This window comes from Pseudoroseicyclus sp. CXY001, from assembly GCF_041714655.1.
GTDB lineage: Bacteria > Pseudomonadota > Alphaproteobacteria > Rhodobacterales > Rhodobacteraceae > Pseudoroseicyclus_A.
Window position 1 is genome coordinate 595244 of the sequence record NZ_CP168219.1, and the last position, 113921, is coordinate 709164.

At 69.3% G+C, this 113921-nt stretch carries 89 protein-coding genes and 2 tRNA genes (1 of these 91 cut by a window edge); 35 read left to right on the forward strand and 56 right to left on the reverse strand.

Translation table 11 applies throughout. The features are described from left to right. The 3 genes in view from ACAZ03_RS03135 to ACAZ03_RS03145 are tightly spaced (at most 28 nt apart) and all read left to right on the forward strand, a layout consistent with a single transcriptional unit that may run on beyond the window. On the forward strand, positions 1 to 469 hold the 3' end of the coding sequence (locus ACAZ03_RS03135; protein WP_373355902.1) for a sugar ABC transporter ATP-binding protein. 1037 nt of this gene lie to the left of the window's left edge; only the last 469 of its 1506 coding nucleotides appear in the window; its start codon lies beyond the left edge, outside the window; the stop codon is at positions 467 to 469. After that, positions 466 to 1473, forward strand: coding sequence for an ABC transporter permease (locus tag ACAZ03_RS03140; protein WP_373355903.1), 1008 nt, complete (start codon positions 466 to 468; stop codon positions 1471 to 1473). The genes ACAZ03_RS03135 and ACAZ03_RS03140 overlap by 4 nt, the downstream gene beginning before the upstream one ends. 28 nt (positions 1474 to 1501) lie before the next feature. Further along, positions 1502 to 2443, forward strand: a complete 942-nt coding sequence (locus ACAZ03_RS03145; protein ID WP_373355904.1) for an ABC transporter substrate-binding protein — start codon at positions 1502 to 1504, stop codon at positions 2441 to 2443. A gap of 57 nt (positions 2444 to 2500) precedes the next feature. Here ACAZ03_RS03145 and ACAZ03_RS03150 read toward each other — a convergent pair whose 3' ends face one another. Beyond that, a complete protein-coding gene (locus tag ACAZ03_RS03150; protein ID WP_373355905.1) occupies positions 2501 to 2863 on the reverse strand; it encodes a hypothetical protein in 363 nt (120 codons plus the stop codon). Positions 2864 to 2995: 132 nt separating this feature from the next. Between ACAZ03_RS03150 and rnr the strand changes: the two genes are divergently transcribed. Both rnr and rpsD read left to right on the forward strand, forming a co-directional pair. Further along, entirely contained in the window at positions 2996 to 5254 is a 2259-nt protein-coding gene (rnr, locus tag ACAZ03_RS03155) for a ribonuclease R (protein WP_373355906.1), read from the forward strand. A gap of 232 nt (positions 5255 to 5486) precedes the next feature. Beyond that, positions 5487 to 6107 (forward strand): 30S ribosomal protein S4, encoded by a 621-nt coding sequence (rpsD, locus tag ACAZ03_RS03160; protein WP_373355907.1) that lies wholly within the window; start codon positions 5487 to 5489, stop codon positions 6105 to 6107. Between the two features lie 89 nt (positions 6108 to 6196). Here the strand turns inward: rpsD and ACAZ03_RS03165 are convergent, their stop codons facing one another. Beyond that, positions 6197 to 6667: a cupin domain-containing protein gene (locus ACAZ03_RS03165; protein WP_373355908.1), complete on the reverse strand. Its 471-nt coding sequence runs from the start codon at positions 6665 to 6667 to the stop codon at positions 6197 to 6199. Positions 6668 to 6757: 90 nt separating this feature from the next. Here ACAZ03_RS03165 and ACAZ03_RS03170 point away from each other — a divergent pair, with 90 nt between their 5' ends. Next, the gene (locus tag ACAZ03_RS03170; protein WP_373355909.1) at positions 6758 to 7330 is read left to right on the forward strand and encodes a TetR/AcrR family transcriptional regulator; all 573 of its coding nucleotides are present in this window, start codon (positions 6758 to 6760) and stop codon (positions 7328 to 7330) included. 351 nt (positions 7331 to 7681) lie between these two features. Here ACAZ03_RS03170 and ACAZ03_RS03175 read toward each other — a convergent pair whose 3' ends face one another. Both ACAZ03_RS03175 and ACAZ03_RS03180 read right to left on the reverse strand, forming a co-directional pair. After that, entirely contained in the window at positions 7682 to 8260 is a 579-nt protein-coding gene (locus ACAZ03_RS03175; protein WP_373355910.1) for a uridine kinase, read from the reverse strand. Beyond that, positions 8257 to 8685, reverse strand: coding sequence for an N-acetyltransferase family protein (locus ACAZ03_RS03180; RefSeq protein ID WP_373355911.1), 429 nt, complete (start codon positions 8683 to 8685; stop codon positions 8257 to 8259). Before ACAZ03_RS03180 ends, ACAZ03_RS03175 begins: the two co-directional genes overlap by 4 nt. 113 nt (positions 8686 to 8798) lie before the next feature. On the opposite strand from ACAZ03_RS03180, the gene ACAZ03_RS03185 reads away from it, so the two are divergent. After that, positions 8799 to 10214, forward strand: coding sequence for a homospermidine synthase (locus tag ACAZ03_RS03185; RefSeq protein ID WP_373355912.1), 1416 nt, complete (start codon positions 8799 to 8801; stop codon positions 10212 to 10214). A gap of 45 nt (positions 10215 to 10259) precedes the next feature. Here the strand turns inward: ACAZ03_RS03185 and ACAZ03_RS03190 are convergent, their stop codons facing one another. Continuing rightward, positions 10260 to 10883: a TetR/AcrR family transcriptional regulator gene (locus ACAZ03_RS03190; RefSeq protein WP_373355913.1), complete on the reverse strand. Its 624-nt coding sequence runs from the start codon at positions 10881 to 10883 to the stop codon at positions 10260 to 10262. A 293-nt stretch (positions 10884 to 11176) separates the two neighbouring features. On the opposite strand from ACAZ03_RS03190, the gene ACAZ03_RS03195 reads away from it, so the two are divergent. After that, positions 11177 to 11251, forward strand: a tRNA-Phe gene (locus ACAZ03_RS03195). 47 nt (positions 11252 to 11298) lie between these two features. Here the strand turns inward: ACAZ03_RS03195 and ACAZ03_RS03200 are convergent. From ACAZ03_RS03200 to ACAZ03_RS03210, 3 genes are read right to left on the reverse strand one after another with little or no spacing between them, the layout of a single operon-like run. Further along, on the reverse strand, positions 11299 to 12396 hold the full coding sequence (locus tag ACAZ03_RS03200) for a tyrosine-type recombinase/integrase (protein WP_373355914.1): 1098 nt from the start codon (positions 12394 to 12396) through the stop codon (positions 11299 to 11301). After that, positions 12396 to 12632 carry a hypothetical protein gene (locus ACAZ03_RS03205; RefSeq protein ID WP_024811262.1) on the reverse strand — a complete coding sequence of 79 codons (237 nt, stop codon included), beginning with the start codon at positions 12630 to 12632 and terminating at the stop codon, positions 12396 to 12398. The genes ACAZ03_RS03200 and ACAZ03_RS03205 overlap by 1 nt, the downstream gene beginning before the upstream one ends. A 15-nt stretch (positions 12633 to 12647) precedes the next feature. Beyond that, entirely contained in the window at positions 12648 to 12872 is a 225-nt protein-coding gene (locus ACAZ03_RS03210) for a hypothetical protein (protein ID WP_373355915.1), read from the reverse strand. A 141-nt stretch (positions 12873 to 13013) separates the two neighbouring features. Between ACAZ03_RS03210 and ACAZ03_RS03215 the strand changes: the two genes are divergently transcribed. From ACAZ03_RS03215 to ACAZ03_RS03230, 4 genes are all read left to right on the forward strand, one after another. Next, positions 13014 to 13436, forward strand: coding sequence for a helix-turn-helix domain-containing protein (locus ACAZ03_RS03215; RefSeq protein WP_373355916.1), 423 nt, complete (start codon positions 13014 to 13016; stop codon positions 13434 to 13436). A 2-nt stretch (positions 13437 to 13438) separates the two neighbouring features. After that, complete coding sequence (locus tag ACAZ03_RS03220) at positions 13439 to 13729, forward strand: hypothetical protein (RefSeq protein ID WP_373355917.1); 291 nt, start codon at positions 13439 to 13441, stop codon at positions 13727 to 13729. A 100-nt stretch (positions 13730 to 13829) separates the two neighbouring features. Next, entirely contained in the window at positions 13830 to 16679 is a 2850-nt protein-coding gene (locus ACAZ03_RS03225) for a DUF3427 domain-containing protein (protein ID WP_373355918.1), read from the forward strand. A gap of 48 nt (positions 16680 to 16727) precedes the next feature. After that, positions 16728 to 20186 carry a hypothetical protein gene (locus tag ACAZ03_RS03230; RefSeq protein ID WP_373355919.1) on the forward strand — a complete coding sequence of 1153 codons (3459 nt, stop codon included), beginning with the start codon at positions 16728 to 16730 and terminating at the stop codon, positions 20184 to 20186. Between the two features lie 153 nt (positions 20187 to 20339). On the opposite strand, the gene ACAZ03_RS03235 is transcribed toward ACAZ03_RS03230, so the two are convergent. The 3 genes from ACAZ03_RS03235 to ACAZ03_RS03245 all read right to left on the reverse strand — a co-directional run bounded on the left by ACAZ03_RS03235 (position 20340) and on the right by ACAZ03_RS03245 (position 25943). Beyond that, positions 20340 to 24194: a hypothetical protein gene (locus ACAZ03_RS03235; protein ID WP_373355920.1), complete on the reverse strand. Its 3855-nt coding sequence runs from the start codon at positions 24192 to 24194 to the stop codon at positions 20340 to 20342. Between the two features lie 181 nt (positions 24195 to 24375). Beyond that, positions 24376 to 25692 (reverse strand): type II toxin-antitoxin system HipA family toxin, encoded by a 1317-nt coding sequence (locus tag ACAZ03_RS03240; protein WP_373355921.1) that lies wholly within the window; start codon positions 25690 to 25692, stop codon positions 24376 to 24378. Beyond that, on the reverse strand, positions 25692 to 25943 hold the full coding sequence (locus tag ACAZ03_RS03245; protein ID WP_373355922.1) for a helix-turn-helix domain-containing protein: 252 nt from the start codon (positions 25941 to 25943) through the stop codon (positions 25692 to 25694). The genes ACAZ03_RS03240 and ACAZ03_RS03245 overlap by 1 nt, the downstream gene beginning before the upstream one ends. A gap of 294 nt (positions 25944 to 26237) precedes the next feature. Between ACAZ03_RS03245 and ACAZ03_RS03250 the strand changes: the two genes are divergently transcribed. Together ACAZ03_RS03250 and ACAZ03_RS03255 are read left to right on the forward strand one after the other, a co-directional pair. After that, a complete protein-coding gene (locus ACAZ03_RS03250; RefSeq protein WP_373355923.1) occupies positions 26238 to 26486 on the forward strand; it encodes a helix-turn-helix domain-containing protein in 249 nt (82 codons plus the stop codon). Position 26487: 1 nt separating this feature from the next. Further along, on the forward strand, positions 26488 to 27813 hold the full coding sequence (locus ACAZ03_RS03255; RefSeq protein ID WP_373355924.1) for a type II toxin-antitoxin system HipA family toxin: 1326 nt from the start codon (positions 26488 to 26490) through the stop codon (positions 27811 to 27813). Here ACAZ03_RS03255 and ACAZ03_RS03260 read toward each other — a convergent pair. The 19 genes from ACAZ03_RS03260 to ACAZ03_RS03350 all read right to left on the reverse strand — a co-directional run bounded on the left by ACAZ03_RS03260 (position 27810) and on the right by ACAZ03_RS03350 (position 51695). Then, positions 27810 to 28385 (reverse strand): helix-turn-helix domain-containing protein, encoded by a 576-nt coding sequence (locus tag ACAZ03_RS03260; protein ID WP_373355925.1) that lies wholly within the window; start codon positions 28383 to 28385, stop codon positions 27810 to 27812. The genes ACAZ03_RS03255 and ACAZ03_RS03260 overlap by 4 nt on opposite strands. A 289-nt stretch (positions 28386 to 28674) precedes the next feature. Beyond that, complete coding sequence (locus ACAZ03_RS03265; RefSeq protein WP_373355926.1) at positions 28675 to 29538, reverse strand: hypothetical protein; 864 nt, start codon at positions 29536 to 29538, stop codon at positions 28675 to 28677. Between the two features lie 305 nt (positions 29539 to 29843). After that, the gene (locus ACAZ03_RS03270; protein ID WP_373355928.1) at positions 29844 to 31277 is read right to left on the reverse strand and encodes an ABC transporter ATP-binding protein; all 1434 of its coding nucleotides are present in this window, start codon (positions 31275 to 31277) and stop codon (positions 29844 to 29846) included. Next, a complete protein-coding gene (locus ACAZ03_RS03275) occupies positions 31274 to 32164 on the reverse strand; it encodes an ABC transporter permease (protein WP_373355929.1) in 891 nt (296 codons plus the stop codon). The genes ACAZ03_RS03270 and ACAZ03_RS03275 overlap by 4 nt, the downstream gene beginning before the upstream one ends. Continuing rightward, the gene (locus tag ACAZ03_RS03280; RefSeq protein WP_373355930.1) at positions 32161 to 33099 is read right to left on the reverse strand and encodes an ABC transporter permease; all 939 of its coding nucleotides are present in this window, start codon (positions 33097 to 33099) and stop codon (positions 32161 to 32163) included. The genes ACAZ03_RS03275 and ACAZ03_RS03280 overlap by 4 nt, the downstream gene beginning before the upstream one ends. A gap of 38 nt (positions 33100 to 33137) precedes the next feature. Then, positions 33138 to 34688, reverse strand: coding sequence for an ABC transporter substrate-binding protein (locus ACAZ03_RS03285; RefSeq protein ID WP_373355931.1), 1551 nt, complete (start codon positions 34686 to 34688; stop codon positions 33138 to 33140). 17 nt (positions 34689 to 34705) lie between these two features. Further along, positions 34706 to 35458 (reverse strand): (2Fe-2S) ferredoxin domain-containing protein, encoded by a 753-nt coding sequence (locus ACAZ03_RS03290; protein WP_373355932.1) that lies wholly within the window; start codon positions 35456 to 35458, stop codon positions 34706 to 34708. Positions 35459 to 35805: 347 nt separating this feature from the next. Continuing rightward, positions 35806 to 37875, reverse strand: coding sequence for a hydantoinase/oxoprolinase family protein (locus ACAZ03_RS03295; protein WP_373355933.1), 2070 nt, complete (start codon positions 37873 to 37875; stop codon positions 35806 to 35808). 26 nt (positions 37876 to 37901) lie between these two features. After that, entirely contained in the window at positions 37902 to 39911 is a 2010-nt protein-coding gene (locus ACAZ03_RS03300; protein ID WP_373355934.1) for a hydantoinase B/oxoprolinase family protein, read from the reverse strand. Between the two features lies 1 nt (position 39912). Continuing rightward, the gene (locus ACAZ03_RS03305) at positions 39913 to 41022 is read right to left on the reverse strand and encodes a M24 family metallopeptidase (protein ID WP_373355935.1); all 1110 of its coding nucleotides are present in this window, start codon (positions 41020 to 41022) and stop codon (positions 39913 to 39915) included. A gap of 1 nt (position 41023) precedes the next feature. Further along, on the reverse strand, positions 41024 to 41959 hold the full coding sequence (locus tag ACAZ03_RS03310; protein WP_373355936.1) for an ABC transporter permease: 936 nt from the start codon (positions 41957 to 41959) through the stop codon (positions 41024 to 41026). A gap of 3 nt (positions 41960 to 41962) precedes the next feature. After that, complete coding sequence (locus ACAZ03_RS03315; RefSeq protein ID WP_373355937.1) at positions 41963 to 43498, reverse strand: sugar ABC transporter ATP-binding protein; 1536 nt, start codon at positions 43496 to 43498, stop codon at positions 41963 to 41965. Then, positions 43486 to 44478, reverse strand: a complete 993-nt coding sequence (locus ACAZ03_RS03320) for a sugar ABC transporter substrate-binding protein (RefSeq protein WP_373355938.1) — start codon at positions 44476 to 44478, stop codon at positions 43486 to 43488. The genes ACAZ03_RS03315 and ACAZ03_RS03320 overlap by 13 nt, the downstream gene beginning before the upstream one ends. A 410-nt stretch (positions 44479 to 44888) precedes the next feature. Next, positions 44889 to 46301: a dihydropyrimidinase gene (gene hydA, locus ACAZ03_RS03325; protein ID WP_373355939.1), complete on the reverse strand. Its 1413-nt coding sequence runs from the start codon at positions 46299 to 46301 to the stop codon at positions 44889 to 44891. A 291-nt stretch (positions 46302 to 46592) separates the two neighbouring features. Continuing rightward, positions 46593 to 47534 carry a LysR family transcriptional regulator gene (locus tag ACAZ03_RS03330; RefSeq protein WP_373355941.1) on the reverse strand — a complete coding sequence of 314 codons (942 nt, stop codon included), beginning with the start codon at positions 47532 to 47534 and terminating at the stop codon, positions 46593 to 46595. Positions 47535 to 47612: 78 nt separating this feature from the next. Beyond that, positions 47613 to 48542 (reverse strand): dihydrodipicolinate synthase family protein, encoded by a 930-nt coding sequence (locus ACAZ03_RS03335; protein ID WP_373355942.1) that lies wholly within the window; start codon positions 48540 to 48542, stop codon positions 47613 to 47615. A 220-nt stretch (positions 48543 to 48762) separates the two neighbouring features. Next, entirely contained in the window at positions 48763 to 50097 is a 1335-nt protein-coding gene (locus tag ACAZ03_RS03340; protein ID WP_373355943.1) for an FAD-dependent oxidoreductase, read from the reverse strand. Positions 50098 to 50100: 3 nt separating this feature from the next. Next, entirely contained in the window at positions 50101 to 50514 is a 414-nt protein-coding gene (locus ACAZ03_RS03345; RefSeq protein ID WP_373355944.1) for a DUF3830 family protein, read from the reverse strand. 197 nt (positions 50515 to 50711) lie between these two features. Next, positions 50712 to 51695, reverse strand: coding sequence for a LuxR C-terminal-related transcriptional regulator (locus ACAZ03_RS03350; protein WP_373355945.1), 984 nt, complete (start codon positions 51693 to 51695; stop codon positions 50712 to 50714). Between the two features lie 169 nt (positions 51696 to 51864). On the opposite strand from ACAZ03_RS03350, the gene ACAZ03_RS03355 reads away from it, so the two are divergent. The 3 genes from ACAZ03_RS03355 to ACAZ03_RS03365 are packed head-to-tail and all read left to right on the forward strand — an operon-like array spanning position 51865 to position 58374. Next, positions 51865 to 54048, forward strand: a complete 2184-nt coding sequence (locus ACAZ03_RS03355; RefSeq protein WP_373355947.1) for a VWA domain-containing protein — start codon at positions 51865 to 51867, stop codon at positions 54046 to 54048. Then, positions 54045 to 57422: a hypothetical protein gene (locus ACAZ03_RS03360; RefSeq protein ID WP_373355948.1), complete on the forward strand. Its 3378-nt coding sequence runs from the start codon at positions 54045 to 54047 to the stop codon at positions 57420 to 57422. The genes ACAZ03_RS03355 and ACAZ03_RS03360 overlap by 4 nt, the downstream gene beginning before the upstream one ends. A 10-nt stretch (positions 57423 to 57432) precedes the next feature. Further along, a complete protein-coding gene (locus ACAZ03_RS03365; protein ID WP_373355950.1) occupies positions 57433 to 58374 on the forward strand; it encodes a hypothetical protein in 942 nt (313 codons plus the stop codon). 24 nt (positions 58375 to 58398) lie between these two features. Here the strand turns inward: ACAZ03_RS03365 and ACAZ03_RS03370 are convergent, their stop codons facing one another. Beyond that, positions 58399 to 59337 (reverse strand): 2-hydroxyacid dehydrogenase, encoded by a 939-nt coding sequence (locus ACAZ03_RS03370; RefSeq protein ID WP_373355951.1) that lies wholly within the window; start codon positions 59335 to 59337, stop codon positions 58399 to 58401. Positions 59338 to 59529: 192 nt separating this feature from the next. On the opposite strand from ACAZ03_RS03370, the gene ACAZ03_RS03375 reads away from it, so the two are divergent. Beyond that, positions 59530 to 60252 (forward strand): FkbM family methyltransferase, encoded by a 723-nt coding sequence (locus ACAZ03_RS03375; RefSeq protein WP_373355952.1) that lies wholly within the window; start codon positions 59530 to 59532, stop codon positions 60250 to 60252. 58 nt (positions 60253 to 60310) lie between these two features. On the opposite strand, the gene ACAZ03_RS03380 is transcribed toward ACAZ03_RS03375, so the two are convergent. The 12 genes from ACAZ03_RS03380 to ACAZ03_RS03435 form a co-directional block, all read right to left on the reverse strand. Next, positions 60311 to 60931: a class I SAM-dependent methyltransferase gene (locus ACAZ03_RS03380; RefSeq protein ID WP_373355953.1), complete on the reverse strand. Its 621-nt coding sequence runs from the start codon at positions 60929 to 60931 to the stop codon at positions 60311 to 60313. 98 nt (positions 60932 to 61029) lie between these two features. Beyond that, entirely contained in the window at positions 61030 to 61857 is an 828-nt protein-coding gene (locus ACAZ03_RS03385) for a class I SAM-dependent methyltransferase (RefSeq protein ID WP_373355954.1), read from the reverse strand. Further along, positions 61854 to 62846, reverse strand: coding sequence for a hypothetical protein (locus ACAZ03_RS03390; protein ID WP_373355955.1), 993 nt, complete (start codon positions 62844 to 62846; stop codon positions 61854 to 61856). The genes ACAZ03_RS03385 and ACAZ03_RS03390 overlap by 4 nt, the downstream gene beginning before the upstream one ends. Further along, positions 62843 to 64012, reverse strand: coding sequence for an AGE family epimerase/isomerase (locus tag ACAZ03_RS03395; RefSeq protein WP_373355956.1), 1170 nt, complete (start codon positions 64010 to 64012; stop codon positions 62843 to 62845). The genes ACAZ03_RS03390 and ACAZ03_RS03395 overlap by 4 nt, the downstream gene beginning before the upstream one ends. After that, complete coding sequence (locus ACAZ03_RS03400; RefSeq protein WP_373355957.1) at positions 63993 to 65240, reverse strand: HAD-IIIA family hydrolase; 1248 nt, start codon at positions 65238 to 65240, stop codon at positions 63993 to 63995. The genes ACAZ03_RS03395 and ACAZ03_RS03400 overlap by 20 nt, the downstream gene beginning before the upstream one ends. Next, the gene (locus ACAZ03_RS03405; protein WP_373355958.1) at positions 65237 to 66322 is read right to left on the reverse strand and encodes a hypothetical protein; all 1086 of its coding nucleotides are present in this window, start codon (positions 66320 to 66322) and stop codon (positions 65237 to 65239) included. The genes ACAZ03_RS03400 and ACAZ03_RS03405 overlap by 4 nt, the downstream gene beginning before the upstream one ends. 129 nt (positions 66323 to 66451) lie before the next feature. Then, positions 66452 to 67237 carry a hypothetical protein gene (locus ACAZ03_RS03410; protein WP_373355959.1) on the reverse strand — a complete coding sequence of 262 codons (786 nt, stop codon included), beginning with the start codon at positions 67235 to 67237 and terminating at the stop codon, positions 66452 to 66454. Beyond that, positions 67237 to 68244 (reverse strand): GDP-mannose 4,6-dehydratase, encoded by a 1008-nt coding sequence (locus ACAZ03_RS03415; protein WP_373355960.1) that lies wholly within the window; start codon positions 68242 to 68244, stop codon positions 67237 to 67239. Before ACAZ03_RS03415 ends, ACAZ03_RS03410 begins: the two co-directional genes overlap by 1 nt. Further along, positions 68241 to 69140 carry an NAD-dependent epimerase/dehydratase family protein gene (locus ACAZ03_RS03420; RefSeq protein ID WP_373355961.1) on the reverse strand — a complete coding sequence of 300 codons (900 nt, stop codon included), beginning with the start codon at positions 69138 to 69140 and terminating at the stop codon, positions 68241 to 68243. The genes ACAZ03_RS03415 and ACAZ03_RS03420 overlap by 4 nt, the downstream gene beginning before the upstream one ends. Continuing rightward, positions 69137 to 71020, reverse strand: a complete 1884-nt coding sequence (locus ACAZ03_RS03425; RefSeq protein ID WP_373355962.1) for a class I SAM-dependent methyltransferase — start codon at positions 71018 to 71020, stop codon at positions 69137 to 69139. The genes ACAZ03_RS03420 and ACAZ03_RS03425 overlap by 4 nt, the downstream gene beginning before the upstream one ends. After that, positions 71017 to 73665 (reverse strand): glycosyltransferase, encoded by a 2649-nt coding sequence (locus ACAZ03_RS03430; protein WP_373355963.1) that lies wholly within the window; start codon positions 73663 to 73665, stop codon positions 71017 to 71019. Before ACAZ03_RS03430 ends, ACAZ03_RS03425 begins: the two co-directional genes overlap by 4 nt. Before the next feature lie 260 nt (positions 73666 to 73925). Next, positions 73926 to 77531 (reverse strand): glycosyltransferase, encoded by a 3606-nt coding sequence (locus ACAZ03_RS03435; protein WP_373355964.1) that lies wholly within the window; start codon positions 77529 to 77531, stop codon positions 73926 to 73928. A gap of 261 nt (positions 77532 to 77792) precedes the next feature. Between ACAZ03_RS03435 and ACAZ03_RS03440 the strand changes: the two genes are divergently transcribed. Beyond that, positions 77793 to 78812 carry an LLM class flavin-dependent oxidoreductase gene (locus ACAZ03_RS03440; RefSeq protein WP_373355965.1) on the forward strand — a complete coding sequence of 340 codons (1020 nt, stop codon included), beginning with the start codon at positions 77793 to 77795 and terminating at the stop codon, positions 78810 to 78812. A 57-nt stretch (positions 78813 to 78869) separates the two neighbouring features. On the opposite strand, the gene ACAZ03_RS03445 is transcribed toward ACAZ03_RS03440, so the two are convergent. The 3 genes from ACAZ03_RS03445 to ACAZ03_RS03455 form a co-directional block, all read right to left on the reverse strand. Next, on the reverse strand, positions 78870 to 79709 hold the full coding sequence (locus tag ACAZ03_RS03445; protein WP_373355966.1) for a (2Fe-2S)-binding protein: 840 nt from the start codon (positions 79707 to 79709) through the stop codon (positions 78870 to 78872). Positions 79710 to 79830: 121 nt separating this feature from the next. Further along, positions 79831 to 81651 carry a beta-N-acetylhexosaminidase gene (locus tag ACAZ03_RS03450; protein WP_373355967.1) on the reverse strand — a complete coding sequence of 607 codons (1821 nt, stop codon included), beginning with the start codon at positions 81649 to 81651 and terminating at the stop codon, positions 79831 to 79833. Positions 81652 to 81797: 146 nt separating this feature from the next. Beyond that, complete coding sequence (locus ACAZ03_RS03455) at positions 81798 to 82568, reverse strand: GntR family transcriptional regulator (RefSeq protein ID WP_373355968.1); 771 nt, start codon at positions 82566 to 82568, stop codon at positions 81798 to 81800. Between the two features lie 220 nt (positions 82569 to 82788). On the opposite strand from ACAZ03_RS03455, the gene ACAZ03_RS03460 reads away from it, so the two are divergent. The 10 genes from ACAZ03_RS03460 (at position 82789) to ACAZ03_RS03505 (ending at position 93081) form a co-directional block, all read left to right on the forward strand. Beyond that, positions 82789 to 83733: a carbohydrate ABC transporter permease gene (locus ACAZ03_RS03460; protein WP_373355969.1), complete on the forward strand. Its 945-nt coding sequence runs from the start codon at positions 82789 to 82791 to the stop codon at positions 83731 to 83733. Further along, a complete protein-coding gene (locus ACAZ03_RS03465) occupies positions 83730 to 84572 on the forward strand; it encodes a carbohydrate ABC transporter permease (RefSeq protein WP_373355970.1) in 843 nt (280 codons plus the stop codon). Before ACAZ03_RS03460 ends, ACAZ03_RS03465 begins: the two co-directional genes overlap by 4 nt. A 30-nt stretch (positions 84573 to 84602) precedes the next feature. Then, on the forward strand, positions 84603 to 85817 hold the full coding sequence (locus tag ACAZ03_RS03470) for a sugar ABC transporter substrate-binding protein (RefSeq protein WP_373355971.1): 1215 nt from the start codon (positions 84603 to 84605) through the stop codon (positions 85815 to 85817). Between the two features lie 100 nt (positions 85818 to 85917). Then, the gene (locus ACAZ03_RS03475; protein ID WP_373355972.1) at positions 85918 to 87015 is read left to right on the forward strand and encodes an ABC transporter ATP-binding protein; all 1098 of its coding nucleotides are present in this window, start codon (positions 85918 to 85920) and stop codon (positions 87013 to 87015) included. A 10-nt stretch (positions 87016 to 87025) separates the two neighbouring features. Further along, positions 87026 to 88171, forward strand: coding sequence for a Gfo/Idh/MocA family protein (locus ACAZ03_RS03480; RefSeq protein ID WP_373355973.1), 1146 nt, complete (start codon positions 87026 to 87028; stop codon positions 88169 to 88171). Further along, the gene (locus ACAZ03_RS03485; RefSeq protein ID WP_373355974.1) at positions 88168 to 89178 is read left to right on the forward strand and encodes an SIS domain-containing protein; all 1011 of its coding nucleotides are present in this window, start codon (positions 88168 to 88170) and stop codon (positions 89176 to 89178) included. Before ACAZ03_RS03480 ends, ACAZ03_RS03485 begins: the two co-directional genes overlap by 4 nt. After that, positions 89175 to 90257 carry an SIS domain-containing protein gene (locus tag ACAZ03_RS03490; protein WP_373355975.1) on the forward strand — a complete coding sequence of 361 codons (1083 nt, stop codon included), beginning with the start codon at positions 89175 to 89177 and terminating at the stop codon, positions 90255 to 90257. Before ACAZ03_RS03485 ends, ACAZ03_RS03490 begins: the two co-directional genes overlap by 4 nt. After that, positions 90254 to 91171, forward strand: a complete 918-nt coding sequence (locus ACAZ03_RS03495; protein WP_373355976.1) for an ROK family protein — start codon at positions 90254 to 90256, stop codon at positions 91169 to 91171. Before ACAZ03_RS03490 ends, ACAZ03_RS03495 begins: the two co-directional genes overlap by 4 nt. After that, a complete protein-coding gene (locus ACAZ03_RS03500; protein ID WP_373355977.1) occupies positions 91164 to 92303 on the forward strand; it encodes an N-acetylglucosamine-6-phosphate deacetylase in 1140 nt (379 codons plus the stop codon). Before ACAZ03_RS03495 ends, ACAZ03_RS03500 begins: the two co-directional genes overlap by 8 nt. 43 nt (positions 92304 to 92346) lie before the next feature. Next, positions 92347 to 93081, forward strand: a complete 735-nt coding sequence (locus ACAZ03_RS03505) for a 4'-phosphopantetheinyl transferase (protein ID WP_373355978.1) — start codon at positions 92347 to 92349, stop codon at positions 93079 to 93081. 87 nt (positions 93082 to 93168) lie between these two features. Here the strand turns inward: ACAZ03_RS03505 and ACAZ03_RS03510 are convergent. Further along, positions 93169 to 93243 (reverse strand) — tRNA-Glu (locus tag ACAZ03_RS03510). An 81-nt stretch (positions 93244 to 93324) separates the two neighbouring features. Next, positions 93325 to 95067: a single-stranded-DNA-specific exonuclease RecJ gene (recJ, locus tag ACAZ03_RS03515; RefSeq protein ID WP_373355980.1), complete on the reverse strand. Its 1743-nt coding sequence runs from the start codon at positions 95065 to 95067 to the stop codon at positions 93325 to 93327. A gap of 504 nt (positions 95068 to 95571) precedes the next feature. Between recJ and hisC the strand changes: the two genes are divergently transcribed. The 3 genes from hisC to ACAZ03_RS03530 are packed head-to-tail and all read left to right on the forward strand — an operon-like array spanning position 95572 to position 99067. Then, the gene (gene hisC / locus ACAZ03_RS03520) at positions 95572 to 96648 is read left to right on the forward strand and encodes a histidinol-phosphate transaminase (RefSeq protein WP_373355981.1); all 1077 of its coding nucleotides are present in this window, start codon (positions 95572 to 95574) and stop codon (positions 96646 to 96648) included. After that, complete coding sequence (locus ACAZ03_RS03525; RefSeq protein WP_373355982.1) at positions 96645 to 97613, forward strand: prephenate/arogenate dehydrogenase family protein; 969 nt, start codon at positions 96645 to 96647, stop codon at positions 97611 to 97613. Before hisC ends, ACAZ03_RS03525 begins: the two co-directional genes overlap by 4 nt. Continuing rightward, positions 97610 to 99067 carry an extensin family protein gene (locus ACAZ03_RS03530; RefSeq protein WP_373355983.1) on the forward strand — a complete coding sequence of 486 codons (1458 nt, stop codon included), beginning with the start codon at positions 97610 to 97612 and terminating at the stop codon, positions 99065 to 99067. Before ACAZ03_RS03525 ends, ACAZ03_RS03530 begins: the two co-directional genes overlap by 4 nt. Here ACAZ03_RS03530 and dtd read toward each other — a convergent pair. From dtd to ACAZ03_RS03550, 4 genes are all read right to left on the reverse strand, one after another. After that, positions 99064 to 99501, reverse strand: coding sequence for a D-aminoacyl-tRNA deacylase (dtd, locus tag ACAZ03_RS03535; RefSeq protein ID WP_373355984.1), 438 nt, complete (start codon positions 99499 to 99501; stop codon positions 99064 to 99066). The two genes, ACAZ03_RS03530 and dtd, sit on opposite strands and share 4 nt — an antisense overlap. Next, positions 99498 to 100421: a carbohydrate kinase gene (locus tag ACAZ03_RS03540; RefSeq protein WP_373355985.1), complete on the reverse strand. Its 924-nt coding sequence runs from the start codon at positions 100419 to 100421 to the stop codon at positions 99498 to 99500. Before ACAZ03_RS03540 ends, dtd begins: the two co-directional genes overlap by 4 nt. Before the next feature lie 55 nt (positions 100422 to 100476). After that, the gene (gene glyA, locus ACAZ03_RS03545; protein WP_373355986.1) at positions 100477 to 101763 is read right to left on the reverse strand and encodes a serine hydroxymethyltransferase; all 1287 of its coding nucleotides are present in this window, start codon (positions 101761 to 101763) and stop codon (positions 100477 to 100479) included. A 220-nt stretch (positions 101764 to 101983) separates the two neighbouring features. Next, the gene (locus ACAZ03_RS03550; protein ID WP_373355987.1) at positions 101984 to 102751 is read right to left on the reverse strand and encodes an EAL domain-containing protein; all 768 of its coding nucleotides are present in this window, start codon (positions 102749 to 102751) and stop codon (positions 101984 to 101986) included. A 200-nt stretch (positions 102752 to 102951) separates the two neighbouring features. Here ACAZ03_RS03550 and ACAZ03_RS03555 point away from each other — a divergent pair, with 200 nt between their 5' ends. Continuing rightward, positions 102952 to 103713 (forward strand): NAD kinase, encoded by a 762-nt coding sequence (locus tag ACAZ03_RS03555; protein ID WP_373355988.1) that lies wholly within the window; start codon positions 102952 to 102954, stop codon positions 103711 to 103713. Positions 103714 to 103855: 142 nt separating this feature from the next. Here the strand turns inward: ACAZ03_RS03555 and ACAZ03_RS03560 are convergent, their stop codons facing one another. Together ACAZ03_RS03560 and ACAZ03_RS03565 are read right to left on the reverse strand one after the other, a co-directional pair. Continuing rightward, positions 103856 to 104143 carry a DUF4342 domain-containing protein gene (locus tag ACAZ03_RS03560; RefSeq protein ID WP_373355989.1) on the reverse strand — a complete coding sequence of 96 codons (288 nt, stop codon included), beginning with the start codon at positions 104141 to 104143 and terminating at the stop codon, positions 103856 to 103858. A gap of 50 nt (positions 104144 to 104193) precedes the next feature. Then, on the reverse strand, positions 104194 to 106086 hold the full coding sequence (locus ACAZ03_RS03565) for a propionyl-CoA synthetase (RefSeq protein ID WP_373355990.1): 1893 nt from the start codon (positions 106084 to 106086) through the stop codon (positions 104194 to 104196). Positions 106087 to 106187: 101 nt separating this feature from the next. Here ACAZ03_RS03565 and ACAZ03_RS03570 point away from each other — a divergent pair, with 101 nt between their 5' ends. Then, positions 106188 to 106832 carry a sulfotransferase family 2 domain-containing protein gene (locus ACAZ03_RS03570; RefSeq protein WP_373355991.1) on the forward strand — a complete coding sequence of 215 codons (645 nt, stop codon included), beginning with the start codon at positions 106188 to 106190 and terminating at the stop codon, positions 106830 to 106832. Positions 106833 to 107151: 319 nt separating this feature from the next. Here the strand turns inward: ACAZ03_RS03570 and ACAZ03_RS03575 are convergent, their stop codons facing one another. Beyond that, positions 107152 to 109431, reverse strand: coding sequence for an NADP-dependent malic enzyme (locus ACAZ03_RS03575; RefSeq protein ID WP_373355992.1), 2280 nt, complete (start codon positions 109429 to 109431; stop codon positions 107152 to 107154). 134 nt (positions 109432 to 109565) lie between these two features. Between ACAZ03_RS03575 and ACAZ03_RS03580 the strand changes: the two genes are divergently transcribed. Then, positions 109566 to 110645 (forward strand): cupin domain-containing protein, encoded by a 1080-nt coding sequence (locus ACAZ03_RS03580; RefSeq protein ID WP_373355993.1) that lies wholly within the window; start codon positions 109566 to 109568, stop codon positions 110643 to 110645. An 88-nt stretch (positions 110646 to 110733) separates the two neighbouring features. Here the strand turns inward: ACAZ03_RS03580 and ACAZ03_RS03585 are convergent, their stop codons facing one another. Next, positions 110734 to 113907, reverse strand: a complete 3174-nt coding sequence (locus ACAZ03_RS03585; RefSeq protein ID WP_373355994.1) for a valine--tRNA ligase — start codon at positions 113905 to 113907, stop codon at positions 110734 to 110736. Positions 113908 to 113921: the final 14 nt, after the last annotated feature.

Genomic DNA, 113921 nt, shown 5'->3' on the forward strand with positions numbered 1-113921 from the left:
CATGGGGTTGAAGGAGAACCTGACTCTGCAATCGCTCGGCGATTTCGCCAATCCCTTCCTCGACCGCAGGAAGGAGGAGGCGGCGCTGACCTCCGCCATCGCGGATTTCGACATCCGCGCCCCCTCGCGCGAGGCGAAGCTCGGCACGCTCTCCGGCGGCAACCAGCAGAAGCTGCTCGTCGCCAAGACCATGCTCGCCGCCCCCCGCATCGTCATCATCGACGAGCCGACGCGCGGCATCGACATCGGCACCAAGCAGCAGATCTACGACGTGATTCACCGCCTCGCGGGCGAGGGGGTGAGCATCATCGTCATCTCCTCCGAATTGCCGGAGGTCATCGGCCTCGCCGACCGGGTGCTCGTCATGCGCCGCGGCCGCCTGGCCGGAGAGGTCGCGGGCCGCGACAAGACAGAAGACGCCATCGTCCGCCTCGCCATGGGGCTGGACGGAGAGACGGAGCACGCATGAGCACCACAACCGACAGCCAGCCGCGGCAAGAGGGTCGCCGCCCGAGGCTCGACCTGCATGTGCTGGGGCCGATCATCGCCCTCGTCGTGCTCATCGTCGTCGGCGCGCTGATGAACCCCAACTTCCTCAGCTACGCCAATGTGACGAACGTGCTCGCCCGTTCGGCCTTCATCGGCATCATCGCGGTCGGCATGACCTTCGTCATCACCGCCGGCGGGCTCGACCTCTCGGTCGGCTCCATGGCCGCCTTCATCGCGGGGCTGATGATCCTCGTCATGAACCTCGCGCTGCCGGCGCTGGGCGGCGGGCTGACGGTTGTGCTCCTCGGCATCCTCACCGCGCTGGTCGCGGGGCTCGCCGCGGGCTGGATCAACGGCTTTCTCATAACGACGATGCGCATCGAGGCCTTCATCGTGACGCTGGGCACGATGGGCATCTACCGCAGCCTCGTCACCTGGCTCGCCGATGGCGGCACGCTCAGCCTCGATTTCGGGCTGCGCACCACGCTGCAGCCGCTCTATTACGGCGGGCTCTTCGGCATCTCGTGGCCGATCATCACCTTCGCGCTGGTGGCGATCCTCGGCGAGGTCATCATGCGCCGCACCGCCTTCGGCCGCTATTGCGCCGCCATCGGCAGCAACGACACCGTGGCCCGCTACTCGTCGGTCAACGTCGGGCGGATCCGGCTCATGACCTATGTCGGCCTCGGGCTGCTCGTCGGCGTCGCGACCGTCATGTATGTGCCGCGCCTCGGCTCCGCCTCCGCCTCCACCGGCGTCCTGTGGGAGCTGGAGGCCATCGCCGCCGTCATCATCGGCGGCACGATGCTCAAGGGCGGCTTCGGGCGGGTCTGGGGATCGGTCGTCGGGGTGCTGATCCTCGGCCTGATCGGCAACATCCTCAACCTGACGGATGCCGTCAGCCCCTATCTGAATGGCGCCATTCAGGGCGTCATCATCGTTCTCGCTGTCATATTGCAGCGCGAAGGCAAGGCCGGAACCTAGGCCTGCCGAAACTCAAGGGAGGAATAAAATGAAACATCTCAAACTGAGTGCCGCCGCCCTGGCGCTTCTGGCCGGCCCCGCGCTGGCGCAGGACACCACGGTGATCGGCGTGTCGATCCCGGCCGCGACCCATGGCTGGGCGGGCGGCATGAACTTCCATGCGCAGGAGGCCATCGACCGGCTGGAGGAGGTCTATCCCGAGCTCGACTTCGTGCTCGCCACCGCCTCCGACCCCGCCAAGCAGGTCTCGGACATCGAGGACATGGTGGCGACGCGCGGCATCTCCGCCCTCGTCGTGCTGCCCTTCGAGAGCGAGCCGCTCACCGGCCCCGTGGCCGCCGTGGCGGATCAGGGCGTCTGGGTGACGGTCGTCGACCGCGGCCTCTCGCAGGAGGGGATCGAGGATCTCTACGTCGCCGGCGACAACCCCGGCTTCGGCCGCGTCTCGGGCGAGTACATGGTCGACAAGATGCCCGACGGCGGCGACATCGTCGTCCTTCGCGGCATTCCGACGACCATCGACAACGAGCGCGTGGAGGGCTTCGAGGCCGCCATCGAGGGCTCGGGCATCAACGTGCTCGCCATGGAGCACGGCAACTGGAACCGCGACGACAGCTTCACGGTCATGCAGGACTTCCTGTCGAAGTATCCGGAGATCGACGCGGTCTGGGCCTCTGACGACGACATGGCCGTCGGCGTTCTCGGCGCCATCGAGGCGGCGGGCCGTGACGACATCCAGTTCGTGCTCGGCGGCGCCGGCATGAAGGAGATGATCCAGCGGGTGTCGGAGGGCGACACGATGGTCCCCGCCGACGTGACTTACCCGCCGTCGATGATCGCGACGGCCATCGAGCTGACGGCGGTGGGCATGACCTCGCCGACGCCGGTCTCGGGGCAGTTCATCATCGGGTCGGTCCTCGTGACGCAGGACAACGCGGACGACTTCTACTTCCCGGACAGCCCGTTCTGAGGGGGTGAGATGGGGGCGCGGGGCTGACGGTCCCGCGCCTGCTTTAGACCACGCAGTCTAAGAGAATAAGGGCACCAGCCCTACAAGAACTTGGGCCGCCGCTAGGGCGCTGGCGACAATAATGGCGATGACGCTTAACCGATGGGTGCTTCTGGCTGCCCTGCCGGCTTGTTCTGCCTCCAATCGAAATGCCTTCTCGAAGGCAGAAAGACTTTGGCTCGTGCGCAAGATGCCCTCTTCAATTTCTTGAAGCCGCTCCTCCGCTTTTTCGAGCTTTTCTATTATTTCAAGCTCCGGCACATACGGGGGCTCAACTTTACGATCAAAAGGTAAAACCATGGGACGCAGCATGCCCGTGGACCTGTATGCAAATTCTTCTCGCCGACGCTCCTTCTCATCCTGCAGCCCCATCGCGCTCATTCCTCATGTTGCAATTAGCTGCTTGAGAAGGTGGGGAGAGCCGCACTAATTCTCAAGGCTTCGAGAAACGGGAGCGCACTTGCTTCCCTCCCCCCTCGCCACGCCCCCCCACCCCATGCTACCTCCACCCGCATGGCCCGCCTCCCCTCAAAGCAAGAGATCCTCGCCTTCCTCTCCGACCATCCGGAGAAGGCCCACAAGCGCGACATCGCCAAGGCCTTCGGCATCAAGGGCGCCGAGCGGATCGACCTCAAGCGGCTCCTCCGCGAGCTGGAGGACGAGGGCCATGTCGAGAAGAAGAGAAGGGCCTACCGCGACCCCGAGACGCTCCCGCCGGTCTCCATCCTCCTCGTCAATGCCCCCGACCCCGACGGCGACCTGACCGCCCGGCCCGTGGAATGGCAGGGCGAGGGCGCCGAGCCCTCCGTCCGCATCCTGCCGCGCGAGGGCGATCCGGCGCTGGGGCAGGGCGACCGCATCCTCGCCCGCCTCACCCCGACCCCGGGGGAGGAGCAGGATTACACCGCCCGCATGATCCGGCGCATCGGCCATGCGCCCACGACCATCCTCGGCATCTACCGCAAGGCCTCCGAGGGCGGCCGGATCATGCCGATCGACAAGAAGGGCGACCGGCAATGGGTCGTCTCGCCCGGCCATGAGCATGGCGCGAAGGACGGCGAGCTGGTGGAGGCCGAGCAATCCGGCCCCAAGGGGCGGCTCGGCCTGCCGAAGGCGCGGGTGACCCAGCGGCTCGGCGCCCCGGGGGCGCCCCGCGCCGTGTCGCTGATCGCCATCCACCAGCATGGCATCCCCCATGAATTCCCGCCCGAGGTGCTGGCGGAGGCGGATGCCGCCAAACCCGCCGGCCTCTCCGGCCGCGAGGATCTGCAGGGCCTGCCGCTCGTCACCATCGACCCGGCGGATGCCCGCGACCGCGACGACGCGGTGCTGGCCCGCCCCGATGACGCGGCGGACAACCCGGGCGGCCATGTGCTCTGGGTCGCCATCGCCGATGTCGCCCATTACGTCACGCCGGGCTCCGAGCTCGACCGCGAGGCGCTGAAGCGCGGCAATTCCACCTATTTCCCCGACCGCGTCGTGCCGATGCTGCCCGACCGCCTCTCCGGCGATCTCTGCTCGCTGCACGAGGGCGTGCCCCGCGCGGTGATCGCGGTGGAGATCCGCATCCGCGAGGACGGCTCCAAGCTCGCCCACCGCTTCACCCGCGGCCTGATGAAGTCGCGCGCCAGCTTTCCTTACGAGGAGGTGCAGGCGGCGATGGACGGGGCGCCCACCGAGCGCGCCGCCGGGCTCATGGACGAGGTGATCCGCCCGCTCTACGCCGCCTATGCGGCGCTCCTCAAAGCCCGTGCCCGCCGGCAGCCGCTGGAGCTCGACCTGCCCGAGCGGCAGATCGTGCTGGACGAGGCGGGACAGGTGACCTCCGTCGATTTCAAGGAGCGGCTGGAGGCGCACAAGCTCATCGAGGATTTCATGGTCCTCGCCAATGTCTGCGCGGCGGAGGAGCTGAAGGCCCGCAAGACCCCGCTCCTCTTCCGCGTCCATGAAGAGCCCGATCCCGAGAAGCTGGAGGCGCTGCGCGAGACGGCCGAGGCCTCCGGCCTGACGCTCGCCAAGGGGCAGGTGCTGCAGACGCGGCACCTCAACCAGCTCCTCGCCCAGGCGGCGGGCAAGGACGAGGCGGAGCTCATCAACATGAGCACGCTCCGCTCCATGTCCCAGGCTTATTACGGGCCGGAGAATTTCGGCCATTTCGGGCTGGCCCTGCGCAATTACGCGCATTTCACCTCGCCGATCCGGCGCTATGCCGATCTCGTCGTCCACCGCGCCCTTATCCGCGCCCATGGTTGGGGCAAGGACGGGCTCAGCGAGCCCGAGATCGACCGGCTGGACAAGATCGGCGAGCAGATCTCCGACACCGAGCGCCGCTCGATGGTCGCCGAGCGCGACACGGTGGATCGCTACCTCGCCGCCTACATGAGCGAGCGTGTCGGGACGGAGCTGCCCGGCCGCGTCGCCGGCGTCGCCAAGTTCGGGCTCTTCGTGAAGCTCGACGAGGCGGGGGCGGATGTGCTGATCCCGATCCGCACCCTGGGCGGCGAGTTCTTCCACTACGACCGCGACAGCCAGAGCCTGATGGGCAGCCAGTCCGGCCGCGTCATGCGCCTCGGCCAGCGCGCCGTCGTCAAGCTGTCGGAGGCGGCGGCAGACACCGGCGGCCTCGTCGGCGAGCTCGTCAGTATTGACGACGCGGTCATCCCCCGCGGCCCCTCCGCCCGACCCGGCAAGCCGCCCCGCCGCAAGCAGGGCGCCGCGAAGAAGAAGGCCGCCGCCAAGGCCGAGAAGCGCTCGCGGGTGCGCCGCCGCTAGCCTTCCCTCCCGGGATCCCCTTTCATCTGGCCGAAAATACCTCGGAGGTGTGGAGGCAGAGCCTCCACCCGGCCCGGAACGGGCCGGCCCCCCGACTTGACTCCCCGCCGCGCCCCTCCTAGAAGCCCGCATTCTTTGGTGTTGGTGGCCCCCGCAAGGGGAAGCCTGTCGACCCGGCCAAATCCGGGGAGAGGACAACGCCCTTCGAAACCTGAACGAAGGAGACCAGACGGTGACCAAACGCACCTCTGCCAAGTACAAGATCGACCGCCGAATGGGCGAGAACATCTGGGGCCGCCCGAAATCCCCCGTCAACCGCCGCGAATACGGCCCCGGCCAGCACGGCCAGCGCCGCAAGCAGAAGCTCAGCGACTTCGGCACGCAGCTGCGCGCCAAGCAGAAGCTGAAGGGCTATTACGGCGACCTGACCGAGAAGCAGTTCCGCCGCATCTATGCCGAGGCCGAGCGCGTGAAGGGTGACACCGGCGAGAACCTCGTCGGCCTCCTCGAGCGCCGGCTCGACGCGGTGGTCTACCGCGCCAAGTTCGTGCCGACCGTCTTCGCCGCCCGCCAGTTCGTGAACCACGGCCATGTGCTCGTGAACGGCCAGCGCGTGAACATCCCCTCCTACCGCGTGAAGGAAGGGGACGTGATCGAGGTCCGCGAGAAGTCCAAGCAGATGGCCGCCGTGCTCGAGGCCGTCAGCCTCGCCGAGCGCGATGTCCCCGATTACATCGAGGCCGACCACAGCAAGATGACGGCGACCTTCGTGCGCACCCCCTCGCTGGGCGATGTGCCCTATGCGGTGGTGATGGAGCCGAACCTCGTTGTCGAATTCTACGCCAAGAACTGATCCGGCCAGAATATCCGGCCAGTCCGGAAACAGACGGGCCGCGCGAGGGATCGCGCGGCCCGTTTGCGTTTCGGGCCCCCCCGGGGCTCTCAGGCGTCGGCCGGTGCCAGGATCGTCATGCCCACGTCGGCCGCCACCCGGCCGATCTCGGCCCCGTCCGGCGGGCCGGCGAGCGGGGCGGGAATGGTGCGGTCGTCGGTCACCTTGGTGCCGAGTTCGGTGAAGAAGCGCTCGTGCATCTTGCCCGGGGCGTTGAGGATCATCACCCGCGCCGGGGAGTCCCCCGCCGCCGCGAAGGCATGCACCGCCCCGTCGGGGATGATGACGCTGCCGCCGGCCGTGACGCCCTGCGGCGTGCCGTCCACCATGAAATCCACCTCGCCCTCGATGACGAAGAAGCTCTCTGTCTCGCCGGCATGGTGGTTGGGCGGGGCGCCGAGGCCGGGGGGCACCACGGCCTCGATCAGGCAATATTTGCCCATCACCTCGTCGGGAAAGGCATGGAAAGTGATGAGGATGCCGAGCGCCTCGAAGCGCCGCGGCCGGTCGGGTGTCGCCATGGCTGCAATCCTTGATTCGAAAATGTCTCTGTGTCACACGATACATATGTCTCGTAATGAGACAAGTGTCTCGTAATCGGGTGGGAGCAGATGGCACGGCAGGCGCAGAAGAGCCGGACGCGGGAGGCGATCCTCGCCGCGGCGCGGGAGCTGGTGGCGGAGGGGCAGGCGGTCACCGTCCATGCGGCGGCGGAGGCGGCGGGCGTGTCGCGCGCGACGGCCTACCGCTATTTCTCCGACCCCTCCGTTCTGGCGGCGGAGGCGGGGCTCGCGGTTGCCGTCGCGCCCTACGAGGAGGTCGTGGCGGGGGCGGAAACGCCGCAGGCGAGGCTCCTCGCCGTGGCGCTCTACATGTTCGACCTGGCGCTCGCCAACGAGCCCGCCTTCCGCCATTTCCTCGCCCGCTGGCTCGACGCCTGGGCGGCGGGCGAGGGCGGCCCGACCCGTGGCGCCCGCCGGGTGGAGATGTTCGAACGCGCCCTCGGACCGGGACGCGCCGGCCTGAGCCCGGAGGAGGCGGCGGCGCTCGTCCGCGGCCTGACCATGGCGACAGGATCGGAGGCGATGATCGCCCTCCTCGACATCGCCCGCAGCGACCCGGCCGAGGCCCGCGCGAGCGTCGCGGAGGTCGCGGGGCTGCTGATCCGGCGGTATCTGGGGTGAGGGGCGCTGGGCGCCGGCATCGCCGCCCGCCGTAGGGTGGGTTTGTAACCCACCATCGGCGCGACGGTGATGCGGCATCCCCGCCCGGTGCGCGCCGGAACGGCGCAGGGCGAGCGCCGGCCCGTCCCGCGGGCTGGCGCTCTGGTGGGGCTGGGCGGTCGATCTGAGCGAGGGCGGGGTTGCACCATAAAGCGCGCCGCAGAACCGTCGGAGCGCCACCCCACGAGCCGTCGCTCGCCCTGCGCGGCAACCGGGAGGCCTGGTTGTGGGGGAAGGTGGGTTGAAAACCCACCCTACGCCCGCGGTAGCGCAGGAGCCGGTGTCCGCCGGGCTTCGGCCGTGGACCGTGGGCTACAAACCCACCCCAAGCCGGTCCGCCCCGTCCCCCACCTCGACCACCACGTCGAAGCGCTCCGGCGGCGCCTGATGCGCGAAGTACCAGTCTTCCGCCCGGTGCCATTGCCGCTCCCAGGGGCTGATCTCGCCCTCGCGCGCCAGGAGCCGCGCCATCCGCAGCTCCTCCGGCGACGTCAGGAGGATCGCCACGTCGATGAGGTCCGCCAGCTCCGGGCGGGCGGAATAGACGCCCTCGAGGAGGATGACCTCCGCCGGCGGCAGCAGCACCTCCGGCCCCGACGAGCCGTCGAAGGCCGCCCAGTCGAAGGGGCGGAAGCTGGCGGCTCGGCCGGCGCTCAGCGCCTCCAGCACCGCCTGCTGTCGGCGCCAGTCGATGCAGGCGGCGGCGAGCGCTTCGGGCGGGTCGGCCCGCTGCTCCGTGCCGCCCGCGTAGAAGGCGTCGCCCTCCACCAGCCGCGCGCCGAGATCGGCGGCGAGGAGCCCCGCGAAGGTCGACTTGCCGACGCCGCTCCGCCCGTCGACGGCGATGCGCAGAGGGCGGGGCAGGGCGCGGAGGCGGTCGACCAGCGTCATCCGAGCCGCGCCGCCAGAGCGCCCATCGGCAGCGCGAAGGCCACCGCGACTGCGCTCTCCCGTTCCACGATGAAGCCCAGGCGCCGGTGGAGCCGCAGGGACTCCGCATTGCCCTTCCGCACATGGCTCACGACCCGCTCGGCCCCCGCCTCCTGCAGGGCGGCCAGCAGCCGCCGGCCGAGCTCGCGCGCGAGCCCGCCCGCCCCCTCGGCCAACATCAGCCCGCCGACGAAGGCCTCCCCCGGCGCCGCCATCCAGAAAGAGCCATAAGCCCTGAGCGCCCCCTCCCGCCGGATCAGCACCCGCACCGAGCGCTCCCACGAGCCCTCGAGCGCCGCCCGATGGGCAGCCGGGTCGAGCGGCCCGCCGTCCGGCGCGCGGAGCCGCGCCAGATCGAGCGCCAGCATGTCATCGAGATCGCTCATTATCCCCCCGTCCGCGCACCATGCCCGCCCCCGCGCCGGGCCGCCAGCCCGGCGATTTGACCCCATGGCCCCGCTCCCCTATCCCGCGCCCGACACAGGCGCAGGAGGGCGACATGGCACAGCACCCCAATTACGGCCGGATCGACGGCAGGCTGGTGATGATCGGCTACGGCTCCATCGGCCGCGGCACGCTGCCGCTGATCGAGCGGCATTTCGATGTGGCCCGCGAGCAGATGATGGTCATCGAGCCCTCCGCCGAGGGGCAGGCGCTGCTGGCCGAGCGGGGCATCCCGCATCTCGGCGTCGCGATCACGCGCGAGAATTACCGCGAGGTGCTGACGGAGCTTCTGAAGGACGGCGGCTTCTGCGTGAACCTCTCGGTCGATACCTCCTCGCTCGATATCCTCCGGCTCTGCCGCGAGCTCGGGGCGCTCTATATCGACACGGTGGTCGAGCCCTGGGCCGGCTTCTATTTCGAGACGCCCGACAATGCCGCCCGCACCAATTACGCGCTCCGCCAGAAGGTGCGGGACGAGAAGGTCGCCAACCCCGGCGGCCCGACGGCGGTGAGCTGCTGCGGCGCCAATCCCGGCATGGTGAGCTGGTTCGTGAAGGAGGCGCTTTTGCAGCTCGCCTCCGACACCGGCACCCCCGTGGCGGCGCCGACGGACCGCGCCGGCTGGGCGAAGCTCATGCAGAGCCTCGGGGTCAAGGGCGTCCATATCGCCGAGCGCGACACGCAGGCGCGGGCCACGCCCCGGCCGCGCGGCACCTTCGTCAACACCTGGTCGGTCGAGGGCTTCATCGCCGAGGGCTTCCAGCCGGCCGAGCTCGGCTGGGGCACGCATGAGCCCTGGATGCCCGACAATGCCCATGGCTACGACAAGGGCTGCCAGGCGGCGATCTGGCTGGAGCGGCCGGGCGCGATCACCCGCGTCCACAGCTGGTGCCCGACGCCGGGGCCGCAGTTCGGCTTCCTCGTGACGCATAACGAGGCGGTCTCGATCTCGGATTACTACACCGTCGGCGATCCGGCGGCCCCGGAGTTCCGCCCGACCTGCCACTACGCCTACCACCCCTGCGACGATGCCGTCCTCAGCCTGCACGAGATGTTCGGCTCCGGCGTCACGCAGGGCATCCACGAGATCCTGAGCCCGGGCGAGATCGTCGAGGGGGTGGACGAGCTCGGCGTCCTTCTCTTCGGGCATGAGAAGAACGCGCTCTGGTACGGCTCGCGCCTGTCCAACGCCGAGGCGCGGCAGCTCGCGCCCGACCAGAACGCCACCGGGCTGCAGGTCACCTCCGCCGTGCTCGCCGGCATGGTCTGGGCGCTGGAGAACCCCGCCGCCGGCATCGTCGAGACCGACGAGATGGATCATGCCCGCTGCCTCGAGGTGCAGCGCCCCTATCTCGGCCCGGTGGAGGCGCATTACACGGACTGGACGCCGATCCAGAACCGCTGGGAGCACTTCCCCGAGGATATCGACCCGGCGGAGCCCTGGGCCTTCCGCAACGTGCTGGCGAGCTAGGCAAGGCGCAGCCGCCGGCCCCGGGCCGGCGGCGACCGCAGCCTCTCAGCGCTCGGGCGCGAGCCCGGCGGTGAGGATCATCATGTGATTGTCAGCCAGCGCCTGCAGCCCGCCCTCCGGCGGGCCGATCCCGAGGATATTGCCAAGGCTCATCTGCAGGAAGACCGGCCCGAAGACGCTCTGGATCGTGAGCACCGGATCGACGGGCCGGATATGGCCCTCCGCCACGCCGCGCGCGACGAGCGCCGTCAGCAGCGGCATCACGCGCTCGACCATCTCCCTGCGATAGATCGTCACCACCTCGGGCGAGATCGGCGCCTCGCGCAGGAGGATCTTCGGCACGCCCTGGTTTTCCTCCCCGAGGAAGCCGTCGATGATGATCTGCAGGACGGCGCCGAGCGTCGGCCGCGGATCGCCCGTTGCCGTATCGAGGAGATCGACGATGCGCTGCACGACGGGCGTCACCCTGCGGCGCACGAGCGCGAGGACGAGCGCATCCTTCGAGGGGAAATAGAGGTAGATCGCGCCCTTGGAGATACCTGCGCGGGCCGCGATATCCGCCACGCGGGTGCGCTGGATCCCGTCCTCCAGGAAGAGCGCGAGCGCGGCGTCGAGGATCTCGTCCGGCCGCGCATCGGGGCGCCGGTAAAACTTCCGGGAACTGGTCATAGGGCCGGTAAGCTCGGCTGGTTACAAAACACTGAGACCGGCGTCATAGGGGCTCTTTCCGGCGAAGGCAACGGCCGCCTGACGCCTGCCGCGGGGGTGTCAGTCACGCCCCGCCCGGGCCCACTTCGCGGCCGCTCAAGGCCCTGCGCCGGCGGCCCCCGAGCCGGGCCCGAGCCAGGCGGGACGCGGCTATGGCGCGGGGCCTCATTCCGCCCCAAAACCCGCTGGACACGCCCGCCGGTCTCGCCTAGAACCCCGCCACCCCGGAGAGGCCAGCGGCCCCTCCACCCGGTGCCTGGGTAGCTCAGGGGTAGAGCAGTGGATTGAAAATCCTCGTGTCGGTGGTTCGATTCCGCCCCCGGGCACCACTTAACAAGCTGAAATGGTTGGGTTTTGTGGTCATGTCTGGTCCTTGTCAGGGTCGTGTTTGACGCTTTTCGGCGGAAGGTTTGACAATCTTCGCCCGCCGCGCGTTCTCTTTTTCCAGCGTCGCCATCGTCTCGCGGTTCTTGTCGGCAAGGTTCGCCGACCGCGAATAATGCCGCGCCATGGAGGGTGTTTTCTGCCCCAAGAGGTCCGCGATGCGCCGCTCATCCAGTCCCGCCTCGCGCAGCGTTGTCGCAACGGTATGGCGTAGGCCCTTCAGCGTCAGGCCCGGCGCAATCAGTTCTTCCTCCTCCAGTGCAGTCTTGAAGCGGTGCCAGACGGTCGAAAAGCCGTTGTAGGTCCACGCCGCGCCCTGTGAACTGGCCAGCACGGTAGCCGCCTCATGCGCGGGGATGCTGTCGAGGGCGGCCTGCAAGGTCGGGCTGACGGGAATCGCCACCTCCTCCCCCGTCTTGCCGCGCACGCCCCAGATCGTGTCACCGTCGATCTGGTCCTTGCGCAGCTTCAGCGCGTCCGACGGGTCGAGCCCGGTATTCATCATCAACGCCAGCGCCACCCGCACATGCGGTTTGGCGCGGGACAGGACGACGTCGCGCTCCTCAATCGTCCAGGGCCGGTTGGCATAGGCGCGGTCGCGCGGGCGGCGCTTGGGGATCACGTCCTTGGCATAGTTCGCCGCGATCAGGCCCTGCGGGATGGCATGGCGGAACACCTCGCTCAGTAAGGTGCGCACCATGTTGGCGCGACGCCAGCCGATCTTTTTCGCGGCCTTGTCATGGATGCCTGCGATCAGCGGCGTGTCGATCACATGGACCGGCGTGTCGCGGATAGGGGCGAGGAAATCCGCGCATTTGCGGTAATCGCGGCGCGTGGCTTCGGCCAGGTTGGCGAAATGCCCGGTCTCGAAATACCCCTTGATGAGCCCGCCAAGCGTGCCCGCCCGAGGGCCCTTTTCCTTCTGCGCCACGGCGATGGCGCGGATCGTCTCGCATTGGGCGAGGAATTCGGCCGACCCCAGCGGTGCCTCGGTCAGATCGATCTTGTGGCCCGTCGCGCGGTGGTAGCAGCGCATCCGGCCGTGGCGATCCTTGAATATCTTGAACCCCTTGACGCGCACATGGGTCATCACAGCCGGTCCAAGATGTCGTCGCGCGTCATCTCGACATGGTCGGCCTTCATCGTGTCGATCCAGCGGTCGATGTCGCGCCGGTCCCACAGAAGCGTGCCGCGCGCCAACTCGACCGGCCGCACGGGGCAGCTTGCCTTGAAATGCTTGATGGCGAGGCCCGTGTAACTGGCGGCTTCGGACTGTTTCAGCATGCGCTTGTCGATCACGCTGATGTTGAGATTGGTCGTGCCCATCGGCTCTCCCCCTGATCAATTCACACTCGACACCGAACCATCCCTCTCCCTCTCGTCCCCGCGCAGCTTCGTGGCGCGCTTCTGGAACCGCTCCCAGCCGGTCATGGTCAGCAGGCGGGTCTTGGGCGTGATCTCGACGAATTCGAGCCGCCCGTCGTTCATCAAGGCACGAATCTGCGCCGTGCTGAGCCCCACAAGGGTCCCAAGTTCCTTGGGTGACAGCAGCTTTTCCTGTGACAAACCCCTCTCCTTTCCTGCAAATGGACGAAAACGCATTGAATGCGGTGCTTGGCCGTGGTTCGATGGTGGAACGCTGGCGTTAACGCACAAACGTGCGCTTATATGCATTCATGCGTCATGGCAAGCTGATTGATGGCAATAATGGTGAATCGTCCGGATACCTACCTCGGCGGCCTCGGCGCGCGCATGGCGATCGCGCGCAACGAGCTTGGCCTTTCACAGGCCCGGATGGCCGCGGAGCTTGGCATGTCGCAGCGCGCCTATCAAAGTTATGAGACCGGAAAGCGCTCGATGCCGGTGGAGGCGCTGGTCGATATGCACCGCAAGTTCGGCGTGGACCTGAACTGGATCCTGCTGGGGGTCGAAGCGGTGCGCCCGGGCCATGACCTGGCGGCGCTGGAAGGGTTCGAGACGGCGCTGGACCGTCATCTCAGCGCGACCGGCATCCGCCTGAAAAGCGAGAAACGCGGGGCGATAGTGGCGCGCTGGTACCGGTCGTTCCTAGAGGGGAAGGAAATCCCGATGGACGACGTTCACACCTGGATCGAATTGTTGAGAGAGTGATCATGGAAATCGAGAAAAGCGTTGCCTGGCAACGGCACCAGCTGGCGACGGTGGAGCGCATGCAGCGCGATCTGGCGCGCTACACGCATCCGGTGATCCGGGCGGTAGGGATGTGCGGGGTGGCCTATCTCGCGAGCTGGACGGTGGTGATGGTGCCGGGGGCTGATGCAGGGGCGATGGTGGTCGTGGCGGCGGTGTCTGCGGCTGCGCTGGTGTTGGGCGCCCCGGCCTTCGCCCTGGCAGTTGGGGTGGAGCGGCATTTTCGAGGGCGCTTCGCCCGCATCTCCAACTGATCCGGATGCGCCAACCGATTTCTTCAACCGAACCAAGTGCCTGGACAGTGCTGTTCAATGCCGTCCAATGCTTTTGTAGCTTTGTATCCCAAGGATTTCTGTGTCTGACCCGCGCCTGTCTTGCCCGATCTGTTTGCGCCGAGAGGCCGGGTTGATCCCGGCGCCGCGTCATGTGGCAAAATGGGATGAACTGAACGGACCGGAACAGATGGCGATGCTGGCCGAGGTAGGCGCAGCGCTCGGGCGCGGAACCCCGGGCTTTGTCGCTTCGTCAGCCTATGACCATTTCCATCTTAGGGAAGCTTCCGGATCGCGTCTTACAACCGGGGGGCGCGACCCGCTTTTGCCCTTGCTCGCCGAACGACTGGACACGGCGCAGTCAGTCGATCTCGCCATTGCCTTTGCCATGGACAGCGGTGTGGCACTGCTCGAGCCCTGGTTCCGCGAGTTGCTGGCGCGGGGTGGTCGGCTGAGAATAGTAGTCGGCGATTACCTCGATACGACCGATCCCACGGCCTTGGCTCGCCTCTTGGACCTAGACGGGGCCGAACTGTTCGTGTTCGAAACAGGCGGTCTCAGTTTCCACCCCAAAGCCTGGTTGTTCCGCGCCGCGGATGCACGGGGGGCGGCGATTGTCGGCAGCTCGAACCTTTCGCAGTCGGCGCTGACCGAGGGCGTAGAGTGGAACCTACATTCCGAAGATGCAGCTGACAGTGTCGCCGCAGCTTTCGAAGAACTGGTGGCACGCCCAGAGGTAAAACCCCTGACCGCCGCCTGGATCGATGCTTATGCCAAACGCCGCAGAACGCGGCCGATGCCCGAGTTCACCGCCCGCGTGGTGGCCGAAGAGGGGCCACCGCCAGAACCGCATTCCATTCAGCTAGAGGCGCTGGAGGCCCTATCGCTGAGCCGATCGAACGGCCACCGCGCCGGTTTGGTCGTGCTGGCGACGGGCCTGGGCAAAACCTGGTTGGCCGCCTTCGACACGATCCGCGCCAAGGCGGGCCGCATCCTTTTCGTGGCCCATCGCGATGAGATCCTGACGCAGGCGATGGCGGCCTTTCGTAAGGTAAGACCAGAGGCCAAGTTGGGCCGATACACAGGTACCGAGAAAGAGGCCGATGCGGAAATCCTCTTCGCCTCGGTCCAGACGTTGGGCCGTATCGGTCATCTGCGCCAATTCGACCGCGACCATTTCGACTATATTGTTGTTGATGAATTCCACCACGCCGCCGCCAGCACCTACCAGAAGCTGATCTCCCATTTCACGCCTCGGTTCCTGCTGGGTCTGACCGCCACGCCCGACCGGACGGATGGGGCTGACCTGCTGGGGCTATGCGGCGAAAACCTTGTTTACCAATGCGACCTGTTTCGCGGGATCGATGCGGGGCATCTGTCACCGTTTCATTATTTCGGTGTGCCCGACGATGTCGACTATGCGCAGATCCCCTGGCGGTCGGGGCAGTTCGATCCAACTGCACTGGATGCCGCATTGGCGACCGAGGCGCGGGCGCTGAATGCCCTGGAACAGTATCACCAGCGCGCAAACGGCCCCGCGATTGGATTCTGCTGCTCGATGCGCCATGCCGACTACATGGCGGATTATTTCCGCGCCGCCGGGCTGAGGGCTGTGGCCGTCCACTCAGGGCCAAGTTCCGCGCCGCGAGCAAGCTCCCTGGCTGCGCTAGCTAGGGGCGAGATCGATATCCTGTTCGCGGTCGACATGTTCAACGAAGGCGTCGACGTGCCCGAGATCGGGACCGTGCTGATGCTGCGCCCTACCGAGAGCGCGATAATCTGGCTGCAGCAGCTTGGCCGCGGCCTGCGCCGTGTCGAAGGCAAGGTGCCTCATGTAATCGACTATATCGGCAACCATCGCAGCTTTCTGACGAAGGTTGCCACCCTGTTGCAGGCAGGGGCAGGGGATCGCTCGATCTCGACCAAGCTGGAAGCGCTTCAGGCCGGTGAGTTCCAAATGCCGAAAGGCTGCGAGATCACTTATGATCTGCAGGTCGTCGACATCCTGCGCAATCTCCTTCGCCCGAAGGAGGGTGCGGCGGAACTCGAAGCCTTCTACGTCGATTTCCGGGACCGGAACGGCATCCGGCCCACGGCCGTCGAAGTCTTCCGCAACGGCTTCGATCCCCGCACATCGGGCCATGGCGGCTGGTTCGACTTCGTCCGCGATATGGGGGATGCAGTGCCCGAGCGGCCCTTTGCCACTCATGGCCGGCTGCTACGCGAGATGGAGCGCCCGCGCGGTCTGTCTCGCGCCGCTTTGACCGGCCTGCGCGACATCGCAGCGGGGCGACAACCAAGCGAAGGCGGCGAAGAGCTCGCGTTCAACCCACACCTGGCCCAAAGCGGTGCGGGCTTGCGCCTGGCGCGCCCTGACGCATCGGGCGAGCTGGAATCGCTGGTGCGCGAGTTGGTCGAATGGCGCTTGGCGGAAACACCCATCGTGCGCGAGGCAGCCGAAGCATCCTCGACCTTTGTCGGCAAGCCACAGGCCCTGGAGCTTTGGCAGCGCTACTATGTGCCTGACATTGCGGCGTTCTTTGGTGAGGAATACAAACAGAATGTCTGGCGGACCGGGATGAAGGCACTGCCGGAAAAGAAGATCATGATCCTTCTGGCCAATGTCTCGACACAGGAGCTTCAATACCCGAACGAATTCCTCAGGGCGTCGCGGCTTAAGTGGTTTAGCCAGAATCAGACGCGGCAAGAAGGCAAACACGGTCGGATTATCAGCGGGACCGAAGGGCACGATGTGCATCTGTTCATTCGCCGCGGGAATATCGTGAGCGGCAAGGTCAATCCGTTCATCTATTGCGGACAGCCGAAGTTTGTCGACTGGAAAGGGGAGAAACCGATCGAAGTGACCTGGGATTTACCGGTTCCCGCCCCGCGCGCACTTTGGGCAGAGCTTGGAATTCCAGATAATGATTGATCGCCAGAGTTTAGCAGCGCAAGCCGTCGCCGGCACGGCGATCGATAGATGGCCATGAGGGAAAAGATGGAGCGGCAGGGGCTGATCTCGCGCTTTTTCTCTCGGACCGGCGATGGTGACCGGCAAGCGATCTCGTCAGAGGGCCCACCTTCGGAGGGCCGCGACGCATGGGGCGACAACGCGACCCGCCCGGTCCATACCCTGGTCAAATCCGTGCTGCAGGAACCGCGCTGCCTGATTGTTACCGGGTACCAAGATTTCCTGTCTTCCCTGACAATCGTGCTTGATGCCGTCCATGATCTTGCAGAACGGCCAGAGGGCAGCATCCGTATCGTTTTCGGATCGAACACGGACGGCCGCCGACATTTTGGGGGTGGCGGGCGGTCAGTCGCGCAGGAAGCCCGCCAGTATTTTCTCGGTGCTCGGGGCCTGTCAGTTGTCGACTTGGCTGACCTTCGCGCCGTTCTCGCGATGGATGCGATCGAGCGAGGTATCATCCAGTTTCGCGCTTTCGATCCAGCGCTTACTGAGGCACTGCTGGGTCGCAGACCGCCCATGCTGCATGCAAAGCTGATTATTGGCGAAAGCTCTGCTCTATCGGGCAGTGCGAATTTTTCGATCAACGGCCTGCGCCGCAACCTCGAATTCATGGACGATGCCCACGCCTGGCCGGACGTCGCCAATGCAAGGCGAGTTGCCGCAGAGCAATACTGGGAGATGGGCCGCGACTGGACTGAAACAGCGTTGGAGATCCTGCGCTCGCTCATCCGGCTGGTTACACCCGAGGAAGCGGTTGCGCGGACCGTTCACGAAGCCACCACCTTCACACCTTGGCGCGTGGCTGGAAACACGAGTGCAGGCCGCCCGCCCCAACCATTTCAAGCAGACCTGGTCTATGAAGCCGCGGGCACCGTCTACGAACATGGCTTTGCTTTCGTCGAGGCCCCGACTGGGGCAGGAAAAACGGACATCGGAAAGCACCTGGCAACCGTGCTGCCGGTCAGCCATGCGCACACCGTCTTTTCCTGGGGAGAGCGGGCAGATCAACAGCGCCTCGGTTCGCTCGCCTTGATCCCCGCTAGCGTTCTGAAAAACTGGACGACGAATGCCCCCGCAAATTTCAAGCCGATCAAGCACAGCCACTTGTCTCGCCAGAAAAAGGACGAGGCCGCCGAGTTGGATGAGATCAACCGCGCCGTCCGTTCGTCCGCGTCGATGATAGTGGATGAAAGCCACAGGCTAAGCTCTCGTTATCTTGCGCCTTCTGCACGCTCGCTGGTGTTCGAACGAAGCCCGGCCATTTGGACGGCCTGCCTTTCGGCAACTCTGATGGGCAACCAAGGGCTCGATGGTCTGCTGGCTTTCCATGAAAAGCGCGCGTCTATCTATGTGCCGCCGGTGATCACAGATCAGATCAACCAGCACATGGCCAAGGTGCGCTCACGGGGGGAGCTTGTTCGGCAACTGGATCAGGTCAATCGTCGCATCGAAGCGCAAAATGTGCAGGAAGACCTATTCCACAGATCAGAGACCCTTAGGGAAGAGGTCGCTGAAATCGAGCGCCAACTTGAAGCAGATGGCCTGCAAATCAGTGCGTTGCAGGAAGGCCTGGCGGATGCCCTCGCGCCCTATGTGGTACGCCGCCAGCGCGCCTGCATAGGGGAAAGCGACAACAGAAAAAGCGGTGCATTTGTCTACCCGCTCACCCGCAGCCATCGCGAAGATACTGCGCTCACCGACCAGCAGCGCCAGATCATTGCGCGGATCAAGACCCTGGCCGAATGCATCACGACCGGGATCACCCTTGTCTCCGCAGATCCGCAACGCGCAGGCCAGACAGAGATCAAGTTTCACGATAAGTCACGAATTCACATACGTAATTTCCTGGCGCTGCTCCGCGCATCAATCATCTTCGCGCGCGAAGAATGGGCGCGAGAACGCGACAGCGAAGCCGACCAACGAGGGCGCGCCTCAATCGGCGAGAACCTACGACGCGCCGAAAGGCAAAACATGCGCCGACTGGCGGTGCCTGAAGGTGTTCTGCCGGAGGAAATGTCGTCCGAGGACGACGACTCCCAGACACCGATTTGCGACAGGATCACGCGCCTTTTGAACCATGCGAGCCTCGATGATATCGACGAGGCACGTACCGAGGTGATGCGCGGTATTCTGCGTAAGCATGGTCACGCGATCTTCCTCGCCGAACGCGTCGGTGTGCTCGAGGTGTATGCGCGCCTTTTGGCGGGGCAGCGAGGCCGGGGTCCCGAGGTCTTTGTGGTCGCCCCAGGTGCCCGGATCAAACCGGGCAAAAAGATGCATCACATCCGATCCGGGGCCGAAGCGCAGGAATACTTCGGGATCGACGGGAAGCGCGTCGATAGGATGAAGCCGCGGGCCATGTTCCTGACCTTTCAGATGGCGGAGGGGATCAACCTCCAACTTGCGCCAGCACTTGGGATTATCGGGGTGACATCAGACGTGAAAAGCCTGATCCAAGGCTTGGGTCGGATCGACAGGATCGACAGCCCAAACCCGCGCATCCACTACCACACCTTCGATCTGCCGGGCCTTGTTCTGTCGTCCGATCACAAGGCACGCGCCCGTGTTGCCAGCATCGCCCTACTCTCTGGGGTCGGTGCGGATGACCTGCCGTCGGAACTGGTCGAGTTTGCGGCCGGAGATTTGACTGACCTGGTTCTGGATCAGATCAAGAAGCCAAGGATTTTGCGGCCGGGAAACTATTTCGATCAAATCGAGGGGCTACGCCGGTCAGTGCCGCACGAGGTGTTCGCACGTGTGCAAAGCTCCAATCCGCGCGGCCTTTGGGGTGCAGAACTGTGCCTGCTTACATCACGGCAACCCGTCACGATCCTGCTTCTTGGAGGGCGTACTGGCAGCCCTCAAGACCCAACCGTCTTGCCTCCGCGCCTTCTGGCTGTGCGCGACGATGGTGGGCGAGCAGAAATCATCGGAGATCAGACTGAGGCTGCTCGGCTGCTCGCAGATGCGTATGCCGAAACGCGCCGCCTCGGCCGTCATGACGTTCGCCCTGAGTTTACACAGGTGACCGAGACTTTGGACCGTTTGCGCGGCACTCTCGGCCAACTGACACACTGGGATATCCGCCCGGCACGCACAGTTTCCCTGCTGGCTTCTCTGGCAGGCTTCTTGACCTCCAGCACTGTGACAGATGGCGGCCGGGGGCAGTTTGGAGATCTGACCCTGCCAGCGCTCGAGAAACTGGCCGAAGCCTGGGCCCACGAACTTGATGTCTTCTGGATCGAGGCAAAGGAAGCCGTAAGCCAGCACAGCGCAACGGGCGGCGAAATCCCCGATTACCTTGGCATTGATGCGATCTACAGCGCCTTTCGCGCGCAGCCTGATGACGTCCGAGACGCCGTCCGCGTTCGGATGGATGATCTGATAGCGGCGTGCAGGGTCCTCTCAGAAGGGGAGCCCGTGGACATTTTGAGCCGCGTGGCGGTGATCTTTGAAGCCCGGCAGTGACGCTGTAGGCGTCTGGTAGTGGTGCGGCGGCCAATTCATTGGCGCAAGCGGCCCTTGCCGACATTGGCCAAGACCCGCCGCTGCGGTGCGGCCCGCCAGACCGGACATTCGCTGCCACTGCGAAATCACAGTGGTCGTGCTTGTTGCGCGATATCACTCAAAGCGCTGTTCGCGTTCCTCATCTCTATGTCTGTCACGCACACGTTCTCGTTCGATTTTCTTGGTCAGTCGATCTGACACCGACTTTGCGGCCTGAGCTATGTCTTCCCGCTCATGCTGTATCAGTTCCGCAATGGCATCAGCCCGTGGCTGCATGACGTCTGCACGGCTTCCAGACCACGACGATGGGGTGACACGATCTGCATAAGCGTGAAGAACTGGTTCTGGCTCTGGTGCGGCTTCAAGGAACTCAACAGCAGATGCCGTAATGGAAGAGCCGTCCCTGTGACCATCGCCTTTCTCCCAAAGCTTGATGCCTGACGCGACCAAACCCCAGACTTCAGGCTCGTTCCGCTGCTGACACCACTCTATCAAGTCGACCACATCGACCTTGGAGAGAGGGCAGCGACGTATGCCACCGTGTCGAATGAAGTATGTGCGTCGATGCTGTTGATCTTCGGTCCCCTGGAACACGCGGTTCAGAAATTCCTTGGGCATAAGCCCTGCCGTTGTTTCAATCGCTTCCTCAAACGAATGAATAAAACCGTAACGTTCGTCCACGACGGAAAAGATCGTATCTACCCACTCAGTCTTCTCAGCTTCATTACCATCGAAGCTGAATGCGGCACGGACAACGGTTTCCATGCGATAATCCTTGCTGCCACCAGGGTCGCTGTGAGCGGCCAGCAGGGATTTGGTTGCCGCCTTCAATCCAAGTTTCCTCAGTTCGGGTCCTAGCGTGTCGACCACAGGGTCTTTACTATGAAGCTTCATACTGAGTGCCTCGAGCAACGTGTCGTCGCCGCCCGACTTCATCACCAGCTTCCGTGCAAGCTCCAACAATCGTTCAGCGGGTAGATGCGCGTAGTTGTCTCGCCAAAGGATAGGCCCGAACATCCAGGTTCGTGTCTCTTCCTGATCGAGCAAGGCTATGCACCGATCAAGATCGGCCTCCGTGAAATCGTTCCACGGATGCAGGCCCACGAGGACTTTCTGAAGTTGTGGGTGTTTTGCGCATTCATCCAAGAGTTCTCTTGAAAGTCCGTAATCGTTTGCTGCGACCTCTTCGATGAAGCCACCTATCACCGCAAAGTCGTGGTTCGAACCGGATGAAATAGCGAGGTGTTCCAGCAAGCCTTGCCAACCTTCGCGATAGTTGTGGACCCCCTTCGCAAGGCCGACACCGAACGCTCTGCGATAGGGCATCCAGTCGTTTGAGAACAAGTCATTCCCTAACTCATCGAGGGTATGGTCTGAAGCGGCAAAGCTCTCACCCAAGTCTGTTGCCTTTGCAGCCAACCGATCTTCAGCCGCACGATACTTGTCGTCGCTGCTGTCATCGAACTCGTCGTCAAGTGCCCAGTAGTCATGCCCGCTACCAAGCACGTATGTTTTGATCTTCGCAATCAGGTCGCGTGGTTCTAGATCGCGATCTAGATCAGCAAGTTCCTGGGGAAGCGGCTCTGGTTCAGGTTCATTTTTGTCCTTTGTGTGGTCGAAGTAGATGATCGAACGAACGGCCTTCCAGCCTGCTCCCCACGGCTCGTGATCATTGATCGCCCGCGCTACTTCGACAAGCCTATCCCGCATTGCTTCCTGATGCCAAAGACCGCGAAACTCATTCGCTAGGACCCGCCGTGCACCGCCCTTGATGTCATCATCGTCAGAATTTGCCAGCCGAGTTACCAGATCAATGAAGGCCGTGCGCCATTCCACGAGTTGCTCATGGTTGGGGCGGTATCCATAATCTCTCGGCCTTGCCCCAAACTCGTTAAGACCGAAGCCCGTCCATGGCGGTCCATCGAGTGCCGTTGAAAGAAGCTTCAGACCCAAGGAACGCCGTCCCGCACCCTCGGAGCTCAGACAACTCTCTACGATGACGAGGCGTTGCGCCAGGGAAGCATGAGTGCCTGAAAGATAGGGCTGAAAGAACCTCGAAATCTTATCCCTTACCGCATCATAATTGTTGTTTTCATCTTCATGGTCCGCAACGCGGATCAGTAGTGCCATGCAGCGTTCAAAGGCATGGGCCTCGTAAGCCAAGGACTGCAGCAGGTTGAGGATCGTGGTCCTGCGGGGATTATGCTTCGGCTCCATACCCTGAAAGTCGGGAGCGGTGAGTTCGGCTTCGATCCGATCAAGCAGCGCTTCTGGTGCCACAGGTCCAATGTAGTCTAGGATTCTCGATCCGTTCTCATCGAGGTCGGAAATACGGCCTAGCAGACCGTCAGCTTGCAGCCATGCCTCGACGATCTCTGTGGCGACAGGGTGATCATGCAACAAGCCAAGCCTATGTGCGAACGACATTAGAAGCCTGCTATTTCCAGGTGCCTCAAACGTTGATCTTAGGGTCTCTACAGGGACGCTCTCTAACGCAGAGCCTGCCAACCTGTTTGCGACTGCATGAGGCAATATCGCCCTCCAATGGGCTCTCTTTTGCACGACATGTCGGTCTGCTAGTTTCTTGGCGGCCTTGAACAATTGGGCCCTTGAATGCCCTGAAATCGAGCCAAGGACTTCTAATTCGTTATTACCGACCTCTGGGTCAGAAACCGAGAACGAATACACCAAAGACAGAGCCTCGGCCTGTTCACGAAGATCACCATCGACTCCTTTCCGCTGTTGGAAAAGACGGTCAAACAACTCGGCGTTCGACAGTTGGGCGAGACTCTCACCCTGTTCAACTCTTTCTGCAATCGCCAAGGCAACCCTGGAATTGCCATCGGCAAACTCGGCGATCCGCCTTGCGTTACCCTGTCCAATTTCGGGAAAACGGCGCATCAGAAGTTCTTCGGCTACGTCCGGTCCATTCGCTTCGATGTGGATCACTTCGGTAGTTTGCGGCTTGTCGTCTCTGATATCGTATTCAACCGTGATCAGGCTGACATCACCATTTCCAGCAGACACCTTGGCTGCTAGTGCCGAATGCAGATCGGAGGGGCAGTTGTCGAGGATCATCACCGCACGACGGCCTTCGGCAATTAGACGATCCAGCATAGCAGATGCGGAAGGATCAGGGTCTTGTCCTGTATCAACGTAGACCGCGATAGTTCTATCGAGCGGGTCGGTACCGACAGTTTCATCAAAGAGCGCTTGCACAATGCGTGTCTTACCAACACCAGAAAGCCCCGTGATGCGGATCGCTTTGTTTGATGTGCGTATCAGCCGACGCATAGGTTCTATGGCGTCTTCGATTGATAACTCCTGACCTCGCTCAGTCGGCACGTGAACTGTCACGCCTGGAGCAGAGATAAGGGTGTCAGGTGATCCTTTGGGCGGGTTGCTCCAGGCTCCATAAGGTTGCCATCCTGAATAACCCTGACCAAGCTTACCCTTCAGCCACAGCAACACCGACGGATGCTGCCGCACCCATTGGACCAGCTTTGAACGGTCGAAGAAATCGAGGTGGATGTTGTCCTTGTTTGGGTCATTGGCCAACGCTGCCCGCATGGCTTCGAGGCGATCCTTCTTCATCGGTGGTGAACAATCGTCGGCGAGGCTCACGATGATGTAGCTGCCGCCAATCTGGGCTTGGTTTGCGATGGTGGGATTTAGTTCTCCATCCTTCAGCATCTCCGCCGCGATTGCAGACTTTGGCATAGAGTCCTTCTTGGACTGGAGAACAGTATTCGGACGGCTCAGGAAGCCCGTTTCCAGTTCGGAGGTATCCACTTCCACATGAATGTCGATACCTTCATCTGGTGCCTTGATCGAGCCTGACCAACTTACACTCGCGGGGCTATGGCCGTGTGCCGCGACCTCCGCCTCTGAAAGGCGCGCTATCAACTCTTCCAGTCGTTCATCGGACAACCGAAGTAGGTCATCCTTTTCAATATCGAAGATGGCCATAGCTACACCGCCACACAATAATTTGTAGCTCTGTATAATTCAGCACACGACATTTGGGAACACTGACGACGCAACCAATAGCTTAATCGACTCTTAAGTTTGCGGAGACCTAATGTCCGCTTCCCAACCACTACCGTGTCGAAAAGGCCGCTGAAGGGAACGGCCGCTTTCCGCCCGCACGTCATCCGCCGTTCCCCGCGACCAACAGAGCCACCCTTTGCTCGAACCCTCGCCTCACAGACGCCACCAGCTCCTCGGGAAATCCCGGCGGCATTTCCGCCAAGGCCTGGTCAAATGCCCGCTCCGCCCGCCCCCGAATGTCCTCGAACAACCCCGTCACCTGTTCACGCGAGAACCCCGCCGCCAGCGCCGTCTCGACGAAGTGCCGACCGTGGATGTCCGCGAGCCGGTAATGCCGCCCCTGGCCCGCGCGCATGGCGAGCTTCATGTCCTTGATCTGCAACGCCCCCGCATCGAGCGAGGGTTGCACCGTCAGCACGTCGTAGAGCGGCGTCATGCGGAAGCGTCCGCCGGGCATCAGGGCGATGCTGAAGTTCTTGGCATGCCCGTCCGTCGCCCCGATGAGCCAGAACAACACCACGGCCTTCAGGAAATCCGCCCGGTCGCGCTGCGGCTCGTCGCTGCCGGTCAGCAGATCACAGATCTCCACGATGCCCGGGCCGCCCTCGTTCTGGTATTTGCGGGTCGGGGGCACGGACAGGGCCTGGCAGCAATCCTCCTGCGGCAGGCGGATCAGGCGGCCGTCGCGGGCGCGCAGCCGGTCGAAGCGTTCGATGACCAGCGCGTGCGTCCCCTCGAAATCCGCGATCTCGGTCCGTGCGACGGGCAGGCCAAAGCCTGCAAGCAAGCGCAGGCAGAAATGCTCGTTCTCGATGCTGTCGGTTAGGTCCATGCCATTGGGCAGGCGGCCGATGGCAGGCTTCAGGATGTGGGTCGTCGGCGTAGTGCCGGTGGGCAGCACCCATCGGCCGTCATGGAACAAAAGCGCCGTTTTCTCCTGCGCACCGGCGACGGAGATGCGGAAATCCCGCTCAGCCCGGATGCCAAGCGGGGTCTGCGCCAGATCCCGCAGCATGGCGCCGATCTGGGCGTCGCTCAACGGCTCACCTGTCAGCGCGCGGGCGTCGCCTGGCTGCTCGCCCTCGGGCAGGAATTGCAGCGCGCCCACACAATCACGCCCGATGCGCGCAAGCAGGCTGTAGGCGTCCACACCATCCGCGCCCACGCGTTCCGCCACACGGCGGCGGATCAGGTCGCTGTCGGGCAACAGGTTCTCGAAAACCGCGATCACGGGCGGGCCGGTGTAGCGCTCGGGCCGCAGGGGCAGGGCGCGCGAGATGGGCAGCGTGTTTTCCCAGGCCAGCCATTCCGGCGCATAGGTGAAGGCGAAGGCCCCGTCCGGCGCGCGGAAATATTGTCCCACGCGGCGGCCGTTCATGTAGACGTCGAGCGGCGCATAGGCGCGCTTGCGCCCCATCAGAAGATGTCCTCGAGGTCATGCGGGGTCATCTTGCTGCGCGGCACGATCCGCAGTTCGAGGTCGAGCGCTGCCAGCAGGTCGAAGATCGTCTCTGCCTTGGCGCCGCTGGTGCCGGTCTCGATGTTGGACACCGTGCGCTGCCAGACGCCCGCGCGGGCGGCAAGCTCGGCCTGCGTCAGGCCCTTGGCTTTGCGGGCGGCGCGCAGGACCTGGCCGAGGTCCTTGGTGGTGCGGGCGATCTGATCCATCCGGGTGATCCTTTCCCGAAGACGATGATCGGGGGATCATATGGAGTCAATATGTTCCTGGGATAATAATTCGTATTTATGATCCTGAAGACATTCTTCATCTGTGTTCGTCTTTGCCTTCTGCCGGGCAAGTGGTGGTGGATCGTCGACCGTGTATGGCATGGCTTCTTGATGCAGGTCGGCATGAATTTCCCTTACGCACAGAGACCAAAAAATTAGCCCATGGGCTATACACGAAACTTATAGCCCGAGGGCTATATTGACACAATATCGCCCTTGGGCTATCAATCGGCCATGGATACCTTGCCCGCATATCCCATCCGAAGCCTGCGCCAAGCCGGGGCCGTGCTGAAGGCGCGGCGAGCGGCGCGGAAGATTAGCCAGAAGCAGCTTGGCGAGATGACGGGAACGGCGCAATCCACCATTTCCGACATCGAGAACGGCGTCGTGTCCGTCAGCCTCGATGTCTACCTGCGCCTTCTCGAGGCCCTCGGCGCGGAACTGTCCGCGACGGATCGTATAGCCGACCCTGGGCAGCCATAAAATGGCACGGATCGCCCGCGCGGGCCGACGCACACGCCAAAGCAAGACAGCCGTCTGGTACGAAAGGGCGCGGGTGGGCACGCTGACCCGCGCAACGGATGGGGCCATCGCCTTCACCTACGATCCTGACTGGCTCGCGTCCGAGGCCGCTTTTCCGGTTGCCAGCACCCTGCCGCTGACCAAGCTCAAATGGCAGGGCGATCCCGTTGTCGCCGCTTTCGACAACCTCTTGCCCGATGCCGAAGGCGAGCTGCGCGAGAAGATAGCCGCGCGTGTCGGGGCGCAGGGCAAGGACGTGTTCTCTCTGCTGTCCGTGCTGGGGCGCGACTGTGTCGGTGCACTGCAATTCCTGCCGGTGGAGGAGGCCCCAGCCGAGCAGGACATGCAGTATCGCATCATTTCGGAAGAGGAGATGGTCGCCGACCTGAAGAACCTCGCCGCCGCGCCGCTCGCCCTGGGTGAAGACGAGGATTTCCGGATTTCCATCGCCGGCGCGCAGGAGAAGACAGCCTATCTGCGGATCGACGGAAAGTGGGCCAAACCGCGGGGCATCACGCCGACCAGCCATATCTTCAAGACGCCTATGGGCCTCATTCCCGGCCCGGAGCAGATCGACCTGAGCGACAGCGTCGAAAACGAATTGTTCTGCATGACCTTGGCGCGTGAAATCGGCCTTCCCGTCGCGCATGTCGAAAAGCTCACCCTTTCCGGGCAGGTCGTGCTGTCGGTCGAACGCTTCGACCGCGTCTGGCACGGCGACACCCTGAGGCGCCTGCCGCAGGAAGATATCTGCCAGTCGCTGGGCTACCCTTCTGCCATGAAATACCAGAGGCTGGGCGGCCCCAGCATCGCGCAGATCATGGAGCTTATGCGGGAATCTGACACGCCGATCGAGGATCGGGAGACGTTCTTCCGGGCGCAGATCTTCTTCTTCCTGATCGGGGCCTCGGACGGGCACGCCAAGAACTTCAGCCTGCGTCTGGGGCGTCGGGCGCGATTCACCCTCGCGCCCCTCTATGACATCCTGAGCGTCGCCGCGGTCGTCCGCGCCGGACGCTTGCAGCGCAAGCGCTACCGCCTCGCAATGTCGATCGACGGCCATTACGGCATCGACGAGATCGTGCCGCGCCACTTCGAGGCCGAGGGCCGCGCGGCAGGTCTGCCCAAGGGCCGCGCCCTGGAGTTGTTGCAGGAGATGACCGATCGGCTGGGCCCCGCGCTGGAGCGGGCGCTTCTGGCGGTAAGCGATCAGGTCCCGGCGGCGGTCAGCGAGCCGATCGCAAGCGATGCGACGCAGCGGGCGGCGCAGATGCGGGAGCTGCTTTAGGGCTCCGGAGCATCTGCGGCCAACCCCTCCAACGCCTTGTCGACCTCGCGCGTTTTCGCGGCCAGCTGTGCCTCCCACAGACTGCGAAACGCCTCGGCGAATTCGACCAGACCCCCGGCGAAGGTGCGGATCGTGGTCATGTCGTCTTCGGTGAAGGGCAGCGGGCGGCCGCGCAGTTTTGCCTCGTTCAGCTTGCGGGCGATGTGGTTGACCGCAGCGCCTTCGGTGGCGACCTGCGCGCCCCAAGCTTGCAGGTGGTCGAGAACGACCGGATCGACCGGGCGCAGCAGGATGTCGGCGGCCCGCATCAGGCGGCGCAGGGCGGCGGGTTGGTCGGTGATGCCCCTACGTGCCAGCGCGGACTGAAACCCCGCCAGCTGGCGCGCGCTCAGGCGGGTGCTGATCGTCGTGGTTAGGCCAGGTAGCGCGCCTTTGGCACGGCTCAGCGTGTTGTAGATCGTCCGGGTCGAGACGCCGAAGCGGCGGGCCAACACGGCGGCAGGCGTGCCCCCGGCGCGGGCCTCGATGATCTGGCGGCGTTCGTCGTCGGTCAGTTTGCGGTGGTGGCGCATGTGAAGTTTACGTTCCTATTTCTTGCCAACTTCCTTCAAGCCCCCCGCCTCCCAGCGTCAGCGGAGGCGGATCAGGGGCTTGGAGTCCGTTTCGGTGGGTTTGCTTGGTTGGACGGGGTGCAGGGGACGCGATGCGGGAAACGCGATGCGCAAAGCACGGGGCAACGGACGCGGCGCAGAGGACGCGATGCAAAAGGCGCGGCGCAAAGGACGCGGGACACGGAGCGCGGTCCAAAATCCGGAATGCACCGGACGCAATGCGCGGCGCATTTTGCAGAGGATGCGCCGCTCATCCCGTCAAGCCCGCCGCGCGCAGTTGCCCGTCGGTCACCAGCCCCGCCGCCGTAAGCGCCGTCACCTGCGGGGCGGTGATGTGCTTGCACATCGGACTGCGGTCGCGCACCCACGCCGCGAGCCGGGCGTGGTGATCGGCGGCCAAAGCCGTCCGCGCCTGCCGTTCCTCGGCCATCACCTCAAGGAAGCGCTGCCACCGGCGGGTTGCGAACCAGTTGTCCGAGAAACAGACCTTGGACCGCGTGAAGCCCGCGCTCTCGGTCGCATAGGCTTGGACGGCGCGCAGCAGGTCGTCGGGGTCGATCTCCTCCCGCACGGCCTCCGCGATCCGGGCAAGGCACGCAGCTTTGCCGCGCTGGCGGTCCTTCGGATAGGCTGCCCAGATCTGTTCAAGTCTCTCATCCTCAGCCGCCGTCGCCTCCGCGCGCTTGCGCGTAGGTGGTTTATGGATGGTTTCAGGGTGGTTTGGGGTCCACCGTGGACCCCGTACCCCGTCCACCCTGGACCCCCTACCGGGGTCACGCTGGACGGGGTCCGCTGTGGACCCCGTTCCTTCGTCAGGTTCGGCGGAGCTTTCCAAGGCCATCACGCGGTCCAGCACGATCCGGTAGATCACGGTGAACCCGTTCTTGCAGGGACGCCGCCCGGTCTCGATCAGGATGCCTTCGCGCAGGAAGTCGGTGATGGTGCGCTTGACGGTGCTTTCGCCCAGCTCGGTGTGGCGCTGGATCGTCCCCTTGGAACACCAGATGCCCGAGCCGTCATCGCTCGCCTTGTCGGCCAGGAACATGATGATCTGCTTGCGCGCGGCGCTGCCGAAGATGCGGTCGGCGCAGAGATTGGCGATCTTCCAGCTCATGCGCAGGCCCCCGGGAAGGGGAAGCGCCATCGCGTCAAAGGCGACGGATGAAACCGCTTGACAGAACGGAAAACGCCGCCGCACCATCCGCTCAAGGCCCCTTTCCGGGCCTGCAAATGGTTTGACAATCGGCTGCTAAGTGCCTGATTTCCCGTGGTGGGTTTGGCAGAAATTTCGCCCGTAACCGCCTGATCTTCCATCCACAATTTGGGATTGAAAATCCTCGTGTCGGTGGTTCGATTCCGCCCCCGGGCACCATCTCAAAGCCATCCAACTTGCTCATCCGTCGAGCCGGCGTCCGCACGTCACCGCCCGGCGCCTCCCAGCCCCGCGCCTCCCTCCCCACCCAGCGCCACGATCCGGTCGGCCAGGCGCTCCAGGAAGGCGCCGTCGTGGCTGACCAGCAGCACGGCCGTGCCGCGGTCGGCGGCCTGGCGGAGGAGGCGGGCGACGCCGGCGGTGGCGAGGCTGTCGAGGGCGCTCGAGGGTTCGTCGGCGACGATGAGGGCAGGCTCGGCGACGAGGGCGCGGGAGAGGGAGCAGCGCTGGCACTGGCCGACGGAGAGCTCGCCGGGCCGTGCCTCGGGGTCGATCTCCCCCAGCCCCACCTCCGCCAGCGCGGCGAGGGCGGCGGCGCGGCGGGCCCTGCGGGAGGTGCGGGCCCGGTGCCCGGCCACCAGAGGCTCCGCCACGCTCCGCCAGATCGGCCAGTGCGGCACGAGGCTGGAGACCGGATCCTGGAACACCGGCATGATCGCCGCCGGCCGCTGCAGGGCCGGGGCCCGCTCGATCCGCCCGCGTGTCGGCGGCTCCAGCCCCATGACGAGCCGCAGAAGCGTGGACTTGCCGCAGCCCGAGGGGCCCTTGATGCCGACGATCTCGCCGGCGCCGATCTGCAGGTCGGTCTCGGGGAGCGCCGGGGCCCCCGCATAATCCCGCGCGAGCCCCTCGCCGCGGAAGAGAAGGGGCGGGCGCCCCGGGGCGGCCCCCTTTGGCAGCGGCGCGGCGGCGCCGAGAAGTCGGCGGGTCTCGTCATGGGCCGGGGCGCGGCGGAGCTCCTCCGGCGTGCCGGTCTCGACGATGCGGCCCTCGTGGAGGATGCCGATCCGGTCCGCCATGCGCATCACCAGGGCGATGTCATGGCTGATGAGCAGCACCGCGCCTTGCCCCTTCAGCGCCGCCAGCACGGCCTCGGCCCGGTCGGCGTCGAGCGCGCTCGTCGGCTCGTCGGCGACCACCAGCCGCGGGGCGAGCGCATGGGCGGCGGCGATGGAGGCGCGCTGGAGCATCCCGCCGCTCCAGGCATGGGGGGCGAGGGGCAGGCGCGCCGCCGCCTCGGGGATTCCGAGCGCGGTGAGCCGCGCCTCCGCCGCGCCCGGGGGCGGGCTCAGGCCATGGGCGCGCCAGGCGCTGTCCACATGGTCGCGGACCGGGCGGAGCGGGTCGCAGGCCGACCATGGGTTCTGGCCGACATAGCCGATCTCGCGGCCGCGGAGCTGTCGCCAACCGGCGGCGTCCAGCGTCAGGAGGTCTCGGCCGCCGAGCCGCAGGCCGCCGCACAGCCGCGTCTCCGCCCCGTGGAGGCCGAGCAATGCCCGGGCGATGGTGGACTTGCCGGAGCCAGAGCAGCCGACCAGCGCGAAACACTCGCCCGGGGCGACGGCAAAGCTCGCGCCCCGCACCGGCGTGCCGCCGCCGGGGTAGCTGACCGTCAGCGCCTCGCAGGTCAGAAGGCTCATCGCGCCGCCTTCGGGCTCGCCACGTCGCGCAGCGCATTGCCGAGGAGGTTGGCGGAGAGGACCGAGAGGAAGATGCAGCCCGCCGGCACCAGCAGGAGCCAGGGCGCCACGGTGAAGAACAGCCGCGATTCCGACAGGAGCGCCCCCCATTCCGCATGGGGCGGCTGCACGCCGAGCCCGAGGAAGGAAAAGCCCGAGATCGCGCCGATCATGCCGCCGAGTGCCAGCGTCGCGACGATGCCGAGCTGCAGCGCCACGCCGGGCAGAATATGGCCGAAGATGATCCGGGCGCGCGAGATGCCGGCCATCTGCGCGGCCACGACATCCGGCCGCCAGCGCGCATCGAGCGACAGCGAGCGGGCGAGGCGGGCATACCAGGCCCAGTCGCCGATGATGAGCGCGATCAGGAGGTTGATGAAGCTCGGCCCGAGGATGCCGAGCACGGCGAAGGCCAGCACCAGCCCCGGCAGGGTCATCATCACGTCGACGAGCCGCATCAGCAACATGTCGAGCCAGCCCCCCGCGAGGCCGGAGAGCGTGCCGATGACGAGCCCGATCGCGAAGACCGAGCCCAGCACCAGAACCGCCGCCCCGATGGAGCGGTGGGCGCCGTCGAGCACGCGGGAGAGGAGGTCCCGCCCGGTGGAATCGGTCCCGAAGAGGTGCGCGGCGCTCGGGCCCTGCAGGGCATGGGCGTAGTTGGGGGCGTTGGGGGGCCAGGGCGTCCAGACCGCGCCGAGAAGCGCGAGGCAGAGGAGCGCCGCGGTCAAAAGGATGCCCGCCTTGCCCGACGGGTGGCGCCAGAGCCGGAAGAGCAGGCGCCGCTCGCCGGCCAGGTGCGGCACCTCCGGCCGGGTGACCCCAGCGATGCTCTCGGCGATGCTCATGCCGCCCGCCCCCTCAGCCGCGGGTCCATCCCCATGGCGGCGAGGTCGACGATGAACGCGGCGACGACATAGGAAAACGCGGCGAAGAGGACATAGGCCTGGATCACCGGGTAGTCGCGCGCGGACAGGGCCGAGAGCAGGTAATTGCCGAGCCCCGGCCAGGTGAAGATCGCCTCGATCAGGGGCGCCCCGCCGATCAGCGCGCCGACGCTGACGCCGATGGCCGTGAGGAACGGCAGGAAGGCATTGGGCAACGCGTGGCGCAAAAGGATGCGCCGCTCGGTGGCGCCGCGGGCACGGGCCATGTCGGCGTGATCGCTCGCCATCTGCTCGAGGAGGCCCGCGCGGAGGAGCTGTGTCCATCCCGCAGCGCGGTCGAGCCCGATGATGAAGGCCGGCAGAAGCGCGGCCCACCAGCCGACCTCGGCCAGCACCCGCCCCATGCCGGCGCCGACGACGACATAGGTGAGCGCCAGAAGCGCGAAGACGAAGGTCGGCAGCGCCGCGCCGATCTGGCTGTAGAGCTGGATCACCCGGTCGGGCCAGCGGTCCTGCCAATGGGCGGCGGCGAGCGCGAAGAGCAGCGACAGCGCGACGGAGAAGAGAAGCGCGAGCCCGAGGAGCAGCACGGTCGCCGGCAGCCGCTCGAAGATCTCGGCCACCACCGGCTGGCCCGAGGCGAAGGAGGCGCCGAGATCGCCGTGCAGCAGGCGCCAGAGCCAGTCGAGGAACTGCTGCACCATCGGCCGGTCGAGCCCGAGCTCGCGCCTGAGCGCCTCGAGCTCGGCCACCGAGAAATCCGTCTTGCCGCGCGCCATGAGGAGCCGCATGGCCGGATCGCCCGGCGCAAGCGGCAGGAGCGCCCAGACCAGCACCGTGGCGGCAAAGGCCGTGAGCACCGCCTGCAGCAGGCGGCTGGCAGACGCGATCAGCATCGCGTCTGCTCCCGGTCAGGGATGGCCGGCACGCCGCCTCACTCCGCCGGCGCGGTGTCGAACTTCACGTGGTTCCAGGCCACCGCCGGCTCGTAGGTGATCCACGCGTCGGAGACGAGCGCCCGCTCGCGGTGCTGGGTCACGGTGAACATGTAGGGATCTTCCTCGACGAGGATCTCCTGCACCCGGGCGATGAGCGCGTTCCGCGCCTCCGGGTCGACCGTGACGTAGATCTCGTCCACCAGCGCGTCGATCTCGGCATTGGAATAGCCGCCGTAATTGTCGGACCCGCTGGTGATCAGGTAGCGCTGCAGGATGCCCGCCACCGCGCCGACGGAAGAGGTGCCGTTGGAGGCGAGCGCGAGGTCCCATTCCACCGTGCCGCTCATCGTCGCTTCGGTCAGATCGTCGACCGAGACGATGTCTGAGGCGATCCCCAGCTCATTGAAATAGACCTGCATCGCGCCGGTCATCGGGATGAGGTCGGGCTGCTGCGGATAGATCAGCATGGTGATCGCCAGTGCTTCGCCGTCGCGCATCCGCTGGCTGCCCTCCAGCACCCAGCCGGCAGCGTCGAGAAGGGCGGCGGCCTCTTCGGTGTCGTATTCGTAATTCTCCACCGCGAAGGCCAGATCGGGATTGTAGAGCCCGGTCGGCGCCGCCTTGGTGCCGTGGAAGATCGTCTCGGCGATCTCCTCGTAATTGATGGCCTTCATCACCGCCTGGCGGACGGGCACCTCGGTCAGCGGCCCGTCGGAGACATTCATGTAGCCGAGGAAACCCCCGCTCGAGAGCGGGCCGAGCACGAGGTTGACGCCCGGCGTCGCGTCGAAGACCGGCTTCGCCGCCACGGGTGGATAAAGCGCAATGTCGACCTCGCCGTTCTGCACGGCCAGCGTCCGGGCGTTCTCGTCGGAGACGAAGTAGAGCTCCAGCCCGTCCATCGCCGGCGTGCCCTGCCAGTAGCCGGCATAGGCCTCCGAGATCATGCGCTGGCTGTCGAGATCCATGACCTTGTAGGGGCCGGTATGGATGCCGGCGCCCTCGAGGCTCTCGTAATCGTCGCCGGCCGCGAGGACGGTCTCGACGTCGATCACCATCAGCCGGCTTTCATGCGCAAGGATGCTCGGCAGCTCCGGCAGAGGCGTGCCGGTGCGGATGGTGATCTCGCGCGGGCCGGTCTCCTCGAAGGTCAGCGCCTCGCCGAGCGCGGCGGCGGTGCCGGCATTGTTCTGCCGGTGATAGTCGAAGGCGGCGAGCACGGCGGCCACATCCATCGGCTTGCCGTTCTGGAAGGTCACGCCGTCGCGGATGGTGAGCACCCAGGTGGTGTCGTCGACCGTCTCCAGGCTCTCGGCAAGCCAGGGTACGATGGAGCCGTCGGGCTCATAGCGCATCATCAATTCGCCGGAGCCGAATTCCTGCAGCCAGAAACCCTCGCTCACCGGGTCCATGCTTTCGATGGCGAAGCTCGTCGCCATGCGCAGGATGCTGTCCTGCGCCGCGGCGGCGGAGCCGAGCCCGAGCCCGAGGCCGAGGCCGATGGTCAGGGCGAGCGTCGAGGCGATGCCCTTGGGTGCCGATGTCATGTCTGTCTTCCTCCCGTTTAATCGTCGTGGTCTTGGCGCGCCCGGGCGAGCCGGGCGGTGTGAAAGCGGCGCTCGGGCAGGTCACCGCCCGCCACCAGAACCTCGCCGACGAAGGCGCGCACCGCCGCCCTGTCGGGCAGCCGGTACCAGGTGCCATGCGGATAGAGCGCCAGGATCGGGCCCCTGTTGCAGGGGAAGATGCAGCCCGTCCGCGTCGTCAGGCAGCGGCCGGAAATTCCGGCGGCGGCGCATTCCTCCTTGACCAGCTCGAGGAGGTCGACGGCGCCGTGCACATGGCAGCGCGGCCCGGTGCAGACGAGGAGGTGGAAGTCGAAATCGGGCGGGTCGTTCCAGCCGGGCTTGCCGAGCTTCGGGGGGACCTCGGCGACGTCCTTCGCCGGCGCCTCGTTGGTGAGCGCCGCATCGGCGAAGGCGGCCAGCCCCTCGGCATGGGTCGCCGGATCGGGGCCGAGCGAGAGCCTCGTATCGGCATTCTCGCCCCGCGCCCGCCAATCCGCCATGACGCCGGGCAGCCAGACATGGAGCCCTTCGGGAAAGGGCAGGCCGAAGGGCTGCACCCTTATGTCGCGATGGCCCTCCGCCCGGAGCGCATCGAGCGCGTCGATGAGGCTCGGCCCGCTCCGCTCCAGCCGGATGAGACGGCTCGGCAGGGGCGTCGCCCCGGCCGCCGCCGCCTCCAGCCGCGCGAGCGCTTTGGCGCTGATCGAATAGGCCGAGGTGACAAAGAGCACCGCGTCGCAGCCGGTCATGGCTCCCCTCCCATCGCATTTGCGCGGCGGCCGCTCCGGGCCGTCCTCCCCCGCGAAATCGAGAGGTTCGATAGCATGGGCGCCGGACCTGGCAACCCACTAAGTTGATGATTTTACGAAATTTTTCCTATACCTAGAGGGGGTATACTATCCATTCCCACGACTTTTCGGGGCCGATTCCGCAAGGCGAAAAGGCCGCTGGCAAGGGGCGGAGGAGGGGGCGGTTCGGGCGGTGCCCTCGAGGGGCGGAGGCAGGGTGATTCGCCCGGGCCTTGAGGGGGGCGCAGGCGCGCAGGGGCACGCGGGCCGGCGGCAGGTGCGGCCGGCCCGTGCGGGGCCGGCCTACGTCAGCTCGTCAGGATCAGGCAGAGGTTGGGCGCGCAGGTCAGGTGCCAGCCGGGCGGCACCCAGGTCGTCCCGTCGCCCTGCTCGACGATGAGCGGCCCGTCGCGCTCCGTCCCCGGCGCGATGGCGGCCCGGTCGAGCACCGGCACCTCGCGCGGCCCGCCGGGCAGGACGACGCGGCGCGTCTCCTCCTGCCGGGGTGGGGCGGGGGCCTCCTCCGCGGTCGCATTGCCCTCCGGCGCCGGCAGCACGGCGGTCAGCCGGCAGCGCAGGGCCGAGAGGATGACATGGCCCGCCCTCTCGCAATAGCCGAAGGCGGCCTCGTGGCGGTCATGGAAGAGCGCCGCGAGCGCCTCGGCCGTCGGCGCGGCGACGAGCGCCTCGGGCAGGGTCACGCTCAGATCGAAACCCTGGCCCCGGTAGCGCATCTCCACCGTGTGGGTGAAGGCCGCGCCTCCCGCCCGGGGGATCTCGGTGCCGAGCCAGGCCCGCCCCTGCGCCTCGAGGCTCGCGATGCTGCCCGCGAGGGTGGTGGCGGCCTCCGGCGCGGCGAGGTCGAGCCGGTGGGAGGCGACGAAATCGCGCTTCACCTGCGCCTGCGCGGCGCCGAGCGAGCAGAGCGTCGAGGAGAGCGGCGGCACGATCACCTCGCGGATGCCCGCCTCCTCGGCGACGAGCGCCGCATGGGTCGGCCCCGCCCCGCCGAAGGCGAGGAGAGAGAAGTCGCGGGCGTCGTCGCCCGTCCGGGCGAGGCTGCGCGCCAGATCGGCCGCCATGGCGGAGGCCGAGACGCGGAGCGCCGCCAGCGCCACCTGCTCGGCCGCATCCTCGCCGGTCAGCCCCAGCGCGGGGGCCTCGCGGGCCAGTGCGGAGCGGGCGGCGCCCATGTCGAGCGCCATGCGCCCGCCGAGAAAGCGGTCGGCGGCGATGAGGCCGGTGACGAGGTAGCAATCGGTCACCGCGGGGACGGTGCCGCCCTGGCCGTAGCAGACCGGCCCGGGCGCGGCGCCGGCGCTTTCGGGCCCGACATGCAGCATGCCGAGCGCGTCGGCCCGCACCAGCGAGCCGCCTCCGGCGCCGATGGCGCTGACGCCCACGACCGGCATCGAGAGGGGGAAGTCGCCGACCCGCGCCGTCGTCACATCCATGGGCTTTCCGCCACGGATGAGCGCCATGTCGGCGCTGGTGCCGCCCATGTCGACCGTCAGCACCGCGTCGCGCTTCAGCTCGCGCGCCAGTTGCCCGGCGGCCTCGACGCCCGAGGCGGGGCCGGAGAGGATCGTCTCGATCGGGCGGGCGCGGGCCGTCGCCAGGTCGATCATGCCACCGTTGTTGGCGGTGATGAAGATCGGCGCCGTCACCCCGATCTCGGCGACGCGGGCGCGCAGCCGGTCGTAGTATTGCTCCATCAGCGGCTGGGTGAAGGCGTTGATGAGCGCCAGCATGCAGCGCTCGTATTCGCGCTTCTCGGGCCAGATATCGGCCGAGGCGTTGACGGAGACATCGGGCAGGCGCCGGGCGAGCCCGTCGCGCAGGGCGCGCTCCTGCGCCGGATGCGCGTAGGAATGAAGGAGGAGCACGGTGACCGCCTCCACCCCCTGGGCGCCGAGCCGCGTGGCGAGCGCGTCGATCTCCGCCTCGTCCAAGGGCGCGAGGACCTTGCCGTCATGGCTGATCCGGGCGCTGACCTCGTGGATGCGGTCGCGCGGCACCAGCGCCCGCTCGCGCGGCTTGAGGTAGTCGAAGGCGTCGGGCATCTGCGAGCGGGCGATCTCGAGCACCCCGCGCCCGCCGGGCGAGGTGACGAGCCCGAGCTTCGCGCCCTTGCGCTGGATCGTGGCGTTGAGGCCGATCGTGGTGCCATGGACCACCATCTCGACATCGCCGGGGGCGAGCCCGACGCCGCCGAGGAGCGTGGGTATGCCGCGCGCCACGGCCAGCGAGGGGTCGGCGGGGACGCTCGGCTCCTTGTGGTGGGTGACGCGGCCGGTGAGCCCGTCGAGCAGCACGAAATCGGTGAAGGTGCCGCCGACGTCGATGCCGATGCGGGCGCGGGGTGTGGTCTTGGTCACGTCTGTCTTCTGCTGGCTCATCGGGGTCAGGTGCCGGCCAGGGCGGAGAGCTCGGCGATGGCGGCCTCCAGCCGGGCGCGGGCGGCGTCGGAATTGCCCGCCATGATCGTGTCGAGCGGCGCGCCCTTCGAGCCCTCGAGCCCGGGCACGGCCGCATAGATGGCGCGCCGCCGCGCCGCCACCCGCTCGCGGCGGGGCAGCGCATAGAGCGCGCCGTTGAGCCGGGCCATGGTGGCATCGTCGAAGAGCGCCTCCCAGGCGTCGCGCTGGGCGCCAAAGGTGAAGCCGGTCTGCGCCTCCTTGGCCCCGGCGCGGCGCGCGGAGGTGGCAGCGGCATCGACGCTGCAATCCTCCTCCAGCACCACGCCATAGAGCCGCTCGGCCGCCTCGCGGCTCACGAAGCCTTCGCGCACGTCCTGCGCGACACGCTCGGCCGGGCGGTCCTCCGGCCGGCCCACGCCGCCGCCGCCGGGCATCTCGATGGTGACCGTATCGCCCTTTTGCAGGCGCTGGGGTTCGGACTTGGCGATGGCGCGTTCGTCCGGCCGGCCCGCGTTGACGATGGCGCGGATGAGCGCGCCGGGGTGGCCGCCGTCCTGCCCCCAGGGCGCGAAGCGGGCACGCTCCATGCCCGAAACGACGATCTCGCCGCCGCCGGGGCTGGTGACCTCGACGACGAGCCGCTGGCCGACGCCGCCGCGCCATTCTCCGGCCCCGCCGCTGTCGGGGCGGATGTCATATTCGATCATCCTGAGGCCCTGTTCGGCCTCCACCAGCTCGATCGGGCGGTTGCGCATGTTGTTGAGCGAATTGTCCCGCACATCGGCACCGTCGCGGCCCTTCAGGGCCCCCATGCCGGAGCGGACGGGCTCGACGATCTCGACCTGGAGCGAGCCGTCGGCGCGGATCTCGGCATATTGGAAGGCGACCATGGCGCCGCCCGTGGCGGTGCCGATCAGCTCCGGCGCGGCGGTGATGACGGCGCCCGTCACCGCGTCGAACAGCCGGTAGGGCGGCGAGGAGCGCAGGCCCACGGCGGCCGGCGCCTGCGCATCGAGGATGGAGCCCGGCTGATGGGTGATGGAGAAATGGCGGAAGAGCCCGGCATTGCGGGGGATGCCGGGGTCGTGGCTGGTGAGGATCCCCGCGAAGCGGAAGGTCAGCCAGTACATCCGCTTGCCCAATGTCGGCGTGTTGTAGGAGCTCTCGGATTCCGGATCGGTCCCCGTCAGGTCGAGCGTCACGAGCCCGTCCGAGGCCGTCAGCTTGACGCGGATGCGCAGCGGAATGTCCGACAGCACGTCGTCGTCCATGTAATCCCAGAAGTCATAGGCGCCGTCCGGGATGCGCCGGAGCACCTCGCGGGCGCGGGCGGCGGCATAATCCTGGATGTCGCCCTGCGCCTGCACGACGGCCTCGGTGCCGTAGCGCCCGGCGATGTCCTTCACGCGTTCCTCGCCCTTGGCGAGCGCCCCCAGCATGGCATGCAGATCGGCGATGGTGATGTCGGGCACGCGGGTGTTGAGGCGGATGAGCTCGATCAGCAGCGGGTTGATCCGCCCGCCCTCCACCAGCTTCACCGGCGGGATGCGCAGGCCCTCCTGCCAGATCTCGGTGCAGGCGGCCGAGACGGAGCCGTTCACCATGCCGCCGATGTCGAGCACATGGGCGAAGCACCAGCCATAGGCCACCAGCTTGCCCTCGTGGAAATAGGGGCGGATCAGATGCACGTCGGGCAGGTGGGTCGAGAGGCCGCCGGAGGTGTAGGGATCGTTGGTGATGATGACGTCGCCGGGGCCGAGATCCGGCACGGCGGCGATGGCGGTGCGGAAGTTCGTGTCGATCAGGAAGCTGAAGTTCGCCGAGGGCGGATAGGCGGAGACCTCGCCCGACGGGTCGAGGATCGCCACCGCGAAATCCGCGATCTCGTTGACGAAGCTCGATTGCGCCGTGCGCTGGATGGCGAGGTAGGTCTCTTCGCTGGCGGCGACGAGCTTGCGGGCGATGCTGTCGAGCGTGACGGGGTCGAGCTTCATCTCACGCCCCTTCGGCCACGATGGTCAGGGCGCGGGAGCTCTGGGTGAGCCGGCGGTTGCCGCCCTCCGTGAGCACCACGTTGTCCTCGATCCGCACGCCGATGTCTCCGGGCCGGTAGAGCCCGGGCTCGATGGCAAGTACGTTGCCGGGGCGCAGCATCTCGGGATTGCCGCGCATGAGCTGCGGCGCCTCGTGCACGTCGAGCCCGATGCCGTGGCCGGTCTTGTGCAGCGCCCATTGCCCGAAGGGCCCCGCCTCGAGCGCGCCGCGCACACGGTCGTCGAAATCCGAGGCGCTCATGCCGGGGGCGGCGAGGTCGAGGGCGAGGTCACTGACCCGCTCGACCTCGGCATAGAAGGCGCGGTGCGCATCGCTCGCATGGCCGACGAAGATCGTCCGCGTGATGTCGCAGGTATAGCCGCGCGCGCGCACGGCGAAGTCGAAGAGGAGCGGATCGCCCGAGCGGATCTCGGTCTCGTCCGTATGGCCGTGGGGCAGGGCGGATTTCGGGCCGGTGAGCACCAGGGGCGCCACGAGGTCGCCGGCGCCCGGGGTGGCCAGCATCTCCGTCATCAGCAGACGCTGCACCGCCAGCTCGGTCATGCCGGGGCGGATCTGCGCGATGGTCCTGGCGAAGGCCGCCTCGGAATAGGCGACGCTGTCGGCCAGCGCCGCGATCTCCTCGGCATCCTTGACGGAGCGGAGATCGGCGAGGCTGTCCGCCATCGAGACGAGCTCGGCCCCCGGGAAGGCGCGCTCGAGCGCCCGGGTCTCGAGGAAGCGCAGGCGCACGGGCTCCACCCCGATCCGGCGGGCCGGCAGGCGGCGGGCCGCCTCGGCGAAGGCGGCGTCGAAGCCCTCCTCGTCCTTCCAGAAGATCGGCTCGGCCCCGGCGCCGAGATGCGCCCAGCTTTCGGCCTCAAGATGCGGCAGCACGGCCAGATCGGGCCCCTCGGCCGCGAGGAAGAGCACCGTCGGGCGCTCCATCAGCGCGAAAGAGCCGCCGGTGGCCCAGGTGAAGGTGCCGCCGGGATTGATCGCCGCGGCGTCGAGCCCGGCCTCCTTCAAAGCGGCTTTCAATGCGGCGATGCGGGTGGAGAAGACAGACATCTCAGCGGCTCCTGTTGGCGGCGCCGAGCGCGATGGCGAGGATGATGACCGAGCCGGTCGTGATGTCCTTCACGAACGGGTCGACGTTCAGAAGGTTGAAGCCGTTGTTGATCAGCGCCAGCAGGAGGACGCCGACAACGGTGCGCCAGATCGCGCCCTCGCCGCCGAAGACGGAGGTGCCGCCGAGGATCACCGCGGCGATGGCGTCGAATTCCAGCCCTTCGCCGACGAGCGGCTGCCCCTGGCCGGTGCGCGAGACGGTGATGGCTCCGGCGATGCCGGCGGCCATGCCGACCCCCGCGAAGGTGGCGATGCGCACGATGCGGTTGGGCAGGCCGGAGAGCAGCGCCGCCTCCTCGTTGCCGCCGACAGCGAAGACGTAGCGGCCATAGGCGGTGCGGTTGAGCAGGAAGGCGATGATGGCGACGCAGACGATCATCACCAGAACGGCGATATGCACTGTGTCGAAGATCCGGCCGCGGCCGAGCCAGGAGAATTCCTCCATCCGCGCCGAGATGAGCTGGCCGTCGGTGATCCGCACCGCGATGCCGCGAAAGACCATGCCGGTGGCGATGGTCGCAAGGAAAGCATGCACCCGGAAGCCGGTGATGATGAGCCCGTTCACGATGCCGAGGGCCAGCCCGATGAAGGGCGCCAGCACGATGCCGAGGTATGGATGCCCCGCTGCGGCCAGCCAGGCGGCGCTGCAGCCGGCGACGGCGAGGATCGAGGCGGTCGAGATGTCGAACCCACCGGCGATGATGACCGGTGTCAGCGCCACCGCGATGATGAGGAGCGGCGCGTTCTGGTTGAGAATGTTGAGAAAGTTCTGCGGGCGCAGGAAGTTCGGGCTGACGATGGACAGGGTCACCGCGAGCACGATCAGGATGATGAGGGCGGCGTAATCCCTAAGGATGCGCGTCAGGGTGTCGGTCATGGATCAGGCCGTCGCTTTCGTGTCTTCGGTCTCGAACAGGCGGTGGAGGATGGCGTCGCCGTCGGCGGTGTCGCAGGCGACCTCCTGAAGGAAGCGCCCGTCGTTGACGAGATAGGCCCGGTGGGCGAGGCCCAGCACCTCCTCGATCTCGGAAGAGATCAGCAGGATCGCCGTGCCGGCCTCGGCCAGCGCCATGATCGTCTCGTTGATCATGCGCCGGGCCCCGACATCGACGCCCTTGGTGGGCTCGTCGAGGATCACCACGCGCGGCTCCGCCATCAGCCACTTGCCGATGAGGACCTTCTGCTGGTTGCCGCCCGAGAGCGTGCTGACCTTCTGGCGCGGGCGCCGGGGCACGACGTTGAGCCGGTCCATCAGCTCCGCCACGCGGGCGCGCTCGCGGGCGGGCGAGATGACGCCCAGATGCGAATAGAGCTTGAGGTGCGGCAGGGACATGTTGTCCTGCACGGGGGCCGTCATGACCAGCCCCTGCGCGCGGCGCTCCTCGGGCACCAGCACCAGCCGGCGGCGGATGATCTCACGCTGGGAGAGGCCGGTGATCGGCTCTCCGTCCAGCCGGACGGCGCCGGCGCGCACGGGGTCGACGCCGGCGACGGCGCGGGCGATCTCGCTGCGGCCCGAGCCGACGAGGCCGATGAGGCCGAGGATCTCGCCGGGGCGGATCGAGAAATCGACGCCGCGGACGCCTGTATCGGTCTCGAGCCCCGCCACATCGAGGACGGCGGGCGTCGTCCGCGCCGGTAGGGGCGGGCGCTCGGGGTAGCTGACATCGACGGAGTGGCCGATCATCGCCTCGACGAGGCCCTTGCGGCTCTGCCCGGCGGTCTCGACGGTGGTGACCTTCTCGCCGTTGCGCAGAACGGTGATCCGGTCGGTCACGTCCAGCACATGCTCGAGGAAATGGGTGACATAGACGATGGTATGGCCGGCTTCGCGCAGGGCGCGCATCGTCCCGTGCAGCCGCTCGATATCGCTGGCCGAGAGCGAGGAGGTCGGCTCGTCCATGATGATGACGCGCGCCTCGCGGGCGAGGGCGCGCAGGATCTCGACCTTCTGGCGGTCGGCGACGCGCAGATCGCCGAGCCGCGCCTCGCCGGGGATGCCGTAGCCCGTGCGCGCCTCGAGCTCGCGGTAGCGGGCGGCATTGTCGCGGGCGAGCACGCCGAGCCGGCGGGTCTCGATGCCGAGAAAGACATTGTCCTGCACCGAAAGGCCGGGCACCATGGCCAGCTCCTGCTGGATCATGGCGATGCCGGCGTCGAGCGCGCGGCGCGGCGACCAGCCGGGGCCGACTGGCTCGCCGGCGACGATGATCTCGCCGCCGTCACGCGGGTGATAGCCGCCCAGCACCTTGCCGAGCGTCGACTTGCCGGCCCCGTTCTCGCCGATCAGCGCGTGGATCTCGCCGGGCCGCAAATCGAGATCGACGCCTCGGAGGGACTGGATCCCCCCGAAGCGCTTGTCGATGCCGGTCATCGTGACGATCGGCATGACGGTGGGCTGGCTCAGCCCTGCCATTCGCCCAGGAAGTCCGGGTTCTCAAGCAGGACGTCCTGCGTGATGATCGCCGGCAGCGGCCCGTAGACATCCATGTCGATCTCGGGCTCGACCGTCTCGCCGCGGAGCGAAGCGATGACGGCCTGGGTGGCGAGATAGCCCATCGTGTAGGGGTAGTTGCCCAGCGTCGCCGACCAGCGGCCCTCGCGGATCGCGGCGATGGCGCTGTCGGAGGCGCCGGCGCCCATCATGTAGATGGAGGTGGGGTCGATCCCGGCATCCTCGAGCGCGATCTCGGCGCCGACGAGATGCTGGTCAGCCACCGAGACGATGGCGTCGATATCGGGGTTCACCAGCAGCATGTCGGTCATCGCCGTCAGCGTCTCGTCGGGGGAGTACTTGCCCTCGATGGTCGAGACGATCTCGATGTTCTCATGCTCGGCGAAGACCGCCTGATAGGCCTCGTAGCGCATGTTGTCGGTCGGGTAGATCATCTGGCCGACGATGGCGACGACCTTGCAGGGGGCGATGTCGGCGCAATATTCGGCGACGGCCTCGGCCTGCAGCGTGGCGCCCGGGACCGGCAGGTTCGCGGCGGTGGCGACGAGGCCCTCGACCTGCGGCGCCAGCGTGGTGAGATCGGGGCCGATCGGGAAGAGCGTCGCCGCGCCGGCCATGCCGCTGTCGACGGCCATCTGCACGGCGGCCTCGATGCCGGTCGCGTCATTGGGCGAGATGACGAAGGCGTCGTAGCCGCCCGAGGTGACGATGTCCTCGACCTGCGTGAACTGGAGCGCGGCGTCGTTGGAGCCGTCGAAGATGTCCACGTTCACGCCGCCGGCTTCCTCGGCCGCGTCGAGCGCGCCCTGGTAGATGGCGTTGTTGTAGGAATTGGCGCCCCATGCGGAAAAGAACGCGAGGTTGATGTCGTCTTGAGCGAAGGCGGGGGCGGCCAGCAGGGCACCGGCGCACACCGAAAGATGGAGGAACCTGGAAGTCATTGTGTGAAGTCCTGTTTCTTGGGCGCCCGAAACGGGCCGGTGAGAGGGCAGGTCAGCGCAAATCGCCGCCAGCGCCTTCAGGCTAAGGGCAAGCCGCCGACCTACAAAGGCAGGTTCGGGGCCTGGTGCGGCCCGGAGGGGCCACGGGGGTGCATGTCCTAAGTGTCTGATGTCGCTTTGTCTTCTCTCCTCTCCCTCAAGCGGGCGCCATGCCTCGCATATTCTCGGACCGTATAAGGAAGGCCGGCCATCGAATAGCGATCACCCGCCGCACAAGCGCCATGGGCATAGAATGCACAAAAATTGGGCATAAGCGCAGGGCGGTGTCGAGGCAAGGGTCGGCGCTCCGCCTCCCCCTCGCGCGGGGAAGGCGGGCCAGGCCGGGCCGGGCTCCGGGCGGGGCGGGACTGTCAGGAGGCGTCGGCGACGAGCGGGGAGCGATCGCGCTTCAGGTAGCGCCCGCGCGGCACATCGCCGACCGGCTCGCCATCTTCCACGATCACGGCGCCGCCGAGGATCGTCATGACCGGCCAGCCGGTGATCTCGATTCCCTCGAAGGGCGTGTAGTCCGATCCGTGATGGAGCCTGTCCTGCGTGATCGGGCGCGTCAGCGACGGGTCCCAGATGGCGATGTCGGCGTCGGAGCCGACGGCGATCTCGCCCTTCTGGGGGTAGAGCCCGTAGGACTTGGCGTGGTTGGTGGCACCGAGCCGCACGAACTCCGTCAGCCCGATGCGGCCCGTCCTGACCCCTTCGGAGAAGAGGATCGGCAGCCGCGTCTCGATGCCGGGTATGCCGTTCGGGATGCGGCGGAAGCTCTTCAGCCCGTCCGGGGTCTTCTTGCCGGTGTCGCTTTCGAAGACGAAGGGGCAATGGTCGGAAGAGAAGAGATCGAAGGTCCCGTCCTGGATCGCCGCCCAGCAATCCGCCTGCGCCTGCCTGTCGCGCGGCGGCGGCGAGCAGACGTATTTCGCGCCCTCCCAGCCCTCGCGGTCGAGGTCGTCCTCGGTCAGCACCAGGTATTGCGGGCAGGTCTCGGCGGTGACCTTCACCCCCCAGCCCCGCGCGCGGCGGATCTCGTCGATGGCGGCACCGTTGGAGACATGGACGATCACCACCGGCGTATCGACGATCTCCGACAGGCTGAGCGCCCGGTTCGTCGCCTCGCGCTCCACCGGAACGGGCCGGGTGGTGGCGTGGAACTTCGGGGCCACATCGCCGCGGGCGAGATGCTTGTCGACGAGGAAGCGGATCGCATCCTCGTTCTCGCAATGCACCATGACGAGCGCGCCGTGCTCGCGGGCGCAATCCATCGTCAGGAGGATCTCGTGATCGTCGAGGCGCAGGCCCTCGTAGGTCATGAAGACCTTGAAGGAGGTATAGCCGTCCTCGATCAGCGCCGGCAGCTCTTGCCCGAGGAGGCTCGGTGTCGGGTCGGTGACGATGAGGTGGAAGCTGACGTCGCACCAGCTCTGCCCCTCGGCCTTGGCGTGATACTCGGTAAGCACCTCGCGCATCGTGCGGTCGTCCTCCTGCAGGCAGAAGGGCAGGACCGTCGTCGTGCCGCCGCAGATGGCAGAGCGCGTGGCGCTGTCGAAGCCGTCGGCCATGACCACGCCGCCGCCCTGCGGCTGGGCGATATGGACATGGCTGTCGATGCCGCCGGGCACGACGATCTTGCCGGTTGCGTCGATCTCGCGCGTGGCGGGGCCTAGATCGTGGCCGAGCGCCGCGATCCTGCCGCCGCTGACGGCGATATCGACGGACAGCACCTCTCTGGAGGTGACGACCGTGCCGCCCCGGATGAGAAGGTCGTAGGTCATGGCGTGCTCCCCTGGTCTTTCGGCGCTCGCGCCGCATCAGGGCGGCCGCCTGCCTTCGGCAGCCTGTCGCGCGGGCGTGCCGGGCGCAAAGGCGGCGGCGGAGGGGTGGCGGCAGGGTGCGGCGGGTTGCCTGGCGAGAGGCGCGCCCGAAAAGCACGAAAGGTCAGTCACTTGCCGGAGGCCGCCGCGCCGGGTTCCTCGCCGCTGGCGGTGGAGCGATTTGCCGCGCGAATAGGCGAGGGCCGGTTTGTCATACCCTCGCGCCCAGGCAGGCGGCGATGGCGGGCCGGCTCACACGCCGCCGCCGGCCTCCTCCGGCGCCTCGGCGCCCGGCACTGGCAACGAGCCCGGCACCGCCGCCAGCACGTCGCGCGCGGCGGAGACATAGCGGCTCGCCAGCCGCGAGATCGGCCTGTGGCTGGCGGTGATGGAATAGACGTTGAGCGGCAGCGCCGGCCGGAACGGCCGCAGGACCAGACCCTCCGGCAGCAGCGCCTGCGCGGTGAGCGAATCAAGCACCGCCACCCCCAGCCCCTGTTTCACGCAATGGAGCGCCACGTTCTGGAACCGCGCCTCGATGCGAGAGCGGAAGGGCACGCCGGCCTCCTCGAAGGCACGCTGCACCATCGCGTGGATATGGCCGACGCGGGGCGCGACGATGAGCGGCCGGTCGCGCAGATCTTCGGGGGAGACGACGGGCAGGGCCGCCAGATCGTCGTCCGCCGGGCAGACCAGCACCATCTCCATCTCGTGGATCACCTCGAAATCGAGCCCCGAGCGCGAGAGCGGCGACATGGCGAAGCCGATGTCGCCGAGCCCGCTGTCGATGGCGTCGAGAAGCCCGTCGAGCGTGGCCACCTCGATCTCGATCTGCACGTTGGAATGGCGGCGCGAGAAACAGGCGAGCGCCTTCGGCACCAGGCTCTCGGACAATTCCGCCGTCGCGAGGATCGTCAGCCGCCCGGCATTGCCTGCGCCGATGTCCTGCGTGCGGCGGCGGAATCCCTCGTAGACCGCGAAGAGAAGGTCGGATTCCTCGAAGAGCATCTCCGCCTCGCGGGTGGGCACGAGCCGCCCGGCGATCCGGTCGAAGAGCGCGCAGCCGAGCTGGCTTTCCATATGCTTGATGGCGTTGGAGACGGCCGGCTGCGACATGCCGAGCTCGCTCGCCGCGCCAACGGTTGTCCGCCGGCGCATGACGGCTCGGAGAATCTCGATCTGGCGGAGGTTCATCGCTGCAACCGGCCTGCTCTTGCCCGTGGGCGCTGTCTGCAAGCCTATTGGCGCTCCGCCGGGCTGTCCACCGCGGGCTCAGGCCGGACAGAGGGCGTGATCGAGCGCCGCCCGCAAAATCGACTTTTCGCCCGCGTCGAGGGCGCCGATGGGCGCACGGCAATGACAGGACTCGAGCCGTCCCATAAGGGAGAGGCAGGCCTTCAGCCGGGCAGAGACCAGCCCGCCCGGCGCATCGCGATAGATCGCCTCCGCCAGCGGCGTGATCCGGGCATGAAGCGCCGCGGCCTCGCGGAGGTCTGCCGCCTTCACGGCCTTGTAGAGCGCGACGACCAGGTCCGGCACCACGGCGGCCAGGCTGACGATGCTACCCTCGGTGCCGATGGCGAAACTCGTCATCAGATGCTCGTCGCCGGAGGCCATGACGGCCACGTCGGGGCGCAGCTCCCGCGCCAGCCGGCGCGTGCGGTCATAGGCCGAGGTCTCCCAGCTCCCTTCCTTGATCGCCGCCACGCGGGGCAGCGCCAGCAGCTCGCGCATCAGCTCGGGCGGAAAGGACATGCCGCCCCCGGCGACGGAGGATTTGAAGAGCACGATGGGCAGGCCGCTGGCCTCGTGCAGGGCCCGGTGATGCGCCAGCACGGCGCGCGGGTCGATGCCGCCCATCCAGGAAAAGGGCGCGAAGATCATCAGGGCATCGGCGCCCTCGGCCTCGGCATCGGCGGCAAGCGCCAGCGCGTCGGCGGTGGTCTCGGCATTTATGCCGGCCATCAGCACCCGGCCCGGGGTGGCGGCGCGCGCGGTCTTGAGGATGGCGCGGGCCTCGTCGCGGTGGATCATCGCGTTCTCGCCGGCATGGCCGTTGACCAGCAGGCCCTCGATCCCCGGCACCGCGCAGACGGCGGCAGTGTGGGCCGCCAGCGCCCCGTGGTCGATCTGACCGTTCTGCCGCATCGGCAGGATCGTGGAGGCATAGACGCCGTGAGGGATGCGTGAGGGCCGGGCCATGAAACCGCCTGTCTGTGTCGCCTCACTCGGGTGTAGGGGGCGGAGCATGTCGCTTGAAGGCACAGCGCCGCCCGCTTCTATCATGAGCGAGGCGGGGCAAATTCGGTGCGGTTATAGGGCCTTGGCCGGGGCCGTGCCGCTGCGGAGCCCCGCGAACGGGCCGCGACCCAGGGTAAGGTCCGCGCGCTAGGGGTGCGGAGCCGGAGGGGCGGGGAAAGCGTCAGGCGGTCGCCATGAGGCGTGCCGCGGCGGCCCGGCCGGAGCGGACGGCGGCATCCATGTTGGGGAAGTCCATCCAGTCGCCGGCGAGCGCCAGGCCCGGCGGTGTCGCCATGACGAGGCGCCGCGCGTCCGGCCCCTCGGGATGTAGATAGGGCGCGCCCTCCGGCCAGCGGCCGAGGACGATCTCCTCGATGCGGCCCCGCGCCTCGGGGAACTCCGCTTCCAGATCGGTGCGGAAGAGCGCGTCGAGCTCGCTGTCGGAGCGGCAGAGCAGCTCGCGCGCGCCGGCGGCACCCCGAAAGAGCATCAGGCTCTCGCCTTTGGCGCGGCGCACATCGAGCGGCACGGTCGTCGCCTGGTTGAAGAGGACGGAGAAACTCCGCCCCGGCGTGGCGATGGCATAGATCTCGTCCCAGGGGGCTGGCGCCTCGGAGGGTGCCAGCCGCACGGCGGCCGTCAGGAAGGCGCCGTAGCGCACCCTGTCCAGCTCGTCGGTCACGGCGGTGGGCAGGCCGGGCGCGATGCGGCGGGTGACGCTGGCCGGGGTCGCCAGAACGATCTGGCGCGCGACCACCCGTTTGCCTTCCGCCACCTCCACCTGCCAGGCGCCGCCCGCGTCGCTCACCGAGGTCACGGTCGCGCCGAGCCGCAGATCGTCACCGAGTTCACGCGCGAGCGCCGCCGGAAGCAGGCCCGAGCCGCCGACCAGGTTGTTGCCGGGGGAGCTCTGCGTCCAGACATTCGCGAAGGAGCGATAGCCATGCCCGGCCGACATCTCGGCGGGGCTGGCGCCGGTGCGCTCCGTCAGCGCGGCGATCAGCGCATCCGTCTGCGGATGGAGCGGGCCGAGCCGCGCGGCCAGCGTCGCGTCACGTTCGAACTGCGCGAGCGTGGCGCGCCGGGTCTCGGCCGGCAGGTCCACCAGCCGCCGCTGCAGCGCGACGGCGCGGGCGGAGCCGGTGCGCAGGTTCAGCCCGGCGCGGACAAGATCGACGCGCGCCGACCAGGGCAGATCGAGGAGGAGCGGATAGGTCTCCGCCCGCGCGCGGAGGAGCCGCCGCCCCATGCGGCTCAGCCCGATGAGCCGCCCGTCGATCGGGGCCGTCGTCAGCCCGGCGCGGGTGACCAGCTCGCCCACCGGCGTGCCCGGCCCGTCGACCATATGGCCGCCGAGGTTGAGCCAGAGATCGCCGCGCGGCAGGGAATGCAGCCGCCCGCCCGGCCGCTCGGCCTGCTCGAGAAGCAGCACCTCGCGCCCGCGGTCGCGCAGCTCGAGTGCGGCCGCAAGCCCCGCGAGCCCCCCTCCGACGACGACAACATCCGCCGCTTCCATGGCTCAGCGGCTGATCGAGATGTCGAGGGCGCCTTCCCAGAGCGTCTTTCGCCCGAGCTCCGCGATCCGGTCGAGCTTCTCGGTGACGGAGAGAAAGTGGTTGCCGGCCAGCGGCCCGGCCTTCGAGGCGAAGCTCACGCCGCCATAGGCGAGCAGCAGTTCCGTCTCGGAGATGCCGCCGGGATAGAGGATCATCTGCCCCGGAGCCGGGTGGCAGGTGGCATCCTCGAAGCCGACGCCGAAATCCATGTCGCCGAGCGGCACCCAGACGGCTTCTCCCGACCACCGGACATGCACGATCCGGCTCTCGAAGGGCAGCCGGGCGAGGATGGCCTTCACGGTCTGCGGCGATCGGTCAGGATGCAGCACCGCGCTGAAGCGTTCGCCGTCGATGGCAAGGGTCGCTTGCTCTGTCATCTGTGCCTCCGGTGTTGCCGCCTGTCCTCACATCGCGCGCGCAACCGGGGCAGACAATCGACGGGCAATCAGAATTGCCGGGTTGACCATTCGGAAAGCGAATAGGCCGGGCCCCGCCGTTTGCCGGTTTTTGCTTGTGGAAAGAGGCGTCTATCCGAAGCTGGGGCAGCAGACGCCCACCCGTGCCCGTCGCCCGATCACGCCCCCCGCGGCGGCTCGGCCTTCCTCACGAAGGTCAGCCGGCGGGGCCGGGCGGGCAGGAGCGCGGCGCGCGCCTCGAAGGCCGTCTGATAGCCGCCGGTCGCCTGCGCGCCCGCGAGCGCCCGGTCGGCGGCGCGCCGGCTGATGCCGAGCTCTGCGGCGGCGACGTCGAGGCTGAGCCCGGCGGCGAGGAGCTGCACGATCTCCTCCGCCCGGCCGGCGCTGCCTTGGCGAAGCTCCAGATGGCGGTGGCGCAGGCGCATCGCCTCGTAGTGGAGCTGCGGGATGTCGCTCTCGATCCGCGCCGCGAAGGCCTCCTCCCCGATGCCGCGGTAGATCATCGCGCACATGAGCCGGTCGGCCTCAGAGGTGCCGGGCAGGGCCATCACCACGCCGCGCGCGAGCCCGGCGCGGAGAAACACCCTGTCCATCTCGCGCACCTCGGGCGGCGGGTCGTAATGCGGCGAACGGGTCCAGGCCTCGAGGTCGAGGACCAGCGGCTCCCAGCTCGTCGCGACGTGATTGACGGCCAGATTGGCATCGTTCGGGATCGAGATGTCGTAATCGACGCCCGGCGGGAAGCGCACATGCGAGCCCATGTGCTCGACCCGGCCAGAGGGTGTCAGGCCAAGCTGCGACCAGGCGAAGTCGCGGATGCCGAAGGGCGCCAGCCGCGTCAGGAAATCGTCGAAGATCCGGGTCAGCGCGCTCTCCGGTTCGTCGCGCTGGCTGCCGAGCGGGGCCGAGGGCCGGCTGCTTTCGGCGAGCGGCGGGCGCAGGTCCATGTTGCGGGCATGGCTGGCGAGGCGGAGCGTTGTGCTCTGGCCGAGCTTGCGGCGGAGGTCGGCGAGATGCCGGTCGACGGTGACGACAGAGATGCCGAGCCGCTCGGCGATCTCCTGCCGCCCGGCGCCCTCGGCGAGGAGGGTAAGGACCGCGCGCTGGCGCGCCGTGATGTCTGCTCGGTCCGTCTCGGTCATGCCGTCCCGATCACTGGTGGCGGGCAGCCTGGCCCGCCGTCCGCATCCTGGCGTGAATACGACAGAATTGCCGGATTCCTGCAATGGCCTTGAGATGTTCCGGGCTGTTGAATGGCCGGGCCCGCGGCCCCGCTGCGCGGCTCCCCTCAGCAGGAACCGGCCTCACATCATGCGCGCTCTCGTTCTTTTCGCCTGCCTTTCGGCTCTCGCCCTCCTGCCGCGCCCTGCGACGGCGCAGGATTTGCCCTCCACCATCATCGTGCTCGACGGCTCGGGCTCGATGTGGGGCCAGATCGACGGGCGCACGAAGATCGAGATCGCCCGCGACACGCTGGCCGAGACCATCGCCGAGCTGCCGGAGGATCAGGCGCTGGGCCTCATGGTCTATGGCGCCGAGCGCCGCGGCGATTGCGCCGACATCCGCCTTGCCGTGCCGCCCGGGCCCATTGCCCAGACAAGCGGACCCATCGCGGCGGCCGCGGCGGCGGTCACGCCGCTCGGCAAGACGCCCCTGACCGACGCCGTGCGCGAGGCGGCGCGCCTTCTCCGCGCGACGGAGGATGCGGCGACCGTGGTGCTCATCACCGACGGGGTGGAGACCTGCGAGGCCGATCCCTGCGCGCTCGCCCGCGAGCTCGAGGCGACGGGCACGGATTTCACCGCCCATGTGGTGGGCTTCGGCCTCAGCGAGGAGGAGGGGCGGGCGGTTTCCTGCCTCGCGGAGGAGACGGGCGGGCGGTTCATCCTCGCCGGCGACGAGACTGCGCTGGGCGAGGCGCTCCGCCAGACCTTCGCGCCGGTCGCGGAGCCCGAGCCGGTCGTCGTGCCGGAGGTAGAGGTGACGCAGACCACCCCCGCCCGCAACGTCGAGCTGCGCCTCCGCGAGGCCGAGGGCCAGCCGGTGATGAACGCCCGCGAGATCACCTCTCTGGTGCTCGAGGGGCCGGGCGGCGCGCGGCTCGAGGTGCGGCCCGAATACGATCGCGATGCGACGGCGGTTCTGGATCTGGCGCCCGGCGAGTGGGTGCTCCGCATCGACCGGGTCGAGACCGAGGGCGAAAACACCGGCTTCGACGCGGTGGCCCGCTTCACGGTGGAGCCGGGCGACGGCGCGCAGGCGGTGGAGATCGTCCTCCGCGGCTGGCTGACGGTCGAGACGCTTCTCTGGCCGGGCGCGCCGCTCGAGCCGGGGCAGGCCGTGGCCTCCGCCGTCGCGGGCACCGCCGTCGCCAATTACCAGCTCTTCGCGCTGGCGCCGGACGGCACCCTCTCGGAGGAACCCGTCGCCAGCGGCACCCGCGGCTTCGACGAGGGCGTGCCGCCGGGCGACTACATGCTGCGCGGCACATTCGCCCGCACCATCACCCGCGACATGCCGGTCAGCGTCCCTGCCGGCGAGACGGTTATCCTCCCCTTCGATTTCGGCCTCGCCCCGGTGACCGTGGCGGCACTCGACGCGGCCGGCCAGCCCGTTGCCCGGCAGACGGCCGGGCTCGCCAATGCGCCGGGTGAGAGCGCCTGGGTGCGGGGCTCGGGCGGGCTCAATGCCGACGGCTCTCGCAACCCCTTCTTCCTGCCGCCGGGCGTCTGGCGGATGAACGTGGGTCAGGAGGGCGGCGGCGCCAGCCGGTCTGAGATCCTGATCCGCGTGGAGCAGCCCGGGCAGCCTGTCGACATCACCGTCGGGCCGGGCGAGCAGCTCAGCGAGGCCGACCTCGCCGCGCTGACCGCGCCCGACCGGATCGGCTGCGCCGCCATCGTCGGCGCCGGCCACAAGGCCTGCCTCGTGCCCTATGAGGCGGACCATCTCGCCCCGGCGGGCGGGGCGGGCGCCGATGCGGCTCCCGACACGGCCCCCGACACGGGCCTCGCCAATCCCGAGCCGACGCCGGAGGAGTTCCTCCCCGATCCGGACGCTCCTCCGAGCGCGCTGATGGGCGGCACCGTCCCCTTCGTGCCGGTGGAGACCTGGGGCATCATCGCCGAAGAGATCGCCTGCACCGGCAGCGTCCTGATGCTGGATGCCGACGGCTTCGCCGTGCTCCGCGTCGATCCCGGCGCGACGGGGCGCTGGTTCACCGGCCTCGCCGCCTATTGCGCCCCGGACGGGCCCGGCGCCCGCGATTGCCGCCCGCTCGAGCTCGGCCTCGACCGCGACACGGTGCTGATCGACAGCGCGCTGCTGGGCCAGCCGGGCTTCCGGCTGGAGGAGCGGGCCGACAGCGCCTTCCTGCAATTCTGCCCCGACGGGGCGGGCGAGTGCGGGCCGATCGCGCTGTGCGGCAGCAACGACATGCCGCCCCCGGGCCCGGGCGCGGCCGAGGGGGTGATGCTCGAAGGCAGCGGCGAATGAGGGCCCCCCGCGCCCTCGCCGCCACGCTCCTTGCGCTCTGTACGAGCGGCGGGGCCGCGGCGCAGGACCTGGGCCTTATGGAAGAGGCCATCGGCCAGCTCGATGCCCTTGCGGCCACCGCCGCCCCCGGCTGCCTCGTCGGCGCGCCGGTCTGCGCGGAGGACGGGCCGGAGGCGCTGGTCGCGGCGCTTTGCCGGGCGCTCGTGCCGGGCGTCGCCCAAGGGAGCTGCGGCGAGATCGCCCCACCCCGGGGCAGCGATCCCCGGCGGCTCTTCCTGGCGGTGCAGGACGGGCTGACGGCGGCGCTCGACGGCACGGTGCCGGGGCCGGACGGGCAGGCGCTCTCCGCCGCGATCCTCCGCCGGGCGACGGGCGAGCCGGTGGCGCTGCCGGTGTTGACGGCCCTGCCGCCCGCCACACCGGAGCCGGGGCCAGCGCCCGAGCCGGCGCCGGGAGCCGCCGCCCCCGCGTCCTCCGACCTTCCTGACCCGCTGCCCACGGATCCCGACGAGCTGCAGGAGCTGGCGCTCGCCCTCGTCTTCCGCGCGGCGCAGGAGGGGTGGGACGACGCACGGCGCGATGCGGCGCTCACCACGCTCCGCGATGCGCTGAACGGCGGCGCCCCGCCCCCGGGCGAGCCGGCGGAGCCCTCGCCGGCCGAGCTGATCGCGGCGGCCACCGCCCGGGCGCGCGGCGAGGAATCCTGCGCCGGTGTCACCATCGCCGAGGGCCCGGGGCCGCACCCGCCGCTCGCCGAGGTCCATCTCGACCTGCCGCCCGGCTTTCTCGGCCCGGACCGCGCCATGGCGGGGGTCTATATCGCGGGGGAGATCGCGCTGCCGCTCCTCCTGTTGCCCGGCGCAGACGGGCGGCCCGGCGTCACGCTGCCGCTCCACCCGGACGGGCTCGGCGGCGGCGCGGGCCGGATCGCCTTTGGCTGGGAGGATGAAGAGACCGGGGCGACGATCACCTGCCAGCCGATCCCGCTCGACATCGCTGCCGCAACGCCGGAGCCCGGCGCCTGGCTTACCGCCATGGCCGGCCTCGCCGATGCCACCGCGCTACTGGAGCGGGGCGCCAACTGGGCGGGAATGCCCATGGGCAGCCTGCCGCGCAGCCTCGAACGTGAGCTGGGCACACTCGAGGCGGAGTATGCCGAGCTTGCCCCCGAGGAGCGCGCCATCCTCGACCTTCTCGCGCCCCGGGTCTCCCCCGACCCGCAGTTCATCGCGGCCATGGGGGACTGGATCGATTCCCATCCCGCGCCCCTGCAGCGCGGCGCTCTCGATCTCGTCCCCGGCGGCCCCGAACGGCTCTGGCATGCCGCGGGCGGCGATGCGGGCGGGGGCCAAAGCAGCTCGCACATCTGCCCCGCCGATGCCCGCGAGATCCGCGAATGGATCCTTCTCGGCGAATACGGCCAGCACAACACCGACCCGCTGCTCCAGGCCGAGTTCACCGCGGGCACGGTGCTGGCGGGGGCCTCCGCCCACCTGCTCTTCGCTGCCGGCGGCATGGAGAAGGCGGGGCAATATGCCGAGCGCGGAATCGGCGTCGCGGCGGGAAGCTACAACCTTTTCATGAACTTCATGGCCGGCGTCGCGCCCTACAAGATCACGGCCATCGAGGGCCGGTTCGAGCACGAGACCCTCTCCGAGGACACCTCCGATCTGGTGCTGGAGCTGGCGGACGTCGCTCTTCATACCGACAGCCGCGGCTGGAGCCCGCTGCGCGGCGCCGTCGACCTGGGGCTGATCGTGCTGGCGGCGGCCGGGAAGACCACGCCCGTCGGCGGGCAGATCTCGCGGCAGGCCGAGCGGGTCGGGCTCGACGGGGTCACCAATATCGCCTCGCGCCAGGGCATGACCTTCGGCGCCGTCCTCTTCGAGGAGGGCGCGAAGGCGCTCTCCGCCACGCTCGGCGCCATCGCGGATGCCGCCCTGCTCGATGCGCTCTGGAAGGATGCCATCAGCGAGATCGAGAAGGACAACAACGGGCTCGTGCGCCCCCGCTGCCGGGTGCCGGACCCGACGCTCAGCGCCCTTGATGCCTTCCTCGTCGACCGGCACTGGCGGTCGGCGCGGCCCATCGAGGACCGGCCCGGGCAGTTCCTGCCGATCAACGAGGGGCTCGTGGGGGTCGAATTGTCGATCAAGCCCGATATCGAGCTGCCGAGAGACCGGGTCGCCGACCCCATCGAGGCCTGGATGGAGATCCTGCCCGCCGCGCTCGCCCCCGGCGAAAGCGACCTCGTCATCGAGCCGGGGCAGGAGGCCTATGTCGAGGTGACGGGCCTCAACCTCGAGAACCCGCTCGAGGTCGACTGGCAGGTCGAGGGTGACGCCGCGCTGAGCTGGGCCATCCCGTCGGCGTGGCCGCGCGACTGGCCGGTACTGCGGATCCTCACCTCGGACGACCCCGAGGATTTCCCGATCACGGTGACCGCCACCATGTCGTCGCTGACGCTCGAGGGCTCGCAGGCCGAGCCGCCCGTGCTCGCCCAGGTCATCACCACCGGCGAGGTCGAGGCCACCGTCCTGCCCGCCTGCGCCTGGCGCGGCGCGCGGGTCGAGGTGCGGCTCAATGACCTGCGGACGGGCCGGCCCCTGTCGCCGGCAGATTACGAATGGACGCCGGGCGAGGGGCTCACCAGCCTCGCGCCCGGCCTCTTCGGCGTGACCGAGACGGGCCCGCCGTCGCTGGTGCTCTTCGGCCGGCCTGGCGACCGCGGCAAGATCAACGCCGTGATGGTCCGGCGCGACTGCGCCTGCGGGCCCGAGGCCTTCCCCGATCTGGTGACCGAGCTGCAGCCCTTCTCGCGCAGCATGCTGGCGATGTTCGGGCAGCAGGCCTTCGCCTTCGTCGGCACCGGCACGGTGGAGATCAGCGGCGACATCACCCAGGTCGAGACCTTCCCGGGGATGCGGCTGACCATGCTGACGGCCCAGGATGAGACCGACCTCTCCTGCCGCTACACCTCGGCCCTCACCACCTCCGAGATGGGGATCGTCGAGGCGATGCGCTCGCAGCGCGCCGATCTCTTCTTCGACGATGCCGGCTCCAACATGTTCGACGGGACGGGCGGCTTCTCCTTCGCGGGGCCGGGCGTCATCGCCCCGGGCGGCGACGGATCGTTCAGCGCGCCGATCCCCTATCGGGGCGGCGAGCTCTCCGGCGGCTTCGAGCCGCAGCTTCCGCCCTTCGTCGCCGTGCAGGCCTTCGGGCCCGACCGGCTGGAGATCATCGCCCAGGCGCGGGGCTGCGACGTGACCGATGTCGATCGCGGCTTCCCCACCCGCCGCACGAATTTCTACGACACGCTGCGCACCTGCGCGACGCATGAGGCCCGCTTCATCGCAGACCAGAGGCCCTGAGGAGATGCCGATGCCCCCGTTCCCGACCCGCGCCGCCGCGCTCGCGCTTCTCGCCCTCGCCGCCCTCCCCGCGCAGGCCCAGGAGGGGCCCTATGCGGAGGCGGCCGGCATCTACTATGCCTCGCCCAATCCGCCGGCCATGTGCGCGATCCTGCCCTGGCTCTTCACGGCCGATGGGCAGCTCCTCGAGCGCAGCTTCGACGGCGCCGGCTATACGGCGACCGCCGGGTCGTTCTGCATGCCGGGGGAGGGGGGCGACGCCTGCTTCGGGGGCGAGATCGTGGACGGCGCGTTGGTCGTGCCGCGCGCCGATGGCGGCGCGCCGCGGCGGACGCTCTTCGTCGATCCCTCAGGGGTCCTCATCCTCGATGCCAGTGCCAATGTGCCGACGGCGCTGACGCGCTGCCCCGCCGACATCCCGCCGATCCTGCCGGGGATCGGCATCGAGGCGCTGCTCGCCGCCCCGCCGCCCGCCAGCGTCGATCTCACCGCGCTCGCCGTCCCGGTGACCGACGGCGCCCGGGGCTGGAACGAGCTCGGCGAGCCGGGCTTCCCCTTCGCCGGTCTCTGGGGCCAGCTTCCGGGGGATGAAGTCACGCGCGCCGCCGTCCGGCCCGGCCCCGAGGCGGATGAAAAACAGCTCGAGCTGGCGGCCGTCTATGTCGAGGATGCCTGCATCAACCGCCGCGTCGAGTTTTCCGACCGGGGCCGGCTGACGCAGTTCCGCGCCGGCACGAATGCCGAGCGCGTCGCGATGATGAGCGCCTGCACGCTCGGGGAGGACGGGCTGACCTGCACCGAGGGCGTGCGCCGCTCGGACGAATGGCTCCCCGACCCCGAGGGCGAGGTGCGCCGCTACGAGGTCTCGCGCGAGGGAGAGGACGTGCTCCTCTGCGTCGCGGGCGAGGCCGCCTGCTACATGCTGATCCCCTGCGAGGCGCCGGCCGAGTGAGGAAATCGCGCCGCCGCGCCGCGCCTAGAGCGTGACCTCATGGGGCAGGGGGCGCCCGTCGAAATAGGCGAGGACATTGTCCAGCGCCATGCGCGCCATGGCACCCCGCGCCTCGACCGTGCCCGAGGCATGGTGCGGATAGCAGGTCACGTTCGGCAGGGTGACGAGCGCCGGGTCCGGCTTCGGCTCGTTGGCGAAGACATCGAGCCCCGCGGCCCCGAGCCTGCCCTCCGTCAGGGCGGCGATCAGCGCCGCCTCGTCCACCACCGAGCCGCGCCCGACATTGACGAGAATGCCCTCCGGCCCCAGCGCCGCCATCACCTCGGCCGAGATCATGTGGCGCGTCTCCTCGCCGCCGGGCAGGCAGACGATCAGATCGTCCGCCCAGGCTGCCAACTCGGCCAGATCGGCGAAGCGGCGGCCTGGTGCGCCGGGCTTGTCGCTCCGCGCCAGATAGCCGATCTCCTTGCCGAAGCCCTCGGCCCGCCGCGCGACGGCCTGGCCGATCCGGCCCATGCCGGCGATGCCGAGCCGGCCGCCGGTGAAGCTGTGCTGCAGCGGATAGGACCCCTCCGCCCAGGCGCCGGAGGTCACATGGTGATGCGCCCGGGGCAGATCGCGCCGGGCGGCCATCAGAAGCAGGATGGCCGTATCGGCGACGTCATCTTCGAGGGCCGGCGAGACATTGCCCATGCGGATGCCGCGGCGCTTCAGTTCGGCAATATCGATCCCGTCATAGCCGGCCGAAGCGCAGGACAGGAATTCCAGCGCCGGCAGGCGGGCGAGGAAGGCCTCGTCGATCTTCTGGCCGCCATCGGTCACGAGGCCCCGGACGGCCGCGCCCTTGGCGCCAAGGAAGGCATCGCGGTCCTCGGCCTGGTCCAGCCGGTGCACCGTGAACCGCGCCTCCAGCTCGGCCTGCAATTCGGGGCGCAGCGGGGTGACGCTCAAGATCTCCGTCATGTCGGTCCTTTGTGAAACGCCGGGCGGCGGGCCGGCGGCGGCTGCCGCCCTTCGCGGCATACCAGCCAAACGGGGCGCCCGGCCACCGGCAATGTCCCGCCCGCCCGGCCCGGCGCGGCATGCCGTTGCCTTTCCCGAATTAACCCTAGGTTTGGATTTACCGGGATACGCCGGTCTGCGGGAGGCGCGATCATGACGGCGAATACCGACGAGACCTATACCTTCGGCAACGGCGTCGCGGTCCGCCGCCGGCATCTCCTCGATGTGCAGGTGCGGCGCTACACATCCGCCGACAACGGCAACCTTCACGAGCCGGAGGAGGAGGCATGGTTCCTCCGCCTCCTCGCCGATTGCCCCGGCCCCGCCCCGCGGTTCTGCGACATCGGCGGCGGCATCGGCTATTACACGCTGCTCGCGCTTCTCCAGTCGCCAAAGCTGGAGGCCACGATCTTCGAGGTCCTGCCCGCGCATGTAAGCGCGATCCGGGAGAACCTCGCCCTCAACGACGTGCCGCCGGACCGCGTGCGCCTGATCGAGGCGGCGGCGCATGTGGCCGAGGGCGAAGTCGCGTTCATCGACAGCGATTTCTCCTCGCATGTGGTGATGGAGGGCGTGCCCCTTGCGAAGGGTAGCCCGTTCAGGGCGCCGGCCCGCGATCTCGGCGCCTTCCTCGCCGAAGAGTCGGCCCCGTTCGACATTGCCAAGCTCGACGTGCAGGGGGGCGAGGCGGAGCTTCTCGCCCATGTCGTCGCCAGCGGGCAGGCGGCGAAGGTTTGCAGCTGGATCATCGGCACCCATGGCGCGGCGCTGTTCGACGCCTGCCGCGAGATCCTGCGGCCCCATTGGCGCATCCTGCATGAGGACCCGGCCCCGCCGTTCCAGCCCGACGGGCTGATCGTCGCCACGCAGGCTTGAGCGGCAGGGTCGCGGCGGGGCGCGGCCGGGCTGACCGTCGGCAGCTTTAAGGGATGCCCTAGAGCGGCGGCACCCAGAAGGTGACGATCTGCGAATGCGGCCAGTGGAGCCCGTCGTAGATCGTCACGTCCTGCGCGCCGACCTTTTCGAGGAAGGGCTCGAAGAAGCTGTGAAGATGCGCGGCGATGCGCGTCTCGGGGTTCTCGGCGAAGGGGATGGAAATGAAGACATATTCATTCGCTAGCCGCCTGAGCTGCTCGAGGAAGGGCTCCGGCTCCGGCACATGCTCGAGCGTGTGCGAGCAGGTGACGATGTCCCACTTGCGGTCGGAGATGTCGAAGATGTCGGCGACGATGTATTCCAGCTCGGGATGCAGGGCCTTGGCGAGCCTCGCCACCTTCGGGTCGATATCGAGCGCCGTGATCGTGCATTTCAGCCGCGAATAGCTCTCGGGGGCGAGCACGGTGGTCAGCAGATCCGTGCCCGAGCCGGTGCGGGCGCCGACGTCGAGGAGCGTCTTGGTGTGATAGCGCTTCGGATAGCGGCGCTCGATGGTCGGCAAGAGTTCCGCCATCATGGCGACGCTCTGCGGGTTCTGCTTCTTGAAGAAGAAGTCCATCTCGATCCCGGCTTCCTTGAAGAGCCGGGCGATCTCTTCCATGTCCAGTGTGTCTTCCAACGTTCCGTCCTCATGGCCTTGGTGGTGCGCGGCGCATCGCCTGCCGCGGCTGTCGTGGCGCCCCCTCCTGCCGGGGGCCCGCCGGTCTGTCGGCGCCCTCAGGCCGCCTTGCGGAACCACATGAGCGTGCGCTTCATGCCGGTGTCCTTGATGACGCCGATCTCGTAGGAGTCGATGGTCTCGACATGCGCGCAGCCGAATTCCTCGAACATGTATGCCACCGTGTCGATGCTCAGCGCCCAGAAATTGTCGAAGCCCTTTCGGTGCCAGTTGATGAACTTGCAATCGAAGCGGTCGGCGCCCTCGTAGGTCATCGTCTCCAGCAGCACCTCGCCGCCGGGCTTCAGCGAGGCGCAGGTGTTGCGGACGTTGGACCAGACATCGGGCAGGTGGTAGAGGATGCCGCAGTGCAGCACGAGATCGTAGGTCTCGGGCGCGACGAAGGTGTTGGCATCGTCCGTCATGAAGCGGCAGCGGGTGCCGCAGAAGTCCGCGATCTTGCGGCCGCGGGTGATGGCGATCGGGTAAGCCTCGATCCCGTCGACCTGGCAGCCGAGATATTTCGCCATGAAGATCGAGTTGTAGCCCTCGTTGAAGCCGAGATCGAGCACCCGCTTGCCGGCGAAGCGGCTGATGTCGGCGCGCCCGTGGAACCGGCGCATCTTGGCCATGCAGCGCGGGTTCGGCACCGCGTCGTTCTGCGCGAAATTCTCCGTCGAGACGCCGTTCGAGAAGCGGAAGGTCGAGCGCCAGGGGCCGTTGTCGCGGCAGAAGGCCTCCGTGTCCTCGACGCTGCGATCCGTCTCGATCCGCAGGGCGTCGCCTTCGAGGAGCGCGGCGATATCGGCGGCGCTGCGGGCGGGCTCCGCCGCCCCCCGGATGCGGTTCAGCACCTGGGGCGCGCCCTCGCTCGTGGTCGTGGTCATGTCGTTTCCCCCTGCAGCATCGCTGTTTCAAGAAAGGGGCGGAACAGCGGGTGCCGCTGGATCGCCGGAAATTCTGCCGTGGCCGCGAGGATCTCGGCGAAGTCCTTCGCCAGATCGGGGCTCTCGAAGGGCCAGGCGCCGTCGGAGAAATCCCTCAGCGGCAGCTCGCCGAAGAGCGCCTCGAGCTCGGCATTATAATCCTTCGTGCGCAGCGCGGCCTGCCGGTCGGGCGCGAGGCGGAGCGGCCGGCGCCAGGCTTGCCGCGCGGCGGCCAGAGGCTCCAGCGCCTGGGCGAGCGCGAGGGAATGGAGCCCGGCGCCGTTCGCCAGAAGCTTGAAGCCGAGGAGGCTGCCGCCGAGCCGCGGGTTCGTGCGCTGCGCCCCCGCCGCCTGCTGCCGCCCGCCGGGATCGGGCAGGCCGGTGACGGATAGGAAATCCGCCACAACATCCGCGCCCGGGTCGTAGAGCCGCCAATGGCAGCGGTTCGCGAAGAGCTGCCACGCCCGGCAGAAGCGCGCGATCTGCGGATTGAACCCCCGCTCGAACTCGAAGAAGCCCGCCGCGAGGCCGGTCTTCTTCACCTCCTGCGCCCAGGCGCTGAGGGCATAATCGAGATATTCGCGCAGATAGCAGACGACCTCGACATGGCGCCCGGCGGCAAGCTCGCGCAGGCCGAGGAAATCGTTGGCATTCTGGAAGAGCTCGCTCGACAGGACGATTGTCTCCGCCCCCTGCGACGCCGCCTCGATCTCTGCCAACCAGCCCTGCCGCCGCGCCTTGTCGCCGGCGCGCGCGAGGCCGAAATCCTCGGCGATCCGGTGATGGGCCACCTTGTCGGCCGGATCGGCGGCGGCATCGCGGAAGCCGCCCGTGGACGGGATGGCGATGCCCTCGGCCGCGAAGGCGGCGCGATGCGCGGCGAGATAGAGCTGGATGGCCGAGGTGCCGGTCTTGTGGCGCCCGATATGAAGGATGAGCCGCTGGATCATGGGGCGAGAAGGCGCAGTTCGCTGTAGGCGGCGACGATGTGATAGAGGCTCGAGGTCCGTGCCGGCTCGGCGATGGGCCGGCCGCCGGGGCCGAGGTTTTCCCACCACGAGCCGGGCAGGGGATGCTCGAAGAAGCGCAGGAGCCCGGCGCAGGCCTCCGCGGCAATCGCCTCGGCGTGGCGCGCCTCTTCGCGGGAGCCGGCCATGCGGGCGCGGAGTGCCCAGGCCTTGATCCGCTCGGTCTGCGGCCAGAGCCGGGCGGTCATGTCGGCCGGCGTGAGATCGGCGTGAAGGAGGCTTCCGGCGAGCCCATCGGCATTGATGCCATGCCCCTCCGCCAGGTCGATGAGCTCGATCCCCGCCCTGACGGCATCGGCGCGGCCGCGCAGCCGGCCCCAGCGCAAGAGGAGCCAGCCCCATTCGTACTGGTGCCCCGGCTCGATAGAGCTGCCGGGGCCGGAGAGCGGGCACCACTCGCCATCGAAGATCTCGCAGAGCGCGCCCGTCCCCGGCGCCCGGAAGCGGCTGATGCACAGGCCCGCGATCTCGTCGGCGATACGGGCGAAGTTCTCGTCTTCCGGGCGTGTCCGCTCCCATTCGAGGCAGGCCTCGAGCGTGTGCATATGGGGGTTGGAGCGCAGCGGCAGCCGGCGGGGCATCGCCTCCTCGAAGCCGGCGATGCAATTGCGCCATCCGGCCTCCAGCCGCTGGCGGATGGCCGAGGCGAGGGCATGGGCCTCGCCCGCCGGCAGGATGCGCATGTCGGCGGCGGCGAGCGCGAAGAGCGCGAAGGCGGTGTCGTAAAGGTCGAACCGCTCGGGCTCGCCGGCGACGGGGATCACCGCCCCCTCCGGCCCGAGGTGCTCGGCCAGGAGGTAGCTGCGCGCGTGGCGGCCGAGCGCGAGGCCGGTCTCGGGCGCGATGCCGAGGGCCACCAGCCGCGAGAAGGCATAGAGCTGCCGGGCGGCGACGCGGGCGCGGCGCGGCAGGGCCAGGGGCGTGCCGTCGGGCTCGATCCGCTCGTGAAAGCCGGCCTCGTCCCTTGCATGGCTGAGCTGGAAGGGCAGCGCCTCGTCCGTCAGCCAGACGCTGAAGCGGGTGACGAGGCCGGGCAGCTCGGCCGCGTCCGGCAGGGCAGGGGTCAGCCTAGCTTGCGAGGATGTCATGGACGTGCTCCAGCAGGGTGTCATGCGGTGAAGGCCCGGGGAAGAGGCGGCCGGCGAGACCGGCGGCGCGGGCCGCCTGCATGTCGGTCTCGCGGTCGCCGATCATGGTGCTGGCCGCCCAGTCGACCGGCCAGCGGTCGCGAAGCTCCAGAAGCATCCCCGGCGCCGGCTTGCGGCGCGGGCTGGGGCCCTTCAGCTCGGCGACCACGGCGTCGGGATGCGTCGGGCAATAGCGCTCGTCGTCGATATGGGCGCCGAGCTCGGCGAGCTCGGCGTTCATGTGGTGGCGGAGGGCGAGGTAGTCGCCCTCGGAATAGAGCCCCCTGCCGATGCCGGCCTGATTTGTGGCGACGAAGGCGAACCAGCCGGCCTCGTTGACGGCGCGCAGCGCCTCGCGGGCGCCGGGCATCCATTCGAAGCGGTCGACGGTGCCGACATGGCCATGATCGACATTGAGCACCCCGTCGCGGTCGAAGACGATGGCGCGCCGGCGGCGGCGGGCGGGGATGACCTCCTGCGCGCGGGCGTAATCCTCGGGGATGCCGATATCGATGAAGCCGCCCTCGAAGGCCCGGCCCGCGAGCCGCCCGGCGGCGGCGAGGCCGGGGAGGACGTCTTCTTCCAGCGAGCCCTCGGGGACGAGGTGATCCGCGATGCCGCGCGTGAAGACATAGACCCCGCCGTTGATGAGCGCCGGCGCCCCCGGCGTGCCGCGCTCGGCAAAGCCGGCGAGCCGCCGGCCCGCCAGCCGCACCGCCCCGAAGCGGCCGCCGTCGGGCACCTGGCGAAGCGCGAGGGCGCCGAGGCAGCCCTCCTCCTCCGCCTGCAGGCGCGAGAGGTCGGCCAGGAGGATGTCGAACCAGCTGTCGCCGTTGAGCAGGAGGAACCGCTCCTCCAGCAGCTCCCGCGCCTGCCAGAGCGCGCCGCTCGTGCCGCGGGGCGCCGCCTCGCGCGCGACGCGGATGCGGGGCGGCTCCGGGTCGGCCGTGCCGGCGGCGAGGCGCCGGTTGCAGCCCTCGGCGAAGGCCTCGACCTGATCGGCGAGATTGGCGGCGAGGAGCAGGATGTCCCGCGCGCCCTGGCGGACCAACTCGTCGATGAGCAGCTCGAGAAAGGGCGTCCCCGCGACGGGCAGCAGCGGCTTGGGGCAATCGCGCGTCAGCGCGCCGAGGCGCGAGCCCATACCGCCGCAGAGCACCAAAGCCTGGGCCGGGATGCCCTTCGTCATGCGGCGACCAGCGGCGTCTTCGGGGTCGGGGCCGTCCGGTGGTCGGGCGCCACCCAGGCGCGGCAGCCGGTGTCGGACAGGACGACGGCGTCCGCCTCCGTTCCCTTCTGGCGGAGCGCCTCGATGAGCTGATGCCGGCGCGTCGGCGCCACGAGGAAGAACATGAAGCCCCCGCCGCCGGCGCCGGAGATCTTGCCGGCCTCGGCCCCGTTCGCCAGCGCATGTTCGACGATGGCGTCGATATGGGGGCTCGTGACGGCGGCGGCGGTGGCCTTCTTCGCCGCCCAGGAATGGTTGAGGATCTCGGCCATCGCGCCGAAATCGCCCATGAGCAGCGCGCGCTTCATCTCGATGCTGTCCGACTTCAGCCGGTGCATGGCGTCGATGGCCTTGCAATCGGCCTCCTTCACGCTGGCGGTCTGCCGTTCGATGATCGCGGACGAATGCCGCGACACGCCGGACTGGCAGGTCACGAGCCGGCTTTCGAGCTCGTAGCGGATCGCCGGGGCGACGCGCAGCGGGTTCACGATGACCCGGTCACCGGCGAGGAATTCGATGAAGTTCACACCGCCGAAGGCCGCGGCGTACTGATCCTGCTTGCCGCCGGCCTGGGCGAGGTCGATCCGCTCGATCTCGTAGGCCAGATGCGCGATGTCATAGGGCCCGAGCGGCGCGCCGAAGAGCAGGCGGAAGGCATCGACCAGCGCCACCACCAGCGCTGAGGACGAGCCGAGGCCAGAGCCGGGGGGCGCGCCCACATTGGTGTGGATGGTCATCGCCAGCCGCTGGCCGCCGTTGAACTCGGCGATCATCCGCTCATAGACGCCCCGGTGCAGCGCCAGACGCGGATCGCTGATCGGCGCCTCGACGGGAAAGCTCTCGCGAATCCCCAGATCGCCGGTCACGACCTCCACCCGGTTATCGTCGCGCAGCTCGATGGCGGCGAAGGCCGAGCGGCCGATGGTGAGGTTGAGCACGGTGCCGCCATAAAGGTCGCAGAAGGGCGACAGGTCGGTGCCGCCTCCGGCAAGCCCGAGCCTGAGAGGTGCACGCGCATGGATCGTTCGGGGCAGTGCACTCATCGGAACTCTCCTCCCCACGGCCGGAACGGAACAGCAGCCGCGGATTTACCTATCGCTATTCGATCATCCCAGTCTTGGAAGACGAGGTTAATCTTTGTTTAAGCGCCGCCCAGTCGGCCCCGGGGGCGTTCATCCCACCTCGCTGTAGCGGTGGTAGAGCGCGAAGTCGGAGGCGTTGCGCGTCACCATCCGTGCATGAAGATCCTTTGGCAGCGAGCGCTCCAGTGCGCGGAGCTCTTCTCGCCAATCCTCAACCTTCTTCGTTTGGTTCGCCACCGGGCGACTGAGGCTAAAATTCGGAAAATATTCTCGAATTCGTGCCTCCATCGGAGCGGCGGTGGAGTCGAAGGATTCGACGATGCCGACGCCCATGAGCTCCGCCACCTCGTCGAGCCTTGTGGCGGCGACCTTGATGTCGCCGAGATGGCCGGGGTGCTCGTTGGTGAAGTAGCTGTGCCCGCCGCTCTCCTCCATCGACAGGATGCAGGTCTGGTAATTCTTGCCGTCGTAATGGTCGAGATAGGCCTCGAGCCATTCTGGGAAGCTCGCGCTCGCCGCCAGTGCCCCCAGGCGGGTGGCCCTGTGCGGCGGCGAGACGGCCTCGAAGCGATAGACGGAGGCGAGCCGCATGAGCGGATGACGCAGGAAGACGATGGGCAGTGCGATAAGGTCGGTCGCCCGATGGGCGCTGGCGACGAAGGTGTGGCTGGAGAAGCCCGTCATCCCGGGATTTTCCTCGCGGATCCGGCGGATCAGCGGCAGGTTGTGCGCCTCACCGCGGTAGCGCGGCGTCTTGTCGATCTCGATGAAGTTGCCCTGGCCCACCGCGGCGATAATGGCCTGGTCCACCGTGCTGCCGGCATTCTTGTAGACGTGGTAATGGGCGATGATCGCCGGAGGGTGCTGTTCGGCCATCAGCGCACCAGCCGCACGGCGCCGTCCGCGACCCGGCCGCGCCAGTAATCAAGCAGGTCCTGCATCGTCGTCGCGAAGGGAATCTCCGGCGCCCAGCCGGTATGGGCGCGGAACTTGCGGGTGTCGGGCACCTGCAGGTCGGCGTCGATGGGGCGGATGCGGGTGGGGTCGGTCTCGACAGAGATGTTGCTCACGCTTGAAAGCCCGATGAGGTGGTCGAGCATCTCCTTGATGGAGCAAGAGAAATCGCCGCCGATATTGTAGTATTCCGCCGGCGTCGGGTTGACGGTCACCAGCAGGTAATAGGCGCGCACCGCGTCGCGGACGTCGGCGAAGGTGCGCAGGCTGTCGAGATTGCCGACCTTGATGACAGGCGGGATGGCATTCGCCTCGATGAGCGCGATCTGCTTGGCGAAGGTCGATTCCGCAAAGACATCGCCGCGCCGCGGGCCGGTATGGGTGAACATGCGGGTGGTCATCACCTTCATGCCATAGGCCTCGCCGTAATAGCGGCCGATGAGGTCCGTCCCGACTTTCGAGATCGCGTAGGGCGAGGCCGGGTGGAAGGTGCATTCCTCATTGATGGGCAGCTTCTCCTTCGGCACGCGGCCGAAGACCTCCGACGAGGCGCAGACATGCACCACGGCCTCCGGCACCGTCCGCCGGATGGCCTCGAGGAGCCGCGAGGTGCCCTCGACATTGGTGTCATAGGTCTCGAGCGGGGCGTCGAAGGAGGTCTTTGGGAAGCTCTGCGCGGCGAGGTGGAAGACGTAATCGGGCCGCGCATCCTCCACCGCCGTCAGGAGCGACAGGGAATCGCGCAGGTCGCCATGGACGAGACGCAGCCTGTCCTTGCGGTTTATCCGGTCGGTCAGGTGGGCGATATTGTCCAGCGGGCTCCGCCAGCGGGCCATGCCGACGATCTCCCAATCCGTCTCCGCCAGAAGGAAGTCGGCGAGATGCGAGCCGACCATGCCGGTGATGCCGGTGATGAGCGCTGTCGTCATGTCTGGTGCTCCATAGTGGCCCGGCCTGCCGCCTCCAGCATCCAGCCGAGCGTGTCCTTGAGGTCATGCGCGGGGACATGGCCGAGCGCGAGGGCGCGCGACGCGTCGCAGCGCTGAAAGCGCATGTCGCCCTTGCGGATGAAGCGCTCCTGCCGGCGGATCTCGGGGCTGTGGCCGGTGAGCTCTTCGAGCGTGCCGAGGATCTCGCGGATCGGCGTGGCCCGGCCGCTGGAGACGTTGACCGCGCCGGGCAGGGGCCCGGGAGCGGTCAGGAGCCGGGCGAGAATGTCCGCCGCGTCGCGCACGTCGATGAAATCGCGGGCGATCTCCGTGTCGCCCATCTCGAGCACCGCATCGCGGGCGGCATAGGCCGCGACCAGCTTCGGCACCAGAAAGCGCGCATCCTGCCCCGCGCCGATGCAGTTGGAGGGCCGCGCGACGACGATGTCGAGCCGGTCGCGATACCACTCGCCGATCACCTCCGCGAGGAGCTTCGAGGCGCCGTAATGGTTGAGCGGCCGGCGCGGTGTCTCTTCCGTCTGGGCCTCGGCGCCCGAGGGGCCGTAGACGCTGGTGGCGCTGAGAAGGACGATCCGGCCCGGGAGCCTCGCCTCGGCGGCGCCCTCGAGGAGCCGCTCCGTCAGGAAGGCATTTGCTTCGTAGAAGCCGCGCGCATCGCCCGCGGCGGGGCTGGACGAGGCGGCGAGATGGACGATGCTCTCTGCCCCCGCGGCGCGCAGCCAGTCGGCGCAGGCACCGGGCTCTGCGAGCGCGGGGTCGCGGTGCGAGAGCGGCAGGACCTCGACACCCCGCGCCTCGAGCGCGGGCAGAAGGTGCCCGCCGAGAAAGCCGGTGCTGCCGGTGACCACGCAGGGGCCGGATCCGGGGGCGGTCATGCCGGCTTCTCCGCCACGAAGAGCACCTGATCGGCGCCGAGATAGCCGAAGGTGCGCGACCAGTACTGGAAGAGGAACGGCCGGCGGAAGCCCGCCTCGCGCGCCCTGTCGAGCACGTCCCAGCCGAACCGGCGGTAGACGAGCGTGCCCTTGTCGCCCTCGCCGCGGTGGAGCGGCGGCAGAAGGTGGGTGGTCCGGCCGCGGGGCTTCGGCTCGGCCCGGATGACGCTCTCCTGCCGGAAGAGGTCCGCCGGGGTGGTGAAGAGGAGCCGCCCGCCGGGCACCAGAACCCGATAGGCCTCGTCGAAGGCCCGTTCGGGATGGGCGAGGTTCTGCAGGTCGTCGAGGCTCAGCATGAAGTCGAAGCTCTCCGACAGGAAGGAGAGCGCCTCGGCATCCTCGTTGCGCGGGCCGCTCTCGCTGCTGCCGAAGGGCCGCCGGTCGCCGAGATAGGTCGAGCCGGTGAGCCGCGGATAGCGCTGGGAGAGCCGGTCGAAGAGCGGCGTCTCCGCCTCGGTCAGGTAGATGCGGTCATCGGGCGTGGGGGCGAATTCCTGCTCGAAGAGATGCACCATTGCCCGCTGGCGGCTTGTCAGGCCGCAGGACGGGCAGACAACGGTTTCGCGCCAGTCGGGGAGGGGGCCGCCCTCCGCTTGCCGGCCGCCGGGCAGGTCCACGCGCATCTGGTGCCGCCCGCCGCAGAGGGCGCAGTGGCAGGGGATCTCCACCGTGCTCGGCCCTTCGCCGGCGGCGTCCCCTCCTCCGGCCGTCGCCTCGGCGAGAAGCCGCGCCTCCTGCACGCGGCGCTCTTCGCGCTGATGGGCCTCGGCGGCGGCGCGGGCCCGATACGTCTCGAGCGAGAAGGCCTGCCGGGCGAAGACGAAGGTCTCCGGCCTGCGGGCCCTCTCCGCGCCGTTGGCGGGGGAATGCTCGTTCTTGCCGGTCGCGCCGTTCCAGAAGAAGGCGTAGGGCGTCTCCCTCAGCTTGCGGTAGACCGGCGCCGTCATCCGCGCGCGATAGCGCTTCACCAGCTCGCCGTAGCCGAAGGAGCTGGAGACGTGGAAGAGCCCGCTGTGCCGGGTGAACTTCTCCGTATTCTCGAGGATGAGCCCGCTGTAATGGACGAAGCGCAGCGGCAGGCCGTTGCAGCTTGGCGCGGGGCCGCAGAGGTCGATCCGCCGCTCATGGAGGTTCCAGTAGGCGATGTTGTAGCCCGGGTGGCGCAGCACCTTGACGTCGTCGAGGAAGGCCGGCAGCAGATCCATCCACTTCTGGTCGACGAAGAGCCCGTTCGGGATGTCGATGATGCATTGCTCAACCATGCGCCGGCCCCACCATTCGACCGCGCGCTGCACCGGATCTGTGTTCGCGAGCGCGATGAAGCCAAGGTTGTAGATGCCGAGCCGTAGAAACTGCTGGTCATGGCTCTCGACCCGCTCGGCCGGGCCGAGCACATGCGGCGTCAGCACCGCCTGGGCGCCGCCGTCCAGCGCCTCCACGACCTCCTCGAGGGGCGAGAAGAGCTCGATGTCGGGATCGGCATAAAGCACATGCGGCGCCGGGCCATCGCCGGCGAGGGAGAACTCGCGCAGGAAGCAGTAAGGTTTGATCGCCGTGCAGAGCTCGGTGATGTTGTAGGTGCGGATCATCCGCTCGAGCGCCGGAATGCCGAGCGATTCCAGCGGCTGGATGTCCATTCCCACCGCCTCCGGGTCGTAGCCCATGTCTCGGTCGCAGAGATAGACGGTGAAGACGGCCGCGGGATGCGCGGCCTTCACGCTGTCATGCAGGATCCGCGCGGCGGGCAGGAAGTTGCGCGCCGCGATGGTGAAAAAGCGCAAGGGGGCGCCCTCGGGGGAGGCGGACGGCACGCCCGTCATGAGGCCACATCGTCAAGGAGCGCGTTCATCTGGAGAGCGACGGCGCGGCGCGAATAGCGCGCCTCGCAGAAGGCGTAGCCAGCCTGGCTGGCGCGGGCCCACAGCGTCTCGTCGGTATAAAGCCGTGCCACGGCATCGGCGAACGCCTCCGGCGCATCGGCGATGAGGATCTCTTTGCCCTCCTCCAGCCCCATCCCTTCTGCGGCCAGCGAGGTGGCGACGCAAGGCACGCCATGGCCGAGGCTGGTGCCGATCTTGCCCTTGATCCCTGCGCCGTAGCGCAGGGGCGCGATGGTCAGCCGCGCCGTCTCGAGCTTCGCCGGCAGGTCTTCGACGAAGCCCGCCGCGGTGACGCCGTCGGGCAGGCGTGCCGCCATCTCCTGCGGGAAATGCGGGCCGACCAGCTCGAGCGTCACATCGGGGAGCCGGGCGCGCAGCGGCGCCCAGAGAGCCTCGATCATGTACTCGACGGCATCGCGATTGGGGAAATGCGCGAAACCGCCGATGAAGAGCAGGCCCCGGCGCTCCGCGAAGCCGGCGACGGGCGGGCGAAGCTCGTTGATCATCGGGATGAGCCGCAGGTTGGCATAGCCCAAAGTCGGCGTCAGCGCCGCCATCTCTGCTTCCGACAGAAGGATCGTCGCGTCCGACATGCGGATGACCTGGCGCTCGCGGGCGATGGTGCCCTGGGCGAGGAATTCGGCGGCGGTATTGTGCAGGAGTTGCGCCTCGCGCAATTCGCGCAGGCCGTGCAGGTCGACCGTGTTGAAGATGATGCGCCCCTGCGGGAAGAGCGCCCGCGTGCGCTCGAACACCTCGCCCCCGGCATGGACGCGCGTGAGCACGAAGGTGAGCGAGGCGGGCGCGGCGGGGCTCGTCCGGGCGATCAGGTCGCAGGCCAGATTGTAATCCGCCACGCATTTGTCCGTCAGCCCGATGATGCCGCGGGTGGTGAGGGCGAGGAGGTAGCGGTCGTCCCAAGCGCGGCGGGAGGTGCTGTAGAACAGGATCTCCGCCCCGCGCTCGCGGAAGATCTCGAGGAAGTTCCAGGCGGTGACGGAGCCGGCGTCCTGGTCGGGCATCGGCGGCACGCTGTCGACGAAGACGATGCGCTCGCCGGGGCGTTCCAGCCGCTCCAGCGCGGCGGGCGACAGCTCAGGCATCGTCTCGGGGCGGGGCGGCACGCCGGGCGAGAGCGCCAGCGCGCAGCCCTGCGTGACCGGCGCGAGGCCGGCGGATGCCCGGGTGAGCGCGTCAAGGAGCGGCATCGTGCCGTCCACCCCGGCGAGCGCGTCCCGAAGCGGGCCGAGGCGGTAGAGCGCCATCGCGGGATCGGCGAGGGCGGAGGGGCGCTGGCGGAAGACCATCGGCTCGAGGCAGAAGGCCCCGGCATCGCGGAAGGCGGCCCGCGCCCCGTCGCGCCCGAGCTCGGCGCCCGAGCGCCAGAGGAGCCCGCTTTGGCCGATCAGCGCCGGGCTTGCGGCGCCGCATCCGTCATCATGCCGCAGGCTGTGTTCGAGGAAGCGCCAGGCGCTCACCGCCGGGCAGAGCCGGCCGTCCCAGAGCCCGAGTTCCTCCGCCTCGAGCCCGCCCAGGCAGGCGGCAAGGTCGGCGGCGGTCGGCGGGCTCGAGGCGGGCGCCGCACGAACGCGGCCCGCGCCCTCGGCGTCGATCTCGGGCAGCGTGACGCCCTCGGGCAGCAGCACGATGACGGGGCCGGAGGTGACCAGCAGGGCCTCGCGAATGCGCCGCGCGCGCAGCCGCGAGGCGCCGGTATGGAAGAGGACGAGCGGCGCGGTGATCTGCCCCGCCGGGATCCCGTAGGGAAAGTCCGGCGCCAGCTCGGCCCAGAGATCCTGCGGCGAGGTGCGGCCGCCGGCATCCTCCGCCGCGCTCCATCGGTCGATCGGCGTGAAGAGCGCCGGCATCTCGTAAGGGGACTGGTCCCGCCGCTCGGCAAGCGCGGCGCTCGGGGCGCTCAGCCGCTCTTCCAGCCGCCCGAAGAGGATCCAGTGCGCGAAGGGGTTGATCCCCGCCTCGAGCACGTCGGGATTATGGGCGAGGTAGCGGGTCGTCGAGAAATCCGGCGCCGGGTCGCGGCCCGCCTGCCAGCCCTCGGCGCAGTAATCGGTGAGCAGATCCTCCGCCGGCTCCAGCGCCAGCTCGGGATAGGCCTCGCGGTAGAACTCGGCGTCGAATTCCGGGCGGATGAGTGCGCGAACGGCCTCGATGCTGCGGAGCGCGTCCTCCGACTCTTCCTGTGCGGGCGGCGGCGGCGGCTCGGCGGCGGGAAGGCCCGGGCGGCCCTCTTCGCGGCCGTCGACGATCCAGTGGGCGAAGGGGTTGATCCCGGCCTCGCGCACATCGGGATTGGCCCCGAGATAGAAGGCGGTCGAAAAGCCCGGCGCCGGGTCCCGCCCGGCCTGCCAGCCGGTGCGGCAATACTCGGCGCAGAGCGCGTCGTCGCTCAGGCCCGCCAGTTCGGGGTGGCGGCTGCGATAGAAGCCGGCGTCGAATTCCGCGCGGATGGCGGCCTCGTCTTCCGCCGTTTCCGGGGGGGCGATGCGGGCGGCATCCCCGTCTGACGGGCGCCCGCGAAAAGGAAGGGATGACGGCGATCCGAGGCGGCGAAAGGCGCTGCGCAAAAGGTCAGGACCTCTCCTGCTCACAACAACACGTTCCCTTGTTCACTCAATGCTGACACGGGCTTTTTCGCGGCGCCCAGGACCGCAACCCATGAGTGCATCGCGATGGCTAACAAAGGGTTAAACTCGCTCTGCACTGGAAAACCTAGCTAGACCGGCTGCGCGCAGCCTCAACGGGATAGTGAAAAATTTTGGCAGGCTACAAGCGGTTTGCTCGGCGGATTTGCTCGCCCGAAGCCCGGCTCCGACATGCCGTCGCGTCAGCCGAGCTGCCGCCGCAGCCGGTCGCGGGCGGTGGCGGCGGGGCCGTTGTCCATCCGGCGATGGAGCATGGCGATCGCCTCGTTCATCTTGCCCGCATCGAACCGCCCGTCGGGGGCGCGCAGGAAGGCGCGCTGCAGGATCGACAGGCGCCAGGTGATGACGCGCGGCCCGGCAAAGCGGTTCGCCGCCGCGAGCACGTCGAGGTTGCCCGGCGCGAGGCGGAGCGCGTGGCTCAGGAGCGCCGCCGCCGCGCCGACGCGGTGCAGCTCGAGGAGCGCCTTGAGCGCGCTCACCAGCACCGTCGCATCGCCGGGGTGGATGTCGATGGCCCGGCGCGCGGCACGGGCCACGGCCTCGCCGCCGTCCGCGCCGGCCCGCGCATGCAGGCGCACGGCGGCGGCATGGAGCGCATGGACCTGCGGCGCGCGCGCCACCGCGGCCTCGGCAAGTGCCCGGGCGGCGGGGAGGTCGCGGCCGGCGAGCGCCTGCGCCTGCGCCATCTCGGCCTGCGCGGCGAGCAGCTCGCGGCCGGCGCTCAGCGTCGCCTCCCTGTCGGCCTCGACGATCCTGTCGATCAGCGCGGCCACCTCGCCGCTTTCGGCGGCATGGTCGGGATAGGCGGCGAGGAGCGCCTTGGCCGCCTCCCCCCGCCTTTCCGCGATCTTCCGGGCGAGCGCCTGAAGCTCGCCCTCGCTGCGCACCCGCGGGAAGCTGCGGTGGAAGACGCGGCGCGCGGCGCGGCGGCCGGTGTCGTCCAGCAGCGCCTCCAGCGTTTCGGGGTCGTCATGGCGGAGCCAGAGCTCGGGGTCGTCGGCGATCTCGACATCGGCGCGGATCGCGTCGTTGAACGCGGTATCCTCGCCGATCCGCGCGCCGGGCGGGAAGTGGCCATGGCTCCCGAAGAGCGCCCGGTCATAGGAGAGGCTGTAGCGGAGCTGGCTGGCGAGCGGCGCCGCGGGGTCGCGCGAGATATGCATGTGCAGATGCGCCGCCAGCGGCAGGGGCGCGAGGTCGGGCGCCGGAGTGACCCCGGCCGAGACGGCGGCATGGCCGGCCCGGTGCAGGGCGAGGCGCCGCTCCGTCCAGCCCGGCGAGGCGAGGCAATCGGCGGCGAGGAACGAGACATAGGGCGCCCGGCTCGCGTCGATGCCGACATTGCGGGCGGCGCCGGGCATCAGCCGCTCCTCGACCGCGACGAGCCGCACGAAGGGCGCCTGATCGCCGAGGGCCGCCCGCGCGTCGCCGCCCCCGGAATTGACCACGACGATCTCCGGCGCCGCGCCGCCCTGGCGGAGCGAGGCGACCGCGGCGGCAAGGCTCGCCGGCGCGCCGAGGCCGATGACGATGGCGGCAAGGTCGCTCTCGGCCGGCACCTTAGGCTCGGTGACCTCCGCCGGCCCGGTCACCCAGCGGCGCCAGGCCGCCTCGCCGGGTAGCGGGCCGCGGGCGGATTCGGCGCCCGGCGGCAGGAGCTCGGCGACGGCGGCGCGGGCCTCCTCCGCCTCCTCCACGCGGCCGAGCGCCATGAGGGCCTCGGCGGCTATTGTCAGGGCGAGGATCGGCTCGGGCTGCATCGTCTCGGCCTGCCGGGCGTAGCCCAGCGCCTCCTCCGCCTCCCCGGCCTGCAGCGCCGTATCGGCGGCGAGGAGCTGCATCTCCACGTCGCCGGGCAGCGCCGCCGCGAGCTCTCGCGCGGCGGGGAGCGCGGCGACATGCCCGCCCCGGCGGCGTGTCTCGGCCAGCCAGCGCAGCCGCTGGGGCAGCGGGTCGCGGCTGGCGCTCGCCGCGGGATCGAAGGTCGTCCCCGGCGCCGCCCAGAGCCCGCCGTCGTCGGTGAAGGCCGGCGAGAACCGCCGCTCCTGCGGGATCGTGACGAGGCGCATCCCCGTCTCGTCATCGAGGTAATCGTATCCGACGGTCTGGAAGCGCCGGCCCGGGTCATTCGCGGCATAGAGCCCGCGCCGCAGCTTGCGCCGCTCCGCCGAGGCCATGCGCAGATGGTAGAAGGAGAGCCCGGTGTCGCGCTGCGACAGGCGCCACTCGTTGGCCGTCCAGGCGCCGTGCAGCGCCTTGCCGTCCGGCCCCATGCCAGGCAGGCAGGGGAAGAGCCGCGCGCGGCTGCGCCCGCCCCAGATCCCGTCGATCCGGTAGCGGTCCGGCCCCCACATCTCGCGGCAGCGGAAGGTCCAGACCACCGGGCCGTAGAGCGTCGTCAGCGCCGGCATCTCGGCGGCGAGCCTGTCCTCGAAGCGCTCGTCGGGGTCGACCGCGAGCACCCAGCGCGCGCCCGCCTGCCGGGCGGCCTCGACAAGCGCATGCTGGCGGATCGCCTCGTTGCTGAGGGCCTCCTCGGCGCCCTGGTCGTCATAATGCACATAGCCATGCACGGCCGGAGAGAGGTTCTCGACGAGGCCCGGCACCAGATGCCGGTCGTAGCGCGACGAGAAGGCGGCCATGACCAGCGGCTGGCCGGGGGCCGGATCCCGCACCATCACCGTCTCGATGCGCGGATCGATGGCCGGCACATCCCAGGGATCGAGCGGCGTGGGCAGCTTGAGCCGCTCCTCGTATTCCCGGTCGATGGCGCGGAGGATCCCCGCCTCCCGCCGCAGGGCGCTCCGCGTCTCGGGCGGAAGCGGCGCGGGCGGCGGGGTGCGGGCGGCGGCGCGGGCGGTGACCTCGGCGAGGACCTCCTCGATCTGGATCTCGAGATGAAAGCGGCGGAGCGCCTGCGGCTGCAGGTCCGCCACGGCCGCGCGGGCCGCCTCGTACCCGTCCCGGATCTCCGCCGCCAGCGCCTCGGCACTGCGCGGCACCGGCGTGCAGCGGCCGGAGAAGTTGTTCGCCTCGGCCTCCTCCGTCAGCGGCGGCAGCCAGCCAGGGCCCTGGAAGCGGTCGTAGACGAAGACCGGCCGCCGGGCGCGAAGCGCGTATTGCACGGTCTTGCCGATGCTCACCACGGCATCCGTGGTCGCCAGGTCTTCCGGCAGGAGCCGCCGGCTCACGCCGGGATGGCCGAGCCGGATCACCTCCACCCCCTCGCCGGAGAGCCGGGTCAGCGCCGCCGACAGCTCGTCCGGCAGATGGTTCGACACCGACAGGATCCGCCGGAGCGGCCCGTCCGGCGCCGGCGCTCCGGCGAAGGCGGCGGGGGCGGGGTTCTGGAAGAGCCGCACATCGCTCAGCCCCTTGTCCACGAGCGCCGCCCGCGTCTCTTCGGAATTGGCGAGGACGAGATCGGCGAAGCCGGGCTCGAAGACGACGCCCGGCGCCTCGAGCGACTCGCTCGGCGAGAGGTGGAGCTGCACGATCGCCGGCCGCGCCGGGCTGCCGAGCCGGTCGAGCGCCGCCGGGCCGAGAAGCCGCACGATGGTCTGATGCAGATCGAAGACGACGTCATAGGCGCCGAGATCGACCAATGCCGGATCGGCCAGCACAGCCTGCCAGTCGGGCAGGGCGAGCGTGACGAATTTCGGATCGGCGAAGGGGCAGAAGAGCGACACCTCGTGCCCGGCCTCCGCCAGCGCATCATGAAGTTCGAGCGCCACGAGCTCCGAGCCGGCCCAGGTATGGAGGTGATGCGTGCAGACAAGGATTCTCATCGCCTTGGCTTTCGAAAAAAATTTTGAAAATCTGACCTTACTGTTTGCGCACGTGACCCTGCGAGAGGATCGGGCGCAAGAGGGTTCAAGCGTGGTGCAGATATTTTTGGTGCTCCGCCGCACCGTCCGCCGCCGCACCGGCGCCTCATGAGCGGACTGCATGGCAGCCACGGCCCTTGGGGGCATGGTCGCCGCGCGCCACCGCCCCTAGATTGCGCCGACGTGACGCAATGACCGCCCAATGATCGCAAAGGGACCCCCATGAAGAAGATCGGTTTTCTGTCCTTCGGGCACTGGAACCCCGAGCCCGGCTCGCCCCTGCAGACGGCCGGCGACACGCTGACCCAATCCATCGAGCTGGCCGTCGCGGCGGAGGAGCTCGGCATCGACGGGGCCTACTACCGCGTCCACCATTTCGCGCGGCAGCTCGCCTCGCCCTTCCCGCTTCTCGCCGCCATCGGCGCGCGGACCTCGAAGATCGAGATCGGCACGGGCGTCATCGACATGCGCTACGAGAACCCGCTCTACATGATCGAGGATGCCGGCGCGGCCGACCTCATCTCCGGCGGGCGGCTGCAGCTCGGCATCTCGCGCGGCTCGCCCGAGCAGGTGATCGACGGCTGGCGGCACTTCGGCTACGAGCCCGCCGAGGGCGAGGATGCCGCGCAGATGGCGCGGCGCCATGCCGAGATCTTCCTCGAGCATCTGGAGGGCCGCGGCTTCGCCCGGCCGAACCCGCGCCCGATGTTCCCCAACCCGCCGGGGCTCCTGCGGCTCGAGCCGCATTCCGAAGGGCTGCGCGATCGCATCTGGTGGGGCTCCGCCTCCGATGCCACGGCCGAATGGGCCGGCAAGATGGGGGTGAACCTGCAAAGCTCGACCCTGAAGGTCGACGAGGGCGGCGAGCCCTTCCACGTTCAGCAGGCCCGGCAGATCCGCCTCTTCCGCGAGGCGTGGAAGGAGGCCGGACACAAGCGCGAGCCCCGCGTCTCGGTCAGCCGCTCGATCTTTGCGCTGATGAACGACATGGACCGCGCCTATTTCGGCCGGGGCGGCAAGGAGAGCGACCAGATCGGCCATATCGACAACTTCCGCGGCATCTTCGGGCGCGGCTATGCGGATGAGCCCGACAAGCTGGTCGAGGCGCTGAAGGGCGACGAGGCGATTGCCGAGGCCGATACGCTGCTCCTGACCGTGCCCAACATGCTCGGCGTCGAGTACAACGTGCATGTGCTGGAGAGCATCCTGACCCATGTGGCGCCGGGGCTCGGCTGGCGCTGAGTGTAGGGCCTTCGGACCCCCGCTGCGGCCGGGGCCCGAAACGTGTCCCGAAGACCTTCAGGCCGTGAGGCGGGTCGCGCGCAGGTGGGCGCGAAGCCTGTCCTCGCGGCTTTCGTCGTCGCGCAGGACGCAGGAGGTGCAGTAACTGCCCCCCGGCACCGTGTAGTAGCGGCAGCAGCCGCCCCGCACCCGGAAGCGCTCTGAGATGTCGGGCCGCTCGGGCAGGCTGACATCGGTGAAGCGGAGCTGCGGCGCATGGAGCGGCGAGCCCTCGCGGTGGAGGATCTCGAGCGCCAGGGCGCTGGCCCGCTCCACCTCGTCGCGCCGCCGGCCCTCCTCGAGGAGGAGCTGCGAAAGCGCATCGCCGACGAGTCGCCAGAGCGCCGCCGGCCCGAGCCGCCAGGCGCGCGACAGGAGCGTCACCACCGGCGCGAAGAGCCCGGCGATGGCGTCGCCGGCGGCCGCGCCATCGGGCGCGCCGAGGCGGATGCCGGGCAGCAGCGTCACGTCAAAGATCGCGATCTGGTAGAGCCGGTCGGCCCCCTGCCAGGGCTCGGTGCGCAGCGTCAGCGCCAGTGCCTCCGCCGGCAGGTGCGCGGGCAGATGGCCCGCCAGCATCAGCGCCGCGAAGGGCCGCAGCGCCGCCGGGGCGAGGCGGCCGATGAGATAGGCGGCGCGGAGCTTGTCATCGGCCTCGGGCGTGCCATCGGTGGCGGCCGCGCCCCAGGCGGGCAGGCAGGTTGCGAGGTCGCAGAGGCGTATGGCGCCCGGCGGCGGCACGAGGGCCACGCCCTGCCGGGTCTCGAAGGCGGTCTCCGGCGGGTTGGCGGGCAGGGCGGCAAAGGTGCGAAGGGCGGCGTCCAGCTCCGCCCCCCGGGCGCTGTCACCGGGCGGCATTGGCGCGGGCCGGGGGTGCTGCATCGCCGGGCCTTCCTTGGCAGGGGCGGGCCGGTCTGGGCGCCGCGTGAATCTCCGATAGAAATTATCAGGAAACCGGCGCGGCGCAACGGGGCGCCATTCAGGCGCCGTAGTGCCAGCCCCACGGACCAGCCAGCGCCGCCGCATGCGCCTCCGCCAGTGCCCGCAGCGCAGGGCCGTCCGCGTCGCTCCATCCCTTGGTGGCGATGCCCAGCATCCGGGGCAGGATCATCGGCCAGAGCTCCGCGTCCCGCGTCGTGAACTCGCCCCAGAAGCAGCCCTCGACGCCGATGATCCGGTCGGCGACATCCTCCGCCCCCGGCGGCACGGGCTGCCAGGCGACGGTCTCCTCCAGCGGGATGATGGCGGCCCAGGCGGCGCCCCAGTCGTCCGGATCGGCGGAATGGGCCATGTCGAAATAGGCGTTCTTGCCCGGGCACATGACGACGTCGTAGCCGGCCCGCGCCGCGTCCAGCCCCGGGCCCTGCCCGGTCCAGGAGAAGAGGATGGCGCCGTTGCCGATGCCGCCCTGCGCCCCCCGCGCCGCCTCCTCCCATGCGGCCGGGCGGATGCCTTGCGCCGCCAGCCCGGCGGCGAGGCGCGCCATGGTCCAGCCCTGCAGGTCGTCCGTCGTCTCCAGCCCCTCGCGCTCTTTCAGTTCGGCGGCGGCGGGCGAGCCCTCCCAGGTGCCCTCGGGCAGTTCGTCGCAGCCGAGGTGCAGATGGCCAAAGGGGAAAAGCTCCGCGACCTCGGCCGTCAGCGCCTCCGTCACCTCCCACATCTTCGGCAGGGCCGGGTTGATGGAATTGCCCCTGTAGCCCTGCACGGAGGTCTCGGCGCCGTTGTCGGCCGGATCGCGCAGGCCCGGGATGGCGGCGTTGAGGGCGAGGGCATGGGCGGGGATCTCGAGCTCGGGGAGGATCTCGATATTGAGGCGCTTCGCGTGGTCGATGAGGGCGCGGGCGTCGTCCTTCGAATAGGAGCCGCCCGCCCGCGGGCCGCCGCCGAAGAGGCCGGGCAGCGCCTCGCCCTCGCCGCGGAAGGCGGTCTTCTGCCAGAGCTCGGGGTAGGAGGAGACCTCGAGCCGGAAGGCCTCGTCATCGGCGAAATGCCAGTGGAAGCGGTTGAGCTTGTAGAGGGCCATGACGCCCAGGAGGTCCCGGATCGTCTCCACCTCGAAGAAATGCCGCGCGCAGTCGAGATGCTGGCCCCGCCAGCCGAAGCGCGGGGCATCGGTGATCTCGCCGGTGGGCAGGCTGTCGCCATGGACGATCTGCAGCTGGCGGAGAGTCACGGCCCCGTAGAAGCGCCCGGCCCGGGCGCTGGCGGCGAGGGTGAGCCCGCCGGGCGCGATGGTCAGGCGGTAGCCTTCGGGCGGGAGCGAGGGGTCTTCGGTCAGCATGAGGGGCGCGCCGGCGGGGGAGAGGAACGGCGCCTCGGTCAGGCGCGAGACGGCGGGGATGGCGGCCACGGCCTCGAAGGCCTCGTCGGATGTGGCGATGCCGCGAGAGAGGTCGAGCCGCCCGCCGGCGGGGGCCCAGGCGGAGGGCGGCGGGCAGAGGCCGAGGCCCTCGGCGGGGCGCGGCTCCGGCGCCGGGGCGGGGCGCACGCCGGCGGGGCCGGGGGGTAGGGGCGTGATGCCGCCCGCGTGGCGGAGGTAGGGGCCGAGCGGCAGCCAGGCGCGGTTCTTCGGAGAGAAGCCGCCGGCATAGCGCAGGACCACCTCATGCGGCCGGCCCGGCGCGAGGTCGGGCAGCGCCACCTCGCACCAGGAGCCGAGCGAGCGGATCAGCGTCCCGCCCGAGACGACGGCGCCGGGGGCCATCAGCGAGAAGCAGAAGACCGGGGCGGCGAGCGGCTCGGAGGCCGTGATCTCGCAGCGGATGGTGTCGGCGTCGATGCGGGCGGTGAAGTCGGGCATGAGGTCCTCGGGCGTGTCGCTGGTGGAGAGGCCGGGGGGCCAGCCCCCGTCGCCATTGGTGCTTGAACCAATGGCGCACTCAATGGCGACCCCCCGGCATATTTCCGGTCAGATGAAGGGGGCGGGATGGGGTCATCGGGGCGGGCTCAGATGTCGAGGCGGAGTTCGGTGACGAAGTCGTAGATGTCGGAGCGGTAGAGGCCGCGGGTGAATTCGATGGGGCGGCCGGTGGCGAGATAGCCGGTGCGGTCGATCTTGAGGACGGCGGCGCCCTCCGGCATCGACAGATGCTCCGCCTCGCGGGCGGAGATGGCGATGGCGGCGACGCGCTGGATGGCGCGGGTGGGCGCCGTCCCCGAGGCGCGGAGCACCTCGTAGAGCGAGGTCGAGACCCGGGCCGGGTCGGGCAGGATGTCGGCCGGCAGGGAGGAATGCTCGAGCGCCATCGGCACGCCGTCGGCCGAGCGGAGGCGGGCGATGCGGGCAACGGGGTCGGCGGGGCCGAGGCCGAGGGCGACGCTTTCCTCGGGGCTCGGCGGATGCACCCCCCGGGAGAGGATCACGGAGGAGGCCGCGCGCCCGCGCGCGCGCATGTTCTCGGTGAAGGAGACCAGCGTCGAAAGCGATTGCTCGAGCCGCGGCCCGCCAGAGGCCCGCACGAAGGAGCCGGCGCCGCGGCGCTGCTCGATCAGCCCGTCTGCGGCGAGCTGGGCGACCGCCTTGCGGATGGTGACGCGGGAGACCTCCGCCAGCTCCGCCAGCTCGCGCTCGGCGGGAAGCTGGGCGCCTGGCTCCAGCGTGCCGGAGCCGATGGCGGCGGCGAGATGGCGGGAGAGCTGCAGGTAGCGCGGGCCGCGCCCCTCCTTCAGCCACGAATCGGGGGCGTAGAGGCCGGCGCCGTCGGCGGATTCTGCCATCTTTTCCCCCGTTTCACTGGTATTTCCGGACAATACCAATGCCCGGCTCTCGCCTTGAGTTAGCCGAAGCCGACCGCGAGAAACAAGCGCAAAACAAGGGCAATCGTGCGCTTTGTGATTTTTGGTATCATATTGGTAGCTTTTTTGTGACGCGTTGGTATCGTTCTCTCACGACAGCGATTCGCCCCCGGGGAGGGGCGCCAGGCAGCCAGGGGGTGGCATGTCCGAAGCTCAGGTCGATACGGCCGTCCTTGCACCGGCCCCGCGCGCCGCACGCCGCGGCATCAGCGAGCGCTGGTTCGCCTGGGTGCTCATCGCGCCGGCCATGGCCTTCATCGCCGTCATCGTCGCCTGGCCGCTGGTGGAGACCATCCGCCTTTCCTTCACCGACGCCCGCATGATCGGCGAGAACTACGTCGGGCTGGAGAATTACCGCGACCTCTTCGCGCGCCGGCAGACGGGGCAGATCATCGGGCGAACCTTCCTCTGGATGGCGCTCTCGGTGTCGCTGAAGCTCGTCATGGGGCTGATCGCCGCCTCGCTCCTCAATGCCGCCGTGCCGGGCCGGGCGCTCTTCCGCACGCTCATCATGCCGCCCTGGGTGATCCCCGTGGCCATCGGCATGATCGGCTGGCTCTGGCTCTACAACGGCCATTTCGGCATCCTCGCCGGCATCTCGCAAAGGGTCGGCATCACCGACGGCCCCTACGAATTCCTAGCACAGAAGGGCTCGGCCTTCTGGTCCTGCATCGTTGCCGATGTCTGGGTCGGCACGCCCATGGTGACGCTCTTTTTCCTCGCCGCGATGCAGGGCGTCAGCCGCGACCTCTACGAGGCCGCATGGGTCGACGGGGCCAGCCGCTGGTACCGCTTCCGGCGCATCACGATCCCGCAGATCCTGCCGGTCATCATCTCGATGATGCTCCTCAGCGTGATCTGGACCTTCAACTCCTTCGAGGTGATCTGGATCCTGACCAACGGCGGGCCGCGCGGCGCCACGACGACGCTGATCATCGACACCTACGAGACCGCCATCGGCAACTTCAAGTTCGGTGAGGGCTCGGCGCGGGCCGTGGTCATCGTCGCGATCCTCGGCGCCTTCTCTCTTCTCTACCTGTTCGTTTTGAATCGGGTGAACCGCCAGTTCGGGACGGGCCGGGAATGATGGACAAGTACTCTCCCCTGCAGCTCGTCGGCATCTATGCCGCCATCTTCGTGCTGCTCGTCTTCATGCTCCTCCCGTTCGCGGAGATGTTCTTCGCCTCGCTCCGGCCGCTCGAGCATCTCTTTCGCTCGCCCTACCAGTTCTGGAGCGACGATTTCTCCTTCGGCGCCTACAGCCGGATGTGGGAGACGGTGCCGCTTCTCGGGCGCTACATCTTCAACTCCGTCTATATCTCGGGGATGGTGACGCTGATCACGATGATCTTCGTGATCCCCGCCGCCTATGCCTTCGCGCGGCTGGATTTTCCCTTCAAGAACGCCTCGCTCGCCATCTTCCTCGCGGTGAACATGTTCACCGGCGCCGTGCTCCTGATCCCGCTCTACCGGGTGCTGCGGACGCTGGGGCTTCTCAACACCTACTGGTCGATGATCGTGCCGGGTGTGGCCTTCCTCATCCCGCAGGGCATCTGGCTCCTGCGCTCCTATCTCGAGCGGATCCCGCTGGAGCTGGAGGAGGCCGCCTATGTCGACGGCGCCTCGCGCCTCTACATCCTCCGCCGGGTGGTGTTGCCGCTCGCGGTGCCGGGGCTCATCGTCGTCGGCGTCGCCGTCTTCATCGGCGCCTATGCCCAGCAGTTCCTCTTCGCCATCACCTTCAACCAGACGCGGGAATACCAGCCGCTGCCGGCCGGGCTCTACGAGTTCATCGGCTACCAGAACGTCACCTGGAACGAGATGATGGCAGCCGCGCTCACCGGCGTGCTGCCGGTGCTGATCATTTTCCTCTTTCTTCAGAAGTACCTCGTCGCCGGCCTCACCGCCGGTGCCGTGAAGGAATAATCCGCAAGGTCACTCAACAGGGAGAATATCATGACCAAGCTGAAAACTCTGGGACTCGCCTCCGTGCTGCTCGGCGGCACGGCGCTGCCGGCCTTCGCCCAGGAGACCGAGATGAGCTTCATCATGTGCGGCGATCTGCGCCCGGCCGACGAGCAGGCCGTCGCCGATTTCGAGGCCGCCCATGAGGGCGTGACCGTCAATGTCGAGGCCGTGCCATGGGGCACCTGCCAGGACAAGACGCTGACCCTCGCCGCCGCCGGCGACCCGCCGTCGGTCGCCTACATGGGCAGCCGGACGCTGCGCCAGATGGTCAACAACGACCTGATCGTGCCCGCCGCGATCCCGGATGACCTGCGCGAGGCCTATCAGCCCGGCGTCCTCTCGACCGTCATGATCGAAGGCGAGGTCTACGGCTGGCCGCATGCCTTCTCGACCAAGGCGCTCTTCGTGAACTGCGACCTCGTCGAGGAAGCCGGCGCCGAATGCGTCGCCCCCGAGACCTGGGACGAGATGCTGGCCCTCGCGCAGACCGTTGTCGACAACACCGATGCCGCGGGCGTGGGCCTTGCCGGCAAGGATTTCGACAACACGATGCACCAGTTCTTGAACTACCTTTACTCGAACGGCGGCACGGTCATCGACACGCAGACGGGCGAGAACATGCTCGACAGCGAAGAGACCCGCGAGACGCTGCAATTCGTGCACGACCTCGTCGCCGTGGCGCAGGAAGGCCCGACCGCCTGGGAGCGGGACCAGCTCCGCGACCTCTTCAACGACGGCCAGATCGCCATGTATGTGCAGGGCCCCTGGGGCCGCGGTCAGCACAACGAGGACATCAACCAGCTCGTCGCCCCCGTCCCGCACGGGCCGCATGGGGAATCCGGCTCGATCCTGATCACCGACGCCATCGTCGTCCTCAAGGGCTCCGGCCACGAGGAGCTGGCGCAGGAGCTGGCCGCCGCGCTCGCCACCGGCGAGAGCCAGTACGACCTCGACCAGTCCTGGGGCCTGACGCCGATCTTCAAGTATGAAGATCTCGGCTGGGATGCGCCCTACTACCAGGACGACGAATACTGGCAGGTCTTCATGGCCGGCATGGAGGCCGGCGGCCCCGAGCCGCTCGTCGAGGATTTCCGCTCGCTGCAATCGGTCTTCACCAACATGGTGCAGGGCACGATCCTCGATGACGACACCGTCGACAACCTCGTGACCATCGCCGGCGAAGAGCTCGACGACGCGATGTAAGCGCCACCGCGGCGGGCCTTCAGGCCCGCCGCCCCCGGCATATCCAGCGGCGGGCTCCAAAGAGGCGCCCGCCGCCACCAAGACCAGCGAAGAGGCAGGCATGGCGACGCTCGATCTTTCCCGCATTTCCAAGAGCTTCGGCGAGGCGAAGGTCCTCCACGACATCGACCTCGCCATTGCCGACAAGGAATTCGTCGTCTTCGTCGGGCCCTCGGGCTGCGGCAAGTCCACGCTTTTGCGCATCGTCGCGGGGCTGGAGGAGGCAACCTCCGGCGAGATCTTCATCGACGGGCAGGAGGTCAGCCGCGCCCATCCGGTCGACCGCGGCATATCGATGGTCTTCCAGAGCTACGCGCTCTATCCGCATCTTTCGGTCTACGAGAACATCGCCTTCCCGCTGCGCGTCGCGAAGCTGGAGAAGGCCGCGCTCGACGCCAAGGTGCAGGAGGCGGCGCGCATCCTGCAGCTCACCGACAAGCTGAAGCTGAAGCCCGGGCAGCTTTCCGGCGGGCAGCGGCAGCGCGTCGCCATCGGGCGGAGCATCGTGCGCCAGCCCAAGGTTTTTCTCTTCGACGAGCCGCTGTCGAACCTCGACGCCGCGCTCCGCGGTGAGATGCGGGTGGAGCTCTCGCGCCTCCACCGCGAGCTCAATGCGACGATGGTCTATGTGACCCATGACCAGGTGGAGGCCATGACGATGGCCGACCGCATCGTCGTGCTGAACGGCGGCCGCGTGGAGCAATTCGGCTCGCCGATGGAGCTCTACCACCACCCCGCCACCCGCTTCGTCGCCACCTTCATCGGCCAGCCGAACATGAACCTCATCCCGGCCCAGGTGCTCGGCACCGAGCCCGGCGGGCTCGCCGTCGAGCTGCCGGGCGGCGCCCGCATGGTGCTGCCGGTCGAGGCCGGCGGGGCGGCCTCAGGCGATGCCGTCGAGATCGGCATCCGCCCGGAGGATCTGCGCCTCGGCGGCGACCTCAGCCTTCATGTCGAGGTGCTCGAACGCCTCGGCGGCTCCGCCGTCACCTATGGCACCGAGCCCGGCGGCGGCCGCTTCTGCGCCATGCTGCCCGGCGACGCGCCGATCCATGAGGGCGAGACGCTGGCGCTTGGCGTGGCGCCCGAGGCCGTGCATGTCTTCGATGGCGGGGGGCGGGTCATGCGCCGGCTCCGCGCCCCCGCGCTTGTCGCCTGAGGGAGGGATCATGCGCATCGTCACTGCGGGCATCGGCCTTCGGGCCGGCTGGGTCCTGTCGCTCCTGAAAGAAACCATGCCGGAGGCGGAGGTGGTGGGCTACCACGACCCCCAGCCGACGCATCTGGAGATGATCGGCGAGGGCGTGCCCGGCTATCCCTCGGTGGAGGAGATGCTGGCCGAGACCACGCCCGACCTCCTTTTCGTCGGCTCGCCCAACCGCTTTCATCTGGAGCAGATCCGGGCAGGGCTCGACGCCGGGGTGCGGATCTTCACCGAAAAGCCGGTTGTTACCACGCTGGCGGAGACGATGGAGCTCGCCGAGCTCCTCCGCCTCCACGGGACCGACCGGGTCATGGTCGGCCTCGTCCTGCGCTATTCGCAGCATATGGTCGACCTCCGGGCCGCGTTGGCCGACGGCGCCCTCGGCCCCATCACCTCGCTCGAGGCCAACGAGCATATCGGCCCCTATCACGGCGCCTTCTTCATGCGCGACTGGCGGCGGAGCGTGGAGAATTCCGGCGGCTTCATGCTGGAGAAATGCTGCCACGACCTCGATCTCTACAACATGATCACCGCCTCGCGCCCCCGGCGCGTCGCCAGTTTCGGCGGGCGGCGGAGCTTTTTGCCCGAGCACGCGCCGCGCTCGAACTCCGAGGCGGAGGTCTTCCACGTCAAGAAGAGCGTCTGGGGCAGCACGGAGGATCCCTTCACCTCCGACGGCGACATCATCGACTACCAGACGGCGATCCTGGAGTATGAATCCGGCGCCTCCCTCGCCTTCCACACCAACCTCAACACGCCCGACGAGCACCGGCGCTTCTGCGTCATGGGCGCCCATGGCATGGCGGAGGGCGATTTCGTGCGCGGCTTCCTCAAGGTGACCCGGCGCGACGGGAGCGTCTACGCGGATCACGACTACACCAAGGGCGACCCCGCCCGCGCCTCGGCCCATTACGGCGCCGACCACATGATGGTCGCCGACATCGCCGCCTATCTGAGGGGCGAGGCCGAGAGCCTGCCCGTCGGCATCGTCGATGCGCTGGAGGCCGGCATCGCCGCGCTCGGGCTCGACGCGGCGCGGGCGCGGGGCGAGGTGCTGGACCTCTCGCCAGTCTGGGCGGAGTTCGACAACAAGCTCGGGAGGCTGGCATGAGCGCGCCGAAGACCCCCGGCGCGCTGATGGCCGCCGAGCTTCTCGAGGCGCCCGGCGTCTTCGCCCGGGCCGCCACGCAGGACGCCGGTGAGGCCGCCCGCCTGCTCCAGGACGCGCCCGCCCTCTACACCGTCGCCCGCGGCTCCTCCGATGCCGCCGCCAATGTGCTGGCCTATGAGCTGATGCGCGAGACGGGCCTGCCCGTCACCTCGCTGCCGCCCTCGGTCTTCTCGATCGGGCAGGGGGTGCGGATGGCGGGGGCCGGGGCGCTGATCCTGTCGCAATCGGGCGCCTCCGATGATCTCGTGCGCACCGCGCGGGGGCTCCGTGCCGCCGGGGGGCGGGTGGTGGCGATCACCAATGTCGCGGGCTCGCCGGTCGAGGCGGAGGCGGAGGTGACGCTGCCCATCGGCGCCGGCGAGGAGCGCGCCGTCCCCGCCACCAAGAGCGTCACGGGCGCCATCGGCGCGGGCATGGCGCTGATCTCGGCCCTCGCCCCGGGCTATGGCGGCCGCGCTGAAGCCTCCGCCGAGGCCATCGCGGCGCTCGAGACCACCGAGACCCCGCAGGCCGACGCCCTCCGCGCCGCGCTGCTGCGCAACCCCCATGTCTATGTCGTCGGCCGCGACACCGGCTATGGCGCCGCTCATGAGCTGGCGCTGAAGATCAAGGAGACCTGCGCGATCCATGCCGAGGCCTATTCGGCGAGCGAGGTGCTGCACGGGCCGCTGCAACTTGTCACGCGGCCTCTGCTGGTGATCCTCCTCGACACCGGCCAGCCCTTCGTGCAGGAGAGCCTCGGCACCGCAGAGGCCCGCTTCCGGGCCGCCGGCGGCACTGTTCTCAGGCTCTCGCCCGCCGATCTCGGCCCGGGCGCCCTCACCCCGGCCGCGGCGGCGGCGCTGATGCTGATGATGGTCTATCCGGTCATTCTCGGCGCGGCCCGTGCCCTCGGCCATGACCCGGACGCGCCCGCGACCCTGTCGAAGGTCACGCAGACGACATGACCCCCACGAGTGCCGATCCCTTGCAGCGCTGGGCCACCTGGACGGAGCTTTCCGCCCAGCCCGGCATCTGGGCGCGCTGGGCGGCGGCGTGGGATGCCGGGCCGGCGCGGGCCTTCGTGGCGGCGCAGGGCGCGCGCGAGGTCTGGTTCTGCGGGGCCGGAACCTCCGCCTATATCGGCGAGATCGCGGCAGCGGGGCTGGAAGGGCAGGGCGCCTTCCGCGCGGTGCCGACGACGGATATCGTTGCCCGGCCAAGTGCTTACCTGACTGGCCGCGCGCCCCTCATCGTCCAGTTCGGCCGCTCGGGCGACTCGCCCGAAAGCCGCGGCCTCATGGCGGCGATGGATGCGCTGGCGCCCGAGGCGCCGCGGCTCCACATCACCTGCAACGAAGCGGGCGCGCTGGCGACCGCCCCGGCCACCGGCCCCGCCCATGTCGTGACCCTGCCGGCGGAGACGCATGACAGCGGCTTCGCCATGACCTCCAGTTTCTCGACGATGCTGCTGACGGCGCTGGCGATCTTCGACCCGGCGGGCGATATCGCCCGGCTGCCCGCCATGGGCGCGGCGCTGCAGGGGCTGATCCCCGATTACCGCCGCCATGCCGCCCGCGGCGCCCCGCCGGAGCGGATCGTCTTCCTCGGCACCGGGGCGCTCCACGGCGCCGCGCGCGAGGCGGCGCTGAAGGTCATGGAGCTGACGGGCGGGAAGGTCGCCGCGCTCGCCGAGACCATGCTCGGTTTCCGCCACGGGCCGAAGAGCTTCATCCAGCCGGGCACGAAGATCATCGCCTTCACCTCGTCGGAGCCCCATGCGGCGCGCTACGAGCGCGACCTCATCGGCGAGCTTCGGGCGCAATTCCCCAAGGCGCGGCTCTGCGCCATCGGGGCGGAAGGCGACACGCCCGTGCCGATGCCGCATGGCGACGCCTGGGCCGCACCGCTACTCGTCGCCGCCGCGCAGGTCATGGGCGTGACCTGGGGCGCGGCGCTCGGCCTCGATGTCGACGATCCCTTCGCCGGCGCCGGCACGCTCAGCCGCGTCGTCTCCGGCGTGCGGCTGCATGAGGTGGCGCCATGACTGCGGCGGGGATCGACATCGGCGGCACAAAGATCGAGACGCAGATCTTCGGGGCGTCGTGGGAGCGGCTGGAGACCGCCCGCACGGGCACGCCCGCCACCTACGAGGCGCTCGTCGCCGCCATCGCCGCGCAGGTGCGCTGGGCCATGGAGCGGCTGCCCGAGGGCGCGCCCATCGGCGTCGGCGCCGCGGGCCTCATCAACCCGGCGACCGGCCTCGCGCTTGCCGCCAACCTGCCGGTGACGGGCAAGCCCTTTCCCGCCGATGTCGCCGCCGCCGCCGGGCGGAGCGTCACTTTCGTCAACGATTGCCGGGCCTTCGCCCTGTCGGAGGCCGTCTTCGGCGCCGCGAAGGGCCGCTCCCCCGCCGTCGGGCTGATCCTCGGCACCGGCGTCGGCGGCGGCGTGGTGGTGGGCGGCCGGTTGGTGCAGGGCCTCTCCGCCGTCGGCGGCGAGTTCGGCCATGCCTATGCGCCGGCGCATCTGGTGGTGGAGCACGGGCTCCCCATCCGCCGCTGCGGCTGCGGGCGGACGGGCTGCTTCGAGACCTATGTCGCCGGCCCCGGCCTCGCCCGGCTCGCCGAGACGCTGACCGGCCGGCCGATGACCCCGCCGGAGCTGGTAGAGGCCCGCTCGAGCGACCCCGCCGCCGCGAAGGTCTGGGACATCTGGTGCCAGATCACCGCCGAGATGCTGATGACGCTCATCTGCATGGTGGACCCCGCCGTGATCGTCCTCGGCGGCGGGCTCTCGCAGATCCCCGGCCTGACCGATGACCTGACCGCCGCGCTCGGCCGCGCCCAGCTCAGCGGCTTTTCCATCCCCGAGCTGGTGCTGGCGGAGGGCGGCGAGGCCTCCGGCGCGCGCGGGGCGGCCTATGCGGCGGCGACAGCAGGGGAGGCGCCCCATGGCTGACCTTTGGCTCGCACCCGATCAGCTCTTCGACGGCGAGCGCCTGCACGCCGGGCTCGGCATCCGGCTCGCCTCCGGCCGCGTCGCCGAGATCGCCAAGGCGCCCCCCGGCGCCCGTCCGCTCAAGGGCACGATCACCCCGGGCTTCCTCGACCTGCAGGTCAACGGCGGCGGCGACGTCCTTCTCAACGCCGACCCGAGCGCCGCCGGCATCGCCCGCATCCTCGCCGCGCACCGCCGCTTCGGCACCGTGGGCGTGATGCCGACCGTCATCACCGACGCGCCGGAGGTGCTGGAGGCCGCCGCTGAGGCCGCCCTCGCCGCCCGCGACCAGCCGGGGATGCTCGGGCTTCATATCGAGGGGCCGCATATCTCCATGCCCCGCCGGGGCACCCATGCCGCCCGCTACGTGCGCCCGCTGTCGGCGGAGACGATCGCCCTCGTCACCCGCCTCCGCGCCGCCGGCCTCGCCGTGATGATCACCGTCGCGCCCGAGGCCACGGACGCCGCCGGGATCGCGGCGCTGGCCGCGACGGGGGCCATCGTCTCCCTCGGCCATTCCGACGCGACGGCGGAGGAGGTGCGCGGCGCGCTCGAAGCCGGGGCCCGGTGTTTCACCCATCTTTTCAACGCCATGTCGCCGATGCTCAACCGGGCGCCCGGCGTAGTCGGCGCGGCGATCAACTCCGAAGCCCATGCCGGTATCATCGTCGACGGCGTGCATGTCGCCGACGAGATGGTGGCCCTCGCGCTCCGCGCCCGGCCGGTGGCGGACCGGATGTTCCTCGTCTCCGATGCCATGCCGACGGTGGGCGGCCGCCCCAGCTTCACGCTCTACGGCGAGGAGATCCGCGTCGAGGACGGCCGGCTCGTCAATCACGAGGGCTCGCTCGCCGGCGCCCATGTGACCATCGCCGACAGCCTCGCCCGGCTCGTCACGCGCATAGGCCTCGCCCCCGAGGCGGCGCTGCGCATGGCCGTGACCGTGCCCGCCGGGCTCATCGGCGCGCCCGCCCTCGCGGGCCTTCTGGGGCGGGCGGCGGAGGATGTGCTCCTCCTCGCGCCCGACTGGCGTTATGCCGGGAATCTGGGCGAGATTGCCGCACCTTCGCCTGCGTCGCAGCCCGGGCGGTGACATTTCCGTAAAACCTGCCATAGCCTTGGGTTCAGGAGGGCGAATGCCGGAACTGAAGGACAGGGATGCCATGGCCAACGACCGCCGCCGCGCTGCGCGGGGCAGCGGCAGCGCCGAGGCGAGCGCGGAGGCGCTGGAACGTGTGCTCGCCGAGCTGGCACCGTCTTGGGCGGCCGTTGCCGCCGTGCCGGTGGCCGAGGCGGAGCCGCTCCATCCGGATGAGACGACCTTCGTCGCCCGCGCCGTCGCCTCGCGCCAGGCCGAATTCGCCGCCGGCCGGACCGCGGCGCGCAAGGCCCTGGCGCGACTCGGCTGCGGGCCGCTGCCGATCCCGGTCGGCGCTCAGCGCGCGCCCGTCTGGCCGGAGGGCTTCATCGGCTCGATCACCCATACCGGCGGCTGGGCGGCCGCCATCGTCGCCCGGGCCGCGCCCGGCCGGGCACTCGGGCTCGACATCGAGCAGAACGGCCGAGTGACGGATGATATCGCCTTCTCGATCCGCGCGGCGGGCGAGTGGCTCCGCCCCGAGGAAACGGCGGCCCTGGCACCCGGTGGCTACGCGCCGGAGACGCTGCGCTTCGCCGCCAAGGAGGCCGCGTTCAAGGCCTACTGGCCCGCCAACCGCCGCATGCTGGGTTTCTCCGACACCCGTGTAGGCTTCCTGCCGCCGCGTGTGCTGCTGCCGGTCAGCGCCCCGCCCCTCAACGGTTCGCGGCACATGCCTTTTGCCTACGGCCGGAGCGGCCCGCTCGTGGTGGCGCTGGCGGCCTTCGGCTGAAAAAGCGGACGGGAAGGGGAGAGCGCGAGACGCGGCCATGGCGCGCGCCCGATGGCGCGGCGTCTGTCTTGTCCTGATGGGGAAAAGTGGCAGCCCGTAGGGGAATCGAACCCCTCTTTCCAGGTTGAAAACCTGGCGTCCTAACCGATAGACGAACGGGCCGCGCTTGGCGTGCGGCGTGATCTAGCCAAAGCCCCACCCCTCTGCAAGGGGGTTTTTCACGAAATCCGTGAGGAGCCGCCGTCAGGCCGGGGCGGCGTCGTCGAGCATGAGCTGGGCGCTCGTGCGGCCCTGCCAGTGGTTGAGCTCAAGCCGTCCGGCGAGGTGGAAGCGCCGGCCCTGATGGCCGAGAAGCGCCGCGCCGAGCGGGGTCTCCACCTGGCCGAAGCCGATGGCGCCGAGCCGGGCGGTGCCGTCGCCGAAGGTCAGCTTCAGATGGCCGTCGCCCACCTGCCGCGCATCGAGGATCCGGCAGTCGGGCAGCGCGAATCGCGGCGCCGGGGCGGAGGCGCCGAAGGGCCCGGCCGCCGTCAGCCGCGTCACCAGTTCGGGCGTGGCCGCGGGCGGCAGGACCAGCCCGTCGAGGCGGAGCGCCCGGGGCCCGAAGCTCCCCGAGCCCTGCGCCGCCATCAGCTCTCCCAGCCGCGCCATCGCCGGCTCGAGCTGGGCGCGCGAGAGCGTCAGCCCGGCGGCCATCCGGTGGCCGCCGCCCCGGGCGATCAGCCCCTCGGCGGCGAGGCGCTGCATGGCGGCGCCGATGTCGACCCCCGGCACCGAGCGGGCGGAGCCCTTGCCCTCGTCGCCCTCGAAGCCGATGACCACCGCCGGCCGGTCCGCCGCCTCCTTCAGCCGCGCCGCGACGATGCCGACGACGCCGGGGTGCCAGCCCTCGCCCGCCGCCCAGGCGAGCGGCGCCTCGAGCCCCCGGGCCTCGGCCTGGGCGAGCGCGGCGGCGCGCACCGCCGCCTCGATCTCGCGCCGCTCGCGGTTGAGCTCGTTCAGCCGGTCGGCGAGCGAGGCGGCCTCCGCCGGGTCCTCCGTCGTCAGGAGCCGCGCGCCGAGGTCGGCCCGGCCGACCCGCCCGCCGGCGTTGATCCGGGGGCCGAGGACGAAGCCGAGGTGGTAATCCGTCGGCGCCGTTGCCACCCCGGCGACGTCGGCGAGCGCCGCCAGCCCCGGCCGCTCGCGCCGCGCCATGACCTGCAGCCCCGTCCGCACGAAGGCGCGGTTGACGCCGATGAGCGGCGCCACATCGGCCACGGTCGCCAGCGCCACCAGATCGAGAAGGCCCATCAGCTCCGCCCCCGGGGCCAGCCCCGCCTCGCGCCGCTGCCGCCGCGCCTCGACGAGCATCAGGAAGACGACGCCCGCGGCGCAGAGATGGCCGAGGTCGCCCGTCTCGTCCTGCCGGTTGGGGTTCACCACGGCGGCGGCGTCGGGCAGCGTCTCGCCGCCGAGGTGGTGATCGAGGATCACGACGTCGGCCCCCTCCGCCGCCGCGACCGGCTCGTGGCTCAGGGTGCCGCAATCGACGCAGATGATGAGGTCATGGGCCGCCGCCAGCCGCGCCATGGCGGGCACGTTCGGCCCGTAGCCCTCGTCGATCCGGTCGGGGATATAGAGCGTCGCTTGCCGGCCGAGCGCCCGAAGCCAGAGGAGCAGCAGCGCCGCCGAGGCCGCGCCGTCCACGTCGTAATCGGCGAAGATGGCGATGCGCTCGCCGGCCTCCACCGCCCGGTTCACCCGCGCGGCGGCGGCGCCCATGTCGCGGAGCTGGAGGGGATCGGGCAGGAGGTCGCGGAGCTTCGGCTCCAGATAGGCCGCCACCTCCTCCGCCGGCACCTGGCTGCGTGCGAGGAGCCCGGCGAGGGGCAGGGGCAGCCCGTGGGCCTGGGCGATGGCCTCGGCGGCCCGGCGCAGAGCCTCGTCCGGCCCGGCCCAGGGCCGGCCGGAGAGCGACGATGACACTCCCAGAAAGGCCTCCATGCCGCCTCTTTGGGCCGCGCCGGGCGGCGGTGCAACCCCGGGAGGCCTCCTTGCGCCGCGCCCCCTTTCATCTGGCCAAAAATATCGCTGGGGGTGTGGGGGCAGCGCCCTCACGTCTGCCCCTGCAACCGAGCACCCCGATGCCGCGCAGGGCGAGCGCCGGCCCGTGGGGTGGCGCGCCTGACGGTTGAGCTGAGCGCTTTATGTTGACACCCCGCCCTCGCTCACCGCCGCGCCTGCCCTGACCGGAGCGCCAGCCCGCGGGACGGGCCGGCGCTCGCCCTGCGCCTGCGGCGCGCACCGGGCGGGGTCCTCGCATCACTGTCGCGCCGACGGCGGGCCCGAAAACCCACCCTACGCCTTTCTGCGGAGGTGCTCCCCACGGCACCCCGCGAGCCCGCCGGAAAGGGCGGGCTGAGCCGCCCTTCGGCGCCTCCCCGCCGGCCCCACTGGCCAGCGCCCCGCCCCGGCGGTAAGACCCCCGGAGCCTTCGAGGAATCGCCAATGTCGCCCCGTCCGCAGCCCGGCCTGATGGAGATCGCCCTCTACCAGGGCGGCGCCAGCGCCATTCCGGGCCAGAGCTCCGTCCTGAAGCTCTCCTCCAACGAGAACCCGCTGGGGCCCCCGCCCGCCGCCATCGCCGCCATCCGCGAGGCCGCGCCCCGCGCGCATCTCTACCCGCCGACCGACCATGCCGCCCTCCGCGCCGCCATCGCCGAGGTCCACGGGCTCGACCCCGCCCGCATCATCTGCGGCGTCGGCTCCGACGAGGTGCTGCAATTCGTCACGCAGGCCTATGCCGGCCCGGGGGACGAGATCATCCACACCGAGCACGGCTTCTCGATGTATCCGATCCTCGCCCATATGGCCGGTGCCACGCCCGTCTGCGTGCCGGAGAAGGAGCGCCGGGTCGACCCCGCCGCCATCCTCGCCGCGGTGACGGAGCGGACGCGCGTCGTCCTCGTCACCAATCCCGGCAACCCCACCGGCACGATCCTCTCCGAGGAGGAGCTGACGGCGCTCGCCGATGCGCTGCCGGCGGAGGTCATCCTCGTCATCGACGCGGCCTATATCGAGTTCGCCGGCGGGGCGGAGGGCGGGCTCTCGCTTGCCGCCTCCCGCCCCAATGTGCTCGTCACGCGGACCTTCTCGAAGCTTTACGGCCTCGGGGGCCTGCGCATCGGCTGGGGCTATGCGGCGGCGGAGCTCATCGAGGTGATGACCCGCATCCGTCAGCCCTTCAACCTGAGCGTGATCCAGCTCGCCGCCGCCGAGGCCGCCCTGCGCGACCGCGACTGGGTGGCGCGCTGCACCGCGCTCAATGCCGCCCAGCGGGCCCGGCTGACCGGGGCGCTCCACGCCCTCGGCATCGCCTGTGACGAGAGCCACGCCAACTTCGTCCTCGCCCGCTTCGGCTCCGAGGCCGAGGCCGCCGCCGCCGATGCCGCCCTCAAGGCCGAGGGGATCATCGTCCGCCGCGTGACGGGCTACGGCTTCCCCGAAGCCCTGCGCATCACGGTGGGCGACGAGGCCGGCACCACCCGCGTCATCGACGCCCTCACGGCCTGGAGGCGCGCATGAGCGTGATCTACGACCGCGTCGCCCTCATCGGGCTCGGCCTCATCGCCGGCTCGCTCGCCCATGCCATGCGCCGCCGCGGCCTCGCCGGCGAGATCACCGGCCATGCGCGGAGCGCCGAAACCCGCGCCACCGCGCGCGAGATCGGCCTTGTCGACCGGGTCTGCGAGACGGCTGCCGAGGCGGCGGAGGGCGCCGACCTCGTCATCCTCGCCGTGCCCGTCGGCGCCATGGGCGCCGTGGCGGCCGAGATCGCGCCGGTCCTGAAGCCCGGCGCCACAATCTCCGACGTCGGCTCGGTCAAGCAGGCGGTGATCGAGGCGGTCGGCCCCCATGTGCCGGAGGGCGTGCATTTCATCCCCGCCCACCCGCTGGCGGGCACCGAGCATTCCGGCCCCCGCTCCGGCTTCGCCTCGCTCTTCGACAACCGCTGGACGATCCTCGTCCCCGGCGAGGCCGACCGCGCCGCCGTGGCCCGGCTGCAGGCGTTCTGGGAGGCCTGCGGCGCCCATGTCGAAGAGATGGACGCCCCCCACCATGACCTGGTGCTGGCCGTGACCAGCCACGCCCCGCACCTCATCGCCTATACGATGGTCGGCGTGGCTGATGACCTCTCCCGCGTGACCGACAGCGAGGTCATCAAGTTCTCCGCCGCCGGCTTCCGCGATTTCACGCGGATCGCGGCCTCCGACCCGACCATGTGGCGCGACGTGTTCCTGACGAACAAGGAGGCGACGCTGGAGATCCTCGGCCGCTTCACCGAGGAGCTCTTCGCGCTGCAACGCGCCATCCGCACCGGCGACGGCGAACAGCTCTTCGATTATTTCACGCGGACGCGGGCCATCCGGCGCGGCATCATCGATGCCGGGCAGGACACCGCCGCCCCGGATTTCGGGCGCTCCCACGGGGAGAAGGACGCGGAGAAGGACGCGGAGAAGGACGGAGAGACGGGGGACGGCAAGGGATGAGGGCGCTCGAGCCGGCCCTTGCGCTTCTCCTCCTGGCGGTCGCCCCGGCGGCGGCGCAGGAGGCGAGCGCGCTGGCGCCCGAAACCGCCCTCCGCCCCTCGCTCCGCCCGCCGCCGGAAGCCCCTGGCCGCCCTCTGGCGCGGGCGCAGGAGGGCGAAGAGGCCGCCCCCGCGGCGGCCGAGGCGCCGGCTGCCGCGGACGAGGCAGCCCCCGAGGCGGCCACCGGGGCCGCCGAGGCGCCCCCCGCCGCCGGCGAGACGGCGCCGCTGCCCGGGGTCTCCGTCACCGAACCCTCGCCCGAGGCCATGGCGGACGGCCCCGCCAATCCGGCGGTCGATCCGGCCTTCCTGGCCGAGACGCCGCTACCCGCCCGCGCGCAGCTTGCGGCCGAGCGGCCTTTCTATGACGCGCCCTCCGAGCAGGACATCGCCAATACCGTCGCCACCGTCACCCCGGTGCAGCGGCGGCAGACCTTCTTCGCCCCGACCGGCCCGATGGCGGAGGCACCGGCGCTCTCGCCGCTGCCGAACCTCGCCGCGCCCTCGGCCCCCGAGCGGGCCGCGCTCGACCCGGGCCTCAGGCAGGCGCTCGATCCGGCCCCCCGCCGCGAGCCCGCGCAGACGCCCGTGCTCGAGAGCCTTGCCGAGATCATCGCGCCCGGCCTCGAAGAGGCGCCCTTCGGCCCCAGGGGCCGGCCGGTGCCCCGCGTGCAGCCGATGGCCACCGCCCCCGCCCGGCCGCCGACACGGCCCGAGCGCGCGCTCGTTGCCATGCCGCTGCCCGACCCCGACATGCCGGCCGAGCTGCCGAACGGCGCCGCCGCGCCGGCAATGCCCGAGCTCTCGCCCCTGGCCGTCGCCTATGCCTTCCGCCCGCCGGAACGGCCGAACGGCATCACCCAGGCGGCGCTCGAGCGGCAGCGCCTGCGCGAGCGGGGCGCCGTCTGCGGCAATCCCGACATCCAGGGCGAGCGGCTCGGCACGGTGCCCGGCCCGGGCTCCTGCGGGGTGACCGATGCGGTGCTGATCCGCTCCGTTGGCGGCATCCGCCTGTCGTACAACGCCACGATGGATTGCGAGACGGCGACGGCGCTCAACGCCTGGGTGCAGCGCGTGGCGATCCCCGCCTTCTCCGGCCAGGGCGGCGGGCTGGCGGGGCTTCGGATCATGGGCGATTATTCCTGCCGCGGGCGGAATGGCGACCCGAATGCGCGGCTCTCGGAACATGCCTTCGGCCATGCGATCGACATCGGCGGGGTGACGCTGCGCGACGGCACCGCCATCTCGGTGCTGCGCGACTGGGGCAGTTCGTCCTGGGGCGGCGAACTCCGGGCGCTGCACGCCAATGCCTGCGGCATCTTCGGCACCGTGCTCGGCCCCACCGCCAATGCCGCGCATCGCGACCACTTCCATTTCGACACGGCCCGCTACCGCTCCGGCAGCTACTGCCGCTAGACCTCGAGCCAGATGGTGACCGGCCCGTCATTCGTCAGGCTGACCGCCATGTCTGCGCCGAAGCGGCCGGTCTCGGTGGGGATGCCCTCGGCCCGGAGCGCCGCTGCGAAGGCCTCGTAGAGCCGCTCGCCCTCCGCCGGCGGGGCGGCGGTGGAGAAGCCGGGCCGGTTGCCGGAGCGCGTATCGGCAGCGAGCGTGAACTGCGAGACGACGAGCGCGCTGCCGCCCATGTCGCGGATCGAGCGGTTCATCTTGCCGGCCTCGTCGGGGAAGATGCGCAGCTTCGCCACCTTGGCGGCGAGCGCGGCGGTCCGCGTCTCGTCATCGCCAGCCATGGCGCAGACGAGGATCATGAGCCCGGGGCCTGAACGCCCGATCACCTCGCCGCCGACGGCGACCTGCGCCTCGGTGACGCGTTGCAGGAGCGCCCTCACGACAGCTCGCGCGCCCAGGGCGGGTTGGCCCCGGCGCGGGCGACGACGATGGCCGCCGCCTTGGCCCCGAGCGCCAGCGCCGCCTCGATCTGCGCCTCGGTCAGCTCCGCCAGCGCCGGCTTCGTCAGGAGGCCCTCCGCCGAGAGGCTCGCCAGAACCCCGGCGTTGAACGTGTCGCCGGCGCCGACGGTATCGACCACCTCGGCCTTCGGCGCGGGGGCAAAGACCTCCGCCCCCGAGGCATGGTAGCCCGTCGCGCCCCTGGCGCCTTCCGTCACGCAGACGAGCTTCGGCCCCTTGGCGAGAAGACCCGCCGCCAGCTCCGCCTGCGGCGCGTCGCCGGCGATCCAGTGCAGGTCCTCGTCGGAGACCTTCACGATATCGGCGCGGGAGATCATCCGCTCGATCCGGGCGCGGTAGGCCGTCTCGTCGGTGATGAATCCGGGGCGGATGTTGGGGTCGAGCATGGTGACGCGGGCCGGGGCCTCGCGGGCCTGAAGCGCCTCGTAGGCGGCGCCGCAGGGCTCGACGACGAGCGAGATGCCGCCGAAGAACAGCGCCTCGGCGCCGGGCGCCGGCAGGTCGGCCTCGGCGATCATCCGGCCGGCGGTATTCTCGTCATAGAACATGTAGCGCGCCTGGCCGTTCACGAGCCGCACGAAGGCGAGCGTGGTGGGGCGGGCGGAGAGCGCGGCGGGGGAGGCGTCGACGTCCGACGCTTCGAGCGCGCCCCTGAGGATCGTGCCGAAATGGTCGGTCGAGAGGCCCGAGAAGAACGCCGCCTCCGCGCCCAGCCGGCCCAGGGCGATGGCGGTGTTGAAGACCGAGCCGCCGGGATAGGGGGCGAAGGCCTCCTCGCCCGCCGCGGTCTCGCGGGGGAGCATGTCGATCAGCGCTTCGCCGCAGCAGAGAATGGTCATGTCCGGCACCTCCGCCGCCCCGAATAAGGCGGGGCGGCGGGGCTCGCAAGCCGGCTCAGCTATAGAGCGGGAAGCGGGCGCAGAGCGCCGTGACCTCGGCCTTCACCTTCTCTTCGGTGGCGGAATTGCCCTCCTCGCCGTTCGCGGACAGGCCGTCGACGACCTCCACGATCCAGCGGGCGATCTGGCGGAATTCCTCCTCGCCGAAGCCTCGGGTGGTGCCCGCCGGCGCGCCGAGGCGGATGCCGGAGGTGACGAAGGGCTTTTCAGGGTCGAAGGGGATGCCGTTCTTGTTGCAGGTGATATGCGCCCGGCCGAGCGCCGCCTCGGCGGCCTTGCCGGTGACGGATTTCGGCCGGAGGTCGGCGAGCATCAGGTGGTTGTCCGTCCCGCCGGAGACGATGTCGATGCCGCCTTTCATCAGCTCGTCCGCCATGGCGCGGGCATTGGCGACGACCTGCGCCGCATAGGCCTTGAACTCCGGCCGCAGCGCCTCGCCGAAGGCCACGGCCTTGGCGGCGATCACATGCATGAGCGGCCCGCCCTGCAGGCCCGGGAAGACGGCGGAGTTTACCTTCTTGGCGATGTCGTCATGATTGGTGAGGATCATCCCGCCCCGGGGGCCGCGCAGCGATTTGTGGGTCGTGGTCGTGACCACATGCGCATGGGGAAGTGGCGAGGGATGCTGCCCGCCGGCCACGAGCCCGGCGATATGGGCCATGTCGACCATGAGGTACGCCCCCACCTCGTCGGCGATGGCCCGGAAGGCGGCCCAGTCCCACACGCGGGAATAGGCGGTGCCCCCGGCGAGGATGAGCTTGGGCTTGTGCTCGAGCGCCGCCTCGCGGACGGCGTCCATGTCGAGCATCTGGTCCTGCGCGCGGACGCCGTAGGAGATCGGCTTGAACCACTTGCCGGACATGTTGACCGGCGAGCCATGGGTCAGGTGACCGCCCGAATTGAGGTCGAGCCCCATGAAGGTGTCGCCGGGCTGCAGGAGCGCCAGGAACACCGCCTGGTTCATCTGGCTGCCCGAGTTGGGCTGCACGTTGGCATGGGCGGCGCCGAAGAGCTCCTTCGCGCGCTCGATGGCCAGCGTCTCGGCCACGTCGACATATTGGCAGCCGCCGTAGTAGCGCTTGCCCGGATAGCCCTCGGCGTATTTGTTGGTGAGCACCGAGCCCTGCGCCTCGAGCACCGCCTTGGAGACAATGTTCTCCGAGGCGATCAGCTCGATTTCGTCGCGCTGGCGGCCGAGTTCGGCCTCGATGGCGGCGGCAAGCTCGGGATCGCGGGAGCCGAGCGCCTCGGTGAAAAAGCCGGAATCGCGGACGTCGGTCATGGGGCACTCCCTTTCAAGGCTGGCGTTCGGGGGTGCATAGACCGGGCCGGCCCCGCGCAAAAGGGCGGAAGCGACCCAAGGGCGGTGCTTCGCGGCGGCGGCGCGTTCGCATCGCGCCCGCCCCGGCGCCTTTGCGAAACCCCGGGGGGCGGGCGGAAACCATGGGGATCCGCGGACGAGCCGGGGCGAGCCCGGTGGCGCGCGGAGAAGCGCGGGCGGCTCAGGCGGCGGCGCGCCCGTCGGGCTCAAGGATCAGCCGCTCATAGGCCGGCCGCGCGAAGTGATAGCCTTGCTGTAGCGTGATGCCGAGGTCGGCGAGAGCGGCGGCATCCTGCGCCGTCTCGATCCCCTCGGCGATCAGGGTGATGCCGAGATCCGCGGCCATGGTGCGGATGGCGGAGACGACGGCCCGGCGCCGGTCATCGCCGGCGATGCCGTCGATCAGCGCCCGGTCGATCTTCAGGATGTCGGGGGCGAGGTCGCAGAGGAGCCCGAGCCCGGCATAGCCGGCGCCGAAATCGTCGAGCGCCGTCTGAAAGCCGAGCGCCCGGTAGGTCTCGACGATATGGGTCAGGTGGCCGGTGTCGCGGATCGCCTCGGCTTCGGTGAATTCGAAGATGAGCCGCTCGGTGGGAAAGTGGAAACGCTCGGCGGCGCGAAGCGTCGAGCGGATGCAATGCTCGGGCTTGTAGACGGCGTTGGGCATGAAGTTAATGCTGAGCCGGCTTTCCATGCCGAGCTTTGCCGCGAGCGCGATGGCGCGGGTGCGGCAGGCCTGGTCGAAGCTGTAGCGGTTCTCTTCGGTCACCTGCGACAGGATGGCGCCGGAGGGGCCGTCGCCGACGGGGCGGACCAGCGCCTCCTGCGCGAAGACGGCGCCGGTGGTCACGTCGAAGATCGGCTGGAAGGCCATGGAAAAGGGCGTGCGGAACGCCTTGCCGTCGCGGGCGCTGCAGCCCGGGCAGCCGGGGCCCTCGAGGTCTGGCATGTGCAAATCTCCCATCGGGGCTCTGCCCCTTCCACCGGGAGCGAGAGATATCAGGGATTTATGGCCGAATTGGGCAAGCGGTGCGGCGCTTTGGCGTGGCGCGGCCACAGGGCCTGAGCGGAGGTTACCAGCCCGGCGCCGGGCTTGCCTTTCGCCCGCCCCTTCCCCAACACTCCCCGGCGGGAGAGGATGGGAGCCGCATGGATCTGAAGATCGCCTTTGTCGCCAGCGACGCCCCGATCGCGGCCGAAAGCCGCGCGCGGCTGGCGGCGCGCTATGGCGAGGTGCCGACCGACGAGGCGGATGTCATCGTCGCGCTCGGTGGCGACGGCTTCATGCTGCAGACGCTGCACGAGATCGAGCTGCGCGGCACGCCCGTTTACGGGATGAACCGCGGCACCGTCGGCTTCATGATGAACGAATATCACGAGGACGGGCTGCCCGAGCGCCTCCGCGGCGCGGAGGAGGCGGTGCTGAACCCGCTCCTCATGCGCGCCGAGACGACCGAGGGGCAGGTGATGGAGGCGCTGGCGATCAACGAGGTGTCGCTCCTGCGCGCCGGGCCGCAGGCGGCGAAGCTGAGGATCTTCGTGGACGGGCGGCTGAGGCTGGCGGAACTCGTCTGCGACGGGGCGCTGGTGGCGACGCCGGCGGGCTCGACGGCCTACAATTACTCGGCGCACGGGCCCGTGCTGCCGATCCGCTCGGAAGTGCTGGCGCTGACCGCCATCGCGCCGTTCCGGCCCCGCCGCTGGCGGGGCGCCATCCTCCCCGCCGGGGCGCAAGTGACCTTCGAGGTGATCGAGCCGCTGAAGCGGCCGGTGATGGCCGATGCCGACAGCCGGTCCGCCCGGCTCGTGGCGCGGGTGGACGTGCGGGCCGAGCCGAAGATTGCCCACCGGCTGCTCTTCGACCCCGGCCACGGGCTGGAGGAGCGGCTCATTCGCGAGCAATTCGCCTGAGGGGGGCTCATCTGCCCTGCCGGGCCGCCTCGCGGGGGCGGGCGAGGTGCAGGCGTGGCGCTGGGTGGCGAGACCCGGGGCGCTGCCCCGGACCCCGGGATTTTCGGGAGCAAAGACAAGGATGCCCTCGCTCCCGGCTCTGTCAGGTCTCGCGCGGCTCGTTGGGGTCGCGGACGATCTCGACCTTCACCTTGGCGAAGGCGCCGATGACCGCGCCGACGATGGCGAGGGCGGGGGCGGCGAGGACCAGCGCGCCGCCGGCGAGGGCGCCGAAGGTAAGCGGCAGGTCGACCGCGATGTCGCCGTCGGGCTCCTTGATGCGGATGCGCTTGACGCTGGCGTCCTTCGCCCAGGCCTTCACCTTGTCCATCAGGTTGTCGGTGGAGACTTCCACCTCTTCGGTCACGGTCTCGCTGTTCTGATCGGTCATGATCATCCTCCTGGCTGTTGCCCTTGAGGTGGGGGCCCTGCGGCCTGCCGTCAACCTCGCATCGGATAGCCGAGGCGGGCCACCGCCGCCGCCACCTCGTCGAGGATTGCCGGGTCGTCGATGGTCGCCGGCATCCGGAAGCTCTCGCCATCGGCAATCTTCGCCATCGTGGCGCGCAGGATCTTGCCGGAGCGGGTCTTCGGCAGGCGGTCGACGACGACCGCCAGCTTGAACGCGGCGACGGGGCCGATCTGCTCGCGCACGCGGGCGACCGCCTCGGCGGCGATCTCGTCCCGCGGGCGGGTGCAGCCCTTGTTGAGGCAGAGGAACCCCATGGGGAGCTGGCCCTTCACCTCGTCCGCCACGCCGATCACCGCGCATTCGCCGACATCGGGATGGCCGGCGATCACCTCCTCCATCGCGCCGGTGGAGAGCCGGTGACCGGCGACGTTGATGACGTCATCGGTGCGGGCCATGACATAGACATAGCCGTCTTCGTCGATATAGCCGGCATCCCCGGTTTCGTAATAGCCGGGGAAATGCGCGAGGTAGCTCTTGTGGAAGCGCTCCGGCGCGCCCCAGAGCGTCGGCAGGCAGCCGGGGGGCAGGGGCAGCTTCACCGCGATGGCGCCGAGCCGGCCGGGAGGGACGGGATGGCCGCCCTCGTCCAGCACCTGCACGTCGTAGCCGGGCATGGGCACCGAGGGGGAGCCGGGCTTCACCGGCAGGCGCTCGAGCCCGACCGGATTGGCGGCGATGGCCCAGCCCGTCTCCGTCTGCCACCAATGGTCGATGACGGGCACATGCAGATGCCGCTCGGCCCAGTCGATGGTCGCCGGGTCGGCCCGCTCGCCGGCGAGGAAGAGCGCCTTCAGCCCCGAGAGGTCATGCCCCCCGACGTGCGCCCCGCCCGGATCGTCGCGCTTGATGGCGCGAAGGGCGGTGGGGGCGGTGAAGAAGCTCTTCACCCCGTGCTCGGCGATGACGCGCCAGAAGGCGCCGGCATCGGGCGTGCCGACCGGCTTGCCCTCATAGACCACCGTCGTGCAGCCGGCGATCAGCGGCGCGTAGCAGATGTAGCTGTGGCCGACGACCCAGCCGACATCGGAGGCCGCCCAGAAGGTCTCCCCCGGCCCGCAGTCGTAGATGTTCTCCATCGACCAGGCGAGGGCGACGAGGTGGCCGGCCGTCGGGCGGACGACGCCTTTCGGCGCGCCCGTCGTGCCGGAGGTGTAGAGGATATAGGCCGGGTGATCGCCCGGCACCGGCCGGCAGGGGGCGGGATCCACGCCCTCCTGCGCGGCGTGCCAGTCGAGGTCGCGGCCCGGCGTCAGGCTGGCGCGGGCGGGATCGCGCTGCAGGATGAGGCAGAGCTCCGGCTTGTGGCGGGCGGCCTCGATGGCGGCGTCGACGAGCGGCTTGTAGGGCACCACGCGCCCCGGCTCGATGCCGCAGGAGGCGGCGAGGATCGCCTTCGGCGCCGCATCGTCGATGCGGAGCGCCAGCTCATGGGCCGCGAAGCCGCCGAAGACGACGGAATGGATGGCGCCGATCCGGGCGCAGGCCAGCATGGCGACGAGCGCCTCGGGCACCATCGGCATATAGATGATGACCCGGTCGCCGAGGCCGATCCCCCGGGCGACGAGCGTGCCGGCGAGCCTTGCGGTCGCCTCCTGCAGCTCGGCATAGGTCATCCGCGCCTGGCTGCCGGTCACCGGGCTGTCGTGGAGGATCGCCACCTGATCGCCGCGCCCGGCCGCCACATGCCGGTCGACGGCGTTGTGGCAGGTGTTCACCTCGGCATCGGCGAACCACTCATAGGGCGCGTTCGCGGCGCTGAAGGCGCGCGCGGGCGGGCGGTGCCAGTCGATGGCGCGGGCGGCCTCCAGCCAGAAGCGCTCCGGGTCCTGCGCCCAGGCGGCATAGGTCTCGCGGTAGCCCATGGTCTCCTCCCCTCGGCTCCCTCGGCGGCGAGCTTGCCGCAAAGCGGGCCGCGGGGGAAGCCGGGCTTTGCCGGGGCGCGCCCGGGCTGCTAGGGGGCGGCATGGTCATGATCGTCCGCTCGCAGAAGCTCGCCTATTTCTCGACCCGCAAGGTGGGGACGACCTCCGTCCGTGCGCTCCTGAAGGAGCTGGCGGAGGGGGAGGGCGATTTCACCGCGACGCGCGGGCTGCCGATGAACCGCCGCTTCCTGCGGATGACCGAGGGGATGGAGCGCATCGCCGTGGTGCGCGACCCGGTGCGGCGGTTCCTCTCGGGCTTCGGCAACCGGGTGGGGCACCATGGCGACCTCGCGGCGGGCCTAGGGGATCGGCTGCTGATCCGGCTCGCGGGGCTGGACCCGGCGCCCGATATCGAGGCCTTCACGCGGGATTTCCGGGGCTATTGCCGGTGGAACGACAAGATCCGCCGGCATTTCCGGCCGCAGCGGGCCTATCTCGGGACAGACCTGTCTGTCTTCGACCGGATCTACCGGCTGGAGGCGCTGGACGAGCTGGCGGCCGACCTCTCGGTACGCGCGGGGCGGCGGCTGGAGCTGCCGCGGCTCCAGACAGGCGGGGAGAAGCTGGCGTTCGAGAGCCTGACAGAGGCGCAGCAGCGGCGTGTGCTGGCGATCACGGCGCCGGACTACGAGCTGCTGGCGAGGTATTACCGGGCGCCCGAGGTGGGGGCGGGGGTGGCGGGCTGAAGCCCGCCCTACGGGGATGGCGTAGGGTGGGTTTGTAACCCACCGTCGGCGCGACGCTCGTGCGGCGCCCCAGCCCGGTACGCGCCGCAGGCGCAGGGCGAGCGCCGGCCCGTCCCGCGGGCTGGCGCTCTTGTGGGGCAGCGCTGACATTCGGGCGGAGGATGTGGCGGCACCATAAAGTGCGATGCGGCAGCGGCAGGAGCGCCAACCCCCGGGCCGGCGCTCGCCCTGCGCGGCACCGTCCTGCTTCGTTGTGAAGGGGGACGGTGGGTTACAAACCCACCCTACGGCGGCGCAGCGGGCTCGGGATCGTCCCCCCTCAGGCGTAATGCGCCACCGGCATGCCGGCGAGCGCCGTCATGTTGAGGAGCCCGCGCGCCGTGATCGAGGGGGTTACGATATGGGCGCGGTTGCCCATGCCCATCAGGATCGGCCCGACCTCCAGCCCGCCGCCGCGCATCTTCAGGATGTTGCGCACCGCAGAGGCGGCATCGGCATTGGAGAAGACGAGCGTGTTCGCCTCCTCCGCCAGGCGGCCGCCCGGGAAGATCCGCTCGCGGAGCTCGCGGTCGAGCGCCGCGTCGATATGCATCTCGCCCTCATAGGCGAAATCGCGGGGGCTGGCGTCGAGAATCGCGAGCGCGCCGCGCATCTTGCGGCCCGACTCCGTTTCCAGATTGCCGAACTGCGAATGGGAGCAGAGCGCGATCTGCGGCTCGACGCCGAAGCGGCGGATGTGCCGCGCCGCTGCGCAGACCACCTGGGCGATCTGCTCCGAGCTCGGCTCGGGGTTCACCTGCGTGTCGGCGATGAAGAGCGGGCCTTCCTCGAGGATCATCAGGCTGAGCGCGCCGACCGGGGTGAGGGACTCCGTGCCCAGCACCTGCGTCACGTAGTTGAGATGCCACAGGAACTGGCCGAACGTACCGCAGATCATGCTGTCCGCTTCGCCGCGATGGACCATCACCGCGGCAATCGCCGTGGTGTTGGTGCGCATGATGGCGCGGGCCAGATCGGGGGAGATGCCGCGGCGGGCCATCAGGTGATGATAGGTCTCCCAATAGTCGCGATAGCGGGGGTCGTTCTCGGGGTTCACCAGCTCGAAATCGCGGCCGGGGCGGATCTTCAGGCCGGCGCGCTCGCAGCGCGCCTCGACCACCTCGGGGCGGCCGATGAGGATCGGCTGGTCCGTCATCTCCTCCATCATCGCCTGGGCGGTGCGCAGGACCCGCTCGTCCTCGCCCTCGGCGAAGACGATGCGCCGCTCGGCCGTGCGTGCCGCTTCGAAGACGGGGCGCATCAGGAAGGCGGAGCGGAAGACCGTGTGCTGAAGCTGCCGCTTGTAAGCCTCGACATCCTCGAGCGGCCGCGTGGCGACGCCGGAGGCCATGGCCGCCTGGGCGACGGCGGTCGCCACCGTCTCCATCAGGCGAGGGTCGAAGGGCTTGGGGATCAGGTATTCCGGGCCGAAGGTGAGCTTTTCGCCCTGATAGGCGGCGGCGGCCTCGGCGGAGGTCGTGGCGCGGGCGAGGGCGGCGATGCCTTCGACGCAGGCGATCTGCATCTCGTCGTTGATCTCCGTCGCGCCCACGTCGAGCGCGCCGCGGAAGATGAAGGGGAAGCAGAGGACGTTGTTGACCTGATTGGGATAATCCGACCGGCCCGTGGCAATGATCGCATCGGGCGCGGCGGCGCGCGCCTCTTCGGGGAGGATCTCGGGATGCGGGTTGGCGAGGGCAAAGATGATCGGCCGGGGGGCCATCGTCTTGACCATCTCGGCGGTCAGCACGTCCGGCCCGGAGAGGCCGAGGAAGAGATCGGCGCCCTTTATGACCTCGGCGAGCGAATGCGGCGCGGCGCCTTGCGCATAGGCGGCCTTCTGCGGCGTCATGTCGGCCTCGCGGCCCTCGTGGACGAGGCCGTGGAGGTCGCAGAGCCAGACGTTCTCGCGCTTCACCCCGAGCTTCAGGAGCATGTTGAGGCAGGCGATCCCCGCAGCGCCGCCGCCGGTGGAGACGACCTTGATCTCCCCCCAGTCCTTGCCGGCGACATGCAGCGCATTGGTCGCGGCGGCGCCGACGACAATGGCGGTGCCGTGCTGGTCGTCATGGAAGACGGGGATGTTCATCCGCTCGCGGCAGAGCTTCTCGACGATGAAGCAATCGGGGGCCTTGATGTCCTCGAGGTTGACGGCGCCGAAGGTGGGCTCGAGCGCGCAGACGATGTCGGCGAGCTTCTCGGGGTCGGGCTCGTTCACCTCGATGTCGAAACAGTCGATATCGGCGAATTTCTTGAAGAGGACGGCCTTGCCCTCCATCACCGGCTTTGAGGCCAGCGCGCCGATATTGCCGAGCCCGAGGACGGCCGTGCCGTTGGAGATGACGGCGACCAGATTGCCGCGCGCCGTGTAGTCGCGCGCCTTGCCGGGGTCTGCCTTGATGTCGAGGCTGGCCTCGGCGACGCCGGGCGAATAGGCACGGGCGAGGTCGCGGCCGTTGGCGAGCGGCTTGGTCGCACGGATCTCCAGCTTCCCGGGCTTCGGGAAGCGGTGATAATCCAGTGCCGCGCGTCGCAAAGACTCCTTGGCGCTGTTGTCCATCGCCTCTTCTCCCAGATGGTTTAATATTAAACTATCTTCTCCGGCGCGCCGGGGCGCAAGGGCGCTCTTACCGGGAAGGCGGGGACTTGCCAAGGCGGCGCGGGGTCGCCAGAGATCGGACGAGGAGTGAGCCCATGCAGAACATCAAGGCCGAAGTGCATCTGGCGACGCGCGACCTGGCGGCGGATATTCCGTTCTTCACGAAGCGGCTCGGCATGCGGATGGAGCGGATCTATCCGGCGGATGCGCCGGAGGTCGCCGTCTTCTCCGGCCACGGGCTGCGGGTGCGGCTGGAGGCGGGGGCTGGCGCGCCCGGGCGCATCTTCCTCCTCGCCGATGACCCGATGCTGATCGCCGGCGGGGCGGAGGCGCTGACCTCGCCCGGCGGGACGGAGGTCACCATCGCCCCCCTCGACCCGCCCGTCGTGCAGCCGCCGACGGAGCATGCCTTCGTCGTCCGCCGCCTTGCCGATCAGGCGCCCTGGGTCGTGGGCCGGGCGGGGATGCAGTACCGCGACCTGATCCCGGGGCGGCTCGGCGGCGCGATGATCGCCAGCCACATCCGCATCCCCGACGGCGGCCCGGTGCCCGACATGGTGCATTACCACAAGGTCGGCTTTCAGCTCATCTTCTGCACGCGCGGCTGGGTCGACGTGCTCTACGAGGATCAGGGCGGGACGCGCCGGCTGACGGCCGGCGACTGCTTCATCCAGCCGCCCGAGATCCGCCACCGGGTGATGGAGGCCTCGGACGGGATCGAGGTGATCGAGATCGGCGTGCCGGCCGAGCATGTGACGGTGATCGAGCACGAGATCGAGCTGCCGACGCCGGTCGAGAAGCCGGACCGCGAATGGGATGGCCAGCGCTTCGTCCACAGCCTCGCGAAGGACGGCATCTGGGAGGGCTTCCGCCTGCCGGGCTACATCGCCCGCGATACCGGCATCGCCGCCGGCACGAAGGGCGTCGCCGGGGTGCAGGTGGTGCGGCGGGGCGAGGGAGAGCCGGTCTGGGCCAGCCATGACGCCGACATCCTCTTCGGCTTCGTCATGGGCGGCGGGATGCTTCTCGAGGGCGAGGGGCGGGAGCCGCAGCGGCTGGAGGCCGGCGACGCCTATGTCATCCCGCCGGGGATGGCGACGCGCTGGGCCGAGCCGACAGAGGATGTGGAGATCCTCGAGGTGGCGCTGCCGGGGGCGTTCGAGACCACGCTCTGAGCCAGCGCCCCCGGACGTCGCGCGATAATCGTGGGCCGGCGGGGGGGCGGAACCCATGTGGGTTCCGCCTGCGATATGGAAATCGCTGTCAGCCGATCTCGGCGAGACGGGCGAGGGCGGCGGAAAGCTGGGCTTCCTCCTCCTGCCGGAGGGCGAGGTTCTCGCGCGCTTCCTCCACAACCTCCTCCGGGGCCGAGGCCACGAAATTGGGGTTGTTCAGTCGCCCCGAGAGCCCGCCGATTTCCTTCTTCAGCTTGTCGAGGTTCTTCGACAGCCGGGCCTTCTCGGCCTCCACGTCGATGATCTCGGCCAGCGGCATCGCGTAGCTCGCGCCTTTCACGGCGACGGTCAGCGCCCCCTTGGGCGGCTCGGCGGCCGGGGTCAGCCCCTCGATCCGGGCGAGGCGCTTGATGAGCGTCTCGTTCTTCGCCCAGGCCTCCTTCGCGGCGGCATCCGCCTCGATCTCGAGGAGGGGGACATAGAGCCCCGCCGGCACGTTCATCTGCGCCCGCGCCGAGCGCACGGCCTCGATCAGAGAGATGGCGAGCGACATCTCCGCCTCCGCCGCCGGGTCGCCGAGCTCTTCGGCGGTGTATTCCGGCCAGGGAGTGAGGATCAGCATCTCGTCATGCCCGCCGATGGTGCCCCAGAGCTCTTCGGTGATGAAGGGCATGATGGGGTGCAGCAGGATCAGGCACTGTTCCAGCACGAAGCGCATGGTGGCGGCGGTCTCGGCCTTCACCTCCGGCCCGCCGTCGAGCAGGAGCGGCTTGGAGAATTCCACATACCAGTCGCAGACCCGCCCCCAGACGAAGGCATAGAGCGCGTTGGCGGCCTCGTTGAACTTGTAGGCGGCGAGCGCCGCGTCGACCTCCTCGCGGACCCGGCCGAGCTCGCCGAGGATCCAGCGGTTCACCGTCTCCGTGGGTGCCGGCCGGCCGGCGGGCGCCTCGAAGACGCCGTTCATCTCGGCGAAGCGGCAGGCGTTCCAGAGCTTGGTGCCGAAGTTGCGGTAGCCGGTGATCCGCTCCTTGGAGAATTTCAGCACCCCGCCGATCGCCGCCATCTGCGCCATGGTGAAGCGGAGCGCGTCGGCGCCGAACTCGTCGACCATCTCCAGCGGGTCGACGACATTGCCGACCGTCTTCGACATCTTCTTGCCCTTGGCGTCGCGGACGAGCTGATGGAGGTAGACGGTGTGGAACGGGTCCTTCCCCGTCACCGCCTGGCTCATCATCATCATCCGCGCCACCCAGAAGAACAGGATGTCCTGCCCGGTGATCAGCACGTCGCTGGGGAAGTACTTCCGCAGCTCCGGCGTATCCTCCGGCCAGCCGAGGGTGCCGAAGGGCCAGAGGCCGGAGGAGAACCAGGTGTCGAGCACGTCGGTATCCCGCCAGACCGGGTAGACGAGCTGCGTCGGGTCCTGGGAGACGTTGTACTCCGCGAGGCTCTCGGCGAGGCGCTGGATCGCCTCGTGCTTGTCCTCGACCTCGATGACGCGCGCATGGCTGAGCGGCGTCGGGATGTCCGCATTGGCGTCGTAGAAGCCGTCCGCGACCTCCTCGACGGAGGCGGCGCAGCGGGCGACGTCGCCCCGGTGCAGCATGCCGCCCTCGGTGAGGAGCCGCATGAGCTCCACCTGATCGAGATCGCCGTCGCCCTCGTCATCGCGGAAGTCCGGCGCAGAGAGGTCGAGCCCGTACCAGACCGGCACGCGGTGGCCCCACCAGAGCTGGCGCGAGATGCACCAGGGCTCGATGTTCTCCAGCCAGTGATAGAAGGTCTTCTCGCCGCTCTCGGGCATGATAGTCACGCGGCCGGAGCGGACGGCCTCCAGCGCCGGCTGCGCCAGGGTCTTGGCATCGACGAACCATTGATCCGTCAGCATCGGCTCGACGACGACCTTCGAGCGGTCGCCATAGGGCTGCATGATCGGCTTTTCCTCGACGAGGGGCACGAGGTTCTGCGCCTCGTCGCGCGCCTCGCCGCCTTCCTCTGGCGCGAGGGGCGCGGTGACGGCCGCCTTGCCGAGCCGCGGATCGGTGATCTCGGTCATCACCGCGAGGCCCTCGGCGGTGATCTCTTCCACCACCCGTTTGCGCGCCTCGAGCCGGTCGAGCCCCCGCAGGTGATCGGGCACGAGGTTGAGGGTATCCACCTCCTCCTCGGTGAAGGCGGCGCCCGTCGCGATCTCCTGCGCGCGGGCGGCGGCCTCGGCATAGGGCGCGCCGTCGGCCCGCATTTGCGCGCGGGAATCCATGAGGCGATACATCGGGATGCCGCCCCGCGCGGCCACGCCGTAGTCGTTGAAGTCATGCGCGCCGGTGATCTTCACGGCGCCCGAGCCGAAACTCGGATCGGGATATTCGTCGGTGATGATCGGGATCAGGCGGCGGCTCTCCTTCGGGCCGACGGGGATCTCGCAGAGCTTGCCGACGATGGGGGCGTAGCGCGCATCGCTCGGGTGGACGGCCACGGCGCCGTCGCCGAGCATCGTCTCGGGCCGCGTGGTGGCGATCGAGATGTAGTCGCGCGTCTCGCGGAAGAGCTCCTCGCCGTCCTCGCCCCGCTCGATGTATTCATAGGTCTCGCCGCCCGCGAGCGGGTATTTGAAGTGCCACATGTGGCCGGCGGTCTCGATGTTCTCGACCTCGAGGTCGGAGATCGCCGTCTCGAAATGCGGGTCCCAGTTCACGAGGCGCTTGCCGCGGGTGATGAGGCCCTTGTTGTAGAGGTCGACGAAGACCTTGATGACGGCATCGTGGAAGTCGGGCGAGTTCTCGTGGCCGGTGCGCGGGTCGCCCGGGGCGCCGGCCATGGTGAAGGCGTTGCGGCTCCAGTCGCAGGAGGCGCCGAGGCGGCGGAGCTGTTCCACGATCCGCCCGCCGTATTCGCCCTTCCATTCCCAGACCTTGGCGATGAAGTCCGCCCGGCCGAGTTCGGCCCGGGAGGGCTGCTGCGTCTCGGCCAGCATCTTCTCGACCTGAAGCTGCGTGGCGATGCCGGCATGGTCCTGCCCGGGCTGCCAGAGCGTGTCGAAACCGCGCATCCGGTGCCAGCGCGTCAGGATGTCCTGCAGCGTGTTGTTGAAGCCGTGACCCATGTGGAGCGCGCCGGTGACATTGGGCGGCGGGATCATGATCGTGAAGGTCTCGCTCCGCCGCTTGCCGGCGCCGGCGCGAAAGGCCCCGGCCTCTTCCCAGGCGGCATAGAGGCGCGCCTCGGTGGCGGCGGGGTCGAACTTGGTTTCCATCGGCATGGCTCAGCGCTCCC

What these genes read in the sequence shown, in the direction of transcription:
- ACAZ03_RS03305 (WP_373355935.1), bottom strand. Translation starts at nt 41,022, where the DNA reads ATGTCTGTCTTCTCCACCCGCATCGCCGCATTGAAAGCCGCTTTGAAG.
- ACAZ03_RS03455 (WP_373355968.1), bottom strand. Translation starts at nt 82,568, where the DNA reads ATGGCAGAATCCGCCGACGGCGCCGGCCTCTACGCCCCCGATTCGTGG.
- ACAZ03_RS03485 (WP_373355974.1), top strand. Translation starts at nt 88,168, where the DNA reads ATGAGCGCGCCGAAGACCCCCGGCGCGCTGATGGCCGCCGAGCTTCTC.
- ACAZ03_RS03400 (WP_373355957.1), bottom strand. Translation starts at nt 65,240, where the DNA reads ATGACGAAGGGCATCCCGGCCCAGGCTTTGGTGCTCTGCGGCGGTATG.
- ACAZ03_RS03420 (WP_373355961.1), bottom strand. Translation starts at nt 69,140, where the DNA reads ATGACCGCCCCCGGATCCGGCCCCTGCGTGGTCACCGGCAGCACCGGC.
- ACAZ03_RS03550 (WP_373355987.1), bottom strand. Translation starts at nt 102,751, where the DNA reads ATGCCAGACCTCGAGGGCCCCGGCTGCCCGGGCTGCAGCGCCCGCGAC.
- hydA (WP_373355939.1), bottom strand. Translation starts at nt 46,301, where the DNA reads ATGACCTACGACCTTCTCATCCGGGGCGGCACGGTCGTCACCTCCAGA.
- ACAZ03_RS03415 (WP_373355960.1), bottom strand. Translation starts at nt 68,244, where the DNA reads ATGACGACAGCGCTCATCACCGGCATCACCGGCATGGTCGGCTCGCAT.
- ACAZ03_RS03445 (WP_373355966.1), bottom strand. Translation starts at nt 79,709, where the DNA reads ATGCCGCCCGGTGACAGCGCCCGGGGGGCGGAGCTGGACGCCGCCCTT.
- ACAZ03_RS03565 (WP_373355990.1), bottom strand. Translation starts at nt 106,086, where the DNA reads ATGGGCTACCGCGAGACCTATGCCGCCTGGGCGCAGGACCCGGAGCGC.
- ACAZ03_RS03320 (WP_373355938.1), bottom strand. Translation starts at nt 44,478, where the DNA reads ATGACTTCCAGGTTCCTCCATCTTTCGGTGTGCGCCGGTGCCCTGCTG.
- ACAZ03_RS03450 (WP_373355967.1), bottom strand. Translation starts at nt 81,651, where the DNA reads ATGCCCGACTTCACCGCCCGCATCGACGCCGACACCATCCGCTGCGAG.
- ACAZ03_RS03265 (WP_373355926.1), bottom strand. Translation starts at nt 29,538, where the DNA reads ATGAGCTGGAAGATCGCCAATCTCTGCGCCGACCGCATCTTCGGCAGC.
- ACAZ03_RS03525 (WP_373355982.1), top strand. Translation starts at nt 96,645, where the DNA reads ATGAGCGTGATCTACGACCGCGTCGCCCTCATCGGGCTCGGCCTCATC.
- ACAZ03_RS03185 (WP_373355912.1), top strand. Translation starts at nt 8,799, where the DNA reads ATGGCACAGCACCCCAATTACGGCCGGATCGACGGCAGGCTGGTGATG.
- ACAZ03_RS03385 (WP_373355954.1), bottom strand. Translation starts at nt 61,857, where the DNA reads ATGACCACGACCACGAGCGAGGGCGCGCCCCAGGTGCTGAACCGCATC.
- ACAZ03_RS03465 (WP_373355970.1), top strand. Translation starts at nt 83,730, where the DNA reads ATGATGGACAAGTACTCTCCCCTGCAGCTCGTCGGCATCTATGCCGCC.
- ACAZ03_RS03235 (WP_373355920.1), bottom strand. Translation starts at nt 24,194, where the DNA reads ATGGCCATCTTCGATATTGAAAAGGATGACCTACTTCGGTTGTCCGAT.
- ACAZ03_RS03475 (WP_373355972.1), top strand. Translation starts at nt 85,918, where the DNA reads ATGGCGACGCTCGATCTTTCCCGCATTTCCAAGAGCTTCGGCGAGGCG.
- ACAZ03_RS03215 (WP_373355916.1), top strand. Translation starts at nt 13,014, where the DNA reads ATGGTGAATCGTCCGGATACCTACCTCGGCGGCCTCGGCGCGCGCATG.
- ACAZ03_RS03150 (WP_373355905.1), bottom strand. Translation starts at nt 2,863, where the DNA reads ATGAGCGCGATGGGGCTGCAGGATGAGAAGGAGCGTCGGCGAGAAGAA.
- ACAZ03_RS03335 (WP_373355942.1), bottom strand. Translation starts at nt 48,542, where the DNA reads ATGGCCCGGCCCTCACGCATCCCTCACGGCGTCTATGCCTCCACGATC.
- ACAZ03_RS03220 (WP_373355917.1), top strand. Translation starts at nt 13,439, where the DNA reads ATGGAAATCGAGAAAAGCGTTGCCTGGCAACGGCACCAGCTGGCGACG.
- ACAZ03_RS03435 (WP_373355964.1), bottom strand. Translation starts at nt 77,531, where the DNA reads ATGAGAATCCTTGTCTGCACGCATCACCTCCATACCTGGGCCGGCTCG.
- ACAZ03_RS03355 (WP_373355947.1), top strand. Translation starts at nt 51,865, where the DNA reads ATGCGCGCTCTCGTTCTTTTCGCCTGCCTTTCGGCTCTCGCCCTCCTG.
- ACAZ03_RS03585 (WP_373355994.1), bottom strand. Translation starts at nt 113,907, where the DNA reads ATGCCGATGGAAACCAAGTTCGACCCCGCCGCCACCGAGGCGCGCCTC.
- ACAZ03_RS03250 (WP_373355923.1), top strand. Translation starts at nt 26,238, where the DNA reads ATGGATACCTTGCCCGCATATCCCATCCGAAGCCTGCGCCAAGCCGGG.
- ACAZ03_RS03580 (WP_373355993.1), top strand. Translation starts at nt 109,566, where the DNA reads ATGCAGAACATCAAGGCCGAAGTGCATCTGGCGACGCGCGACCTGGCG.
- ACAZ03_RS03300 (WP_373355934.1), bottom strand. Translation starts at nt 39,911, where the DNA reads ATGAAGCTCGACCCCGTCACGCTCGACAGCATCGCCCGCAAGCTCGTC.
- ACAZ03_RS03340 (WP_373355943.1), bottom strand. Translation starts at nt 50,097, where the DNA reads ATGGAAGCGGCGGATGTTGTCGTCGTCGGAGGGGGGCTCGCGGGGCTT.
- rnr (WP_373355906.1), top strand. Translation starts at nt 2,996, where the DNA reads ATGGCCCGCCTCCCCTCAAAGCAAGAGATCCTCGCCTTCCTCTCCGAC.
- ACAZ03_RS03145 (WP_373355904.1), top strand. Translation starts at nt 1,502, where the DNA reads ATGAAACATCTCAAACTGAGTGCCGCCGCCCTGGCGCTTCTGGCCGGC.
- ACAZ03_RS03360 (WP_373355948.1), top strand. Translation starts at nt 54,045, where the DNA reads ATGAGGGCCCCCCGCGCCCTCGCCGCCACGCTCCTTGCGCTCTGTACG.
- ACAZ03_RS03390 (WP_373355955.1), bottom strand. Translation starts at nt 62,846, where the DNA reads ATGATCCAGCGGCTCATCCTTCATATCGGGCGCCACAAGACCGGCACC.
- ACAZ03_RS03255 (WP_373355924.1), top strand. Translation starts at nt 26,488, where the DNA reads ATGGCACGGATCGCCCGCGCGGGCCGACGCACACGCCAAAGCAAGACA.
- ACAZ03_RS03240 (WP_373355921.1), bottom strand. Translation starts at nt 25,692, where the DNA reads ATGGGGCGCAAGCGCGCCTATGCGCCGCTCGACGTCTACATGAACGGC.
- ACAZ03_RS03410 (WP_373355959.1), bottom strand. Translation starts at nt 67,237, where the DNA reads ATGGCCGAACAGCACCCTCCGGCGATCATCGCCCATTACCACGTCTAC.
- ACAZ03_RS03275 (WP_373355929.1), bottom strand. Translation starts at nt 32,164, where the DNA reads ATGAGCATCGCCGAGAGCATCGCTGGGGTCACCCGGCCGGAGGTGCCG.
- ACAZ03_RS03560 (WP_373355989.1), bottom strand. Translation starts at nt 104,143, where the DNA reads ATGACCGATCAGAACAGCGAGACCGTGACCGAAGAGGTGGAAGTCTCC.
- ACAZ03_RS03530 (WP_373355983.1), top strand. Translation starts at nt 97,610, where the DNA reads ATGAGGGCGCTCGAGCCGGCCCTTGCGCTTCTCCTCCTGGCGGTCGCC.
- glyA (WP_373355986.1), bottom strand. Translation starts at nt 101,763, where the DNA reads ATGACCGACGTCCGCGATTCCGGCTTTTTCACCGAGGCGCTCGGCTCC.
- ACAZ03_RS03180 (WP_373355911.1), bottom strand. Translation starts at nt 8,685, where the DNA reads ATGAGCGATCTCGATGACATGCTGGCGCTCGATCTGGCGCGGCTCCGC.
- ACAZ03_RS03495 (WP_373355976.1), top strand. Translation starts at nt 90,254, where the DNA reads ATGACTGCGGCGGGGATCGACATCGGCGGCACAAAGATCGAGACGCAG.
- ACAZ03_RS03350 (WP_373355945.1), bottom strand. Translation starts at nt 51,695, where the DNA reads ATGACCGAGACGGACCGAGCAGACATCACGGCGCGCCAGCGCGCGGTC.
- ACAZ03_RS03330 (WP_373355941.1), bottom strand. Translation starts at nt 47,534, where the DNA reads ATGAACCTCCGCCAGATCGAGATTCTCCGAGCCGTCATGCGCCGGCGG.
- ACAZ03_RS03175 (WP_373355910.1), bottom strand. Translation starts at nt 8,260, where the DNA reads ATGACGCTGGTCGACCGCCTCCGCGCCCTGCCCCGCCCTCTGCGCATC.
- ACAZ03_RS03290 (WP_373355932.1), bottom strand. Translation starts at nt 35,458, where the DNA reads ATGACCGGCTGCGACGCGGTGCTCTTTGTCACCTCGGCCTATTCGATC.
- hisC (WP_373355981.1), top strand. Translation starts at nt 95,572, where the DNA reads ATGTCGCCCCGTCCGCAGCCCGGCCTGATGGAGATCGCCCTCTACCAG.
- ACAZ03_RS03345 (WP_373355944.1), bottom strand. Translation starts at nt 50,514, where the DNA reads ATGACAGAGCAAGCGACCCTTGCCATCGACGGCGAACGCTTCAGCGCG.
- ACAZ03_RS03190 (WP_373355913.1), bottom strand. Translation starts at nt 10,883, where the DNA reads ATGACCAGTTCCCGGAAGTTTTACCGGCGCCCCGATGCGCGGCCGGAC.
- ACAZ03_RS03165 (WP_373355908.1), bottom strand. Translation starts at nt 6,667, where the DNA reads ATGGCGACACCCGACCGGCCGCGGCGCTTCGAGGCGCTCGGCATCCTC.
- ACAZ03_RS03460 (WP_373355969.1), top strand. Translation starts at nt 82,789, where the DNA reads ATGTCCGAAGCTCAGGTCGATACGGCCGTCCTTGCACCGGCCCCGCGC.
- ACAZ03_RS03575 (WP_373355992.1), bottom strand. Translation starts at nt 109,431, where the DNA reads ATGGACAACAGCGCCAAGGAGTCTTTGCGACGCGCGGCACTGGATTAT.
- ACAZ03_RS03425 (WP_373355962.1), bottom strand. Translation starts at nt 71,020, where the DNA reads ATGACGGGCGTGCCGTCCGCCTCCCCCGAGGGCGCCCCCTTGCGCTTT.
- ACAZ03_RS03310 (WP_373355936.1), bottom strand. Translation starts at nt 41,959, where the DNA reads ATGACCGACACCCTGACGCGCATCCTTAGGGATTACGCCGCCCTCATC.
- recJ (WP_373355980.1), bottom strand. Translation starts at nt 95,067, where the DNA reads ATGGAGGCCTTTCTGGGAGTGTCATCGTCGCTCTCCGGCCGGCCCTGG.
- ACAZ03_RS03200 (WP_373355914.1), bottom strand. Translation starts at nt 12,396, where the DNA reads ATGACCCATGTGCGCGTCAAGGGGTTCAAGATATTCAAGGATCGCCAC.
- ACAZ03_RS03260 (WP_373355925.1), bottom strand. Translation starts at nt 28,385, where the DNA reads ATGCGCCACCACCGCAAACTGACCGACGACGAACGCCGCCAGATCATC.
- ACAZ03_RS03270 (WP_373355928.1), bottom strand. Translation starts at nt 31,277, where the DNA reads ATGAGCCTTCTGACCTGCGAGGCGCTGACGGTCAGCTACCCCGGCGGC.
- ACAZ03_RS03395 (WP_373355956.1), bottom strand. Translation starts at nt 64,012, where the DNA reads ATGACATCCTCGCAAGCTAGGCTGACCCCTGCCCTGCCGGACGCGGCC.
- ACAZ03_RS03230 (WP_373355919.1), top strand. Translation starts at nt 16,728, where the DNA reads ATGGCCATGAGGGAAAAGATGGAGCGGCAGGGGCTGATCTCGCGCTTT.
- ACAZ03_RS03480 (WP_373355973.1), top strand. Translation starts at nt 87,026, where the DNA reads ATGCGCATCGTCACTGCGGGCATCGGCCTTCGGGCCGGCTGGGTCCTG.
- ACAZ03_RS03140 (WP_373355903.1), top strand. Translation starts at nt 466, where the DNA reads ATGAGCACCACAACCGACAGCCAGCCGCGGCAAGAGGGTCGCCGCCCG.
- ACAZ03_RS03470 (WP_373355971.1), top strand. Translation starts at nt 84,603, where the DNA reads ATGACCAAGCTGAAAACTCTGGGACTCGCCTCCGTGCTGCTCGGCGGC.
- ACAZ03_RS03375 (WP_373355952.1), top strand. Translation starts at nt 59,530, where the DNA reads ATGACGGCGAATACCGACGAGACCTATACCTTCGGCAACGGCGTCGCG.
- ACAZ03_RS03205 (WP_024811262.1), bottom strand. Translation starts at nt 12,632, where the DNA reads ATGGGCACGACCAATCTCAACATCAGCGTGATCGACAAGCGCATGCTG.
- ACAZ03_RS03315 (WP_373355937.1), bottom strand. Translation starts at nt 43,498, where the DNA reads ATGGCAGGGCTGAGCCAGCCCACCGTCATGCCGATCGTCACGATGACC.
- ACAZ03_RS03440 (WP_373355965.1), top strand. Translation starts at nt 77,793, where the DNA reads ATGAAGAAGATCGGTTTTCTGTCCTTCGGGCACTGGAACCCCGAGCCC.
- ACAZ03_RS03540 (WP_373355985.1), bottom strand. Translation starts at nt 100,421, where the DNA reads ATGACCATTCTCTGCTGCGGCGAAGCGCTGATCGACATGCTCCCCCGC.
- ACAZ03_RS03490 (WP_373355975.1), top strand. Translation starts at nt 89,175, where the DNA reads ATGACCCCCACGAGTGCCGATCCCTTGCAGCGCTGGGCCACCTGGACG.
- ACAZ03_RS03370 (WP_373355951.1), bottom strand. Translation starts at nt 59,337, where the DNA reads ATGACGGAGATCTTGAGCGTCACCCCGCTGCGCCCCGAATTGCAGGCC.
- ACAZ03_RS03405 (WP_373355958.1), bottom strand. Translation starts at nt 66,322, where the DNA reads ATGAGTGCACTGCCCCGAACGATCCATGCGCGTGCACCTCTCAGGCTC.
- ACAZ03_RS03245 (WP_373355922.1), bottom strand. Translation starts at nt 25,943, where the DNA reads ATGGATCAGATCGCCCGCACCACCAAGGACCTCGGCCAGGTCCTGCGC.
- ACAZ03_RS03280 (WP_373355930.1), bottom strand. Translation starts at nt 33,099, where the DNA reads ATGCTGATCGCGTCTGCCAGCCGCCTGCTGCAGGCGGTGCTCACGGCC.
- ACAZ03_RS03505 (WP_373355978.1), top strand. Translation starts at nt 92,347, where the DNA reads ATGCCGGAACTGAAGGACAGGGATGCCATGGCCAACGACCGCCGCCGC.
- ACAZ03_RS03570 (WP_373355991.1), top strand. Translation starts at nt 106,188, where the DNA reads ATGGTCATGATCGTCCGCTCGCAGAAGCTCGCCTATTTCTCGACCCGC.
- ACAZ03_RS03365 (WP_373355950.1), top strand. Translation starts at nt 57,433, where the DNA reads ATGCCCCCGTTCCCGACCCGCGCCGCCGCGCTCGCGCTTCTCGCCCTC.
- ACAZ03_RS03555 (WP_373355988.1), top strand. Translation starts at nt 102,952, where the DNA reads ATGGATCTGAAGATCGCCTTTGTCGCCAGCGACGCCCCGATCGCGGCC.
- ACAZ03_RS03500 (WP_373355977.1), top strand. Translation starts at nt 91,164, where the DNA reads ATGGCTGACCTTTGGCTCGCACCCGATCAGCTCTTCGACGGCGAGCGC.
- ACAZ03_RS03170 (WP_373355909.1), top strand. Translation starts at nt 6,758, where the DNA reads ATGGCACGGCAGGCGCAGAAGAGCCGGACGCGGGAGGCGATCCTCGCC.
- ACAZ03_RS03285 (WP_373355931.1), bottom strand. Translation starts at nt 34,688, where the DNA reads ATGACATCGGCACCCAAGGGCATCGCCTCGACGCTCGCCCTGACCATC.